Origin of the sequence: Aeromonas sp. CA23, from assembly GCF_002587065.1 — a bacterium.
Taxonomy (GTDB): domain Bacteria; phylum Pseudomonadota; class Gammaproteobacteria; order Enterobacterales; family Aeromonadaceae; genus Aeromonas; species Aeromonas bestiarum.
Genome location: NZ_CP023818.1, coordinates 2,841,000 through 2,956,342, shown reverse-complemented (window position 1 = coordinate 2,956,342; position 115,343 = coordinate 2,841,000). Strand labels below are relative to the sequence as shown.

Annotated in this window: 88 protein-coding genes and 1 pseudogene (2 of these 89 cut by a window edge); 40 read left to right on the top strand and 49 right to left on the bottom strand. The window is 59.9% G+C overall.

Annotation, left to right across the window (positions count from 1 at the left end; all coding sequences use genetic code 11):
* From CK910_RS13830 to CK910_RS13820, 3 genes are all read right to left on the bottom strand, one after another.
* Positions 1-788 carry the 5' end (the start) of a FimV/HubP family polar landmark protein gene (locus CK910_RS13830; protein WP_098983694.1) on the bottom strand. 1,381 nt of this gene lie to the left of the window's left edge, so 788 of the gene's 2,169 nt are visible here — the first part of the coding sequence; the start codon lies at positions 786-788; its stop codon lies beyond the left edge, outside the window.
* Between the two features lie 278 nt (positions 789-1,066).
* Entirely contained in the window at positions 1,067-2,083 is a 1,017-nt protein-coding gene (locus tag CK910_RS13825) for an aspartate-semialdehyde dehydrogenase (protein WP_042866095.1), read from the bottom strand.
* Positions 2,084-2,288: 205 nt separating this feature from the next.
* Complete coding sequence (locus tag CK910_RS13820) at positions 2,289-3,422, bottom strand: 4-phosphoerythronate dehydrogenase (RefSeq protein ID WP_098983693.1); 1,134 nt, start codon at positions 3,420-3,422, stop codon at positions 2,289-2,291.
* A gap of 510 nt (positions 3,423-3,932) precedes the next feature.
* On the opposite strand from CK910_RS13820, the gene CK910_RS13815 reads away from it, so the two are divergent.
* The gene (locus tag CK910_RS13815) at positions 3,933-4,655 is read left to right on the top strand and encodes a phosphatase PAP2 family protein (RefSeq protein WP_098983692.1); all 723 of its coding nucleotides are present in this window, start codon (positions 3,933-3,935) and stop codon (positions 4,653-4,655) included.
* An 84-nt stretch (positions 4,656-4,739) separates the two neighbouring features.
* Here the strand turns inward: CK910_RS13815 and CK910_RS13810 are convergent, their stop codons facing one another.
* Positions 4,740-5,570, bottom strand: coding sequence for a MetQ/NlpA family ABC transporter substrate-binding protein (locus tag CK910_RS13810; RefSeq protein WP_098983691.1), 831 nt, complete (start codon positions 5,568-5,570; stop codon positions 4,740-4,742).
* A 454-nt stretch (positions 5,571-6,024) separates the two neighbouring features.
* Here CK910_RS13810 and CK910_RS13805 point away from each other — a divergent pair, with 454 nt between their 5' ends.
* The 8 genes from CK910_RS13805 to CK910_RS13770 all read left to right on the top strand — a co-directional run bounded on the left by CK910_RS13805 (position 6,025) and on the right by CK910_RS13770 (position 14,081).
* On the top strand, positions 6,025-6,387 hold the full coding sequence (locus CK910_RS13805; protein WP_098983690.1) for a VOC family protein: 363 nt from the start codon (positions 6,025-6,027) through the stop codon (positions 6,385-6,387).
* A gap of 75 nt (positions 6,388-6,462) precedes the next feature.
* Positions 6,463-7,053 (top strand): HEPN domain-containing protein, encoded by a 591-nt coding sequence (locus CK910_RS13800; protein ID WP_098983689.1) that lies wholly within the window; start codon positions 6,463-6,465, stop codon positions 7,051-7,053.
* 15 nt (positions 7,054-7,068) lie between these two features.
* Positions 7,069-7,275 (top strand): hypothetical protein, encoded by a 207-nt coding sequence (locus CK910_RS13795; RefSeq protein WP_098983688.1) that lies wholly within the window; start codon positions 7,069-7,071, stop codon positions 7,273-7,275.
* A gap of 251 nt (positions 7,276-7,526) precedes the next feature.
* Positions 7,527-7,895, top strand: coding sequence for a hypothetical protein (locus CK910_RS13790; protein WP_098983687.1), 369 nt, complete (start codon positions 7,527-7,529; stop codon positions 7,893-7,895).
* A 19-nt stretch (positions 7,896-7,914) separates the two neighbouring features.
* Complete coding sequence (locus CK910_RS13785) at positions 7,915-8,454, top strand: hydrolase (protein ID WP_098983686.1); 540 nt, start codon at positions 7,915-7,917, stop codon at positions 8,452-8,454.
* Between the two features lie 432 nt (positions 8,455-8,886).
* Positions 8,887-10,764, top strand: a complete 1,878-nt coding sequence (gene asp, locus CK910_RS13780; RefSeq protein ID WP_043139345.1) for a serine protease Asp — start codon at positions 8,887-8,889, stop codon at positions 10,762-10,764.
* Positions 10,765-10,782: 18 nt separating this feature from the next.
* The gene (locus tag CK910_RS13775) at positions 10,783-11,244 is read left to right on the top strand and encodes a serine protease chaperone (protein ID WP_098983685.1); all 462 of its coding nucleotides are present in this window, start codon (positions 10,783-10,785) and stop codon (positions 11,242-11,244) included.
* Between the two features lie 455 nt (positions 11,245-11,699).
* A complete protein-coding gene (locus tag CK910_RS13770; RefSeq protein WP_098983684.1) occupies positions 11,700-14,081 on the top strand; it encodes a beta-glucosidase family protein in 2,382 nt (793 codons plus the stop codon).
* Between the two features lie 103 nt (positions 14,082-14,184).
* Here the strand turns inward: CK910_RS13770 and CK910_RS13765 are convergent, their stop codons facing one another.
* Together CK910_RS13765 and ppsA are read right to left on the bottom strand one after the other, a co-directional pair.
* A complete protein-coding gene (locus CK910_RS13765) occupies positions 14,185-15,162 on the bottom strand; it encodes an AraC family transcriptional regulator (RefSeq protein WP_098983683.1) in 978 nt (325 codons plus the stop codon).
* A gap of 354 nt (positions 15,163-15,516) precedes the next feature.
* A complete protein-coding gene (ppsA, locus tag CK910_RS13760) occupies positions 15,517-17,895 on the bottom strand; it encodes a phosphoenolpyruvate synthase (protein ID WP_065403933.1) in 2,379 nt (792 codons plus the stop codon).
* A 320-nt stretch (positions 17,896-18,215) separates the two neighbouring features.
* Here ppsA and ppsR point away from each other — a divergent pair, with 320 nt between their 5' ends.
* On the top strand, positions 18,216-19,028 hold the full coding sequence (gene ppsR / locus CK910_RS13755) for a posphoenolpyruvate synthetase regulatory kinase/phosphorylase PpsR (RefSeq protein ID WP_080741146.1): 813 nt from the start codon (positions 18,216-18,218) through the stop codon (positions 19,026-19,028).
* 112 nt (positions 19,029-19,140) lie between these two features.
* Here ppsR and CK910_RS13750 read toward each other — a convergent pair whose 3' ends face one another.
* A complete protein-coding gene (locus tag CK910_RS13750; RefSeq protein WP_042866082.1) occupies positions 19,141-19,434 on the bottom strand; it encodes a hypothetical protein in 294 nt (97 codons plus the stop codon).
* Between the two features lie 361 nt (positions 19,435-19,795).
* On the opposite strand from CK910_RS13750, the gene CK910_RS13745 reads away from it, so the two are divergent.
* Positions 19,796-21,172, top strand: coding sequence for an amino acid permease (locus CK910_RS13745; RefSeq protein ID WP_042866081.1), 1,377 nt, complete (start codon positions 19,796-19,798; stop codon positions 21,170-21,172).
* A gap of 269 nt (positions 21,173-21,441) precedes the next feature.
* Here CK910_RS13745 and CK910_RS13740 read toward each other — a convergent pair whose 3' ends face one another.
* The 10 genes and pseudogenes from CK910_RS13740 to CK910_RS13700 form a co-directional block, all read right to left on the bottom strand.
* Positions 21,442-22,149, bottom strand: coding sequence for an SIMPL domain-containing protein (locus tag CK910_RS13740; protein ID WP_042866080.1), 708 nt, complete (start codon positions 22,147-22,149; stop codon positions 21,442-21,444).
* A gap of 56 nt (positions 22,150-22,205) precedes the next feature.
* Positions 22,206-22,763, bottom strand: coding sequence for a hypothetical protein (locus CK910_RS13735; protein ID WP_098983681.1), 558 nt, complete (start codon positions 22,761-22,763; stop codon positions 22,206-22,208).
* An 86-nt stretch (positions 22,764-22,849) separates the two neighbouring features.
* The gene (locus CK910_RS24380) at positions 22,850-33,577 is read right to left on the bottom strand and encodes a beta strand repeat-containing protein (RefSeq protein WP_253852890.1); all 10,728 of its coding nucleotides are present in this window, start codon (positions 33,575-33,577) and stop codon (positions 22,850-22,852) included.
* Between the two features lie 264 nt (positions 33,578-33,841).
* A pseudogene (locus CK910_RS24090) lies at positions 33,842-34,987 on the bottom strand (retention module-containing protein); the annotation flags it as partial.
* A 267-nt stretch (positions 34,988-35,254) separates the two neighbouring features.
* Positions 35,255-37,180 carry an EAL domain-containing protein gene (locus CK910_RS13725; RefSeq protein WP_043556504.1) on the bottom strand — a complete coding sequence of 642 codons (1,926 nt, stop codon included), beginning with the start codon at positions 37,178-37,180 and terminating at the stop codon, positions 35,255-35,257.
* A 3-nt stretch (positions 37,181-37,183) separates the two neighbouring features.
* Positions 37,184-37,945, bottom strand: coding sequence for a transglutaminase-like cysteine peptidase (locus CK910_RS13720; RefSeq protein WP_098983679.1), 762 nt, complete (start codon positions 37,943-37,945; stop codon positions 37,184-37,186).
* Between the two features lie 118 nt (positions 37,946-38,063).
* Positions 38,064-39,392: a TolC family outer membrane protein gene (locus tag CK910_RS13715; protein WP_098983678.1), complete on the bottom strand. Its 1,329-nt coding sequence runs from the start codon at positions 39,390-39,392 to the stop codon at positions 38,064-38,066.
* 35 nt (positions 39,393-39,427) lie between these two features.
* Entirely contained in the window at positions 39,428-40,846 is a 1,419-nt protein-coding gene (locus CK910_RS13710; RefSeq protein WP_098983677.1) for an HlyD family type I secretion periplasmic adaptor subunit, read from the bottom strand.
* Complete coding sequence (locus tag CK910_RS13705) at positions 40,839-42,983, bottom strand: type I secretion system permease/ATPase (RefSeq protein ID WP_043139309.1); 2,145 nt, start codon at positions 42,981-42,983, stop codon at positions 40,839-40,841. Before CK910_RS13705 ends, CK910_RS13710 begins: the two co-directional genes overlap by 8 nt.
* 388 nt (positions 42,984-43,371) lie before the next feature.
* Entirely contained in the window at positions 43,372-44,307 is a 936-nt protein-coding gene (locus CK910_RS13700) for a TIGR01212 family radical SAM protein (protein WP_043556510.1), read from the bottom strand.
* Between the two features lie 600 nt (positions 44,308-44,907).
* Here CK910_RS13700 and gltB point away from each other — a divergent pair.
* Positions 44,908-49,365 (top strand): glutamate synthase large subunit, encoded by a 4,458-nt coding sequence (gltB, locus tag CK910_RS13695; RefSeq protein WP_098983676.1) that lies wholly within the window; start codon positions 44,908-44,910, stop codon positions 49,363-49,365.
* Between the two features lie 12 nt (positions 49,366-49,377).
* Positions 49,378-50,793 (top strand): FAD-dependent oxidoreductase, encoded by a 1,416-nt coding sequence (locus CK910_RS13690; RefSeq protein ID WP_098983675.1) that lies wholly within the window; start codon positions 49,378-49,380, stop codon positions 50,791-50,793.
* 89 nt (positions 50,794-50,882) lie between these two features.
* On the opposite strand, the gene CK910_RS13685 is transcribed toward CK910_RS13690, so the two are convergent.
* The 6 genes from CK910_RS13685 to soxR form a co-directional block, all read right to left on the bottom strand.
* Positions 50,883-51,644, bottom strand: a complete 762-nt coding sequence (locus CK910_RS13685; protein ID WP_098983674.1) for an amino acid ABC transporter ATP-binding protein — start codon at positions 51,642-51,644, stop codon at positions 50,883-50,885.
* Positions 51,641-52,297 (bottom strand): amino acid ABC transporter permease, encoded by a 657-nt coding sequence (locus CK910_RS13680; protein WP_253852695.1) that lies wholly within the window; start codon positions 52,295-52,297, stop codon positions 51,641-51,643. The genes CK910_RS13685 and CK910_RS13680 overlap by 4 nt, the downstream gene beginning before the upstream one ends.
* Before the next feature lie 58 nt (positions 52,298-52,355).
* Entirely contained in the window at positions 52,356-53,129 is a 774-nt protein-coding gene (locus CK910_RS13675) for an amino acid ABC transporter substrate-binding protein (RefSeq protein WP_098983672.1), read from the bottom strand.
* Between the two features lie 291 nt (positions 53,130-53,420).
* Positions 53,421-53,831 (bottom strand): nuclear transport factor 2 family protein, encoded by a 411-nt coding sequence (locus tag CK910_RS13670; protein WP_043139290.1) that lies wholly within the window; start codon positions 53,829-53,831, stop codon positions 53,421-53,423.
* Between the two features lie 11 nt (positions 53,832-53,842).
* Positions 53,843-54,421, bottom strand: a complete 579-nt coding sequence (locus CK910_RS13665; RefSeq protein WP_098983671.1) for an O-methyltransferase — start codon at positions 54,419-54,421, stop codon at positions 53,843-53,845.
* Positions 54,422-54,500: 79 nt separating this feature from the next.
* Complete coding sequence (gene soxR, locus CK910_RS13660; RefSeq protein ID WP_098983670.1) at positions 54,501-54,965, bottom strand: redox-sensitive transcriptional activator SoxR; 465 nt, start codon at positions 54,963-54,965, stop codon at positions 54,501-54,503.
* Positions 54,966-55,031: 66 nt separating this feature from the next.
* On the opposite strand from soxR, the gene CK910_RS13655 reads away from it, so the two are divergent.
* The gene (locus tag CK910_RS13655; RefSeq protein WP_098983669.1) at positions 55,032-56,036 is read left to right on the top strand and encodes a questin oxidase family protein; all 1,005 of its coding nucleotides are present in this window, start codon (positions 55,032-55,034) and stop codon (positions 56,034-56,036) included.
* Here the strand turns inward: CK910_RS13655 and CK910_RS13650 are convergent.
* The 7 genes from CK910_RS13650 to CK910_RS13620 all read right to left on the bottom strand — a co-directional run bounded on the left by CK910_RS13650 (position 56,014) and on the right by CK910_RS13620 (position 63,320).
* A complete protein-coding gene (locus CK910_RS13650) occupies positions 56,014-56,448 on the bottom strand; it encodes a hypothetical protein (RefSeq protein WP_043139280.1) in 435 nt (144 codons plus the stop codon). The genes CK910_RS13655 and CK910_RS13650 overlap by 23 nt on opposite strands.
* 50 nt (positions 56,449-56,498) lie before the next feature.
* Complete coding sequence (locus CK910_RS13645; RefSeq protein ID WP_172955314.1) at positions 56,499-57,539, bottom strand: M35 family metallo-endopeptidase; 1,041 nt, start codon at positions 57,537-57,539, stop codon at positions 56,499-56,501.
* Positions 57,540-57,857: 318 nt separating this feature from the next.
* Entirely contained in the window at positions 57,858-58,502 is a 645-nt protein-coding gene (locus CK910_RS13640) for a DUF2913 family protein (protein WP_098983668.1), read from the bottom strand.
* 137 nt (positions 58,503-58,639) lie between these two features.
* Entirely contained in the window at positions 58,640-59,935 is a 1,296-nt protein-coding gene (locus CK910_RS13635; RefSeq protein ID WP_042866233.1) for a DEAD/DEAH box helicase, read from the bottom strand.
* Positions 59,936-60,209: 274 nt separating this feature from the next.
* Positions 60,210-60,743: a spermidine N1-acetyltransferase gene (speG, locus tag CK910_RS13630; RefSeq protein ID WP_043139271.1), complete on the bottom strand. Its 534-nt coding sequence runs from the start codon at positions 60,741-60,743 to the stop codon at positions 60,210-60,212.
* Positions 60,744-60,857: 114 nt separating this feature from the next.
* Positions 60,858-61,508, bottom strand: coding sequence for a DedA family protein (locus CK910_RS13625; protein WP_043139268.1), 651 nt, complete (start codon positions 61,506-61,508; stop codon positions 60,858-60,860).
* Positions 61,509-61,736: 228 nt separating this feature from the next.
* The gene (locus tag CK910_RS13620; protein ID WP_098983667.1) at positions 61,737-63,320 is read right to left on the bottom strand and encodes a CHASE4 domain-containing protein; all 1,584 of its coding nucleotides are present in this window, start codon (positions 63,318-63,320) and stop codon (positions 61,737-61,739) included.
* Positions 63,321-63,658: 338 nt separating this feature from the next.
* On the opposite strand from CK910_RS13620, the gene CK910_RS13615 reads away from it, so the two are divergent.
* Both CK910_RS13615 and CK910_RS13610 read left to right on the top strand, forming a co-directional pair.
* A complete protein-coding gene (locus CK910_RS13615; protein ID WP_098983666.1) occupies positions 63,659-64,612 on the top strand; it encodes a hypothetical protein in 954 nt (317 codons plus the stop codon).
* A gap of 366 nt (positions 64,613-64,978) precedes the next feature.
* Positions 64,979-67,618, top strand: a complete 2,640-nt coding sequence (locus tag CK910_RS13610) for an SIR2 family protein (protein ID WP_098983665.1) — start codon at positions 64,979-64,981, stop codon at positions 67,616-67,618.
* A 47-nt stretch (positions 67,619-67,665) separates the two neighbouring features.
* Here the strand turns inward: CK910_RS13610 and CK910_RS13605 are convergent, their stop codons facing one another.
* The 5 genes from CK910_RS13605 to dapB all read right to left on the bottom strand — a co-directional run bounded on the left by CK910_RS13605 (position 67,666) and on the right by dapB (position 77,168).
* A complete protein-coding gene (locus CK910_RS13605) occupies positions 67,666-68,850 on the bottom strand; it encodes a DUF1615 domain-containing protein (RefSeq protein WP_172955313.1) in 1,185 nt (394 codons plus the stop codon).
* A gap of 230 nt (positions 68,851-69,080) precedes the next feature.
* Entirely contained in the window at positions 69,081-70,739 is a 1,659-nt protein-coding gene (leuA, locus tag CK910_RS13600) for a 2-isopropylmalate synthase (protein WP_098983664.1), read from the bottom strand.
* Positions 70,740-71,290: 551 nt separating this feature from the next.
* Complete coding sequence (carB, locus tag CK910_RS13595; RefSeq protein ID WP_017412104.1) at positions 71,291-74,515, bottom strand: carbamoyl-phosphate synthase large subunit; 3,225 nt, start codon at positions 74,513-74,515, stop codon at positions 71,291-71,293.
* A gap of 16 nt (positions 74,516-74,531) precedes the next feature.
* Positions 74,532-75,683: a glutamine-hydrolyzing carbamoyl-phosphate synthase small subunit gene (gene carA, locus CK910_RS13590; protein WP_098983663.1), complete on the bottom strand. Its 1,152-nt coding sequence runs from the start codon at positions 75,681-75,683 to the stop codon at positions 74,532-74,534.
* A gap of 672 nt (positions 75,684-76,355) precedes the next feature.
* A complete protein-coding gene (gene dapB / locus CK910_RS13585; protein ID WP_098983662.1) occupies positions 76,356-77,168 on the bottom strand; it encodes a 4-hydroxy-tetrahydrodipicolinate reductase in 813 nt (270 codons plus the stop codon).
* A gap of 315 nt (positions 77,169-77,483) precedes the next feature.
* On the opposite strand from dapB, the gene CK910_RS13580 reads away from it, so the two are divergent.
* The 4 genes from CK910_RS13580 to serA all read left to right on the top strand — a co-directional run bounded on the left by CK910_RS13580 (position 77,484) and on the right by serA (position 81,909).
* Positions 77,484-78,818, top strand: coding sequence for a Na+/H+ antiporter NhaC family protein (locus CK910_RS13580; RefSeq protein ID WP_043556539.1), 1,335 nt, complete (start codon positions 77,484-77,486; stop codon positions 78,816-78,818).
* A 156-nt stretch (positions 78,819-78,974) separates the two neighbouring features.
* The gene (locus CK910_RS13575) at positions 78,975-79,574 is read left to right on the top strand and encodes a 5-formyltetrahydrofolate cyclo-ligase (RefSeq protein WP_098983661.1); all 600 of its coding nucleotides are present in this window, start codon (positions 78,975-78,977) and stop codon (positions 79,572-79,574) included.
* A 240-nt stretch (positions 79,575-79,814) separates the two neighbouring features.
* The gene (gene rpiA, locus CK910_RS13570) at positions 79,815-80,468 is read left to right on the top strand and encodes a ribose-5-phosphate isomerase RpiA (protein WP_098983660.1); all 654 of its coding nucleotides are present in this window, start codon (positions 79,815-79,817) and stop codon (positions 80,466-80,468) included.
* A 208-nt stretch (positions 80,469-80,676) separates the two neighbouring features.
* Positions 80,677-81,909 carry a phosphoglycerate dehydrogenase gene (gene serA / locus CK910_RS13565; RefSeq protein WP_043139225.1) on the top strand — a complete coding sequence of 411 codons (1,233 nt, stop codon included), beginning with the start codon at positions 80,677-80,679 and terminating at the stop codon, positions 81,907-81,909.
* A gap of 84 nt (positions 81,910-81,993) precedes the next feature.
* On the opposite strand, the gene CK910_RS13560 is transcribed toward serA, so the two are convergent.
* Positions 81,994-82,374 carry a diacylglycerol kinase gene (locus CK910_RS13560; protein ID WP_043139224.1) on the bottom strand — a complete coding sequence of 127 codons (381 nt, stop codon included), beginning with the start codon at positions 82,372-82,374 and terminating at the stop codon, positions 81,994-81,996.
* A 153-nt stretch (positions 82,375-82,527) separates the two neighbouring features.
* On the opposite strand from CK910_RS13560, the gene CK910_RS13555 reads away from it, so the two are divergent.
* Both CK910_RS13555 and aac(6') read left to right on the top strand, forming a co-directional pair.
* Positions 82,528-83,592, top strand: coding sequence for a 3-deoxy-7-phosphoheptulonate synthase (locus CK910_RS13555; RefSeq protein ID WP_043139222.1), 1,065 nt, complete (start codon positions 82,528-82,530; stop codon positions 83,590-83,592).
* 10 nt (positions 83,593-83,602) lie between these two features.
* Entirely contained in the window at positions 83,603-84,064 is a 462-nt protein-coding gene (gene aac(6') / locus CK910_RS13550; RefSeq protein WP_043556544.1) for an aminoglycoside 6'-N-acetyltransferase, read from the top strand.
* Between the two features lie 22 nt (positions 84,065-84,086).
* Here aac(6') and CK910_RS13545 read toward each other — a convergent pair whose 3' ends face one another.
* The 3 genes from CK910_RS13545 to CK910_RS13535 all read right to left on the bottom strand — a co-directional run bounded on the left by CK910_RS13545 (position 84,087) and on the right by CK910_RS13535 (position 86,798).
* Positions 84,087-84,896 (bottom strand): ATP-binding cassette domain-containing protein, encoded by an 810-nt coding sequence (locus tag CK910_RS13545; RefSeq protein WP_172955312.1) that lies wholly within the window; start codon positions 84,894-84,896, stop codon positions 84,087-84,089.
* Positions 84,897-84,955: 59 nt separating this feature from the next.
* Complete coding sequence (gene btuC, locus CK910_RS13540; protein WP_098983659.1) at positions 84,956-85,963, bottom strand: vitamin B12 ABC transporter permease BtuC; 1,008 nt, start codon at positions 85,961-85,963, stop codon at positions 84,956-84,958.
* A 103-nt stretch (positions 85,964-86,066) separates the two neighbouring features.
* Positions 86,067-86,798, bottom strand: coding sequence for a substrate-binding periplasmic protein (locus CK910_RS13535; RefSeq protein WP_043556548.1), 732 nt, complete (start codon positions 86,796-86,798; stop codon positions 86,067-86,069).
* Positions 86,799-86,911: 113 nt separating this feature from the next.
* Here CK910_RS13535 and CK910_RS13530 point away from each other — a divergent pair, with 113 nt between their 5' ends.
* From CK910_RS13530 to CK910_RS13515, 4 genes are all read left to right on the top strand, one after another.
* Positions 86,912-87,268, top strand: a complete 357-nt coding sequence (locus CK910_RS13530; RefSeq protein WP_042866201.1) for a DMT family protein — start codon at positions 86,912-86,914, stop codon at positions 87,266-87,268.
* Between the two features lie 59 nt (positions 87,269-87,327).
* Positions 87,328-88,467 (top strand): type IVa pilus ATPase TapW, encoded by a 1,140-nt coding sequence (tapW, locus tag CK910_RS13525; protein WP_043139208.1) that lies wholly within the window; start codon positions 87,328-87,330, stop codon positions 88,465-88,467.
* Between the two features lie 274 nt (positions 88,468-88,741).
* Entirely contained in the window at positions 88,742-90,013 is a 1,272-nt protein-coding gene (gene glgC, locus CK910_RS13520; RefSeq protein ID WP_043139205.1) for a glucose-1-phosphate adenylyltransferase, read from the top strand.
* Positions 90,014-90,152: 139 nt separating this feature from the next.
* Entirely contained in the window at positions 90,153-90,632 is a 480-nt protein-coding gene (locus CK910_RS13515) for a WbuC family cupin fold metalloprotein (RefSeq protein ID WP_172955311.1), read from the top strand.
* 102 nt (positions 90,633-90,734) lie between these two features.
* Here CK910_RS13515 and CK910_RS13510 read toward each other — a convergent pair whose 3' ends face one another.
* The 3 genes from CK910_RS13510 to CK910_RS13500 are packed head-to-tail and all read right to left on the bottom strand — an operon-like array spanning position 90,735 to position 93,468.
* Entirely contained in the window at positions 90,735-90,977 is a 243-nt protein-coding gene (locus CK910_RS13510; RefSeq protein ID WP_043140913.1) for a FeoC-like transcriptional regulator, read from the bottom strand.
* The gene (feoB, locus tag CK910_RS13505) at positions 90,974-93,244 is read right to left on the bottom strand and encodes a Fe(2+) transporter permease subunit FeoB (protein WP_098983657.1); all 2,271 of its coding nucleotides are present in this window, start codon (positions 93,242-93,244) and stop codon (positions 90,974-90,976) included. The genes CK910_RS13510 and feoB overlap by 4 nt, the downstream gene beginning before the upstream one ends.
* On the bottom strand, positions 93,241-93,468 hold the full coding sequence (locus CK910_RS13500) for a FeoA family protein (protein ID WP_043140907.1): 228 nt from the start codon (positions 93,466-93,468) through the stop codon (positions 93,241-93,243). The genes feoB and CK910_RS13500 overlap by 4 nt, the downstream gene beginning before the upstream one ends.
* A 119-nt stretch (positions 93,469-93,587) precedes the next feature.
* Here CK910_RS13500 and CK910_RS13495 point away from each other — a divergent pair, with 119 nt between their 5' ends.
* From CK910_RS13495 to CK910_RS13465, 7 genes are all read left to right on the top strand, one after another.
* On the top strand, positions 93,588-93,917 hold the full coding sequence (locus CK910_RS13495; protein ID WP_043556561.1) for a translation initiation factor: 330 nt from the start codon (positions 93,588-93,590) through the stop codon (positions 93,915-93,917).
* Between the two features lie 244 nt (positions 93,918-94,161).
* A complete protein-coding gene (locus CK910_RS13490) occupies positions 94,162-94,725 on the top strand; it encodes a TMEM165/GDT1 family protein (protein ID WP_098983655.1) in 564 nt (187 codons plus the stop codon).
* Positions 94,726-94,965: 240 nt separating this feature from the next.
* The gene (locus CK910_RS13485) at positions 94,966-95,904 is read left to right on the top strand and encodes a DUF2157 domain-containing protein (RefSeq protein WP_098983654.1); all 939 of its coding nucleotides are present in this window, start codon (positions 94,966-94,968) and stop codon (positions 95,902-95,904) included.
* Positions 95,905-95,940: 36 nt separating this feature from the next.
* The gene (locus tag CK910_RS13480) at positions 95,941-96,948 is read left to right on the top strand and encodes a DUF4401 domain-containing protein (protein ID WP_098983653.1); all 1,008 of its coding nucleotides are present in this window, start codon (positions 95,941-95,943) and stop codon (positions 96,946-96,948) included.
* Positions 96,945-97,448, top strand: coding sequence for a GDYXXLXY domain-containing protein (locus tag CK910_RS13475; RefSeq protein WP_098983652.1), 504 nt, complete (start codon positions 96,945-96,947; stop codon positions 97,446-97,448). Before CK910_RS13480 ends, CK910_RS13475 begins: the two co-directional genes overlap by 4 nt.
* A 72-nt stretch (positions 97,449-97,520) precedes the next feature.
* Positions 97,521-98,267 carry a substrate-binding periplasmic protein gene (locus CK910_RS13470; RefSeq protein ID WP_098983651.1) on the top strand — a complete coding sequence of 249 codons (747 nt, stop codon included), beginning with the start codon at positions 97,521-97,523 and terminating at the stop codon, positions 98,265-98,267.
* A gap of 113 nt (positions 98,268-98,380) precedes the next feature.
* A complete protein-coding gene (locus CK910_RS13465; RefSeq protein WP_098983650.1) occupies positions 98,381-99,127 on the top strand; it encodes a substrate-binding periplasmic protein in 747 nt (248 codons plus the stop codon).
* Positions 99,128-99,185: 58 nt separating this feature from the next.
* Here the strand turns inward: CK910_RS13465 and CK910_RS13460 are convergent, their stop codons facing one another.
* A complete protein-coding gene (locus tag CK910_RS13460) occupies positions 99,186-100,199 on the bottom strand; it encodes a GGDEF domain-containing protein (RefSeq protein WP_098983649.1) in 1,014 nt (337 codons plus the stop codon).
* A 654-nt stretch (positions 100,200-100,853) separates the two neighbouring features.
* Positions 100,854-101,162 carry a hypothetical protein gene (locus CK910_RS13455; RefSeq protein WP_098983648.1) on the bottom strand — a complete coding sequence of 103 codons (309 nt, stop codon included), beginning with the start codon at positions 101,160-101,162 and terminating at the stop codon, positions 100,854-100,856.
* An 850-nt stretch (positions 101,163-102,012) separates the two neighbouring features.
* Between CK910_RS13455 and CK910_RS13450 the strand changes: the two genes are divergently transcribed.
* Positions 102,013-104,007 (top strand): ATP-dependent nuclease, encoded by a 1,995-nt coding sequence (locus tag CK910_RS13450; RefSeq protein ID WP_098983647.1) that lies wholly within the window; start codon positions 102,013-102,015, stop codon positions 104,005-104,007.
* A gap of 607 nt (positions 104,008-104,614) precedes the next feature.
* Here CK910_RS13450 and cysS read toward each other — a convergent pair.
* Positions 104,615-105,991, bottom strand: a complete 1,377-nt coding sequence (gene cysS / locus CK910_RS13445; protein ID WP_098983646.1) for a cysteine--tRNA ligase — start codon at positions 105,989-105,991, stop codon at positions 104,615-104,617.
* Between the two features lie 226 nt (positions 105,992-106,217).
* On the opposite strand from cysS, the gene CK910_RS13440 reads away from it, so the two are divergent.
* The 3 genes from CK910_RS13440 to lpxH are packed head-to-tail and all read left to right on the top strand — an operon-like array spanning position 106,218 to position 108,119.
* The gene (locus CK910_RS13440) at positions 106,218-106,715 is read left to right on the top strand and encodes a peptidylprolyl isomerase (RefSeq protein WP_042866052.1); all 498 of its coding nucleotides are present in this window, start codon (positions 106,218-106,220) and stop codon (positions 106,713-106,715) included.
* The gene (locus CK910_RS13435; protein ID WP_098983645.1) at positions 106,705-107,385 is read left to right on the top strand and encodes a DUF4269 domain-containing protein; all 681 of its coding nucleotides are present in this window, start codon (positions 106,705-106,707) and stop codon (positions 107,383-107,385) included. The genes CK910_RS13440 and CK910_RS13435 overlap by 11 nt, the downstream gene beginning before the upstream one ends.
* Positions 107,382-108,119 (top strand): UDP-2,3-diacylglucosamine diphosphatase, encoded by a 738-nt coding sequence (lpxH, locus tag CK910_RS13430; RefSeq protein WP_098983644.1) that lies wholly within the window; start codon positions 107,382-107,384, stop codon positions 108,117-108,119. The genes CK910_RS13435 and lpxH overlap by 4 nt, the downstream gene beginning before the upstream one ends.
* A gap of 109 nt (positions 108,120-108,228) precedes the next feature.
* Here the strand turns inward: lpxH and nrfD are convergent, their stop codons facing one another.
* From nrfD to pdsA, 4 genes are all read right to left on the bottom strand, one after another.
* Positions 108,229-109,182 (bottom strand): cytochrome c nitrite reductase subunit NrfD, encoded by a 954-nt coding sequence (gene nrfD / locus CK910_RS13425; RefSeq protein WP_098983643.1) that lies wholly within the window; start codon positions 109,180-109,182, stop codon positions 108,229-108,231.
* Between the two features lie 48 nt (positions 109,183-109,230).
* Positions 109,231-109,899: a 4Fe-4S dicluster domain-containing protein gene (locus tag CK910_RS13420; RefSeq protein WP_098983642.1), complete on the bottom strand. Its 669-nt coding sequence runs from the start codon at positions 109,897-109,899 to the stop codon at positions 109,231-109,233.
* Positions 109,896-110,531: an Nrf-like electron transfer protein NetB gene (gene netB, locus CK910_RS13415; RefSeq protein ID WP_098983641.1), complete on the bottom strand. Its 636-nt coding sequence runs from the start codon at positions 110,529-110,531 to the stop codon at positions 109,896-109,898. The genes CK910_RS13420 and netB overlap by 4 nt, the downstream gene beginning before the upstream one ends.
* A 161-nt stretch (positions 110,532-110,692) precedes the next feature.
* Complete coding sequence (gene pdsA / locus CK910_RS13410; protein ID WP_098983640.1) at positions 110,693-111,304, bottom strand: periplasmic diheme shuttle PdsA; 612 nt, start codon at positions 111,302-111,304, stop codon at positions 110,693-110,695.
* Between the two features lie 247 nt (positions 111,305-111,551).
* Here pdsA and CK910_RS13405 point away from each other — a divergent pair, with 247 nt between their 5' ends.
* The 3 genes in view from CK910_RS13405 to CK910_RS13395 are tightly spaced (at most 53 nt apart) and all read left to right on the top strand, a layout consistent with a single transcriptional unit that may run on beyond the window.
* Positions 111,552-113,666 carry an OmcA/MtrC family decaheme c-type cytochrome gene (locus CK910_RS13405; protein WP_098983639.1) on the top strand — a complete coding sequence of 705 codons (2,115 nt, stop codon included), beginning with the start codon at positions 111,552-111,554 and terminating at the stop codon, positions 113,664-113,666.
* Positions 113,667-113,719: 53 nt separating this feature from the next.
* Entirely contained in the window at positions 113,720-114,694 is a 975-nt protein-coding gene (locus tag CK910_RS13400; protein ID WP_042866040.1) for a DmsE family decaheme c-type cytochrome, read from the top strand.
* Between the two features lie 11 nt (positions 114,695-114,705).
* Positions 114,706-115,343: the start of an MtrB/PioB family decaheme-associated outer membrane protein gene (locus tag CK910_RS13395; protein ID WP_098983638.1), read on the top strand. 1,354 nt of this gene lie beyond the right edge of the window; only the first 638 of its 1,992 coding nucleotides appear in the window; its start codon is at positions 114,706-114,708; its stop codon lies off the right edge, out of view.

Here is a 115,343-nt window from a genome sequence, read left to right as displayed (position 1 = left end):
GCCAGCGCCATCTCGGTGGAGGGCTTGCCGACCGGTTTGCCCACATCGGCCGGCAGCGGAGCAGGTGCGCTAGCACTGGCGGCGCTGGTTGTTGCTGCCTGGCTTGGTACGGGTTCGGCCGCCTTGGCAACCTCTTTGACCTCGGTGGCCGGTTGTGGCGTGGTCACCTTGGGTACGGGCGCAGGAATGGGGGCGGCCTTGGGCGCAGTCGCCTTGGCAGGCGCGGCGGCAACCTTGGTCTCCGCCGGCTTGGCCGGCTGGGCATGTTTGTTGGCCAGGTATTTCGGGCTCAGCCCTTTCCAGCTGGCGTTGTCGCTGTTGAAACGCTGACGAGCCTGCGCATCCGTGATGACGCTGGCCTCGGCGGCGCTTGGCAGCTGAATGCGGGATCCCACCAGTATGTGGTTGATGTTGCCATCGGCAAAACTGCGGGGATTCTTCTCGTAGATCGCCACCATGGTCTGGTAGACGCTCACCTTGTTGGAGGGGCGGTACTTGCTCGCCAGACTCCAGAGGGTATCGGTGGGACGGATCGGGCCATAACTGCCGGCATTGCTGGTCGCAACCTGCCGCACTATGGGCTGGGCCCTGGCCTGGCTGGGTTGGGACGTGGCGCGGGGAGCGGCGACGGGTTGCGCCAGCGGCTGGGAATTGACGGCAGGCGGAGCCGGTTCGTCCGGGCCCTTGAGCTCAACAAAAAAAGGCTCCCGCGCCGAGTCTTCAGCCTGGGCGGTGCCCAGCAGACCCAATGCGAGTAGCGTTGCCAATGTTATGCGGGAATGTCCCATATTCGTTCCTTCGTATGACGGCCCTATCGCATTGAAAAATCTGGATAGTTACCCCAAAACAGTCGGTTCAATATAAATCAGGCTCAGGTTGCAAGCCAGCAGTCCGACACATTTAGCACCCAACTTGTTTCTGAGTGTAGGAAAAAACTTAATCAGTTGATATCGCGAAAAATTCTCGGGGCCATAGAGTGCGGCCCCGGTCACATCCACACCGCATGCGGGTGGCAGGTTTCACGCCCGATGGGGCTCCTTCCCCATCGGGCCAGCCGATCCGCGGATTAGAGGTAATCGCGCACCAGCAGCTCGGCAATCTGCACGCTGTTGGTCGCGGCACCCTTACGAACGTTATCGGCCACGATCCACATATTGATACCACTCGGGTGAGAAATATCCTGACGGACCCGGCCGACCAGCACCTCATCCTTGCCGGTGGCGTCGCGCACCGGGGTCGGATAGTCAGCTTCGTCATCGAACAGGGTGACGCCGGGGGCATTGCGCAGCAGCTCCTTGACCTGATCCGCATCCAGCGGCTGGTGCAGCTCGACGTGGACCGCCTCGGCGTGACCGTAGAACACGGGCACCCGCACACAGGTGGGGTTCACGGCTATGCTGGCATCTCCCAGGATCTTCTGGGTTTCCCACACCATCTTCATCTCTTCACGGGTGTAGCCGTTGTCGGTGAAGCTGTCGATCTGCGGAATGAGGTTGAAGGCGATCTGCTGCGGGTAGAGGGTCGGCTCCACCGGACGGCCGTTGAGCAGCTGCGCGGTCTGGCCGGCCAGCTCGCTCACCCCCTCCTTGCCTGAGCCGGAGACGGACTGATAGGTCGCCACGTTGATGCGGGCTATGCCCACCTCGTCGTGCAGCGGCTTGAGCGCCACCAGCATCTGGATGGTGGAGCAGTTCGGGTTGGCGATGATGTTGCGGTTGCGAAAATCGGCCAGCGCGTCCGGGTTCACTTCCGGGATCACCAGCGGGATGTCTGCGTCGTAACGGAAGCAGGAGGTGTTGTCGATGACGATGCAGCCATGCTCGGCGGCGATGGGCGCCCACTTGGCAGAGACCTCGGCCCCGGCGGAGAAGAGCGCTATCTGCACCTGGCTCCAGTCAAACTCTTCCACGTCCTTGATCTCGAGGTTCTTGCCACCAAAGCGCACCGTATCACCGGCGCTGCGGCTGGAGGCCAGCGGATAGAGGGTGCCGACCGGGAAGGCGCGCTCCTCCAGAATTTCGATCATGGCCTGACCCACGGCGCCGCTGGCGCCCAATACCGCTACGTTGAATTGCTGACTCACTGATGTTCTCTCCTGTGGAATTACCCATGGATGGCGCCGGTGAACCGCCGCTATCCATGGTGTCGCTGACGCACGCTGGCATCACAGTTGGCAGGCTGACCTGCCCGATAGGGGATTTGGCATCATGCCAAACCGGACAAGGGCGGAACCGGGTGTGGCACAGGATCCGCCCATTTTCTGGTGTTGAATTCGGGATTGAGCCGACTCACTCGGCCTGAATGCCAAAGCCGAGCCGGGCCAGGGTATCGCCGGCGAAAGGGCCGCAGACATGCAAGGAGGATAGCTCGCGCCGCTCCGGGTAGTGTTTGCGCTGTTCATCGAAACTGCCGGGCAGCTCAATCCGGTTGCGAAAGCGGGCATCGTCGCGACGCACGTCATAAATGAGGTGCACCAGCTGCTTGATCAACGCCTGATCCGCCGGTTGACCCGGTGTCAGTGCGCGCACCTCGGGGGCTGGCAGCAAGGATTGCAGATCCTGGCGCGCCGGGCGGCCCAGCTGCTGGCACAGAGCCTGATAGAGCATCCAGGTGCCGCGCGCCTTGCCCTCCAGGCTGTAGCCTGCGATGTGAGGGGTCGCTATCTCGGTATGGGGCACCAGGGCACGCAGTGGCTCTGGCTCCCCTTCCCACACATCCATCACCAGCCGCAGGGGCTCAGGCCTTTGTTGGCGAACAAGCAGCGCCTGGTTGTCCCACACCTCGCCACGGGAGGCGTTGACGAGGATCTGCCCGGCTGGTCGCGCGGCGATCACCCGCTCATCCAGCAGGTGGAAAGTGGCATCCGGCCCCTCGCGGGTGATGGGCACGTGGAAGCTGACGATGTCGGCGCCAAGGGCGCTCTGGTAGTCGACAAACGCCCCCGCTTCACCCGCCTGCGCGGCGGCCCGGGCGCGCGGCGGATCGCAGCGCAGCACCCGCATGCCGAGGGCCTCGGCCTTGCCCGCCACGCATTCACCGGTGTTGCCGGCGCCTATGACGGCGAGGCTCATCTCGCTCAAATTGAGCTCATGACGCTCGGCCAGCACCAGCAAGGCACTCAGCACATAGTCACCGACCGAATACTTGTTGCAGCCGGGCGCACTGAAGAAGGGAATGCCCCGCTCGGCCAGCAGCGCCTTGTCTACGTGATCCGTGCCTATGGTGGCGGTGCCGACGAACCCGAGCCGCGGGCTGGTGGCGAGGAGCTCGGCATCGACCCGGGTCACGGAGCGCACCAGCAGCACATCGGCATCTTGCAGATCCGCCGCCTGCATCTGTCGTCCTGGCAGGGGGATCACCTCGCCAAATTCGGCAAACAACTCGAGGGCGTGGGGCATATTTTCATCAACGACGATCTTCATCGGGCTCTCTCACTTCGCAACCGGCCACAGGCGCGCCATTCTAGCCCAAACCAACCGAATTTTCAGATGCTTATTCGCCCCTGCCCTTTCACCACACTCGCTCCGCCCGGCCGGCCCAAAGCGGCCAGATGCCCAGATGCGGGTTCGCCCATGTCCTTTCACCACAGTCGATCCGCCCAGCCGGCCCAAAGCGGTCAGATGCCCGGATGCGGGTTCGCCCATGCCCTTTCACCACACTCGCTCCACCAAGCCGGCCCAAAGCGGCCAGATGCCCAGATGCGGGTTCGCCCATGCCCCTTCACCACAGTCGATCCACCAGACCGGCCCAAGCCGCCAAGATGTTCAGATGCTGCCGCCCCATGCCCATATCGCCATCTCGGCCCGAGCCACACTCATTTGTAACCCCATGTTACAGTCCGGTCGGTGCGACTTGACCGACAAGCCGAGGCTGGCACAATGGCGCCTCTTTTTTATCTGCCCCTGTTACACGCACCCGTTACGAGCCCTGTTATGCCGACTCATGCCTCTTCGTTGCCGCGCCGCCAGGTGCTTGGTTTCAGCGCCGCCCTGATACTACCGCTGCTGCTGCTGACCTGCCTTCCCTGGCAGCCCTTTATGAGCAACGCTCTGCAATCGGGCTGGCTGTGGTGGCCCTACGCCCTCACCCGCATGGTGGATCTGCCCGGCCTCGCCGTCAGCATCGCCGCCCTCTTGCTGCTGACCCGACACAAGCTGACGCTGAGCCTGCCCGCCACGCTGGCCCTCGGTGGCGCCCTGTTTGCCGTGCTGGCGGGAGACTGGGCCATCAAGAGCCTGGTCAAACACCTGACCCAGGAGCCGCGCCCCTATCTGATCTGGCTGGAGAGCCAGAACCTGATCCCCGCCATCCAGCAGTTCTACGCCAGCAAGGTGGAAGTACGCAGCGAGCAGGTGCATGCGGCCAGCCTCTTGCTGGCCCTGCCCGAGTGGCTCGGCAACCACTGGCAGGCGGAGGTGAACTACGCCTTCCCCTCCGGCCACAGCATCGCCGCCATGAGCCTGGCACAGTTCTTCGGCCTGATCTGGCTGGCCCGCGCCCCCGCCGGGGTCTGGCTGCTGCCGCTGTGGGCGCTGGGCATAGGCCTGTCACGCATGCTGATCGGCATGCACTGGCCGCTGGACGTGCTGGCGAGCGCCCTGCTTGGCAGCCTGACCGCACTCGTTGCCGCCCGCTGGTGGCTGCACCGCTACTGACGCCTGTGACGACGCCAACAAAAACGGGCACCTTCTGGTGCCCGTTTTTGTTGATGCGATAGCGTCACATACCCATGGCCATGCTCAGTTGCTGGCGCTCTGCCCCTGCCAGCCCTCTGGATATTTGTAACCCACGAAACGCTTGGCGGCATAGGCCTTGAATTCGGGGGAGTTGTAGGCCGCCGCCACGTCCTTGGCAAAGGGCTGCCCGGCATCGGCGCTTTTCACCACCACCCAGTTGATGAAGTTGTAGCTGCGCTCGAGGAACAGGCCCTCGCTGAACGCAATGCCGCTGGAGGCGGCGAAGTTGCCGTTGATGACGGAGAAGTCCACATCTTCCCGCGAACGCGGCAGTTGCGCTGCTTCCAGCTGGATCAGCTTGATATTGTGCGGATTTTTCGCCACATCAAACTCGCTCGCCTTGAGCGGATTGATCCCCTCCTTGAGGGTGAGCCAGCCCAGATCCTGCAGCATCAGCAGAGCCCGCGCCTGATTGGTCGGATCGTTGGGAATGGCGACCGTGCTCCCTTCTTTCAGAGCCTTCAGCTCGCCCAGCTTGCCGGCGTAGAGCCCCATGGGACCGGTCGGCACCTGGGTGATGGGAGCCAGCGACAGGCCCCTGTCTTTTGAGAAACTCTCCAGATAGGGTTTGTGCTGGAAGCAGTTCACGTCGAGCGAGCCATCGGCCAGCGCGATATTGGGGGTCACGTAGTCGGTGAACTCCACCAGTTTGACCTTGTAGCCCTTGGCCTCCAGCTGCGGCTTGATGGAGTCGGTCACCATGTCGGCAAAGTCCCCGACTGTCGTGCCAATCACTATCTCTTTCTTGGCCGGATCGGCGGCAAGAACGGAAAACGGCAGGCTGCTGGCCAGCAGTGCCAGCGCGGAGAGGGTGAAGAAGGAACGACGCTGCATAAGAAACTCCCTGTCAACATGATCAAAACGGTGGCCTATGATGGCGCTTGCCACCATGGATATATTCGCCACAACCATCTAGCCATCCAAACGGCTAATTAATGCCACCATAACAGAGCCTCTTCCCGTCGCCAAGCAACAAAACAGGGCAAGCTTAACCGAGCGGCAGCTAAGCCCGGCTTTCAACCCGGTTGGGCTATCGTGCAGAAAATCTTTGATAAACCACACAGTTATTGTTTTTGCCCCCTCCCCAAACCGGCCGCAACTGGCTTATTGTGGCCATTCGGTACCCTTTTTCGTCAGGGTGCCAGGTGCGCTTTGTCGGGCTCACCCTGCGGAAGAAGGTGCACACTGGAGGCGTCATTCAGGGGCGGTAGCGGCTATGTTGGCACCAGACCCCTTATCACTCGCAATTAACAGGAGATCGTCTTGTTCAACCAGCCAAGGAGTTGCCGTGATCGATCACGTTGAAATCAAGACAGTGCATTTTGACGACTGCAAGCGCTTCTACCAAACCGTACTCCGCCCATTGCATATGGAACTCAAGTGGACAGATGATGCTGCTGCCGGTTTTGGCCTGATCGGTCGTGACAAGGTGAGCTTTTTAATCGAAAGGTTCGAGCAAAATACCCCCTGCCATCTCGCCTTCAGCGCCACGACTCGGGCACAAGTCGATGCTTTTCACTTGACAGGTATTCAAGCGGGCTTTCGCTGTAACGGACAACCAGGACCTCGTGCTCACTATGCTCCTGATTATTACGCCGCATTCTTGCTTGATCCGGATGGGAATAATGTAGAGGTAGTGGTATATATTTAATGATGATACAGGTCGATGTCGAGCAGCTCTAAATACAGGAACAAGAAACTAACGTTACCAACAGGGACAAGGAATATGTCAAAAGCGATTCAAGGATTTGAATACTCAATTAAAGATGCTGAAGAGCTGCTAGCCCATTTTGATGGTATCAATGCCAATCCACCACCACCCAGCAGTGAGGTTTTAAAACGAGCCGGGCTAGTAATGGCACTCACCGCTTGGGAAACCTATGTGGAGGACCGGCTGGTTGAGGAAATGCATAAAAAGCTAGCCATAGTGCAGGGCAGTTACTTGGGTGATTTCATCCTGAAAAAATTACATACAGATTTAAAATCCTTTCATAATCCAAGCTCAGATAAAACGAAAAAAATATTTATGGATTATTTTGGGTTTGATGTGACAGAGGGGTGGCACTGGTCTAACTACGAACCAGAAAAAGCCCGCTCAACACTTAATCAATGGATCAAAAAGCGCGGTGAAGCCGCGCATCGCTCAAAGCCTATCAACACTGGCGTAGCCGCTCCTCATCTTATAAAACGTGATGAACTAGAGAAAGTGATCCGATTTATCAGAGATCTGGTCAAGTCTACCGACTGTTATATCAATGAAAAGATTGATCTGCACCATGCGACTGCTTTCGAACGTCAAAACCAGCTTTCAACCTGACTGAGGAGTCAACAAATGGAATGGATAGTTGCAATAATTATTTTTGTCATAATAGGTGTCGTTTTTGGAAAACCATCATCTTGCAGTATTTGTGGCCAGTCTATAAAGAAGACATATTATAAGTGGACAATCGATGAAAAGAAGCAAACACTTTGTCCAAAATGTAATTCACAGATGGAGCGGAAAGTTAGCAAGGAAGCATTTAATCGTCGTTTTGGTTAATGATTCTCCGCTGGCTAACAAACCGATATTGAGTACTTCAACAGGCGTTCCACCTCTTTAGTTGTCACTACATTTACAATTTGAATTACTTTATTTTTGACCGGCGCTGGCATTGCGGGTAGGTTTATGGGCCTTATCGACAGGGTGCCGTGACTCACATTTTATACGTCACCATGTCAATGGCGAACGGCATGGAAGGCACGCCAGATCACGAGCAGGGAGCAAGACCACACCCTATTCAAGGAGTATTCATGAGCCCCAAACAACAGCTGATCGCCAAAGGCATCTTTATCGCTTCGACGCTTTTTTCTTTGGCCATGATAGCGTTTGTTGCATGGTCCGTCGTCACGGTCAGCCCGCTGCACCCGGCCGGATCAGCCCCGTCACAGGGGGTCAGCATCGGCCTAGCACTGGCCATCGGGCTGTTTGTCATGGCATTCAACTATGTGGCCTATCGCGGGCTCACCGAGCCGGTGAAGGGCTTCAAAGTTGTCTTCTGGTGCTTTATCGCGCTGCATCTGTTTGCCTTGCCGATCGGTACCGCCATCGCGCTGACCCTCATCTATCTGTGGAACCAGTCGCGTACATCTGTCATCCGTCCACTGGGCGCCACCCACTGACCTGACCCAGGGAGCCATCATGTTGACCGTCTCTACCACAGGCCTGCTGGTCGTCGATATTCAGGGCAAGCTGGCACGGCTCGTCGAGGGAAGCCCTGCCCTGATTGCCAACAGCGCACGGCTGGTACAAGGGGCCCAGGCACTGGGCTTGCCGGTTGTCTGGCTGGAACAAAATCCGGACAAGCTGGGGCCGACTGTGCCCGAGCTGCAGCCGCTGCAAAGCGGCGCCCCCGTGCTGGCCAAGTTCAGCTTCGGCGCGCTGGGGGAGCCGGCAGTGGCCGCCACGCTGGCCCGGACGGGCAGGCGTCACTGGCTGGTGTGCGGCATAGAGGCCCATATCTGCGTTTACCAGACTGTGCTGGGACTGCTCGACAGCGGCGCCCATGTCTCCCTGGTGGTGGATGCGGTGTCGTCCCGCAGCGCCGTCAACCGCGACTTGGCCATCGCTCAGCTGGCCGCCCGTGGCGCGCGGCTCACCTCGGTGGAGATGTGCCTCTATGAGCTGCTGGGGGATTGCCGTCATCCGGCGTTTCGCCCGATCCTGGCCTTGATCAAATAACGGCCGGCCACTCTCGGCCAATTCCTCACATAAACACGGCGCCACTGGCGCCGTTTTCATTGCCGCCTGGCGCAAAAACCGCCTCCCGGCATGGCAGGCTTGCCGGCCACATAACGCCCGCTTGGGTATGTGTCATATCTGGTCAGGGCCAGCCCAACGCGCCTGCCTCGGCACTGCCGCAGCCAGGGTGAACGGCGAGTTAATAACATCTTGATCTATAAAGACAAAGATCAACAGCCTCCAACTGAGAAAAGTTCTCAATACAACATATAAAGGGATTCGCCGGAACCCCCATATGGTTGAAAACCGGTTTGTAATGGGATTTTTTTGAGCCTTATCTCAGATCAGAAATGAGCGCTTTTTGGCTCTGTTTTTCCCGTGTATAGATGCCAGTCGCACCCAGGACGGTGCGATATAAGATGGAGTTTATTAATGAGAAAAACATCGTTGGCGTTGGCAATCTCGGCCCTGCTCTCGGCCCTGCCTATCGCTTCAGTTCAGGCTAATGAGAGTTGCACCCCACTCACCGGCAAAGAGGCCGGACTCGATACCGGTCGCAGCAGCGCAGTCCGTTGTCTGCCCGGCATCAACCCCCTGCAGGACCAGCAGTGGCACCTGCTCAACAGCGGCCAGAATGCCTTCAGCCCCCGCGGCGGCGTGGCGGGCAATGACCTCAACCTCTGGTGGGCACACCGCACCGAGGTATTGGGTCAGGGCATCAACGTGGCCGTGGTGGACGATGGCATGGCCATAGCGCACCCGGATCTGGCCGACAACGTGCGCCCCGGCTCCAAAAACGTGGTGACCGGCAGCAGCGATCCCACCCCGACCGATCCGGACAGTGCCCACGGCACCTCGGTATCCGGCATCATAGCCGCGGTGGACAACACCATAGGCACCCTGGGGGTGGCCCCCCGCGCCCAGTTGCAGGGCTTCAACCTGCTCGATGACAACAGCCAGCAGTTGCAGAAGGATTGGCTCTACGCCCTTGGTGGCAATGCCGTCACCGCAGACAACCGGGTCTTCAACCAGAGCTACGGCATGAGCCTGGTCGATCCAGAAGGGGCCAACGGGCTGGATCAGGTGCAGCTCGATCGCCTGTTCGAGCAACAGACCCAGCAGGCGCAGGGGGCGGCCTATATCAAGGCGGCGGGCAACGGCTTCAACCGGATTGCCTCCGGCAACTATGTGCTCAACCGCACCGGCAACCTGCCCAAGCTGCCGTTCGAGAACAGCAACATAGATCCCTCCAACAGCAACTTCTGGAACCTGGTAGTGAGCGCCATCAACGCGGACGGGGTGCGTTCTTCCTACTCCAGCGTCGGCAGCAACGTCTTCCTGAGCGCCCCCGGCGGGGAATACGGCACGGATGCGCCCGCCATGGTGACCACGGATCTGCCCGGCTGCGACATGGGGTACAACCGGGTGGACGATCCCAGCACCAACCGGTTGCACAACAACCCGCAACTGGATGCCAGCTGCGACTACAACGGCGTGATGAACGGCACCTCCTCGGCCACCCCGAACACCACAGGCGCCATGGCGCTGCTGATGTCCGCCTATCCGGACTTGTCGGTGCGGGATCTGCGCGACCTGCTGGCCCGCAACGCCACCCGGCTCGACGCCAATCAGGGGCCCGTGCAGATAAGTTACACGGCCGCCAACGGTCAGCGCCGCCAGGTGACGGGTCTGGAGGGGTGGGAGCGCAACGCGGCCGGCCTCTGGTACAGCCCGACCTATGGTTTCGGCCTGGTGGATGTGAACAAGACCCTGGCCAGCGCCGCCAGCCATGATCCGCTGCCGCCACTGGTGCAGTTGCCCTGGCAGAAGGTGACGGTCCGGGATCGCGCCGTCGGCGCCATCCCGGACGTGGGCAGCAGCCCGACCCGCTCCAGCACGCAGGTCGATCAGCCATTGACGGTCGAGGCCGTGCAGGTGATGGTGAGCCTGGATCACCAGCGGCTGCCCGACCTGCTGATCGAACTGGTCTCGCCATCCGGCACCCGCAGCGTGCTGCTCAACCCCAACAACAGCCTGGTGGGACAATCCCTCGACCGGCAGCAGCTGGGCTATGTGCGCACCAAGGGGCTGCGTGACATGCGCATGCTCTCCCACAAGTTCTACGGCGAACCGGCCCAGGGCGAGTGGCGCCTGGAGGTGACCGACGTGGCCAATGGCAGCCGCCAGGTCTCGCTGCTCGATCGCAGAACCAACACCCGCAGCACCCTGACCGAGCGCAACAATAGCCAGCCGGGTCAACTGCTCGACTGGTCCCTGCGGGTTCTCGGTCACGACGCAGCCCGTTCCTGATCACAGAGGAGTCATAACATGAAACACAGCTTACTCAGCCTTGCCCTGGCAAGCCTGCTGGCCTCGGTCTGCGTACACGCAACGGCCGACGAATCGGTGGTGATCGATGGCAAGCAGTACAACACCGTAGAGGTGAATGGAAAGACCTACCTGACGCCGGATAACGGCAGCAAGAAACGGGTCGCCCGCAGCCTGGATGGCAAGGTGCCACAACAGACCCTGCGCAGCGGCGACGTCCTGCTGCAAGGGGTCGCCAGCCCTAAGCTGACCGTCAGCGGCACCCTGCTGGTGGAGGCCGATGACAATCAGGCCAAGGCGCTGGCGGACCGCCACGGCCTGCAGTTCAAGCAGAGCAGCGGTGGCATCGCCCTGCTGCAGGCCAAGCCAGGCACGGATCTGAACGCCATCGCCACCCAGCTCAAGCAGCAAGGGGTCAGGGTGCAGATCGAACTGGCCGGTGCACTGAAACAGCCAAAGTGAGCAAACCCTTGCGCTGACAAGCGCGAGGTATCTTGCACACGCCGAGGGGGCCGCTGGCCCCCTCTCTTCTGCCCGAGCGTCTGCGCCCCGCATCTCAGGGCAAATCGCACCCCAAGCCTGACCGCCCTGTTGCCGCCATCCGCAATGGTGGGTCATCCAGCCTCCCCTTTCCCCTCCCTGCCGCGCAGCCTGTGATGCGACCCCTGTCACAACTTGGCACCCTTGCTCCCAACTGCACATTTCTCGCTCCGCCAAGGCAAGGCGCAGCCAGCCCAACTTGCTAACCTGCCTGCGGCTCCGGCCATGGTTGCCCCCTTGCACATGCACCCTGGCCCACCCTGAGCCGTCATCGATATCCATGGGAACCCGCCATCAGAGCGGCCGCCCGGCCCGATCACCTGCCGGTGTCGATATCGCACTTGCCTTTTTATTCAGACAGTTACGAGGAAGTCTTCATGCCTATCACGACAAAAATGAAAGCGGTTTCACTCGGCGTCAGCCTGGCGCTGGCCGGGCTGCTGGTTGGCTGCAACCAGAACGATTCGGATCCCCTGGTAAAAGACGACGCCTATTACCGCGGCCAGGCCGAAGCCATGGTGGCCAAGCTCACCCTGGACGAGAAGCTGAGCCTGCTCTCCGGCCCAGGGTATGGCAGCGCCAACGGCGCCATCAACGTCAAGCAGGATGTCGCCGGGGTAGCGGGCTACATCAACGGGGTGGCGCGCAGTGCCGACGGCATCGACATTCCGGCCCTGAAACTGGCCGACGGCCCGGCGGGCCTGCGGATCAGCGCCAACCGCGACGGCGACAGCGCCACCTATTACGCCACCGCCTGGCCCATCGGCTCCCTGCTCGCCTCCAGCTGGGACGTCAACCTGGTCAAGTCCGTCGGGGAAGCCATGGGGGACGAGGTGCGCCAGTACGGGGTCGACATCCTGCTGGCCCCCGGCATGAACATTCAGCGCAACCCGCTCAATGGCCGCAACTTCGAGTACTACTCGGAAGACCCGCTGCTCACCGGCAAGATAGGCGCCGCCATGGTCAACGGGGTGGAGAGCAATGGGGTGGGCACCACCATCAAGCACTACTTTGGCAACAACTCTGAGACCAACCGCAACCAGATCAACGACATAGGTGAGCCGAGAACCTTCCGTGAAATCTATCTGCGCGGCTTCCAGATCGCGGTGGACGAGGCCCAGCCCTGGGCCGTGATGACCTCCTACAACAAGGTCAACGGCACCTATGTCAACGAGCGCAAGGACGCGGTGACCGATGTGCTGCGCGGTGAGTGGCAATTCGATGGCCTGGTGATGTCCGACTGGTTTGCCGGCGATGTGGCCAACAACGCCTACAAGCAGGTGCTGGCGGGGCAGGATTTGATCGAACCTGGCAACGTCAAGGAACAGCTGCAGCAATCCATCGAGCAGGGGGATCTCGACGAGGCCAAGGTGACCGAGGCCGCCATCCATATCCTGACCCAGGCGATGAAGAGCCCCTCCTACAACCAGCTGGCCGTCAGCAACAGCCCGGATCTGGCCGCCCACGCCAAACTGGCTCGCCAGGCCGGGGCCGAGAGCATGGTGCTGCTGCGCAACGAAGCCAGCGCCCTGCCCATAGCCGCGACCAGCAAGGTGGCCAGCTTTGGCATCAACCAGATCAACACCTACAAGGGGGGCACCGGCAGCGGGGATGTGAACGCCGCCAGCACCACCACCATAGCCCAGGGGCTGGCCAGCCGTTTCCCGGTCAACGGGGCGCTGCAGGCTTACTACGGCGATTTTTATGAGGCCAACAAGGTCTATCACGAGGGGCAATTCGGCGCCAAGGGCTACTACACCTGCGACGAGGCCGCCGTCAGCCCGGCCCTCGCCAGCCTGATCACCACGGCCGCCAGCGAGCAGGAGGTTGCCGTCATCAGCCTGGGTCGTCAGGCCGGTGAGGGAGCGGATCGCACCGACAGCAAGGGCGACTACCTGCTCGGCGACGATGAAATCGCCCTCATCGACGCGGTGAGCAGCGCCTTCCACGCCCAGGGCAAGAAGGTGGTGGTGGTGCTCAACGTCAACGGCGTCATCGACACAGCCCAGTGGAGCCACAAGGTGGATGCCATACTGCTGGCCTACATGGCGGGGCAGGAAACCGGCCATGCGGTCGCGGATGTGCTGTCGGGGGCGGTCAACCCCAGTGGCAAGCTGGCCCAGAGCTTCCCGCTCAGCTACGCCAGCGTGCCCTCCGCCGGCACCTTCCCGGGTGAGGATACCGACGGGGACGGCGAGCCGGACGATCTCTACTACAACGAGGGGATCTACGTGGGCTACCGCTACTACAGCACCTTCGACAAGGCGGTTTCCTACCCGTTCGGCTTTGGTCTCTCCTACACCAGCTTCGGCTACACCAGCCCCGCCATCGCCAACAATACCCTGGCCAAGGGCGCGGCCGGCAGTCTGGTGCTGACGGCCACCATCACCAACACGGGCGCCGTGGCGGGCAAGGAGGCGGCCCAGGTCTATGTCAGCGCCCCCGAGGTCAAACTGCAAAAACCGACCATAGAGCTCAAGGCCTTTGCCAAGACCAAACAGCTGGCACCGGGCGCCAGCGAGCAGCTGAGCTTCACCATTCCGGCCAGCATACTCGCCAGCTTCGATGAGGCCAGCAACCAGTGGATAGTGGAACCGGGCAGCTACAGCGCCTACATCAGCCCCTCTTCCGATGTCTCCGCCACCACGCCGGTCAGCTTCACCGTGAGCAAGGAGATAGTGGTGAGCAGCACGACCCCGGGCGCCCTGGCCCTGCCCAGCGGCGTGGATGCCGCCACAGTCACCACAGTGACAAAATAAGCGAGCCCAGGTAAGAAATGAAGGTGATGGGGGGAGCGCCAGGGGGCGCCCCCCTTTGTTGCCTTCAGCCTTGACGGGATCAGGCGCAGGTCTGGTCCCGTTATTATTGGCGGGTATTGCGATAGGCCAGCGGGGTCATATTGGTATTGGCCTTGAAGAAACGATTGAAGGCACTCTGGGAGGAAAAACCCACCAGATCGCTGATATTTTGCAACGGTTGCTCTCCCTCTCCCAATAAACGGCAGGCCTCCATCATCTTGACCCGTTTCAAGATGGCGGAGAAGCTGCTGCCCTCCCCCTGCAATTTTCGGTTCAGGGTCCAGCGGCTGATATTCATGGCCGAACAGACATCCTTGAGTAAATGGTCATCGCTCTCCATGACACCACCGCGGATTTTATGGCGGATCATGTCCGCCACCAGATTGGCAAAGGGCACCCGCTCATCGATATCGCTGCAAATATGCGCGAGCTGACTTGTCTGCAGGCGGCAAAGCGGCCCGTTGTAGCTATCGGCGCGGCTATCCAGCAGGGCATTGTCTATGGTCAGGGTGTTGCCCGGCTGATCCCAGCGGCAGTGGGTACCAAAGAAGTGATCCAGCTGGCGGTGATGGGCCGGCGGCTTGCCGACGAACCCCACAGAGACGCCAAGGCCGGGAGCATAGACCCGCAGGATCCGGTAGAGGATGACGAAATTGGGGATGGCCTGACTCGCGCCCAGGGCGGCAGGTCCTTGATTGATATACTCATATTGGCTAAACAGCGCCCCTCTTCGCACCACAAAATCGTCGCAGTTGCCGATGACGGTGCGATAGGCCAGCAGGGCTTCGATGGCGGCGCGAGGGGACGGCTGGTTCAGGCAGAGGCTGATGAGCGCCGGATAGTGCTGGTAAAGCTCGGCGATATCGTAAGACAGTATGCCCTCGTGAAAGCCGCTCAGATGCCGCTGCATCAGGCCCAGCATGCGGTAATGGCTATGGGCCAGGATCCGGCCATGCTCACGATGAATATCGAATGGCGTCAGACCGGCAGCCATCAGGATGGCATCCGTATCTCCCCCTTGCTGCTGACAGGCCGTCAGCATTCTTCTGATCACTTGATTTGATACGCTCTGTGACATCTGCCTACCCTGGCCATATTAATAACAAACAACATATTTATTGATAAATAGAACGCGAGCGGAACCTGTTTATCCCGCCTTGCTCTACATGACGTGAATATAGTGATCCGCCCACTTCGTCATGACATGGCAGGCTTATTATGGGGTGGTGATGAAGTGAACAGATGTAACGGAGTGTAAAACCAAGATCTGGCGCGCCTATTTTGAGCAGGAATAAAAATATCCCGGACAAATAATGCCATCGGGTTTATTGCGCGATAAAAATGGCGCCCTGCGGGGGCGCCATTTTTATTATTCGCAGGCAGGAACCGACGAGGATCAGCCAGCCTTGTGCTGCTCGGCCAGATAGAGCCAGGTATCGACCACGGTATCCGGGTTGAGGGACACTGAGTCTATGCCCTGCTCGACCAGCCAGGCGGCGAAGTCCGGGTGATCGGATGGCCCCTGGCCACAGATGCCGACATACTTGCCCGCCTTGCGCGCGGCCTGGATGGCCATCGACAGCAGCGCCTTGACCGCCTCGTTGCGCTCGTCGAACAGGTGGGCGATGAGGCCCGAGTCCCGGTCCAGTCCGAGTGCGAGCTGGGTCATGTCGTTGGAGCCGATGGAGAAGCCATCCACGTGCTGCAGGAACTGATCCGCCAGCAGGGCGTTGGAGGGGATCTCGCACATCATGATCACCTTGAGCCCCCGCTCGCCACGGCGCAGTCCGTTCTCGGCCAGGATGTCGATCACCTGCTCCACTTCACCCACGGTGCGCACGAAGGGGATCATCACCTCGACGTTGGTCAGCCCCATGACGTCACGCACCCGCTTGATGGCCTCGCATTCGAGGGCAAAACAGGGACGGAAGCTGTCGGCTATGTAGCGGGATGCGCCACGAAAGCCGATCATGGGGTTCTCTTCGTGAGGCTCGTAGCCACGGCCGCCCACCAGGTTGGCGTACTCGTTGGACTTGAAGTCCGACATCCGCACTATGACCCGCTCCGGCCAGAAGGCCGCGCCCAGGGTGGCGATCCCTTCCGTCAGCTTGGCCACGTAGAACTCACGGGGGCTGTCGTAACCCGCGATCATCTTGCGGATGGTGGCCTGCAGTTCAGGGTTCTGCTGGTCGAACTCCAGCAGGGCCTTGGGGTGCACGCCAATCATGCGGTTGATGATGAATTCGAGCCGCGCCAGCCCCACACCGGCATTGGGCAACTGGGCAAAATCAAACGCCCGGTCCGGATTGCCGACGTTCATCATGATCTTGATGGGCAGGCGCGGCATGTTGCCCACCTCGGTGACCGCCACATCGAAATCGAGTTCGCCGTCATAGATGAAGCCGGTATCCCCTTCCGCGCAGGAGACGGTAATGAGCTGACCCGGGGCAATATGATCGGTGGCGTTGCCGCAACCTACCACGGCCGGAATACCCAGCTCGCGGGCTATGATGGCGGCGTGACAGGTGCGCCCGCCACGGTTGGTGACGATGGCTGAGGCCCGCTTCATGATGGGCTCCCAATCCGGATCCGTCATATCGGTGACCAGCACATCGCCGGGCTGTACCTCGTCCATCTGGCTGATGGAGGAGATGACCCGCGCCGGGCCCGCGCCAATCTTGTGGCCGATGGCACGGCCCTCGATCAGCACCTTGCCCGCCTGTTTGAGGGCAAAACGTTCGAGCGTGTTGGCCTCCTGGCGGCTGCGCACCGTCTCGGGACGAGCCTGCACTATGTAGAGCTGACCATCCTGCCCATCCTTGGCCCACTCGATATCCATGGGGCGACCATAGTGCTGCTCTATGATGAGCGCTTGTTTCGCCAGCGCCATCACTTCCTCATCCGTGATGCAGAAGCGGCTGCGCTCGGCCTCATCGGTGTCGACTATTTTCACCTGACGGCCGTGACCGGCATCGCCTGAGTAGGTCATTTTGATAAGTTTGGAGCCGAGGGTCTTGCGCACCACGGCAGGACGCCCGCCCCTGAGGGTTGGTTTGTGCACATAAAACTCGTCCGGGTTGACGGCACCCTGCACCACCATCTCGCCCAGGCCTTGGGCACCCGTGATGAAGACAACGTCATTGAAACCCGACTCGGTATCCAGGGTGAACATGACACCGGAGGCGGCCAGATCCGAGCGCACCATGCGCTGCACCCCGGCCGAGAGCGCCACGCCCTTGTGGTCATACCCTTGATGCACCCGGTAGGAGATGGCGCGATCGTTGAACAGTGAAGCAAACACATGCTTGACGGCAATCATGACAGAGTCTATGCCGCGTACGTTGAGGAAGGTCTCCTGCTGACCGGCAAAGGAAGCGTCCGGCATATCCTCGGCGGTGGCGGAGGAGCGCACCGCGAAAGAGGCATCCAGACCCGCACTCAGCTTGTCGTAGGCGGCGCAGATCGCCTGCTCCAGTGCAGGCTGGAACGGGGCATCGATCACCCAGTCACGGATCTGCTGACCGGCCCGGTTGAGGGCGGCTATGTCGTCCACATCCAGGGTATCGAGCAGATCATGGATCTTGCCGTTGAGGCCGCTTAACTCCAGAAACTCGTTAAACGCAAAGGCCGTGGTCGCAAAGCCGCCCGGCACGGATACGCCGGCACCAGAGAGGTTGCTGATCATCTCGCCAAGGGATGCGTTCTTGCCGCCAACTCGTTCTACATCTTGCATTCCGAGTTGTTCGTACCAGAGTACGTACTGTTGCACTTGCATGTCTCCAGGTTGGTGGGCTCGGGTGCCAGGGCACCTTCTGCGCCAAATTATGTGCGTGAGTTATATGCGTTATTGTCTGTTTCTACTGTTGCCAACGACCATGAAAACGTTTTCTACTTGTTGTCAAAAAAATCCCCGAGCAAGATTTGGGGATGGCCGAATGACACAGACATTCTACAATGCCAACACAAAAAGGTAACGACTCAGGTTTGCAAGCCACTTCACAACTTGGGCACAGCAGATCGGTTGACAAAATCGGTATGGTTTCGAGAGATACTGACTGCTCGCAACCTCGCCAACCCGTACCACAGGAGCGCATCGTGCACACCGTATTCTATGTATCCGACGGCACCGCCATCACGGCCGAGGTGTTCGGCCACGCCGTCTTGAGCCAGTTTCCGCTGGTGTTTGAGCAAGTCACCATCCCCTTCGTGGAGACCCAGGAAAAAGCCAGGCAGGTGCGGGCCCGCATCGACGAGCAATTCCGCCAGACCGGGATACGCCCCATATTGTTTCACACCATAGTCGACCCCCTGGTACGGGAAGAGGTGCTCAAGGCCCAGGCCAGCAGCCACGACTTTCTCAACACCTTCGTCAGCCCGCTGGAACAGGAACTGGGGGTCAAGGCCGAACCCAGACTGCATCGCACTCACGGCATGGAGAATCGCAAGCTCTATGACGATCGCATCGAGGCAGTGAACTTCGCGCTGGCCAATGACGACGGCATCACCACCAAGGAGTATGAGGAGGCGGACATCATCCTCATCGGGGTCTCCCGCTGCGGCAAGACCCCGACCAGCCTCTATCTGGCGCTGCAATTTGGCATCCGGGCCGCCAACTACCCCTTCATCGAGCAGGACATGGGCACGCTGGACTTGCCGAGCGCCCTCAAGGCCAACCGCCACAAACTGTTCGGCCTCACCATAGCGCCGCAGCGGTTGCACGAGATCCGCAACCAGCGCCGCGCCAACAGCCGCTATTCATCGCTGGAGCAGTGCGAGCAGGAGCTGGCGAGCGTGGAGCGGCTGTTTCGCCAAGAGGCGATCCGCTTCCTCGATACCAGCTCTCATTCGGTGGAGGAGATAAGCGCGAAAATTCTGGAGGCAACCGGCATGCGCCGTCAGCTCTATTGAACCGGGCTGGGGTCCGGAGCTGAGCCCGGCATGGTCCATGGGCGACAGACGAGCAGGAGTGACAGGCAGAAATGAAAACCGAGCCAGATGCGGCCGCATCTGGCTCGGTTTTTTATGATTGGCGGGAACGGGAGGCTGTGCTGTTCAACTCCTTGTTGTTCATCAGCATGGCATAGAAGTTGAGCACGCCATGACGCCGGCGCACCCGTTCGGTCAACCAGAGCGCTGGCAGCAAACCAACTGCGCCAGCTGTCAGCAGCACGGTTCGAAAGTGCATCACCAGATAGTCATCACCCTGCACCGCCCAGACCAGCATGCATCCCGCCGCCATGGTCAGCAACAAGGGAGAGAGCCAGACAGTCAACCAAAGCACGACGGCCAGCAGGCTGCCAATAATACGTTGCATGAATCACATCCTTTTTACGGAGGAGGCTTCATAAAACAGGAATCCACCAAAGAGTCAACTGAACAGCATTCGATTGTTCACAATGCAGCCAGCCACTCCTCTTTTTGTATTTAGAGTCCTGAAAAACCTGCTTGATGCCGAAAAAACCGGCGAATGATGAGGAAAACAGGTGCGTGGACGACCGATTATCACTATTCTGCTTCCGTTGGTAGCCGCCACAAAAAACAACAAGCGGCCTACTGTAACGAAATAAATACGGATTTCGTCACGTTTCAAGCACGCTTTGCCGTGCAAGGTCACATGGAGTGACTCGACGGGCGAGATGACAGACGAGTGACATCAGAGACGTAAGGAAGGAAGAATGGATCTTCAACAAGACGGCGAGGAGCTGAAGCGCGGCCTGAAAAACCGCCATATCCAGCTCATCGCATTGGGCGGTGCCATAGGTACCGGCCTGTTTCTCGGCATTGCCCAGACCATCAAGATGGCGGGTCCCTCAGTGCTGCTCGGCTATGCCATCGGCGGCTTTATCGCCTTCCTCATCATGCGCCAGCTGGGCGAAATGGTGGTGGAAGAGCCGGTAGCAGGCTCGTTCAGCCACTTTGCCTACAAATACTGGGGTGACTTCGCCGGTTTCGCCTCCGGCTGGAACTACTGGGTACTCTACGTACTGGTGAGCATGGCCGAGCTGACGGCGGTCGGCATCTATGTCCAGTACTGGTGGCCCGAGATCCCGACCTGGATGTCGGCTGCCGTCTTCTTCGTGCTGATCAACGCCATCAACCTCTCCAACGTCAAGGCGTTCGGCGAGATGGAGTTCTGGTTTGCCATCATCAAGGTGGTCGCCATCGTCGGCATGATTGGTTTTGGCGGCTACCTGCTCGCCAGCGGCAACGGTGGACCGGATGCCAGCATCACCAACCTGTGGGACCAGGGCGGTTTCTTCCCCAACGGCATCAGTGGTCTGGTGATGGCGATGGCGGTGATCATGTTCTCGTTCGGCGGTCTTGAGCTGGTGGGGATCACGGCCGCAGAGGCGGATGACCCCGAGAAGAGCATTCCCAAGGCCACCAATCAGGTTATCTACCGCATCCTCATTTTCTACATTGGTGCCCTGGCCGTGCTGATGTCCCTCTACCCCTGGGGCAAGGTCGTGGAAGGCGGCAGCCCCTTCGTGATGATCTTCCACGCGCTGGACAGCAACCTGGTGGCGACCGTGCTCAACATGGTGGTGCTAACCGCCGCCTTGTCGGTCTACAACAGCTGCGTCTACTGCAACAGCCGCATGCTGTTCGGTCTGGCCAAGCAGGGCAACGGCCCGCGCAGCCTGCTCAAGACCAACAAGAGCGGTGTGCCCGTGGTGGCCATCTCCGTCTCCGCCGCAGCAACCCTCTTGTGCGTGCTGATCAACTACCTGATGCCGGGCAAGGCGTTCGAGCTGCTGATGGCGCTGGTGGTCTCGGCCCTGGTCATCAACTGGGCCATGATAAGCCTCGCGCACCTGAAGTTTCGCAAGAGCAAACAGGCCGAAGGGGTTGAGCCCAAGTTCAAGGCATTCTGGTACCCGTTCGGTAACTACCTCTGCCTTGCCTTCATGGCAGGTATCCTGGTCATCATGTACCTGACTCCGGGCATCCAGATCTCGGTGTTACTCATTCCGGTCTGGATCGTCGTGCTTGCCATCGGCTATCAGCTCAAACAGAAGCGTCGTGCACGGGTTGCCGCCAACCTGGGTTGATCCGCGCCACCTCGTTACGCCATCAGATGCCGGTCACCGACCGGCATCTTTCTGTCCGTAATCTGCACTCGCGGGCACCAAAGCGTCGGGCCGGGCACCGCGCCACCCGTCTTTGCGTCATATAGATCCGGATCCGGCCAGCCACATCATCATCTGGTTGCCGCGCTCTCGCCTGCACACTCAAGTCCCGCTTGCCAGGTAGAAACGACAAGCCCGAGGGGATGAGCCTCGGGCCTGGGATAGATCGACAAGGCCGGATGGCCAACGCCTTATTCCAGCAGGAAGACGGCTTCCACGTTGTCTGTGATGCTGATCTGCTGCTGTTGATAGCTGTTTTCCATCATGTCGGCGGCAGGTGCAGCCATGGCGGCCGCCTTGAGTGCACGGCTATAGATGGGCATGGGGGTGTTGTTGCGGTACTCGACACTGTAAACCTTGCCAAGCTTCATGCCGAACGCCTTGGCCAGGGATTCCGCCTTGGTCTTGGCATCTTCCACCGCACCGACACGCGCCTGCTCCTTGATGGTCTGCGGCGACTTGAGGCCGTACTCTATCTGGGATACAGACTCAAGACCCGCCTTGAGGGCGGTATCCATCAGCTCGCTCAGCTTGTCGAGCTGGTAGAGTTTGACCGCGAGTTGACGCTGGGCACGGTAGCCCACCAGTTCCGGCTTCTTGTTCTGCGGATACTGATACTCGGGGGAGATCACCAAGTTACCCGCCTCCACGTCACTGCGCTTGATGCCCAACCCTTCCAGTTGGCCAAAAAAGGCTGCAACCTTGCCATCCACCTGCTGCTTGGCCTTGATGCCCTGTTTTTCCAGCGCAGTCACCGACACATTGAGGGTCAGCATATCGGGTTCGGCCTTCTGCTCGGCATAGCCACTCACCACCAGATGCGGAGCTTGTGGTACTTCAAGCGCGAATAACGGGGCACTGACGACCAGAGCAGAAAGGGTAAGAAGGGGACGCCACATAGAAAAAAACCTCAGTCAATTAGAGTGAGGTCATTATGCCCGTGGCCCAATGGGATTCATATATCGTGCAATGGCGGTATCTGATCCAGCACCTGATTGGTCATGTCGATGTTGATGCTGATCTCGTTGCCCATCAGCCCTTGATGGCTGGTCGCCATCGGTATGACGCTGCGGGAACCGAGCACGACGTCATCATCAAAATGGAAGGAATCCCACGACAGAACGTGTCCTTGCGGCGGGATCACCGGGTCTGCCAGCGTGGATGTTATGAGTGGAACACAGTCGATGCTGTCGGAGTGCATGAGCAGATCCTGCAGACAGGTATCGCTCAAACTCTGCAGCGAATACTCCTGCTCGCCCTGATCATGCCCAACCAGCACCACCATATGAGGTGGCTCTGCATCTACTGCCGGCGTGAAGGCAATGGTCGCGGCCGCGAAGTCCACATTGAGGGAACCCGCTACTTCGCCATCTTGGCTTTCAAGATCCAGTGCATCGATCCGATCACCTGCCATCGTGGCCTGATAGCCAAACTGGCCGGTGCAGGTAATGCTGCCCTGCCCATCCCAGCTATAGCGAATGCCATCGATATCGACCCAATTGAATGACTGCATGGTGACCCTCTCCTGTACTGCCGCTATCTTAGCCGCCCCCTCAGTCAAAAAACAGGGGCCAGGCATAGCCCGGCCCCATCACCCGATTACGGATCAACCTTGAGGTTGCCTTGATCCAGCAAGTCTTGAATGATCTGTTGATCTGTTCTTGTTCCTCCAAGGGTAAGGTCCACGTTATCAAAGAAGATGGTATGGGTTGTAGACCCACTGCTCGAGCCATCCAGGTCGATCGTCAGAGTAGACTTATTGCTACCTGGACCGGATGCAAAGTTGAAATACTGATCCAATGTCGCTGTATTTGTATGTTCCCCGCTCAGCAAATCGCTCAGATCCAGCACATCGCCATTAGCTCCCGTGGTGAAATCCTTGATGGTATCAATACCACCGGCATCACCCGACATCCACTTGAAGGTATCCTTACCTGCTCCCCCTGTCATGGTGTCACTGCCAGAGCCACCGATCAGCATGTCGTCACCGCCACCACCACTCAGGATATCATTGCCAGCAAGACCACTGAGGACGTTGGCACTGCCATCACCTGTCAGAGAGTCGTTAAACATGGAGCCAATCAGGTTTTCCATGTTGCTCAAGCTGTCCATTCCTGCACCACCGGTAGCCTGGTTGTTACCATTCACAATGACCGAGACTCCTGCAGAACTATCAAGGTAGCTCGCCGTATCATTGCCATTGCCACCATTCAGGGTGTCATTACCCACGCCACCGACAAGAATATCGTTGCCCTCCCCGCCATTCAGGCTATCGTTGCCTGCTCCCCCAAGCAGGATATCGTTGCCAGCATTTCCGTTGAGCGTGTCATTCCCGGAACCACCAATCAGGATTTCGTCAAGATAACTCCCCGTGAGGGTAGAGCCATTCTGCACATCTACGAATACCTTGGCCGGATCAGCAGTCGTATTGTTGGTGTAGTTGAATGAACCATCATAGATATTGGGTGTTGCACTACCAGATGTGTCATCAAACACTACAGAACCCACACCATCTGTCACCGTGCCGCCAACTGCACCAGATACACCTGTGATTGCCTGGGTGGCAGCCAGTGGCCCAGTGTCATTGGCAAGCAGTGCCCAATCAGGAATAGTCGAGGGATCTTGATTGGTAATGACAAAATCATCACGTACCACAGTAGGTCCGATGGCTGGATTGATAATGAGAGACAGGGTACTTGAGGCTGTATCTCCATCATGATCAATCACGTTGTAGCCAAACACCTGGCTTATCCCGCCCGACGGAATTACCGATGGGGGAGTAAAGGTATAGACACCATTGTCCATATCAACCTTCAGGATGCCGCCAGCAACCGAGATAGACCATTCGTTGGTCGTCGTGTTGAATGTTCCCGCTGAGGTACCACCAGTAACACTAGAACTGTCTGTTTTCTGGTCGTAATGATAGGTGACGCCTGCGACAGTAATAGAACCAATCCATCCTCCATCACCACCGGCACTTGCGGTTAACCCCCCGTTGAGCAATACCCCGGATAATGGCGGAGCCACAACAGTGCTCAGCAACGTGGCAGCCAGCTGACTGAAGTCCGTCACAATAATAGACGTTGTGTTCACCTCACTGACTCCGTTATAGGCTATGGGATCCAGTGCCGAGGCGGTTGAGCCACTTCCCATACCGAGAGCAAACGAGTTGATGTCATTCGCCTTCAGGAAATCAGCCCAGTCTTTTGCCTCTCCGGTGAGAGTGGTTCCGTCACCATCAATACCATCCCCGCCACCCAAGCTATTGTTGCCATCGGGTACTGTGGCGGAGCTACCGCTCAGAGCATTGTCATTAGGCTCGCCATCAGACATGAAGTAAGAGACATTCTGAGCATTGGAGAGCTTGCCTGTGTCACCGAATGCTTTGATCGCCTCGTTAAGTGCATCGTCATAGTTTGTTGAATCTGTCGATACCAGACCAAGGATAATTGCCTTGGCTGTATCCACATTGACCCACACACCAGTCGGGTTGGTTGCTGAAGTAGCAAATGTGATGATATTGACCATGACATTGCCATAAGCACTGTACTTGTCGAGCAACTCCAATGCTGATTTCTGCATGACTTGCATTCGAGTCATGCCTTGATAACCGGATTCATAATCCATGCTGCCGGAAATATCGAGGATCAACATCAGGTTGGTATTTTGAGCCTGAGTTGCTTGACCCGCATTAGTTGCAGGGCTTGCTGTCGGCACGTCGTCCTCGAAGTGGATGTTGCCACCCAGATCCGCACTCACCGTGCCGGTCGCGGTGTCGTTGTCGCCATCCACCACCGTCACCGTTGCACTCAGCAACACCTTGCCACTGGCCAGGCTGATGAGGTTGTTGTCGTTGCTGTTGTCCACGTCCTCCGGCAGATGATCCAGCTCCGCCGACTGGGTCAACGTCACGGTACCATTGCTCGCCACGCTGATGCGGAACACCTCCCCGGCCGTGGTCGAACCGACGATGTCGCTGCCCACCTTGGTCAGGGTGATGGCCAGCCCGTTGCTGGTCAGCCCGCTGTTGCTGTCGGTCACGCTCAGGCTGTAACTGCCCACTGTGGTGGTGCCCGGACCGTCCGCGCCATAACTCGGCACCGCCGCTGCCAGGAACGCCGCCGCAAAGCTGCCGGTCGCCGTGTCACTGGCCGACCCGATGGTCTGCGCATCCTGGGTGGTAAGTACGATGCTGCCGTCCGCCACCGCGTTGATGGTGACACTCGGCACGTCGTCCTCGAAGTGGATGTTGCCACCCAGATCCGCACTCACCGTGCCGGTCGCGGTGTCGTTGTCACCATCCACCACCGTCACCGCTGCACTCAGCAGCACCTTGCCATTGGCCAGGCTGATGAGGTTGTTGTCGTTGCTGTTGTCCACGTCCTCCGGCAGATGATCCAGCTCCGCCGACTGGGTCAGCGTCACGGTACCATTGCTCGCCACGCTGATGCGGAACACCTCCCCGGCCGTGGTCGAACCGACGATGTCGCTGCCCACCTTGGTCAGGGTGATGGCCAGCCCGTTGCTGGTCAGCCCGCTGTTGCTGTCGGTCACGCTCAGGCTGTAACTGCCCACTGTGGTGGTGCCCGGACCGTCCGCGCCATAACTCGGCACCGCCGCTGCCAGGAACGCCGCCGCAAAGCTGCCGGTCGCCGTGTCACTGGCCGACCCGATGGTCTGCGCATCCTGGGTGGTAAGTACGATGCTGCCGTCCGCCACCGCGTTGATGGTGACACTCGGCACGTCGTCCTCGAAGTGGATGTTGCCACCCAGATCCGCACTCACCGTGCCGGTCGCGGTGTCGTTGTCGCCATCCACCACCGTCACCGTTGCACTCAGCAGCACCTTGCCATTGGCCAGGCTGATGAGGTTGTTGTCATTGCTGTTATCCACGTCCTCCGGCAGATGATCCAGCTCCGCCGACTGGGTCAGCGTCACGGTACCATTGCTCGCCACGCTGATGCGGAACACCTCCCCGGCCGTGGTCGAACCGACGATGTCGCTGCCCATCTTGGTCAGGGTGATGGCCAGCCCGTTGCTGGTCAGCCCGCTGTTGCTGTCGGTCACGCTCAGGCTGTAACTGCCCACTGTGGTGGTGCCCGGACCGTCCGCGCCATAACTCGGCACCGCCGCTGCCAGGAACGCCGCCGCAAAGCTGCCGGTCGCCGTATCACTGGCCGACCCGATGGTCTGCGCATCCTGGGTGGTCAGTACGATGCTGCCGTCCGCCACCGCGTTGATGGTGACACTCGGCACGTCGTCCTCGAAGTGGATGTTGCCACCCAGATCCGCACTCACCGTGCCGGTCGCGGTGTCGTTGTCACCATCCACCACCGTCACCGCTGCACTCAGCAGCACCTTGCCATTGGCCAAGCTGATGAGGTTGTTGTCATTGCTGTTGTCCACGTCCTCCGGCAGATGATCCAGCTCCGCCGACTGGGTCAACGTCACGGTACCATTGCTCGCCACGCTGATGCGGAACACCTCCCCGGCCGTGGTCGAACCGACAATGTCGCTGCCCACCTTGGTCAGGGTGATGGCCAGCCCGTTGCTGGTCAGCCCGCTGTTGCTGTCGGTCACGCTCAGGCTGTAACTGCCCACCGTGGTGGTGCCCGGACCGTCCGCGCCATAGCTCGGCACCGCCGCTGCCAGGAACGCCGCCGCAAAGCTGCCGGTCGCCGTGTCACTGGCCGACCCGATGGTCTGCGCATCCTGGGTGGTCAGGGTGATGCTGCCGTCCGCCACCGCGTTGATGGTGACACTCGGCACGTCGTCCTCGAAGCGGATGTTGCCACCCAGATCCGCACTCACCGTGCCGGTCGCGGTGTCGTTGTCGCCATCCACCACCGTCACCGTTGCACTCAGCAACACCTTGCCACTGGCCAGGCTGATGAGGTTGTTGTCGTTGCTGTTGTCCACGTCCTCCGGCAGATGATCCAGCTCCGCCGACTGGGTCAACGTCACGGTACCATTGCTCGCCACGCTGATGCGGAACACCTCCCCGGCCGTGGTCGAACCGACAATGTCGCTGCCCACCTTGGTCAGGGTGATGGCCAGCCCGTTGCTGGTCAGCCCGCTGTTGCTGTCGGTCACGCTCAGGCTGTAACTGCCCACCGTGGTGGTGCCCGGACCGTCCGCGCCATAGCTCGGCACCGCCGCTGCCAGGAACGCCGCCGCAAAGCTGCCGGTCGCCGTGTCACTGGCCGACCCGATGGTCTGCGCATCCTGGGTGGTCAGGGTGATGCTGCCGTCCGCCACCGCGTTGATGGTGACACTCGGCACGTCGTCCTCGAAGCGGATGTTGCCACCCAGATCCGCACTCACCGTGCCGGTCGCGGTGTCGTTGTCGCCATCCACCACCGTCACCGTTGCACTCAGCAACACCTTGCCACTGGCCAGGCTGATGAGGTTGTTGTCGTTGCTGTTATCCACGTCCTCCGGCAGATGATCCAGCTCCGCCGACTGGGTCAGCGTCACGGTACCATTGCTCGCCACGCTGATGCGGAACACCTCCCCGGCCGTGGTCGAACCGACGATGTCGCTGCCCACCTTGGTCAGGGTGATGGCCAGCCCGTTGCTGGTCAGCCCGCTGTTGCTGTCGGTCACGCTCAGGCTGTAACTGCCCACTGTGGTGGTGCCCGGACCGTCCGCGCCATAACTCGGCACCGCCGCTGCCAGGAACGCCGCCGCAAAGCTGCCGGTCGCCGTGTCACTGGCCGACCCGATGGTCTGCGCATCCTGGGTGGTAAGTACGATGCTGCCGTCCGCCACCGCGTTGATGGTGACGCTCGGGCCGTCATCTTCAAACCGGAATACCCCGCCAGTGCCCACATCAATGGCGGCACTGGCGCTGTCGCCATCCGCGTCCGTCACGGTTTGCACCAGGGTCAGTACCCCGCTGCCCAGGCTCAGCGCCACGCTGTCATCCGCATTGCCGCTGTCGCCGTGCCAGACGTTGTCCAACAGGGCCAGCGTCACTTCCCCGGTGCTCGGGTTGATGGTCAGGGTGAAGTAATCCACTCCACCGGCACTGCCGGTGATGACGTTGCCCACCTGGTTCAGCACGATGGCCTCGCCCTGTCCATCGGGAGCCTGCGGATCTACCGCAAACAGGCCGCTGACCACGTTGCTCCCCGTGAGCGCCAGGCTGTAACCAATCGTGCCCGCCCCATCGGCCCCGAAGGCCGGGTTGAACTGGGCCTGCACGCTGGCAGCACTCAGGCTGGCACTGGCCACCCCGTCGTTGCCCGCCCCACCCAGGCTAACCAGGCTTTCGTCCACGCTGGCACCCAGGCTCGGCGCTTCCACCGCCAGCCCGGCACTCGGACCGTCATCTTCAAACTGGAAGACCCCGCCAGTACCCACATCAATGGCGGCACTGGCGCTGTCACCATCCGCGTCCGTCACGGTTTGCACCAGGGTCAGTACCCCGCTGCCCAGGCTCAGCGCCACGCTGTCATCCGCATTGCCGCTGTCGCCGTGCCAGACGTTGTCCAGCAGGGCCAGCGTCACTTCCCCGGTGCTCGGGTTGATGGTCAGGGTGAAGTAATCCACCCCACCGGCACTGCCGGTGATAACGTTGCCCACCTGGTTCAGCACGATGGCCTCGCCCTGTCCATCGGGAGCCTGCGGATCTACCGCAAACAGGCCGCTGACCACGTTGCTCCCCGTGAGCGCCAGGCTGTAACCAATCGTGCCCGCCCCATCGGCCCCGAAGGCCGGGTTGAACTGGGCCTGCACGCTGGCAGCACTCAGGCTGGCACTGGCCACCCCGTCGTTGCCCGCCCCACCCAGGCTAACCAGGCTTTCGTCCACGCTGGCACCCAGGCTCGGCGCTTCCACCGCCAGCCCGGCACTCGGACCGTCATCTTCAAACTGGAAGACCCCGCCAGTGCCCACATCAATGGCGGCACTGGCGCTGTCGCCATCCGCGTCCGTCACGGTTTGCACCAGGGTCAGTACCCCGCTGCCCAGGCTCAGCGCCACGCTGTCATCCGCATTGCCGCTGTCGCCGTGCCAGACGTTGTCCAACAGGGCCAGCGTCACTTCCCCGGTGCTCGGGTTGATGGTCAGGGTGAAGTAATCCACTCCACCGGCACTGCCGGTGATGACGTTGCCCACCTGGTTCAGCACGATGGCCTCGCCCTGTCCATCGGGAGCCTGCGGATCTACCGCAAACAGGCCGCTGACCACGTTGCTCCCCGTGAGCGCCAGGCTGTAACCAATCGTGCCCGCCCCATCGGCCCCGAAGGCCGGGTTGAACTGGGCCTGCACGCTGGCAGCACTCAGGCTGGCACTGGCCACCCCGTCGTTGCCCGCCCCACCCAGGCTAACCAGGCTTTCGTCCACGCTGGCACCCAGGCTCGGCGCTTCCACCGCCAGCCCGGCACTCGGACCGTCATCTTCAAACTGGAAGACCCCGCCAGTACCCACATCAATGGCGGCACTGGCGCTGTCACCATCCGCGTCCGTCACGGTTTGCACCAGGGTCAGTACCCCGCTGCCCAGGCTCAGCGCCACGCTGTCATCCGCATTGCCGCTGTCGCCGTGCCAGACGTTGTCCAGCAGGGCCAGCGTCACTTCCCCGGTGCTCGGGTTGATGGTCAGGGTGAAGTAATCCACCCCACCGGCACTGCCGGTGATAACGTTGCCCACCTGGTTCAGCACGATGGCCTCGCCCTGTCCATCGGGAGCCTGCGGATCTACCGCAAACAGGCCGCTGACCACGTTGCTCCCCGTGAGCGCCAGGCTGTAACCAATCGTGCCCGCCCCATCGGCCCCGAAGGCCGGGTTGAACTGGGCCTGCACGCTGGCAGCACTCAGGCTGGCACTGGCCACCCCGTCGTTGCCCGCCCCACCCAGGCTAACCAGGCTTTCGTCCACGCTGGCACCCAGGCTCGGCGCTTCCACCGCCAGCCCGGCACTCGGACCGTCATCTTCAAACTGGAAGACCCCGCCAGTGCCCACATCAATGGTGGCACTGGCGCTGTCGCCATCCGCGTCCGTCACGGTTTGCACCAGGGTCAGTACCCCGCTGCCCAGGCTCAGCGCCACGCTGTCATCCGCATTGCCGCTGTCGCCGTGCCAGACGTTGTCCAGCAGGGCCAGCGTCACTTCCCCGGTGCTCGGGTTGATGGTCAGGGTGAAGTAATCCACCCCACCGGCACTGCCGGTGATGACGTTGCCCACCTGGTTCAGCACGATGGCCTCGCCCTGTCCATCGGGAGCCTGCGGATCTACCGCAAACAGGCCGCTGACCACGTTGCTCCCCGTGAGCGCCAGGCTGTAACCAATCGTGCCCGCCCCATCGGCCCCGAAGGCCGGGTTGAACTGGGCCTGCACGCTGGCAGCACTCAGGCTGGCACTGGCCACCCCGTCGTTGCCCGCCCCACCCAGGCTAACCAGGCTTTCGTCCACGCTGGCACCCAGGCTCGGCGCTTCCACCGCCAGCCCGGCACTCGGACCGTCATCTTCAAACTGGAAGACCCCGCCAGTGCCCACATCAATGGCGGCACTGGCGCTGTCGCCATCCGCGTCCGTCACGGTTTGCACCAGGGTCAGTACCCCGCTGCCCAGGCTCAGCGCCACGCTGTCATCCGCATTGCCGCTGTCGCCGTGCCAGACGTTGTCCAACAGGGCCAGCGTCACTTCCCCGGTGCTCGGGTTGATGGTCAGGGTGAAGTAATCCACTCCACCGGCACTGCCGGTGATGACGTTGCCCACCTGGTTCAGCACGATGGCCTCGCCCTGTCCATCGGGAGCCTGCGGATCTACCGCAAACAGGCCGCTGACCACGTTGCTCCCCGTGAGCGCCAGGCTGTAACCAATCGTGCCCGCCCCATCGGCCCCGAAGGCCGGGTTGAACTGGGCCTGCACGCTGGCAGCACTCAGGCTGGCACTGGCCACCCCGTCGTTGCCCGCCCCACCCAGGCTAACCAGGCTTTCGTCCACGCTGGCACCCAGGCTCGGCGCTTCCACCGCCAGCCCGGCACTCGGACCGTCATCTTCAAACTGGAAGACCCCGCCAGTGCCCACATCAATGGTGGCACTGGCGCTGTCGCCATCCGCGTCCGTCACGGTTTGCACCAGGGTCAGTACCCCGCTGCCCAGGCTCAGCGCCACGCTGTCATCCGCATTGCCGCTGTCGCCGTGCCAGACGTTGTCCAGCAGGGCCAGCGTCACTTCCCCGGTGCTCGGGTTGATGGTCAGGGTGAAGTAATCCACCCCACCGGCACTGCCGGTGATAACGTTGCCCACCTGGTTCAGCACGATGGCCTCGCCCTGTCCATCGGGAGCCTGCGGATCTACCGCAAACAGGCCGCTGACCACGTTGCTCCCCGTGAGCGCCAGGCTGTAACCAATCGTGCCCGCCCCATCGGCCCCGAAGGCCGGGTTGAACTGGGCCTGCACGCTGGCAGCACTCAGGCTGGCACTGGCCACCCCGTCGTTGCCCGCCCCACCCAGGCTAACCAGGCTTTCGTCCACGCTGGCACCCAGGCTCGGCGCTTCCACCGCCAGCCCGGCACTCGGACCGTCATCTTCAAACTGGAAGACCCCGCCAGTGCCCACATCAATGGCGGCACTGGCGCTGTCGCCATCCGCGTCCGTCACGGTTTGCACCAGGGTCAGTACCCCGCTGCCCAGGCTCAGCGCCACGCTGTCATCCGCATTGCCGCTGTCGCCGTGCCAGACGTTGTCCAACAGGGCCAGCGTCACTTCCCCGGTGCTCGGGTTGATGGTCAGGGTGAAGTAATCCACCCCACCGGCACTGCCGGTGATAACGTTGCCCACCTGGTTCAGCACGATGGCCTCGCCCTGTCCATCGGGAGCCTGCGGATCTACCGCAAACAGGCCGCTGACCACGTTGCTCCCCGTGAGCGCCAGGCTGTAACCAATCGTGCCCGCCCCATCGGCCCCGAAGGCCGGGTTGAACTGGGCCTGCACGCTGGCAGCACTCAGGCTGGCACTGGCCACCCCGTCGTTGCCCGCCCCACCCAGGCTAACCAGGCTTTCGTCCACGCTGGCACCCAGGCTCGGCGCTTCCACCGCCAGCCCGGCACTCGGACCGTCATCTTCAAACTGGAAGACCCCGCCAGTGCCCACATCAATGGCGGCACTGGCGCTGTCGCCATCCGCGTCCGTCACGGTTTGCACCAGGGTCAGTACCCCGCTGCCCAGGCTCAGCGCCACGCTGTCATCCGCATTGCCGCTGTCGCCGTGCCAGACGTTGTCCAACAGGGCCAGCGTCACTTCCCCGGTGCTCGGGTTGATGGTCAGGGTGAAGTAATCCACTCCACCGGCACTGCCGGTGATGACGTTGCCCACCTGGTTCAGCACGATGGCCTCGCCCTGTCCATCGGGAGCCTGCGGATCTACCGCAAACAGGCCGCTGACCACGTTGCTCCCCGTGAGCGCCAGGCTGTAACCAATCGTGCCCGCCCCATCGGCCCCGAAGGCCGGGTTGAACTGGGCCTGCACGCTGGCAGCACTCAGGCTGGCACTGGCCACCCCGTCGTTGCCCGCCCCACCCAGGCTAACCAGGCTTTCGTCCACGCTGGCACCCAGGCTCGGCGCTTCCACCGCCAGCCCGGCACTCGGACCGTCATCTTCAAACTGGAAGACCCCGCCAGTGCCCACATCAATGGTGGCACTGGCGCTGTCGCCATCCGCGTCCGTCACGGTTTGCACCAGGGTCAGTACCCCGCTGCCCAGGCTCAGCGCCACGCTGTCATCCGCATTGCCGCTGTCGCCGTGCCAGACGTTGTCCAGCAGGGCCAGCGTCACTTCCCCGGTGCTCGGGTTGATGGTCAGGGTGAAGTAATCCACCCCACCGGCACTGCCGGTGATAACGTTGCCCACCTGGTTCAGCACGATGGCCTCGCCCTGTCCATCGGGAGCCTGCGGATCTACCGCAAACAGGCCGCTGACCACGTTGCTCCCCGTGAGCGCCAGGCTGTAACCAATCGTGCCCGCCCCATCGGCCCCGAAGGCCGGGTTGAACTGGGCCTGCACGCTGGCAGCACTCAGGCTGGCACTGGCCACCCCGTCGTTGCCCGCCCCACCCAGACTGACCAGGCTTTCGTCCACGAACACACTGCCCACACCTTCAGATCCAGAGGTGAGCGTGACGCTCGGTACATCATCCAAGATCACCACATCCAGACTGCCACTGGTACTATCGCCATCGGTGTCCACCAGTACCACACCGAAACTCTCACCCAGAGCCGCATCATTGACAGGCTTGGTATGATTTTCATTGTCACTCAGGGTGTAGCTGTAATTAACGCTGCCTAACCCGGTGACCGGGTTGTAATTAATGCCGGTCACTACCAGCTGATTACCCAGTGGGCTGGTAATCGCCTGAGGGAACACCGTAATAGCTTGCCCATTACTGATCAGAGTGACACCGCCCAGAGTCAAACTCTGTACACCATCTGCCGCATTGAAGGTAAACACGCCACTTTGTGTAAGAGCGGTTGCATTCGGGTTGCTGCCATCTGCCAATGCAGCTTCATTTAGCGTCAGCTCACCGCCTTCCAGCTGCAAACCAGCCAGACCAACCGGCTCATCAACCGAAGTGATGGCAATAGAGAGCGTGGACTGAACCGTGTCTGTGCCGTCTGTGACGGTATAATTCACTGTCGGAACCGGCCCATCGTAATTAGGTGCTGGCGTGAACAGATAGCTGCCATCGGCATTGACCACCAAGGTTCCCACCCCAGTCAGGGTTACGGGTGTGCCCAATGCAGGATTGATGATGGAACCCCAGCTAAACCCGGTAACAGACGGAGCCTGCGGTCCATCATTGTCGATGGTATTGGCCAACAAGTTGCCGGAGATAAGGGTGTCTTCTGTCGCAACAACACTCTCATTCTGATCGGAGATATCATTGGCAGGAATAATTGTCAGTTCCAGTGTTGACTGAACCGTGTCAGTGCCATCGGTGACGGTATAAGTGGCAGGAGGTACAGCGCCATCATAGTTGGGGGCCGGTGTGAAAGTGAAACTGCCGTCAGCGTTAATGACGAGGCTGCCGACACCATCAATTGTGACGCTGGTACCTACAACAACGTTGACGTTATCCCCCCAGCTGAAGAACAGCACAGACGCCGCATCAGGGCCATCAGCGTTGACTGTGTTGGTGAGAACATTGCCATTCAGTACCCCATCTTCGGGAACGGTCAACTGCTCACCTTGATCCGCCAGTTCGTTGGTCAGCAGTGGTTCTGCCAGCTGCTGAGTATCGACCACTGGCTCGGTCTGGTAAGTGGTGTCAAACCCGGCTGCGGCAATCGTTGCATCACCGGTTCTATCTATGGTGACAAAGCCGCCGTTACCACTGGCGCCGGCGACTCCACCAATTCCACCGCCACCACCACCTGCAGCAGGTGCCCCACCGGCGGCAGATGCCTCAAAGTTCTGCGTCGGGTCAACCCCTTGCAAGATCGATTGTTGCAATGCGGCAATATCGGGAGAGGTCGCACTCCCGGCATCCGGAGCCTGTGGCTGTCCCGGCACCGGAGCATCCGGGGCTGCGGCATCTGGCGTGGCGGAAGCAGGAGAATCGTCATAGGGGGACAGTATCAGCTTGGCGTCATCTGCAATATTGAGTTTGGCGCCGGGCTGAAGGATTTCACCTTTCTGCAGAGGGCGACTGCTACCATCGGCCAGCAATATTTGAACGTTGCCTTCAACAGAAGAAACCACCACGGTTTTGTCGATTACTTGGGTACGCATATCCATTGCTCCAACATGACAGATCTTGATGTCTACACCATAGATGCCTGTCCGCCTCGCTTCCGTTGCAAAAATGTACAAGATGGGTTCAAACCGGGAGCAATGCTGCGCATTAAATCGAAGGGTCTTTTTTTATATTGTTGAATCAGTCACTTGATAGGGATTCGAGTAAGCCCTTATGCGATTCCTCAGCCAAAAGTCTTAATACTTATTTTTAATTCACATAAAAAAAGGGCCCTCATGGGGCCCATTTTTAGCGCTAATGACTCAGGACAAAGGAAATGCAGGGTGTACGAAGCCCTGATAACCATCGATATGCAACTTGGAGAGCAACTCGACCTGATGCTGATCCTCGACACGGGTTGCGATGGTAGTCACACCCGCATTGTGAGCGGCGCGGCACACTGCGGCCAGGAAAGAGGTATCGGCCCCAGGCTCCATGACCTGACTGGTATAACCATGGTCAACCTTGACATAGGCTGGCGCCAGCTCCTCCAGATACCCCAGAGACTGGAAGTGACGACCATAATGATCGACACCCCACTCGAACCCGTGCTCCTGCAAGGTGTTCACCAAGGCGGTCACATGTTCCTTGTGCTTCATGATGGCGGCCTCAGGTATCTCAAACAGCAACCTGTCCTTCAATTCGGCGTGAGTCGACAGATACCCCGTCAGCCAGGTCAGAAACTCATCAGAACAGAGAGAGCCTGCCGTGATATTGATGGCCAGCACCAGATCTGATTGCCGTTCAAACAGGGGCACGCAGGCATCCAGTACTGCCTGATCAAACTCGCTGCCCAGCTTGAACTGCTCGATGGCTGGCAAGAATTGGCCGGCAAAATAGTCGGTACCGTCGCGTGAAATAGAAGCAAACAACTCGGCATGCAGTCGAACCCCATTGTCGAAACGGCAAGCCGGCTGGGCCTTGAAGCGCCACAAGTGCCGGACAATGGCATCTTGCACCAGATCGCGCCAGGCCAGACGCCCCATCAAGCCCTGATCGGTACCGCCTTCCATCACCACGGCACCACGGCGCTCATTGCGCGCCTTGCCCAAGGCGTTGTCGGCCTTGGTCAGCAAGGCCGAGAGATCGTCATTACCGTCACGTCCCGCAATACCGATGACGGAGAGGGCATCCCCTTCTCCCATGGGATTCACGACCAAGTCGGCAATACGAGCGTTGATGGCTTCGGCCAGCTCCTTCAGCTGAGCCAGGTCATCGGTAGGGCACAGCAGCGCATATTCCGTGGCGGAGATCCGTGCCAAAGCCGAGCCATCCCACCCCTTCAACTGCTCTTTCAAGGTCTGTGCTATCGACTTGACCATGTTGTCCCGCGCGGCAAAGCCTTCTTCACGGTACAGGTCATCCAGCATATCGACCGCCACCAGCATGACACCACCTTGCCCCGCTTCGGCAATCCATGCATTGACCTGCCCGACAAAATAGGCCCGGTTACCCAAGCCGGAAACGGCATCCACATAGACACGCTCCCGCAATTTTTCTGCCTCTTCCGCTTGCTCTTTAAACTGCAGCGCTAGCTTGCTGGAGAGGGTATTGATGGCCTGTACCACCTGTTTCAACTCGTGGGTCTTGGGTTCTGGAATGGCGTGCCCAAAGTGGTGCAGTTCAATCTCCACCGCCTGCTCACAGATCTGTTTGAGCGGCTTGAGCAAATAATTCAATGCTCTCATCAACAAAATGGTGGTGATCAAAAAACCGATCAGGAACCAGCTTGCCAGTTCACTCATCCCTCGCCACAGCTCGTAATAGGCCTGCCCCGGGTGACCCACTACTTTCAATTTGCCCAGTTGCAGCCAGCCTGACGTAAGAATTGACTCGTTGGATACCTCGGGAAACAGACCCAGACCAATGAACCATTGCGGCACACCCTGAATGTTATTGGTGTTCTCCTGCTCGATGACATCCTTGGAAGCCAGCAGATCCAGCCGGATCAACCGGTAATAACCACCATCAAAGATGGCCTGGATCACTGATTCAGCCCCCACCTTGTCACCGTTTTCCAAATACGGGGTAAGTGCCAACCCCAGCGAAGTGGCGGTATTGATGACGGTGGTTTCCTGTTGCTGCGCCAGGTAGGTTCGAGTCGAATTGAATTGCACCCAATAAGTGGCCGCAAACAACAATCCGAACAGGATCAACATGGTTGCCAATAATTGTCTGTAGAGCGTCATAGGTTAATCATCCAAATTCACCACAGGCTGAGCCAATCGCCCTGAAGTCATGCGATTGCGTAAATCACTCCATAATCCCAAGCGTGACGACTGCCCGGCCAGTTCCCCTTGGCCACGCGCCTTCATCAACCACAAGTGACTACCGTTAAAGCTGTATATCGGCACCAGATCCCTACGCTGACTGGCAGGGCGGATCGAACCGATCAAATTATCCAAAATCACAGGCACAGAGGAAGGCGTGTCATAGTAGGCAACAACCATATGAAACTGGTTATAATCCAATGCCTTGACATATACCATCCGCATTTTTTCATCCGGAATGCCAAGCTCCAGCAGGGTGAAATACTTGGAAATGCTGAAGTCTTCGCAATCACCACCAGCCGCCCCCAAAAACTCCAGCGGGGTGGCCCAGTAATCTTTTTTGCGCCACAACTTGATGTCATCGATGAAGCGCATCTGGTTGAAGAACTGGTTTACCTTCTCCAGCTTCTGGCGCTCGTTCAGCCCTGCAGCACGATTTTGCATGACCAGCGTACGCCAGGTCGTCACACGCTTGCCCGCCCTGACCCCATAGGTTTCCTGGGCGCGCTGGACCAATTTGAGATCTTCGGGTGTCAGAGGCTGACTGGCACAGAGCAGCAGCGGAAGTGAAACCAGCAGCAACCACAGCGAGTAACGCAACCAGCGAGCGCGTAAACGCCGGCCCAACCCTGAGGCTGACACCCTGCTGCAACCGCTTGCCTTGCACCACACAGTCACGCTCATCCTCTGGCATCCAATGACAGTCACTGCCCCGGTCTAGGGTGACAGTGAGAGACAAGGGATGGCGGCAGCACGGCTGCAACCATCCCTTTCAATCGCATCAAGCCTGATGCGATCTCCATTACTGTTTAGCTTGCCAGTCAGCCGGCTGCTGGACGTTAAACGCGTTGAGCAAACTGCCTGTGGCGTTGAGGATGCGATAGTCAGCCAGCAGAGCGTCATACTCGGCGGTGATGTAGCTGCGGCGCGCCTCAAACAGTTCGTTCTCGGTGTTCAACACGTCAAGCAAGGTACGCTGGCCCAGACCAAACTGCTTCTTGTACGCCTGTACAGTGTCATAGCTGGCGTCAACGTGCTCTTTCAGGAAGGTCTTCTGTTTGGTCAGCGACTCCTTGGCGTTCCAGGCCAGGCGTGTTCCCTCTTCAACCTGACGGAAAGCATTCATGTGAATGTCTTTCGCCTGGGAGTAAAGGGCCGACGTTGCCTTGCTTTCGGCCAGGTCAGATCCACCACGGAACAGGTTGTAACGCATCCGCACCATGGCGGTCAGATCGTCGTTATGTCCCTTGACTGCATCTATATCCTCGTTCCAGTTCTGATCTACTTCGAACGACACATTCGGATAGAAACCGGATTTGGAGCCCTCATGCTGGTACTTGGCCGCTTCGATATCCTGCAGAGAGGAGAGCAGAGTCGGGTGCACTTCGGTAGCCGTTTTCAATGCGGCATCCAGACTGGCGGGAACAAGTTCTCCATTGGGAACGGGTTGTACCAGATCCTTTGGCATCTCGTTGACGACACGAATGAACTCACTCTCGGCATCGCGGTAGTTGTTCTCGGCGGCAGCCTGGTTGGCATAGGCACGGGCAACACGACCATCGATCTGGGTCTGGTCTGCGGTAGAGCCCAGGCCCGAGTCGGTCCGCTTGCTGATGTCGCTGCGGATCTGCTCATGGGTTTCCAGGTTCTGCTTGGACAGCTCCAGGATCTCCTGCTGGCGCAGCATGTTGAGGTAAACCTCTGCCACACGCAGCGCCGTGTTCTCCGCCTCGGAGATCATGGCCAGACGCTGAGCGTTGGCTTCGGCATCGGTCCGGGCCACGTTGCTGCTGACATTGAAACCGTCAAACAGCATCTGACGCAGGCTGATCCCGGCCTCTTTACGGGTCATAGAGTCATCTATGGTGGTCGAATTGGTACCTGCTGCACGGGTGGACGGGCTGTCGGTCTTTTCATAACCGACACCACCGCGCAGATCTATGGTGGGGTAATAACCGCCTTTGGCGCCATCATGCTGATACAGTCGAGCCTGATAGAGGTCAAAAGCTTCCTTGATTTTCGGATGGGTAGCCAGTGACTGTGCCACTGACTGTTCCAGCGTTTGAGCCTGGGTAAGGCCCGGGAACAGCACGGCGCCACTTACTAACATGGCAACAATCGTCTTCTTCATGGTATCTCCAGTCATGTTGTTTTTAGATTGTTGGCTTATCGTTCTCTCAGTGCCGACTGCCTAGCCCGTAATATCGGCTTAAGCAAATAGTCTAGGACACTTTTTTTACCAGTAATAATATCTGCACTGGCTAACATACCGGGGATGATGGGAAGTGCGTTAAGCTCATCGCCCAAGTAACTTTTCTCGGTGCGAACTCGTACCAGGTAGAAGGAGTTCCCCTCCTCATCCTGGATGGAGTCGGCACTTATCTGTTCAACCTTTCCATGTAATCCTCCATAGATAGTGAAGTCATAGGCAGTGATCTTGACCACGGCTTCGAGCCCTGGCCGCAAGAATGCAATGTCTTTCGGGGAGACCTTGGCCTCGACCAGCAGGGTGTCTTCCAGCGGCACTATCTCCATCAGATCCATCCCTGGTTGCACCACACCCCCAAGGGTATTGATCTTGAGCTTCTTGATGGTGCCTTTGAGCGGTGCGATCACGCTGGTACGATCGACCCTGTCCCGCAGCCCTACCTGCCCCTCGGAGAGCTGGCTCAGTTTCCCCTGCCGCTCGTTGAGCTCCGTCTGTGAGTCGGCCCGAAACTTCAACGCTATGTCGTTGCGCTTGGAGATGGTCTCCCGCAGCACTGAGTTGAGTTTGGGGATCAGCAGCCGGTTGCTCTCCAGCTCCCCTTGCATCTCGTTGACCTGACGCTCCAGCTTGATGAGCTCGACCTGAGGTACTATCCCCTCCTTGGCCAGCGGGCGGCTGATATCCAGCTCCTGACGAGCCAGATCCACGCTGCGCCCGACGGTTCTTATCTTGGCGTTGAGCTCTATGGTCTCCTGCTCTTTTTGCTCGATCTGCTGGCCGAGTATATAGAGCTGGTTGTTCAGGTTGTTGAGTCGCTCATCCTGTACCGACTTTTCACGCGCAACGTACTCGGCAAACACGTTCTCGAATCCATCAGGAAAATCGATCGGCTGCTTGTCGATGGCCACTTGCTCACGCCAGCTCAGATTGGGCGCGGTCTTGACCACCACACTCTGGATCTCGGCCCTTAGCCGGGCGATATCGCCCTTGAGGATCACCAGCTCCTGCTCACGCTCCCGAAAATCGGAACGGAAACGGGTGTCATCGATGCGCAGCAGCGGCTGCCCTTTCTCGACGATATCCCCCTCCTTGACGAAGATCTCCTTGACGATCCCACCCTCGAGGTTTTGGATCACCTGCAACTGACGGGACGGGATCACCTTGCCCTGCCCGACCGTCACCTCGTCCAGCTCTGCCCAGGCGGCCCAGATGATGGCACTCATGAAGAACAAGAAGCAGACCCATAGCAAGGCTCTGGCCCGAGTCGGGGTAGTCAGCAGGACGGCGGCGGCGCCATCGTCGACAAACTCCAGATGCTCGGGGGCAGGCAACACAGTATCGGACGGCGACTTCTTGAACAGGCCAAATCTAGCCATTGGACGCCTCCTGCACTCGCACCTTGCCTTCCTTCAACTGTTGCAACACCACCTCTTTGGGTCCATCTGCCACTATCTGCCCCTGCTCCACGACGATGACCCGCGATGCAACATCGAGCATGGAGGTCTTGTGAGTGATGAGGATCAGGGTCGTCTCCGGTCCCAGTCGTGCCAGCTCATGCTTGACCTGCATCTCTGACTGGTTATCCATGTTGGAAGTGGGTTCGTCCATCACCAGAATGGGGGGATCGTTGAGCAGGGCCCGGGCCAGCAGGATTGCCTGACGCTGACCGCCGGAGAGCTGTCGCCCCCCTTCGCCTATCTGGCGGTCCAGACCGTTCGGGTCCCGGTTAGTGAAGTTGGTCACCCCGGCCCGTTTGGCCGCACGCATGACCCGCACATCGTCCACCAGCGGGTTGCCAAGCATTATGTTGTCGCGCACCGAGCCAAAAAACAGGGTCACGTCTTGTGGCACACAGCCTATGTTGCGCCGGATCACGGATGCCGGCAGCTGATCCAGCTCGAACCCGTCGATACGCACCGAGCCATCAGTCGGCCGATACAGGCCCATAAGGATCTTCTCGAGGGTCGTCTTGCCCGCCCCGATCCGGCCTATGATGGCCACCTTCTCGCCCGGCTCAATCCGCAGATTGATGTTGTGCAGTGTGCTGCTTTCCATCCCTGGGTACTTGAACGACACATTGTCAAATTCGATCCGGCCGGCGATGACAGGGTGATGAATGTACTGCTTGCCCTCCTCCTGCTCGCCCGGCGTCATCATGATCTTCTCCAGGATCTCCAGCGCGGATTTGGCCTGGTTGTAGCGGGTGGAGAGCACAGAGAGTTGCACCATGGGGGCGATGGCGCGGCTCGACAGCATGACGGCGGCGATCATGCCGCCCATGGTAACCAGCCCTTCCGATATCTGATAGACACCGACGATCACCAGGCCCACTGTCACCACCTGCTGGATGTAGCTGGCCAGGGACGACATGGAGTTGGTGATGCGGCGCGTCTGCACGCCCCAGGTCGATATATGGGATACCGCCTGCTCCCAGCGGTGCTGGAACATGCTCTCGGCACCAAAGATCTTGACGGTCTCCAGCCCGGAAATACTCTCGATCAGGTTGGCATTTTTTTGGGAAGCGAGCCGCGAGCCCTCTTCGATGGACTGCTTGAGGGGCGCCTGGATATAGAAGCTGTAGGCCACCAGGATCAGCATGGCGACGATGGGCACCACCACCATGACGCCGGCAAACATCCAGATGATAAAAAGGAAGAAGACCGCAAAGGGCAGATCGATAAGGGTAGAAACCGTCGCGGAAGTGAAAAATTCCCGCACCGACTCGAACTCTTGCAGATGTTTGGCAAAGGCGCCGGTAGAGGCCGGTCTTGACTCCATCCGCATGCCCATCACCTTGGCGAAGATCTTGGCCGACAGCAGCACGTCCGATTTCTTGCCCGCAATATCGATAAAATAGCTGCGCAACTGGCGCATCACGAAATCGAAGGTAAACACCACCATGGCGCCCACCGCCAGCACCCAGAGCGACTCGAACGCCAGGTTGGGCACGATTTTGTCATAGACGTTCATGGTGAACAGCGGGCTGGCCACCGCAAACAGGTTGATCAAAATGGAGGCGATCAGCACATCACGATAGATGCCACGGGATTCAAACAAGGTGCTCCAGAACCAGTGTCCATCACGGGTCTCCAGCACCTTGGGGGAACGATCATCAAACTTGAACTGTTTTTTGACGAAGAAGAGCCGGCCCAGATACTCATCACCCAGCTGGGCTATGCCAAGCCACTCGGCCGCATCCCCTGCCTGAGGAAAAATCACCTTGCCCTGGGTTCTGTCTTCGTTCCACTCCAGCAGTATGCAGGCACCGCCGTTGCGCATCTGCAGCACGCAAGGCAACAACAGGGAGGAGATATCGGCAAGGGGCTGGATCACTTCCCGTGCAGACAGCCCTCCCCGCTCGGCGGCGCGACTGAACAGGTTCGGGGTCAGCAGGCCGGACACCAGCGGCAATCCAGTGGTCAAGGCATCCCTGCTGTTGGGTACGCCATAAAAGCGGGTCAGGAAGACCAGGCACTCCAACAACTCATCAATACGGTTAGTTTCTGCTTGCATAGCATCCTGTCACTGCATGATTAGGCCGACTGTGGTGGTCACACATCGCTGTCCGGCGAACGCGATCTCGTGGAATAAATAACCCGGACTCCACGGCAAGAGATCAACAGCCTGATTAACGTTAAAGCACAGGTAAATGACACTGGATGTCATCGTCAGACCTGAGAGGCATTACGCCCAAAGACGGTACGGCATGATCGGCACTCGATAGCGACACAAGATGGCGCCATGTCCGATATATCCCGCCTAAATTGGAAATAACACAAGCTTATTGATAATGATATCTTTTTCAAGCCCAATACTATATCAAGACAATTTTACCGAAACTATACTGCAAAGACTGAATTTCATCTAATAACCCTCTGTTTTTTTGACGAAATTTGATTGCTCACTCAATACATCCTGCGAGGGAAAAAGGTCGCCCCAGGCTGTGTCCCTGAGCGCCGGAGCGAGCCAGTTCACTAGCAATATCGGCCATGGCTGTCCAGCGATTCTCGCACCAGACCGGCGCCAACAGGGTCGGACGACGAGCCGAGGCCGAGATGCGGTGATAGACCACCTCGGGGGGCGTATGCTGGATCATGGCCACCGCCGCCTCCACGTATTGTTCCAGTGTCAGCACCTCCAGCCGCCCTGCCTGCCAGGCCTTGCCGAGGGTACTCCCCTCCACCACGTGCAGCGGGTGCAGCTTTATCCCCTCCACGCCCGTCTCCACTATGCGGTGCAACGTATTCAGGCTGTCCATGGGCACTTCACCGGGCAGGCCGACGATCAGGTGGGCACAGACCTTGATGCCACGCCGATGGGCCCGCTCGACCGCATCGGCATAGGCCGCGTAGCCATGACCCCGGTTGATACGCTGCAAGGTCTTGTCATTGGCGCTCTGCAGCCCCAGCTCCAGCCATACCTCATAGCCACGGGCCTGATAGCCGGCCAGCAAGTCCAGCACAGCATCCGGTACGCAATCGGGGCGAGTGCCGACACACAAGCCCACCATGTCGCTGACCGACAGCGCCTCTTCATACATGCGCTGCAGATATTCAACCTCGGCATAGGTGCTGGTATAAGCCTGAAAGTAGGCGAGGTAGCGCTTGGCACGGGTCACTTCATCCCGGCGCGCCAGCAGTTGTTGCACCACGGAAAGCTGCTGGGCCGACTCGTCGGCAAAAGAGGAGACATTGCAGAAGGTGCAGCCACCGCGGCCCAGGGTGCCGTCCCGATTGGGGCAGGTAAAAGCGCCGTGAATGGAGAGCTTGTGGATCTTCTGGCCGTGGCGTTGCTTGAGATCCTGACCGAATGTATTGACGAGTTCGTGTAACTGCATGACACCTCCGCTAAAGGAGCGCCATTGTACGAGCTTGCACAAACAGGGCGCTGAGCTGGATCAAGGGAGGCGAGGGTCAGAAAACATATAAATATTCACCAATATTTGGATAAATATCTGCAAGTAGGTAGTTATTGACGCTTTCGAAACCCGTCAGCTAAAAACAGCGCCCAGGCCACAACCGAATAACGACCAGCTAACCACCTGTTGAGCAATGAAATTTTCCTCATAGCCTCATTGGCGACAAATGCAAGACACAGGGTGCGTAATTGTGATCGCCACCTCTCACTGGCCGAATTGATTGGTAAAATTACTACAAATCCCCGTCCCCACTGAGTCAACCAACAAAACCCAAGATATCAGTATTAAATCCTGCAAAAATAAAAACAGCCAGAGCAATAGCCACTTCAAGCCCCATATACACCCGCACCCCGACATTTTGTTATGACTTTGTAATAATGAAAACAGCCGGGATGTCCAATTGACCTTGCCGAAAAATCCCATTAGTTTGGAGATTCGCCACGTCAGGCGGACGGAACCACAAGAGCCAATCGCAATTTATGCAGTTTGCGATGCAAGGCCGAGCAAGGGAGAAATGCAATGTCACTATATGATCCAAAGCTGGAGAGGGATAACTGTGGCTTCGGCCTGTTGGCCCACATGGAAGGTGAAGCCAGCCACAAGCTTGTCCGTCTCGCGATGTCAGCATTGGCTCGCATGCAGCACCGCGGCGGCATCTCCGCCGACGGCAAGACCGGCGATGGCTGTGGTCTGCTGCTGCAAAAACCGGACAGCTTCTATCGCGCTGTCGCCGAAGAGAAGGGATGGCACCTGGGCCGCAACTATGCGGTCGGCATGCTGTTCCTGAACCCGGACCCCGTATTGGCCCAGCAGACCCGCGACATCATCGACGAGGAGCTGGAAAGAGAGACCCTGAGTCTGGTCGGTTGGCGCAAGGTGCCCATCGATACCAATGTGCTCGGTCCCATCGCCAAAGCCTCCCTGCCCAGCATCGAACAGGTCTTTGTCAACGCGCCCCCCGGCTGGGTCGACAAGGATCTCGAGCGCCGCCTCTATATAGTGCGTCGCCGCATCGAGAAGCGCATCAGCGACGACTACTTCTATGTGGTCAGCCTCTCCAACCTGGTCACCGTCTATAAAGGACTGTGCATGCCGGTGGATTTGCCGCGCTTCTATCTGGATCTCGCCGACATCCGCATGCAGGCCGCCATCTGCGTGTTCCACCAGCGCTTCTCCACCAACACCAGCCCACGCTGGCCGCTGGCGCAACCCTTCCGTTATCTCGCCCACAACGGCGAGATCAACACTATCGCCGGCAACCGCCAGTGGGCCAAGGCGCGCAGCTACAAGTTCGCCACCCCGCTGATCCCGGATCTGCAAGAGGCCGCCCCCTTCGTCAACACCACGGGATCGGATTCCTCCAGCCTCGACAACATGCTGGATCTCTTCCTGGCCGGTGGCATGGACCTGTTCCGGGCCATGCGCCTGCTGATCCCGCCTGCATGGCAAAAGCACCCGAACATGGATGACGACCTGCGCGCCTTCTATGACTTCAACTCCATGCACATGGAGCCCTGGGATGGCCCCGCCGGCATCGTCATGACCGATGGTCGCTACGCCACCTGCGCGCTGGACCGTAACGGCCTGCGCCCGGCCCGCTACGTCATCACCAAGGACAAGTTCATCACCCTCGCGTCTGAGGTTGGCACCTGGGACTACACCCCGGACGAAGTGCTGGAGAAGGGCCGGGTCGGCCCGGGCGAGCTGTTCGTGGTGGATACCAGTAACGGCAAGGTGTGGACCAGCTTCGAGATCGATGACGATCTCAAGAGCCGTCACACCTACAAGCAGTGGATGGACAAGCACTGCAAGCGACTGGTGCCGTTCGAGCAGATGGATGACGCCAGCACAGGCGCCCGCGAGCTCCCTGACGATCAGCTCAAGACCTATCAGAAACTGTTCGGCTACTCCTACGAGGAGCTGGATCAGATCATCCGCGTGCTCGGCGAGAACGGCCAGGAGGCGGTGGGCTCCATGGGGGATGACACCCCGATGGCGGTGCTCTCCTCCAGCCAGCGTACCCTGTACGACTACTTCCGCCAGATGTTCGCCCAGGTGACCAACCCGCCCATAGATCCGCTGCGGGAAAATCACGTCATGTCGCTGGCCACCTGTATAGGTCGCGAGCAGAACGTGTTCAACGAGACCTTCGGCCACGCCCATCGGGTGCTGTTTCAGTCGCCTATCCTGCTCTACTCCGACTTCCACCAGTTGCTGGCGCTGGAGGGGGAACACTATCGTCATGCGGTGCTGAGCCTGAACTACCAGCCCGAAGAGGGGCTGCAAGCGGCGCTGGAGCGGCTCTGTGCCGACGCGGCCGACAAGGCCCGCAATGGTACTGTGCTGCTGGTGCTGTCTGACAGAGACATCAGTGCCGACACCCTGCCCATTCCGGCCGCCATGGCGGTGGGGGCGGTGCAACGCACCCTGGTGGACAACAACCTGCGTTGTGACGCCAACATACTGGTGGAGACCGCCAGCGTGCGCGACCCGCACCACTTCGCCGTGCTGCTGGGCTTTGGCGCCACCGCCATCTACCCCTATCTCGCCTACGAGACCCTGGCCAAACAGGTCGAGGAAGGGGTGCTGAAGATGAGCCTGCGCCAGGCCATGCTCAACTACCGCAACGGCATCAACAAGGGCCTCTACAAGGTGATGTCCAAGATGGGCATCAGCACTGTGGCAAGCTACCGCTGCTCCCAGCTGTTCGAAGCCGTGGGTCTGTCCAGCTCCGTGGTCGAGCTCTGCTTCCGCGGCGTATCGAGCCGCATTCAGGGCGCCGATTTCACCGACATCCAGCAGGATCAGGTCAATCTGGCCCGCCAGGCCTGGCTCGGCCGTAAGCCGCTGACCCAGGGCGGGCTGCTCAAGTTCGTCCACGGCGGCGAGTACCACACCTACAACCCGGACGTGGTGCAAACCCTGCAAGTGGCGGTGCGCTCCGGCAACTACGCCGATTACAAGGAGTACGCCCGCCTGGTGAACGAGCGCCCCGTCGCCACCTTGCGAGATCTGCTCGTCCTCAAGCAGGGAACGACGCCGGTTGCGCTGGAGCAGGTTGAGCCCGCCGCCAAGCTGTTCCCCCGCTTCGACTCCGCCGCCATGTCCATAGGCGCGCTGGGCCCTGAGGCGCACGAGGCACTGGCGGTGGCCATGAACCGCCTCGGCGGTCAGAGCAACTCGGGCGAAGGCGGTGAAGATCCCAAGCGCTTTGGTACCGAGAAGAATTCGCGCATCAAGCAGGTGGCCTCGGGGCGCTTCGGCGTCACCCCCCACTACCTGATGAACGCGGACGTGGTGCAGATCAAGGTGGCCCAGGGCGCCAAGCCAGGCGAAGGGGGTCAGCTGCCCGGTGACAAGGTGACGGCCCAGATTGCCAAGCTGCGTTATTCGGTGCCCGGCGTGACCCTGATCTCACCGCCGCCGCACCACGACATCTACTCCATCGAGGATCTGGCTCAGCTCATCTTCGACATCAAGCAGATCAACCCGGACTGCCTGGTGTCGGTCAAGCTGGTGTCCGAGCCCGGTGTCGGCACCATCGCCTGCGGCGTGGCCAAGGCCTATGCGGACTTCATCACGGTCTCCGGTTATGACGGCGGCACAGGTGCCAGCCCGCTGAGTTCGGTCAAATATGCCGGCTCTCCCTGGGAGCTGGGCCTGGCCGAGACCCAACAGGCCCTGGTGGCCAACGGTCTGCGCCACAAGGTGCGGCTGCAGGTGGATGGCGGTCTCAAGACCGGTCTGGACATCATCAAGGCGGCCATCCTCGGCGCCGAGAGCTTCGGTTTCGGTACAGGCCCCATGGTGGCGCTCGGCTGCAAATACCTGCGTATCTGTCACCTGAACAACTGCGCCACCGGCGTCGCCACTCAGGATGAGAAGCTGCGCCGCGAGCACTTCACCGGCCTGCCGGAGATGGTGATGAACTACTTCCAGTTCATCGCCGAGGAGACTCGCGAGCTGATGGCTCAGCTGGGGGTGACCCAGCTGACGGATCTGATCGGTCGCACCGATTTGCTTGAGGCCCTGCCCGGCCTCACCGCCCGTCAGGCCAAGCTGGATCTCTCCGGCCTGCTGGCGAGCCCGGTGGCACCGGCAGGCTCCAGCCTGTTCAGCCAGCAGCACAACCCGACCTTCGACAAGGGTCCGCTCAACCTCAAGATGGTGGAAGACCTGCTGGAGGCGGTCGAGCACAAGTCTGGCGGCGAATTCCGCTATGACATCCGCAACACGGATCGCTCCGTGGGTGCCCGTCTCTCCGGCGAGATAGTCAAACGGCACGGCAACCAGGGCATGGCGGCCGATCCGGTGCGGGTTCACTTCAACGGCACCGCAGGCCAGAGCTTCGGCGTCTGGAACGCGGGTGGCCTCGAGATGATACTCACGGGTGACGCCAACGACTACGTGGGCAAAGGCATGACAGGCGGCAAGCTGGTGGTCAAACCCCACGTCGGCGTGGCGTTCAAGTCCCACGAGGCGGCCATCATAGGCAACACCTGCCTCTATGGCGCCACCGGCGGCAAGCTCTACGCGGCAGGCACGGCGGGCGAGCGCTTCGCGGTGCGCAACTCCGGCGCCCTGGCGGTGGTCGAGGGAATTGGTGACAACGGTTGTGAATATATGACAGGCGGCATCGTCACCGTGCTCGGCACCACCGGCGTCAACTTCGCGGCGGGCATGACCGGCGGCTTCGCCTACGTGCTCGACGAGTGCGGCAACTTTGCCAAGCGCACCAACCCCGAGCTGGTGGAACTGCTGGACGTGGCGGATCTCGCCATCCACCAGGAGCACCTGCGCGGCATCATAACGGCGCACCTCAATGAGACCGGCAGCTCGCGCGCCGAGGAGATCCTGGCCCATTTCGACGCCTATGTGCCCAAGTTCAAGCTGATCAAACCCAAGTCCAGCGACGTCAAATCCCTGCTTGGCCACACCAGCCGTTCCAGTGCAGAACTCAGAATCCAGGCGCAATAAGGAGGGAACCCTATGAGCCAGAACGTATTCCAGTTTATCGATGTCCAGCGGGTCGACCCGCCCAAGAAGCCGCTCAAGATCCGCAAGATCCAGTTTGTGGAGATCTACGAGCCCTTCAACCAGGCCCAGGTCGGCATGCAGGCGGATCGCTGCCTCGACTGCGGCAACCCCTATTGCGAGTGGAAGTGCCCGGTGCACAACTACATCCCCAACTGGCTGAAACTGGCCAACGAGGGGCGCATCCTGGAGGCGGTGGAGCTCTCCCACCAGACCAACAGCCTGCCGGAAGTGTGCGGCCGGGTCTGCCCGCAAGACAGACTGTGCGAGGGTGCCTGCACCCTCAACGATCGCTTCGGCGCCGTCACCATAGGCAACATAGAGAAATACATCACCGACAAGGCGTTCGAGATGGGCTGGCGCCCGGATCTCTCCAAGGTGATCAAGACAGACAAACGGGTCGCCGTCATAGGTGCGGGCCCGGCCGGGCTCGCCTGCGCCGACGTGCTGGCGCGCAGCGGTGTCAGCGCCGTGGTGTTTGACAAGTATCCGGAGATCGGCGGCCTGCTCACCTTCGGCATCCCCTCCTTCAAGCTGGAAAAAGAGGTGATGCAGCGTCGGCGCGAGATCTTCGAGGGCATGGGGATCGAGTTCCGCCTCGAGACCGAGGTGGGCAAGGATGTCACCTTCGCCGACCTGCTCGGCGAGTTCGATGCCGTCTTCCTCGGGGTCGGCACCTACAAGTACATGAAGGGCGGCTTCGACAACGAGACGGCCCCCGGGGTGTACGACGCCCTGCCCTACCTCATCTCCAACGCCAACCGGCTGCTGGGCTTTGAGAAGGCACAGGCCGATTACATCGACTTCGCCGGCAAGCAGGTGGTGGTGCTCGGTGGCGGCGATACCGCCATGGACTGCGTCCGTACCGCCATCCGCCAGGGCGCCGACAAGGTGATCTGCGCCTACCGTCGCGACGCCGAGAACATGCCTGGCTCCAAGCGGGAGGTGAAGAACGCCCAGGAGGAAGGGGTGGAATTCATGTTCAACCTGCAGCCGGTCGGCGTCGAACTCGATGCCCATGGCCGTACCTGCGGCATCAAGGTGGTGAGCACTGAGCTCAGTGCGCCCGATGCCAACGGCCGCCGCAATCCTGTGGTTGTGACAGGCTCCGAGCAGGTGCTGGCCGCCGATGCCGTAGTGATGGCGTTCGGCTTCCAGCCCAACCCCCAGCCCTGGATGGCGGAGTACGGCATAGAGCTCGACAGCCGGGACAGGATCAAGGCCCCCGAGCAGGCCGAACATGCCTTCCAGACCAGCAACCCCAAGGTGTTCGCCGGTGGCGACGCCGTGCGTGGCTCGGATCTGGTGGTCACCGCCATCTACGAGGGTCGCAAGGCCGCCGAAGGGATCATGGACTACCTGGCCGTATAAGCTGCCGTCCAGACGAGCAAGGTTCCAAGCAAACAGCCCCGCAGATGCGGGGCTGTTTCTTTATAGGACAGTCGTCAGGACAAGCGCCGCTAGATGCTCCAGCTCTCCGGCAACCGTTCGGTCAGGGTGGAGATGTACTCGAAGGTGCGGGCCCGCCTGGGAGTGGTGAACATCTGGCGCGCACTGCCCGCCTCCACCACCTCCCCCGCCTCCAGGAAGATCACCTGCTGGGCAATCTGGGACGCCAACCGCAAGTCGTGGGTGGCGATCAGCATGGTGGTGCCTTCCCGCGCCAGCTGGCGCAGCACGGCCACCACCTCGAGCGCGAGCTCGGGATCCAGCGCCGAGGTGGGCTCGTCACAGAGCAGCACCTTGGGCGCCGGTGCCAGCGCCCGGGCTATGGCGACTCTCTGCTGCTGGCCGCCGGAGAGGGTGGCGGGCACCGCCTCGGCCTTGTGGCTGAGCCCCACCTTGTCGAGCAGTTGCAAGCCGCGCACCTGCGCTTTCGCCTTGGGCCACTTCAACACGGTCACCAGCCCCTCAATCACGTTTTCCAGCACCGTCATGTGCGGGAACAGCTGGAAGTTCTGAAACACCATGCCAGTCTGCTGGCGCAGGCTCAGCACGCTCTGGCGGGACAGGTGATGGGCAAAGTCGAGCTCGCTCCCTCCCAGCACCAGCTGCCCCGCGTCCGGTCGCTCCAGCAGGTTCACGCAGCGCAGCAAGGTGCTCTTGCCGCTGCCGGAGGGGCCTATCAGGGCGGTGACGCTGCCCGCCGCCATGGCAAGGTCTATCCCCTTGAGCACCCGCTGGCCGCCAAACTGCTTCTCGATGCCACTCAACCGGATCATAGGGCAAGCTCCCGGGTCTCTTTGTGGGTCAACTTGCGCTCCAGCCTGTCTTGCAAGGCGGAGAGCACCGAACTGAACATCAGGTAGATGATGGCCGTCTCTATGTAGAGGATGAGCGGCTCATAGGTGACGGAGGCGAGTCGCTGGGCCGCCTGAAACAGCTCGGGCACGGTCACAGCCGCCGCCAGCGAGGTGTCCTTGACCAGCGAGATGAAGGTGTTGGAGAGAGGTGGCACAGCGATGCGCGCCGCCTGCGGCAGGATCACCCGCCACATCACCTGGGGCCAGTTCATGCCGATGGAATAGGCCGCCTCCCATTGCCCTTTCGGGATCGCCGCCAAAGTGGCGCGGATGATCTCCGAGCTGTAGGCACCTATGTTGAGGGTGAAACCGATGACGGCGGCGGTAAAGGCATCCAGCACTATGCCGGCACTCGGCAAACCATAAAAAATCAGAAAGAGCTGCACCAGCAGCGGCGTGCCCCGAATAAGCCAGACATAGAAGCGGACCAGGGCGACCAGCGGAGCGGGACCATATAATCTTGCCAGTGCCACCAGGAAACCGAGCAATATTCCCAATACGAAGGTGATCAGGGTCAAGGGCACGGTAAAAATAAGCCCCGCACTGAGCAGGGGCCAAAAAGAGTCGATCATTAACTGCAACCAGGCTGGCACGTTAATTCCCCTTTATTGTTATTATTCGGCCAAGTTATTAATTCGAGACGTCAGTGCCAAAATATTTCAGCGATATCTTCTGATAGGCACCGTCTTGCTTGGCGGTGCGCAGCGTCTGATTGATGGCGGCCAGCAATTCCGGTTGTCCCTTGGCGAGCAGGGCGGCCGATTGATCCCCCTTCGGCTCGGTCGCCGCCACCTTCAACTTGGCATCCGGCTTCTGCTTCTTGAAGTCCAGGTAGGAGAGGCTGTCGTTGATGGTGGCATCCACCCGCCCGGTCAACACCAGCTCAAGGGACTGGTTGAACCCCTCGGTGGCCACCACCTCGGCCCCCGATGTTTTGGCCAGCTGGGCGAAGTTGCTGGTCAGGGACTGGGAGGATTTCTTGCCCTTCAGATCCGCGAAGCTCTTGATGGTGCCGTTGTCGCTGTGTACCACCACTACTGCCTTGGAGGTGATGTAGGGGTCTGAAAAGTCGTACTTCTTCAGCCGCTCCGGGGTGATGGCCACTTCGTTGAGCACCAGATCGTAACGCTTGGCATCCACCCCGGCGATGAGCCCGTCCCACTTGCCTTCGACGAACTCGGGTTTCACCCCGAGACCGCGAGCGATCAGCTCGCCAATCTCAACGTCAAAACCCACCAGCTTGCCGCTCTTGTCGTGGTAGGTAAACGGAGGATAGGCCCCTTCCGTGCCTATCTTGATCACCCCGGCACTCTGAATGGCGGCGAGGCTGGATTGGGCCTCGGCCGATGTCATCAGAGCCAGCGGAAGCGCCGCCAGCAAAAACAGGGAACGTACTTTTTTCATGAATCACCTCGTTATATTTATAAATACCCAGAACGCTTGCCAAATAAAATGTATTGGCGCCATGCAATTATTATTTTCCGAACCTGAATTCGTAGCAGGCCGATTGATATCATTCGCTGCAACATCACAGATTAATCCGGCTGACTATCGGCATGGACAAAACATAACGCGGGCCATTCCATTGCCAAACAATAAAATGTGGGGATATTTAGCGAAATTATGGATAACGAGGATAAGGTAAACAACATAAGCATTCCCCCAGGGTGGCATGGCTCACCCTGGGGGCCGGGATCAGGCGAGTTGCGACTCCCGGGGGATAGGGGTCACCCAGGGTCGACGCCAGTGGGGGGCCTCGTAGAGATCGGGCCAGAACTCGGTCTGGTGCAGGATGGCGTCCCCGCGCACAGTGTGAAAGGTGATGGCGCGGGCCTGCACCAGACCATCGGTGATCAACACCTCTGTCACCACCTCCCGCCCCTGCTCCAGCAGCCGGACCACCTCAAAATTCCAGGGGCCCGCAGCCGGATAGCGGCGGTTGATCTCGATGAAGTTGCAGCGCCCCGCGATCCGCTCGCCCGACTGCGGCCAGTCACAGACATAATCCTCGCACAGCCACCTGGCCGCCTTGGCAAAATCGTTGCTCTGCATGGCCTGCCAATAGGCCTCTACCACAGCTCTTGGTTCCATGGTCTTGAATTCCATGCTCACTCTCCCTACAGACGCACCACCAGCCACTCCCCCTTGCCCACCGGCACCAGCGTGCTCTGGAAGGCCGGATCGCGCTGCACCTCACTCATCCACTCGACCATCTCGTCCCGATGGGAGATGGCGTTGTCCACCACCAGCAAGCCGCGAGGGGCCAGCAGGCGCCGGATCTGCGACCACCAGGCCCGATAGTGCTGACGATCTGAATCCAGGAAGATCAGCTGATAACCTTCCGTCGGCAGCTCGGCCAGCAGGGCCCCCGCCTCGCCCGCCAGCTGGCTGATCCAGGGGCCCAGGCCGGCGCGCTGGAAGTTGGCAGCGGCCATAACCCGTTTGCCCTCATCCAGCTCTATGGTGGTGACCCGGCCATCTAGCCTGCGTACCGCCTCGGCCAGCCAAAGGGTGGAGTAACCGTTGGAGGTGCCTATCTCCAGCACGGCGTCTGCCCCCCTGGTCTGCACCAGTACCGCCAGCAGCTCGCCGGTATCGCGGGTGATGTTGAGCATCTTGCTGCCACGGGTCTGCTGCTGGCTGTCGTTGTGTTCGCCAAACTGCTCCAATTCCCGTTTAAGCTGTTCCAGTGCCATGTCTCCTCCTTGACGGTTAAACGAGTCGGCCCTGTGCATGGCATGGCTGGGTCGACACTCATGTTCATCATGTTGCTGATCACTCGTCGGACGGCGGCGCATCCCCCAGCAGATAGCGGGGGCCGGCGCCCTGTCTTGCGGCCTGATCATCCGGGTTGTAAAGGGCGCAGTGCTCGAGCGACAGGCAACCGCAGCCGATGCAGGAGGTGAGCTTGCCCTTGAGCTGCAGCAGAGCCTCGATGCGCTGATCGAGCAGCCCCTGCCACTGGCTGGCGATCTGCTCCCAGTCGCGGCGATCCGGTGTGCGACCATCGGGCAAACCGGCGAGGGCATCGGCAATGTCGCCAAGGCTCAACCCCATTCCCTGCGCCACCCGGATGAAGGCGATCCGGCGCAGCGCATCCTGCGGATAGAGGCGCTGACCTCCATGGCTGCGCACGCTGCGAAGCAGCCCCTTCTGCTCGTAAAAACGCAAGGCACTGGCGTTGACGCCGGAGCGCCGGGCTATCTGGCCTATGGCTAACCACTTGCGATCCGTATCCATCCTTGACCTCAAGTTAGCTTTAACTTGCACAATCCTGTCTCCCTTAATGAAAGGAGTCAAACGATTATGCATCATCTTCATCGCCTGCTCGATGCCAACCGTGCTTTTGCCCTCAATGGCCGGGGCACCACCAACCACTGCCCGATGGCGCTGCATGCCCTGCACGAGATGGGAGCCAGCCCCCGCCAGCTGCAGCATTTCTTCGATCACTGGCAGGCAGCCCATGCGCTGCCGAGCGGGGAACCAAGTCAGGGGGAGGATGAAATCAGCTTCGTTCGGCTGCGTCAGCAGCTGGCAAACCGGCTCGCTACCCAAGGCTGGCAGCCCACCTTTGAGACACTGCTGGCACGCCGACTCTCACCGGCGGGAGGGGCCTTTCACCCCCTGATCCGCTTCGCCTGCGCCCTGGAAAATGGCCATCTGGGGGAGCAGGCCGCCGCGCTGGCCGCCTGGCAGTGCCGTCCCCTGATACTGCCTGCCGGAGAGGCCGCCCCCAGCCGGGATATCGCCAGCCTGCTGGCTGGGCTTTCCGGACAGTGGGAGGGGGCGAGCTGGCAGGGCGAGTGGATCACGGGTCGATTGCAGCAGGTGGCAGAGGCGCCGCGCTGGCCGGGCACACTGCCATGCTCACTCGCCGAGTCATCGGCAGTATTCGCCCAGCTGGCCGAGATCGCCCTGCAGCTCTATTGGCAGACCGGCAATTTCACCGTGTTGCACATGGTGACCGGCAGTAGGGCCGCCGCCCTGGTCGCGCAGCAGTTGCCCGGCGAGTGGCAAGCGCCGTGGCAAACCCTGATGTGGCAGGCGGTGGCGGCGGCTTATATCACGGTCGGGGCGCCCGCGTTGCGTTCCCAGCACTGGCCGGACGCCACGGGGCTGGATTGGCAGAGGGTGTTGCCACTGGCACTGACCAGCCTGGACGATCATGTGATCAAGCTGGTGCACTGCTGCTGGCGGGAGCGGGACACATCGCCTCGTTATCTGGCGGTGGCGGCGCGCGCTGTAGGGCTGCTGGATGCGAGCAGCGGCAAGGCGCGAGTCAGCCCGCCTATGGCGCAGCCAGGCGATTGAAGCTGATGGCGGGGCAACGCGGGGCAACCCCCTGGGTCAGGGTCAAGGGCTGGGCGCGATAACTGAGGTGATAGAGGCCTGGGCGCGACAAATCGTAGACCTGGGTCAGATCCGCATCCGCCTGGCTCTGCTGGCCCGGTCCCAGTATGAAGAAATCCTCGGCCGCGGGAGCACCACGCTTGGCGAGCGGCCCCTTGTAGGCCAGCGGCTGGTTATCCAGGGTGAGTTCGATGGCATCGGCAAACCAGCCCTCGAACGGGGTGAACCAGCTCAGCACCTCGAGCGGCCCCTCCCCCTTGTTGGTCAAGGTCATCACCAGGGGCAAGGGCTCGTCCACCCGGCTTTGTGCCTTGACCGACAGCTCGCACTGCAGGGGGGCGAGTGCGAGAGTCGTGAGCAAGAGTGTCATCATGGCGCCTCCTTCAACATCAAAAAAGGGGCCTCGCGGCCCCTGTCAGCGGATCAATTTTCGCTCGGGGTATTCTCGGCGAAGTATTCGTGGTTGTCGGCGTTGTTGAGCGCCTTGACCGGATCCGTCTTCGCCAGATTGCGGGCATTGGCCTGACCGTAACCCAGATCGTCGGTGCCTGCCACCACGGTAAAGTGGCTCAGCTCATGAACTATGGTGCCGGCACGGGAGTCGGTCCCGGTGACGGGCGCGGTCCAGAAGCTCTTGCACAGATAAACCTTGTAGGGCTGATCCGGGTAGACGTAGGCAAAGTAGCTCTGCTTGCAGCCGCAGTCGAAGGTGAGCGGCTTGTTGTCGATGGCATCCTTGATCTTGCTGAAGTGCCCCTCGGCCTGATCCCAGCGGGAGGCGTCATAGGCGCCAAACCAGCTGCGATAACGCTGGCCATCGGGCTTGTCCACCGCCAGATAGCTGCTGGAGTTGTTGCTGATGCCGCTGGCGGCATCGAGCGCGGCCAGAATGTCGCTCTTCTGGGTGTTGCTGCAGCGGCCGCTGAAGCTGACCGAGGCGGTGACGGCCTGAGGGTCGGCGGCGGCCACTTTGGCCTGAACTCGCTCATCGTTCACCCCCTCCACCCACAGGGTGATGGCGTTGGACTCGCTCGCCTGGGCCTGTTTGGCCTTGGCAGCCTTCGCCTCCTGCGGCAGGGTCGGCAGCTGATAACGGATGCTGTATTGACCCTGGGCGCTCATGTCATAGAGACCCGACACCTCCGCCTGCACCGTCAGGCTCTGGCCGGCCTTGAGCAGCTGGAAGTCCTTGTCGGTCGGCGCCGCCCGCTTGATCAGGGCCCCCTCGTAGCTGACCGGCTGACCATCCCGTTCCACCAGGAACAGGGGGGCATCTTCGCTGCCCGGCAGTTGCCACTTGAGCAGGCGGATCGGCTTGTCGCCCGTGTTGGTCAGCGTCAGGTTGACGCGCACATCGTCTGTGCTGCCATCCACCAAGGTAAGTTGGGCATCGAGCCCTGCGGCGCAGAGCGGAGAGGCCAGCACACCGGCCAGCAGCAGGGCAATGGGAGTCGCTTTCATCATGTTTCCTCATTCATTGAGTATCGCCATCAGGCGGTTTGCTTCCTTAAGGCCCTCTTTGGGGCCAACCCACCCTAGAGCAGAAATTTTCCGCCACCATCCCACCATATGGGGGACGCCCCCCATCAGAGGGGGAAAGAGGAGGAAAGAGCCCGATGCGACAAACCATCCGCGACAAAAACGGGGCGAGCCAGTCTCGCTCCCCATCCCACTTGCCCCTGGATCTCCTCGCCTCCCCGGCGTTCCCATCGCCGCTCGCCGCGCATAAAAAACCCCGGCGCCAGGCCGGGGTTTGGGAAGGACAGAGGAAGGGGCTCGCCGTCAGGCTTTCGCCTCGGCCAGCAGCGCCAGCGCGGGCTGCAAGTTGGCCGGCACCAGACAATACGCCTTGTGGTGTTTGACCAGCGTGGTCTTCTTGTTGCCCTGGCTCAGCAGCAGACCATGGCGAAAGGCCGCCTCGGCCAGCTGGGTTTCGTCACAGCGCGCATAGAGGGTCAGCGGCTTGACAAGCTCCCCCTGGACCAGGTGCTCGCCATATTCGCGGCTGGAGATCACCAGGCTGGATTGGCCCTGCCCCTGCAGGCGCAGCTTGGCGCTCACCTCGCTGTCGGTAAACACTAACCAACCCGCACTTTCCAGCTCGGCCAGCATGGCGGCCAGCCTGGTGCCGAGCTGCTGGGAGTCGGCCTGCACACGGGCGTACTGGAAGGCGATGCGCTCCAGCAAGCCCTTGAGGTCGGCGCCGGCTCCCAGGGTGCGGCCCTGCTGGATCCAGCCTTTCAGATCCTCCATCACCAGCCGGGAGAAGCGCTTCTCCTTGAGGGAGTCCGCCATCCAGGTGCAGAGAAAATGGCTCTCCTGGGCCGGGGTGCGCTTGCCCGCTTTCTGCTCGGCGGTGCGCGCCAGCTCGGCAAGGCTCTGGGTGGCCATGTCGAGCAGGGCCTGATTGTAGTTGGGAGGTGTCATCACGAGTCCTCAGAGAGACGGGCGGGCCAGAGGCCGGGTCATCAACAGCATAAAGGCGCCAGTGGCGCCTTTATGTACTAAATCGCCCCTCCCGGCCTGCCCTGACAAGGGGAAGGCCGGGGCGGGGTTGGGCGCGCTTACTTCGGCTGACGCGGCTTCTTCATTGCCGCCAGACGCTTGAGACGCTGGCCTTGCAGCTTGGCCTCGGCCATGGCCTGGGCGGCGGCGTTGTCATCGCGCTGGGGGCGCTTGCCGAAGCGACGACGCTCCTGCAACTGCTTGATCAGCTCGTCACGGTTGCCCACCTGGTAGCCCGGCACCATGACACGGCGGATCTTCTGGCCGATCAGCGCCTCGATCTCGAGCAGGGTACGCTCTTCTTCGCGGCTGACGAAGGAGATGGCCATGCCGCTCTTGCCGGCGCGGCCGGTACGACCGATGCGGTGCACGTAGTCTTCGGCCAGGAACGGCAGATCATAGTTGACCACGTACTGCAGATCCGGGATGTCCAGACCACGGGCGGCCACTTCGGTGGCCACCAGCACCCGCACCTTGCCTTCGGTGAATTCGCGCAGGGCGCGGCGACGGCTGCCCTGGGCCTTGTCGCCATGCACCACGGCGGACTTGATGCCATCCAGGTTCAGCTCGGCCACCAGCTCGTCACAGCTTTCACGGGTACTGGCAAACACCAGCACCTGCGGCCAGTTCTGCTTGCCGATGAGCTCGGAGAGCAGCTCGCGCTTGCGCTTCTGCTCCACCGGATAGACGGTGTGGGTGACGGTGTCGGCGGTGGAGTTCTGCTTGTTGACGCTAATGATCTGCGGCTTGTCCAGCATGACGTTGGCCAGCTTCTTCACCCCGTCGGAGAAAGTGGCGGAGAACAGCAGGTTCTGGCGCTCCTTGTTGACCGCTTGCAGGATCTGCTGCACATCGGCGCTAAAGCCCATGTCGAGGATGCGATCCGCTTCGTCCAGTACCAGACACTCGACGCCGGAGAGACTGAGGTTGCAGGCGGTCAGGTGCTCCAGCAGACGACCCGGGGTCGCCACTATGATGTGAGCACCCGCTTTCAGCTTCTTGGCCTGCACATCCTGCTTGCCGCCGCCAACGAGCGTCAGCACGGTAACATCCAGGTACTTGGCGAAGTCATTGATGTTGCTCGCCACCTGGGCCGCCAGCTCGCGGGTCGGGGTCAGGATCAGCACACGGGCGTTGGACGGTTGCAGCTCGGCCGGCTTGTCCACCAGGCGCTGCAGTATCGGCAGGGCGAAGGCGGCAGTCTTGCCGGTCCCGGTCTGGGCGCTGGCCAGCACATCGAGACCGCGACGTATGGTCGGGATCGCCTGGCGCTGCACAGGGGTCATCTCCTGATAACCGCAATCTGAGACGGCACGCAAAATCTCGGGGGCAAAATCGAACGATTCAAATCTCATAAATTGGGTTCCTGTGTTCCAGCTGGGCTGTGTTTGGCTTGCGGCTCGGCGTAGGCGAGGCGGAGGTTGATACCACCGGTGGCTGCGTCCGACATCAAGTCAGAAAGTGAGCCGGAAAATGGCGGGCGCGAAGTGTAACAGATAGGCATCACAAATTCTGCCTCAAATGACCTGAGTTTTTATCCTGCGGCCAAAACGCGCCGACCGGGGGAGAGGCCAGGCTGACACAGGCCGGCGCCGCCCTCCCCCCTGGGCACTCAGGCGTCAGGCAACCTTAGTTCCGGTTTGCATCATCTGCCTTGAAATCACGCTGAAACAGGCACATGCGAATGGCGGTGCGATATTTGCCATCGATGAAGAACTCCTCTTTCAGCTCCCCCTCCGGCTCGAACCCCAACCCCTGATAGACGTGGATCGCCTTGGCGTTGTCCCGATCGACGATGAGATACAACTTGTGCAGGTTCAACACGTTGAAGGCGTACTTCATCCCCTTCAGGGTCGCCGTTCTGGCATACCCCAACCCCTGATAGGCGGGGGCTATGATGATCTGGAATTCGGCGCGGCGATGAATGCTGCGAATGTCCACCAGCTCCACCAGCCCGACCTGGGTGCCGGCCACCTCAAGGATGAAGCGGCGCTCGTGCTGATCGTGGATGTGCTTGTCATAGAGCTGGGCCAGCTCCATGTAAGCCTCGTAAGGCTCCTCGAACCAGTAGCGCATTATGCTGGCGTTGTTGTTGAGCTGATGCACGAATTTCAGATCCTCTCGCTCGAGGGGACGAAGGCTCAGGGTGTCATGACATGACATAAGGTACCTGCTTGAAGGTTGAGGGGCGACCCTGGCGGCCCGATTTGGGTCGCGCCTGGGCCAGGTAAATATTCACAAGAAATACGCGGGGCGGCCTTGACCGCCTGCAGCCGATCAGCGGATGCGGTTGGTCGGGCGCTTGAGCAGCCGGATGGCGATGGCCGCCATGGCGATGACGAACAGGCCGAGGGAGGTCACCAGCAGACACTTGGTCATCAGCTCGTGATACTGGGCAAACACGGGGGCCGCCATCACGAACTTGCCCACCAGACTCAGCAGCAGGGCCCAGAGGAAGGCGCTGGCAAAGCTTGCCATCATCACCCGCGGCAGATGCAGGCGCGAGACCCCCATCAGCATGGGCGTCAACACCCTGACGAAGGGCACGAAGCGGGAGGAGAACATGGCCCAGAAGCCGTAGCTGTGCAGCAGACGCGAGGCCCGTGGCAGGCTGCCGTCCGGGATCATCCGCTCCACATGGCCCATGAAGGAGGTGCCGTGCAGCGCATGGCCCTGCAGATAGGCGATCAGGCTGCCAAGCCCGGCAGCAAGCGGCATGTAAATCAGTGTGACTTCGGGGCCGAGCACCCCCATTCCCACCAGGCCACCGGCCAGCAGCACCAGACTGTCACCGGGCAGGGGCAAAAAGACGAAGCTCGATTCGAGAAAGAGGATCACCACCAGACAGGTGACGAGCAGGCCCACCGCCTGCATCTGGATCAATTGGTTAAAGTCCTGTTGCCATATGGCAAGCAGCATCTCCTGCATCTGGTGACTCCCATCAACATAGTGAGCATCCATAGTGGGTGACCCGAGGGCCACCGGTGCGGCAGACCCTCCCTGTCGCCATGCCCCTTCTCTCCATGAGGGAGGCCCGTTATACACCCTGCCAAGTGAACAAGAAATTAATGCAGGTCACGGATAGTGGAGATAATCGCTCTGGCGCGACGAAAGTTGCGCCTTGAACGCAAGGGAGGGCACCTGGCGAGGCGGCCCTCAGTTGCGCTTGAGTTGCTGCAATTTGGTGAGGGTGAGCAGGGTCTGGGCGGAGAGATCGCACACCGAGAGCACGAAGGCCGTCTCGTCCGGGTGCCACTCCTCCTTCAAACTGGCTCGTTCGGCGATGATGAAACCGAGCAGCTCATCCCCCTGCTTGAGGGGGGCCATCAGTATGGCGCCCGAGAGGGCATCAAGCCCGAGCTGGGCCAGCATGGCGCCAAACCGTGACAGATCATAGCGCTCGCGGATGATGAGGCAGGGGGCATGCTCGGGCTTGGAGACCTCGTAGCGGCCCTGGATCAAGGCATATGGCAGGTGAAAACCCTGCTGATGATGGCGCTTGGGCAGGAAGAAGAGATCCTGGCAGAACATGGATTGCTTGTCCTCGGCGCAGAACCAGACGCTGGCGCGGGCGGCCCCGGTGCCGGCGCACACCGCCTCGTTGATATGACGGGCGGCCTGCCCCGGATCCTCGCCGGTCAGCAGATCGCTCTTGGCCAGGTGGATCAGGGCCCCGTGCTGCAACTGCTGCCGGGTCCCGCTGTCGGCCTGCTGCTGACGCAGGCTGTCCAGATGATCGAGCATGCGATTGCAGTCGATGGCGACCTGGGAGATCTCGTCCTTGCCCTCCACCAGCAGCCGACGCACGGCGCCATCGTCAGCGATGAGGCGCAGATTGGCACTCAGCCGCTGCAGGCGGGCGGCTATGTAGCCGTTGAGGATCAGCAGCACCAGGGCGGCAAACAGCAGGGTACCCAGGCTCAGCAACCAGAAGATGCGCTGCTCGATGGCCTTGCCCTCCAGCATCAGATCCCGTGGCAGGGTGAAGCGAAAGATGAGGGGTGACGTCTCCTGCAAGGTATCGATCTGGGCCAGGGTGAGCAGACGATCCTCTTGCGGCAGGATCAGGCTGTCGCTGGCCATGAGTCGGGTCAGGGTCGGCGCCCCCAGGCTGGCGGCGAGCTGATCCGGGCTCAGGAAGGTGAGCGATAGGGCGGTGCGTTTTTGCAGCTGGCGGATGAATTTCGGGGTAAAGGCCTTGAACAGCAACAGGGTGCCGCGACTCGGCCCCTCCCCCTCGCTGCTCAGGATCTGGGTGGCGGCCATCAGGTAATAGCGCTCGCCGTCGAACCAGATGCCGGCGTTGGGCTTGAGGGTGCCGTAGCGCATCAGGTAATCGGTCAAGGCCCCCAGCTGGGCCGGCGTTTGCGAGACCAGCTTGCCGGCCTGGTAGGCAAAGGCCACCTGCGGCTGCTTCTCCCTGTCGTAGAGCGCCAGCAGATCGATCCCCAGGGTCTCGAATGTGCGCACGTTGAAGTTGGCATCCAGGTAGGCCTGATCCCGGCGGGCCATGAAGGCATAAGTCTCGTCCCATTCGGACCAATCCTGCCCCAGCATGGTCAGCTGGCCCAGCTCGGCCTGCACCACGGCCCTGACCCGCTCGCGGTTGCGCTCCACGCTCATGCGCTCCAGCTCGCCAAACTTGTTGCTCACCACATAATGCAGGCCGACGTAGCCAACCCCCTGCAACAGCAGCAGCGTCAGCACTATGGTCAGCGTAATCTTGCGGCTGATCTTCATCTCCACTCACACTCCCGAACAAGTGACCCATTGAGTTTAATGGATTTTTATTATCCGCCCGGACGCAGTGCGAAAAACCTGACCCGGCCGTCCGTGGCCCGCATCGGCAAACGGTGGCATCCACTCGCACCCCACGAGCACACGGGCGGCACAACCAAGAGAGGCGCAGAGAACGCCGCCAGCCCCCGCCTGTTGCATCGCCAGCAAGCCGGCCCCTGATCTGAGGATCGCGTACGCCAGAAGAGTGCCATCCGGCTCATTATCCGGGCTGCCAAGCCGAGAAAAAATCGCTACAGTGTAATCGTGCCTCAGCCAACGAGGCTTCACGGGAACCCGGCATGCCCTCATACACCTCTCACACCAACCTGCCCCTGCTGATCAGCCTGCTGCTCGGCACCAACGCCATGGCCGACGAGGACTCGCTGGTGCAGCAGCGCGCCAATGCTGTGGTGTCGCTGATGACCTTCACAGTCGTGCCCGACATCACCGCCAGCAACATCAATATCGGCAGCGGCACCAACCAGGCGGCGGCGCTCAACATGACCCAGGTCGGCGGCGGCGCCACCATGAGCGAGAGCGTGCCCATCTATCTGGAGGGGACGCTGGGCTTTAGCCGCTACGATCCCCAGTTCGTGGTGAGCAACGGCAGCGAGACCCGCACCATTCCCACCAAATGGAACAGTCTGACGGCCACCGGCGGGATTGGCTGGGACATAGGACTGCACCGGGACAGGCACGGCGGCAACTGGGTGCTGCGTCCCCTCGGCAACGTCACCCTGGGCACAGTGGCCAGCGATCTGCGCATCGGCAACTGGCTGCTGGGCCAGTACACCGGCAAGAACCTCGACTTTCTCGATGGCGGCAGGCTCGATGTCTATGGCCTGGGCGGCGCCCTGATGCTCGACTATGAACTCTTCTCCCCGACTCAGGACATAGACGCCGAGCTGCGCTACTCCTACCAGCATCTGCAGAGCTTTGGCGGCACCTCGGCCAGCGTGACCGGCCAGGCCAACGCGGAAAATCTCGGCCTCTATCTGCGCCGCCGTGCCCCCATCGGCGATCTGACGCTGCTGAGTCGGCCGCTGCGCTACGTGATGGAAGGGGCTCGCACCGAATACCTCGGCGAGCAACGGGGCCTGCTCGGTTTCAACTCCCTCAACTCGCTGGGGCTCGGGATCGAGCTCGACAGCAGCAAGTACGACATCATAGTGACCCGCACCCGGCTGGTGGCCCGCTATATGTTCAGCCACAACACCAGTGGCTACGGCGTCGGGCTGGCGATGAGTTTCTAGTCCAACCTCGGTGAGCAAGCCCTGCCTCTCCTCCCTCCCTTCAGCCACTGTTTTTTGTACCGAACCCATAGGTGCAAATAAAAATTGCGGGATATGCAGTGGGCGGCATCCGTCACAATTTCTCATTAGGCAATCCGTTACAGTAGCTCAGTTTGGCGCCCATCCCCCGTATGACGCCACCAAAAACCTCACCCCGAAGATCAGCCTCTGTAGCCAAGGAGTGGCACCGGGGTTCAAAGGGGTTATTTGATAAGACTTGATCAAGTTCAGGCTCAAATTTATTTTATTTAATGGCCTATCAACATAAGCGCTGTAACTACCCCATAAAATAGATTACCTAAATTAAAATACAATGAGGCTAACAGAATGAAAGCGACCGAACTACTAAGGGATAAAGGTGAGTTGTCACATAAGTTACGGACAATTAATGACATTGTAAGGCATATTGGGACTAGAGAGGACAAAACTGCTAATTACAGCATTCTTCTCGGTGCAGGTGCATCAGTAACCTCGGGGATTTCATCTGCTGTTGACCTTATTGATACTTGGTTGATTGAACTTTACGAGCGATTTAATTCATCTATTGAACAAGATGCAAATAAAGCCAGGATATATTTTGAAAAAGAACATGCAAGTTGGTATAACCCGGCAAATCCATACTCCTCCCTATTTGAAAAAAAATATGATCTCCCATCTCAACGCCGCAGATTCGTTGAGAGTCAAGTTGATAAAAAGCTACCCTCCATTGGATATGCTTACTTAACGTCCTTGGTTGATGATGCATATTTTAATTCTATTTTCACAACAAACTTCGATGATCTAATCAATGAAGCCTTCTATCAGTTCTCTAACCAAAGACCGATACTATGTGCGCACGACTCATCAATACATTCCGTATCTATAACATCCAAGAGACCAAAAGTCATTAAGCTTCATGGCGATTACTTATTTGACGACATAAAAAGCACACTGCGAGAAACTGAATCCTTAGAACAAAACACAAAAGAAAAGCTAATTGAGTTCTGCAAAGAATATGGGCTTATCGTAGTTGGATATTCTGGTAGAGACCGCTCAATAATGGATGTGCTAGATTTTATTTCCAAGCAAGAAAATTATCTCAAGAATGGCGTTTATTGGTGTTTAAGACCTGATGACGAAGTTCCACATGCACTTAGAGACTTACTTTGGAAGGACAAAATATACCCAGTAATAATTGATGGCTTTGACTCACTCTTTGCGGAACTGCACGAGAAGCTTTCAAATAAGCCTCTAGGTATTGAGGTGAATATAAAGCACTCAAAGCTTCAGAGCACTATAAACAATATAATTGATGATAAATTCAACCTGTCATCCAATCCTATAATTTCATCTCAGATAGGTAAATTGAAATCAAGTAGAGAATCCCATGATTTCTCCTCCTTCTTCAATTCAATAATAAAAGATGGTGAAGATGCGTTAAAAATAAGTCCAACTGAATTGAAAAACATATTACAAATAGAAGCGTTGATATCAAGTAAAGAGTATGAGATAGCATATGATCTGTGTTTTGATTTTTATCAGAAGACATCTGACAGCAAAAATAAATCACACTATATTATAAAAATGATTAACATTTCAGAGTTAATAAATAATTCTACCCAGAAGTTATATTGGGCCGATAGGCTGGTCGAACTAGATTCGAATAATATAGGCTACCACCTATCAAAAGCAGAAGCTTTACCGTCAGAATTAGAAAAATCAAAATACTTATCAGATCTTCTATTACAATATGGACATAGCTATGATATTTACAACTCATTGATAAAAGCTAACCTCAAGCTATTTCAGACGTCACCAAAGAATCAGAAGTTAGACTACACGCTGTTACTTACATATTCAGATAAGAGTTTAAATTTAGATCCAAGTCTGTCAAATGAAGCATGGAACCTTAAGGTTTCCATTTATTTATTAACAAAAGAGAAGATTGATTTATCAGTTGAGTGCATAAGGGATATCGATGATAAATTAGATAAACATTTGGAGAAAGCTAGAGCTATAAACCCTGAGCACTCTAACTACTTCAGGTTGAAAAATAGAGTTGTCACCATAGATTATAATGCAGAGTCATTACGCCTTTTCATTTCTGAATTATATAACACCTACAAAAAATCATCCTTTTCAAAAAAAACAACCATAAACAACATAATCGATAACTGTCTACAAAGCAGCATGAATAATGACAGTTTTAATATGCAACAAGTGCGTGATATTTATGATGATTTCTATAAAATTCACATGAGTAAAAACGACTATCAAGAGAGCACTAACATCTCTTTATCAAAGCTAAAACTTGATATTTCTAGCAAACATCACGATTCTGAACAAGCTAAAAAAACATTGGACTCATTAATAAATCGCCCTGATATGTTCAAGTCCATTGACGATGCAGTAACTATCTCTGCCATACTAGAAAACCATGAAATTGACAGTCTTGAAAAAATAGCCAATGAAAATAAAGAACGTCTGAATGACGAATACTATCATGAATGCTTATCTGAAATTTACACCGCAAGAAAAGAATATTCATTGGCATTAAAATCTTTAGAAGATGCCCTTAAAGAAGGAATGTCTATTGACTCCTATATTACGCATCGTTCTTACATACTCCTATGTGATAAAAAATATCAAGATGTTATATCACTAAATACAAGCCACCCTGGCTTACTTAAAGGTAAAGGATTTGAAACATTCTCTATCAACTACTTTTTTGCTATGAAAAACATCAATCCAGAGCAAGTAGATAAAACATATATCAGAAACCTAACTAGTAGCTCACAAAGTCGCGATGTGAGAATTTGTGCATTTTGTATTCTAAATAATAATAAAGATGCTCAACGATTGATAGACGAGGCTATTGAGTATAATTATTTCAAATTATATTCCTATCAGAAATGGCCAATTATACCAGATGATTTTTTAACAAAAAATATATATTCGAAAGAGGATAAATATCTATCCCTCGTGTGACTCCGTACATAGCAAAGGCGGCCTATTGGCCGCCTTTATTATTGCAATCACAGCGATCCCAGCCGTTTCAGGCAGGTCTGCTGGCGCCACTGCACCCGTTTGGCAAACCAGGCGGTGGTGAGGTTGCGGGTTATCTTGGGGCTCTTCAGGGAGATGCCCGGCAGCACGGCGCGGGGTTGCCGCTTGCCGGCCTGCTTGTCGGCCAGGGTAAAGACCCTGTGGTAGAGATCGCTTTGGGCAAAATCGCTGGTGTCGCCGAGCTTCAGGCTCTGGTGAATGGCCTGCTTGCTCATGCTGAGGCGGCCGGCGATGGCATGAACAGCGAGTTCTGTCTTGCCCGGCAGATCTGAGTCGTAGCGAATGAGATCCCCATCCAGTGCCAGCGGCTTGCCGCTCACGCGGCTGACCGCCGCCTGGAATGCGGCGTTGCGACTGGCGTACCAGCCGGCGTTGAAGTCGGCGTAACGGTAGAGGTGATCCGGATACTGGGCCGGGTAGTTGAGCAGATGGCGGGTGCCGAACCAGATGCCGCCGCGGCGAGTAAAGACTTCGTGGCGGATGGACTCCTTGACGGGATAAGGGTAGCCACGGGCGTTGGCCTCGGCGAAGGCGATGCTCACCTGCATGGGGCCGCCGGTGCGCACCGGGTTCATGTTGCCAAACAGGGTCTTGCCCATGGGCACCTCCCCTATCATGTCCTCGAAGATCTCGCTCATCTCCCGCTCGGTGCGCAACTTGTCGATGCGCTCGGCATAGCTCTTGCCGGAGGGGGAATTGATGCTGAGCGCCGTGCGCACCACGAACTCGGGGATCAGCAGCTTGCCGGCGCGGGCGTTGATCTCCTGCCAGGCGATCTTGCCAAGGCCTGGCACCACGGGATCGGCCTGAAAGGTGGACTCCTGCTCGGCCACCGCCAGCACGGAACAGACGTTCTCGTCGGTCACGGCCAGCTCCTGTTTGGCGAGGGCCGTGACTATGTCCTGCGCCCAGCCGTTGCGATCCACGGTACGGGCCGGCAACAGCCGCACTATGCGCGACTGCATGCTGGCCGGGGCTCTGGGGATCTGGGCCTTGGGCAGGGGGGCGGGTTTGGTGATGGCCGGCCCCGTGATGGCCGCACTGCCAGGTTGGCGGGTATCGCCCTGGCTGGCCGGTTCGCTGGCACAGGCAGCCAGCAGCAAGGCGGCCAGCAGAGGCGCGACATGATGACGATAACGAATGAGATGATGCATGAAAGCTTCCCGATGGATGAGGCGCCGCTGGCTTGGCCAGACAAGTCCGGCCCCGGCAGCCAGGGCATTGTAGAGGATTGATCGGGGGATCAGAAGGCATGAGCATGGCCGGCCCGCAAGCATCCGCCGCGGACACGACAAGGCCCCCGCCGGTTGGACGGGGGCCTTGCAGATGTATCGGGTCATGGCCAGGGGCAAAGACAGTGCCCGGCCGATGAGCTGGGGGTGGATCAGGCCGTTTGGCGCAGGGCCTGGATCTGGGCGGCGCCATTGATCACCGCCTGCAAGGAGGCGTTGACCACGTCGCGGCCTATGGCGACCCCGCACATGCGCTGGCCATCGACGCTGAGCAGCACATAGGCGGCGGCGCGAGACTCGGTGCCCGCGCTCAGGGCATGTTCCGAATAGTCGAGCACGTCTATGTGCATGCCGGTCTGGCGCTCCCAGCCGTTGACCAGCGCCGTGATGGCCCCCTCCCCCTCGCCCCGCAGTTGCAGCGAGCCATCTGGAGTCTGCAGCTCGAGGTGCAGGCTCTCCTGGCCGTCGTGACCAAGCTGGAAGCGGCCGATGCGATAGCCGTGCACCGGCTCAAGATAATGTTGCTCAAACAGGGCGCGGATCTGCGCCGGGTTTATCTCGCTGCTGCTCGCCTCGGCCTGGGCCTGCACCCGGCGGCTGAAGTCGATCTGCAGCCAGCGCGGCAGTTGCAGGCCAAGGTCGCGCTCCAGCAGATAGGTGACGCCCCCCTTGCCGGACTGGCTGTTGATGCGGATCACCGCCTCGTAGCTGCGGCCAAGATCGGCGGGATCTATGGGCAGGTAGGCCACATCCCAATAGGCATCGGGCTTCTCGGCCGCCAGGGATTTGCGGATCGCATCCTGATGGCTGCCGGAAAACGCCGTGTAGACCAGCTCCCCCGCATAGGGGTGACGCGGGTGCAGGGCTATCTGGGTGCAGGCGCCCACGGTCGCGACTATGGCATCCATGTCAGACAAGTCCAGCTCGGGATCTATGCCCTGGCTGTAGAGGTTCATGGCCATGGTGACTATGTCCATGTTGCCGGTGCGCTCGCCGTTGCCGAGCAGGGTGCCCTCGATGCGATCGGCCCCCGCCAGCACAGCCAGCTCGGCGGCAGCCACCCCGCAGCCTCTGTCGTTGTGGGTGTGGATGGAGATGCTCACCTCGGGGCGCGCCTTGAGGTGGCGGCAGAACCACTCCACCTGATCCGCAAACACGTTGGGGGTGCTCACCTCCACCGTGGCCGGGAGGTTCAGGATCATGGGGCGGGCGGCGGGACGCCACTCGTCGATCACGGCGTCACACACCTCCACTGCGAACTCCACCTCTGTGCTGCTGAAGCTCTCGGGGGAATATTGGAAACTCCACTCTGTGCCCGGGTTCCGCGCAGCATATTCCCGCACCCAGCGTGCCCCCTGCACGGCGATGGCCTTGACCCCCTCCTTCCCTGAGTTGAAAACATAGTTGCGCTGGGTCGGGTTGACCGAGTTGTAGACGTGAACGATGGCGCGCTTGGCCCCCTTGAGGGATTCAAAGGTGCGGATGATGAGATCTTCCCGGGCCTGCACCAGCACCTGAATGGTGACGTCATCGGGAATGAGATTGCGCTCGATCAGCTCACGCACGAAGTCAAAATCGGGCTGGGAGGCGGCCGGGAACCCCACCTCGATATGCTTGAAGCCGACATGGACCATCAGCGCCCACATTTGCAGCTTCTGGGCCACCGTCATGGGTTCGACCAGCGCCTGATTGCCGTCGCGCAGGTCCACGGCGCACCAGAGCGGCGCGCGTTCCAGCACCCGGTTGGGCCATTGGCGATCCGTCAGCGCAATGACGGGTGCGGGGCGGTATTTGCGATGATCGAAGCTCATATTCAGATTCCCTTGGCTGATGTCCTTGAGGTGCGTCGCCGTTGCGGGCTATGAAGATGAGCAACGACGCGACTGGGCAGGCAGCAGACGGGGTAAGGAGGGGGAAGCAGGCTGGCGCGGTAACGCTGGCCCTGACGGTTGCGCGGGTGGTAGCCCCACAACCGGTTTCCTGTGGCCCCTCTGGGTAAAAGGGGACGGCCTTCGCTGCCGGATAAGCAACTGGCCCTGATCCTCGCACCCCGCTGTTGCGGGCGCAGACGACCTTATGTGATGAGAAACCAGTATATAGAGGCGGCTCGGGTGAGTGATTGCAAAGATTGCGAATAAAAGCCACCAAGGCGCAATCATTGTCACATTTACGCCACTAAAAGGGATTATATCGCTCACTCTTGACCCTATTCCCTCTCCCCTGCGCACCTCACTCCTATGACAGAGGCTGGCCGGATCCGCCAAAAAACAGAAACCCCGCCATCGCTGGCGGGGTTTTTCAGGGTTCGCAAGTGTTGTGCAAAGAAGGAGAGAAAGACTCCCCTGCCTTTATTGCGCAATCCTTAGCGGTTTTTCACCTTCTGATGCAGCTCCTGCACCGAGTTGACGTTGGCGGTGGCATCCATGCTGATGGCCATGCAGGTGGCAAACGCCTCATTCATGGTGGTGGTATAAGCCACCTTGTGCTGCAAGGCGGCGCGGCGCAACTGCTTGGAGTCCTGGATCGCCACTCGCCCTTCGGCGGTGTTGACGATGTAGGTGTACTCGCCATTCTTGATGCGGTCGAGAATGTGCGGGCGACCCTCGTGCACCTTGTTGACCAGGCGCGGGTTGATGCTCGCTTCACCCAGCGCCACTGCGGTGCCGTGAGTGGCATCCAGCTCGTAGCCCAGCTCCAGCAGCTTGGCGGCCAAATCGACCACCAGCGCCTTGTCGCTGTGACGCACAGACAAGAGCGCGCGCCCCTCTTTCGGCACCGCATGGCTGGCACCCAGCTGGGCCTTGGCATAGGCCTCGGCAAAGCTGCTGCCTACCCCCATTACTTCACCGGTAGAGCGCATCTCTGGCCCCAGCAGCGGATCCACGCCCGGGAACTTGGCGAAGGGCAGCACCACCTCTTTCACCGAGTAGTAAGGCGGGATGATTTCGGTGGTAAAGCCCTGATCTTTCAGGCTCTGGCCGGCCATGACGCGGGCGGCAATCTTGGCAAGCGGCGCACCGGTCGCCTTGGAGACGAAGGGCACGGTACGGGCGGCACGCGGGTTCACTTCGATGAGGTAGATGTCATCGCCCTTGACCGCAAACTGCACGTTCATCAGGCCCACCACACCGAGTTCCAGCGCCAATTTCCGCACCTGCTCGCGGATCTCGTCCTGAATTTTCTTGGACAAGGTATAAGGTGGCAGGGAGCAGCCGGAGTCACCGGAGTGGATACCGGCCTGCTCTATGTGCTCCATGATGCCGCCGATGACCACGTCCACGCCGTCGCAGATGGCATCCACGTCCAGCTCGGTAGCGTCATCAAGGAAGCGGTCCAGCAGCACCGGCGATTCGTTGGAAACGCTCACCGCCTCGGCGAAGTAGCGACGCAGGTCGGTCTCGTCATAGACGATCTCCATGGCGCGGCCACCCAGCACGTAGGAGGGGCGCACCACCAGCGGGTAGGTGATCCGCTCGGCGGTCAGCACTGCCTGCTCCAACGCGGTGACTGTGCCGTTTTCCGGCTGCTTGAGGCCCAGACGCTCGACGGCGGACTGGAAGCGCTCGCGGTCTTCGGCGCGGTCGATGGCATCCGGGCTGGTACCGATGATCGGCACGCCGTTCGCTTCCAATGCCCGTGCAAGCTTGAGCGGGGTCTGGCCACCGTACTGGACGATGACGCCCTTGGGCTTCTCGATGCGCACGATTTCCAGCACGTCTTCCAGAGTCACCGGCTCAAAGTAGAGGCGGTCGGAAGTGTCGTAGTCGGTGGAGACGGTTTCCGGGTTGCAGTTGACCATGATGGTCTCGTAACCGTCTTCGCGCAGGGCCAGTGCCGCGTGCACGCAGCAGTAGTCAAACTCGATGCCCTGACCGATACGGTTCGGGCCGCCGCCGATGATCATGATCTTGTCACGATTGGTCGGGTTGGCCTCGCACTCTTCGTCATAGCTCGAATACATGTAGGCGGTGTTGGTGGCGAACTCGGCCGCGCAAGTATCGACCCGCTTGTAGATCGGGAAGATGTTGTGGCGGGCACGCAGTTTGCGCACCTCGCCCTCGGCCACGCCGAGGATCTTGGCCAGGCGTGCGTCGGCGAAGCCCTTGCGCTTCAAGGCGCGCAAGAAGTCGGCGTCAAGACCGGCCATGCCGCGCTCTTTCACCTGCTCTTCCAGCTTGATGAGATCTTCTATCTGCACCAGGAACCAGGGGTCAATCTTGGTCAGCTTGAAGATGCCGTCCATGGAGAGACCGGCGCGGAACGCATCGGCGATGTACCAGATGCGGTCGCAGCCAGCGTCCTGCAGCTCGTGGCGGATGCGGGTCAGGGAGTCAGGGGCATTGAGGTCAACCATGGGGTCGAAGCCGGTCTTGCCGGTCTCGAGGCTGCGCAGCGCCTTGTGCAGGGACTCCTGGAAGTTGCGGCCTATGGCCATCACTTCACCAACCGACTTCATCTGGGTAGTCAGGCGGTCATTGGCACCGGCGAACTTTTCAAAGTTGAAGCGCGGCACCTTGGTGACCACGTAGTCGATGGCCGGCTCGAAGGAGGCCGGAGTGCGACCGCCTGTGATGTCGTTCATCAGCTCGTCGAGGGTGTAACCGATGGCGAGCTTGGCGGCGATCTTGGCGATGGGGAAACCGGTCGCCTTGGAGGCCAGCGCAGAGGAGCGGGACACCCGCGGGTTCATCTCGATGATGACCATACGGCCATCTTTCGGGTTGATACCGAACTGGACGTTGGAGCCGCCGGTCTCGACCCCGATCTCGCGCAGTATCGCCATGGAGGCGTTGCGCATGATCTGGAACTCCTTGTCGGTCAGCGTCTGGGCTGGCGCGACCGTGATGGAGTCACCGGTGTGGATGCCCATGGGATCGAAGTTTTCGATGGTGCAGACGATGATGCAGTTGTCGTTGCGATCCCGCACCACTTCCATCTCGTACTCTTTCCAGCCGATGAGCGACTCATCGATGAGCAGCTCTTTGGTCGGCGACAAGTCCAGACCGCGCTCGCAGATCTCGACGAACTCTTCGGTGTTGTAGGCGATGCCGCCGCCCGAGCCGCCCATGGTAAAGGAGGGACGGATGATGCAGGGGAAGCCGACCATCTGCTGCACGCCCCACGCCTCTTCCATGTTGTGGGCGATGCCGGCGCGCGGGCACTCCAGACCAATGCTCTTCATGGCGATGTCAAAGCGGCGGCGATCTTCGGCCTTGTCGATGGCATCGGCGGTGGCGCCTATCATCTCGACACCGAACTCGGCCAGCACCCCGTGTTTTTCCAGATCCAGCGCGCAGTTCAATGCAGTCTGGCCACCCATGGTAGGCAGCACGGCATCCGGGCGCTCCTTCTTGATGATCTCGCGCACCACTTCCCAGGTGATGGGCTCTATGTAGGTGGCATCCGCCATCTCGGGGTCGGTCATGATGGTGGCCGGGTTGGAGTTCACCAGGATGACGCGGTAGCCCTCCTCGCGCAGGGCCTTGCAGGCCTGGGCGCCGGAGTAGTCAAATTCGCAGGCCTGACCGATGACGATGGGGCCGGCGCCGAGGATCAGGATGCTCTGTAGGTCGTTACGTTTTGGCATGGCTTCTCTTTTCCTCTTAAGCGCGATACTGCTTGATCAATTCAATAAAGTGGTCGAACAGACCGGCACAGTCGTGCGGGCCCGGGCTCGCCTCGGGGTGACCCTGGAAGCTGAAGGCCGGACGGTCGGTGCGGTGGATGCCTTGCAGGGAACCGTCAAACAGGGAGACGTGGGTGGCGCGCAGGCAAGCCGGCAGGTTGTGCTCATCGACCGCGAAACCGTGGTTCTGGGCGGTGATCATGACGGTATTGTCATCGAGACTCTTCACCGGGTGGTTGGCACCGTGGTGGCCGAACTTCATCTTCATCGTCTTGGCACCCGAGGCCAGACCCAGCAGCTGGTGACCCAGGCAGATACCAAACACAGGGGTGTTGGTATTGAGGAAGGCCTTGATGGCCTCGATGGCGTAGTCGCAGGGCTCGGGGTCACCCGGGCCGTTGGAGAGGAAGATGCCATCGGGGTTCATCGCCAGTACCTCGGCGGCCGGGGTCTTGGCCGGCACCACCGTCAGGCGGCAGCCACGGTCCACCAGCATGCGCAGAATGTTGCGCTTGACGCCAAAGTCGTAGGCCACCACGTGGTATTTGAGTTCATCGGCCGCCGGGGTGACATGCCCCTTGCCGAGCTGCCAGCTACCTTCGGTCCAGGCGTAGGGCTGCTCAACCGTCACTTCCTTTGCCAGATCCATCCCCTTGAGACCGGGGAAGGCGCGCGCCTGTTCGAGGGTATATGCCTCATCGACCTGTTTGCCCGCCACCTCTTTGCCGGCATAAATGCAGCCAGCCTGGGCGCCTTTCTCGCGCAGGATGCGGGTCAGTTTGCGGGTGTCGATGTCGGCGATGCCAACGATGTTGTGAGACTTGAGGTAGTCGGAGAGGGATTGCTGATTGCGGAAATTGGAGGCAAGTATCGGAAGGTCCCGGATGATCAATCCCTGCGCGTGGATTTGACTGGACTCTTCATCTTCGCTGTTGGTGCCGGTGTTGCCTATATGGGGGTAAGTGAGGGTGACTATCTGACGGGAATAAGAGGGATCGGTAAGGATTTCCTGATAGCCCGTCATCGACGTATTGAAAACCACTTCACCAACGGAACATCCCTCGGCGCCTATCGACACGCCTTTGAACACAGTTCCATCTTCCAGCACTAGCAATGCAGTGTGATTCAAGACAACCTCCAGTTATTTAGCTTTAAATTCAGCAATTTACCTGGGTGTTGCGGGTCCGGACGCTGTTTGAAACAGGGCTCAAACCCGGCAGATTTCTGGCAAATTGGGCGCATTCTACTTAAAAACGATCGCATTTCAACGTCTTTTCTCGTTTTAAATGCATCTAAATTCAATAAACAAGCAACATTACCCATTATCTATGCACTCGATCGCTTTGCAACCCCCGCCATCAAAAGAAAAGCCAAAACCCGACACAAAAGGGAGCACTCATGCCACTCAACTCACAAAAAATGACTTTTAAACCTTAAAAAACAATAAACTATAATTTACAGAAAAAACTCAAAAAGGCTTAAACGAGCCTTTTATTGACAGATGAGTGCCAAACAAAAATAGAAAACGTTTTTCTTGTTTTGAATTTTTAGTCTTTTTCATGTCATGTAAAAAAATGCGGGTGCAGGGGGTGTTGAAGCTCAATCCCGTTACCCTTTGATGACATTTGAGCCATAGCCGGATGGGATGAATTGGGTAAAGAAGAGGTTTAGGCCATTTCACATAAAAAACAGGGTGTAAGCGCCATTTATACAAAAATATATGAAAAACCCCGGCGAACCGGGGTTTGGCAACATTGTCAGGAGGGGCCCATTACGGCCCGCCTGCCGCCACCTTGGCCGCTCACTTGAGGTCGAGCACATCCTGCATGTCGTAGAGACCGGCACCCTGCTGGCCAAGCCACTTGCCGGCCCGCACGGCACCATTGGCGAAAGTGAGGCGGCTGGAAGCCTTGTGGCTGATCTCCACCCGCTCGCCGATGTCGGCAAACATGACAGTGTGCTCCCCCACCAGATCGCCGGCACGAATGGTGGCAAAGCCGATGGTGTTGCGATCCCGCTCGCCGGTGATCCCCTCGCGGCCGTAGACGGCGCACTCTTTCAGATCGCGGCCCAGGGTTTTGGCCACCACTTCCCCCATGGAAAGCGCGGTGCCGGACGGTGCATCCACCTTGTGTCTGTGATGTCCTTCGATGATCTCGATGTCGGTGTAATCCCCCATCACCTTGGCGGCCTGCTCCAGCAGCTTGAACACCAGGTTGACGCCGACCGAGTAGTTGGAGGCGAACACGATGCCGATCTGCTTGCCCGCCTCTTTCAGCGACGCCTTGCCTGCATCGTCAAAGCCGGTGGTGCCGATCACCATCTGCTTCTGATGAGCCAGTGCAAACGCCAGGTTGGCCAGGGTCACCTCGGGACGGGTGAAGTCGATGATGAGATCAAACTCATCGCGCACCTTGTCCAGGCTGTCGCTGATGCTCACCCCAAGCTTGCCCAACCCGTTGAGCTCACCGGCATCCAGGCCTATCACGGCAGAGCCGGGTCGCTCCAGCGCCGCCCCGACCACCACGCCCTCGGCGTTGGTGATGGCTTCCAGCAGCACCTTGCCCATACGACCATTACAGCCCATCACGGCCACACGGATCGGATTGTCCATCTCCACCCTCTCATCTGTTTATTATGGAAAGAGACCGTTTTACCAGCCCGCGCCCCCTTTGAAAAGCCCGGCGTGGCCGCCCGCCGCCACCCGATAAATCAACGACATATTTATAAAAATCCGAATATTTGACGGATTTAATCAAATGTGCGAAATCATCAAACAAAAACACCTATCCATCTGGACGTCTATCTTGACCGGATGGCCCCGACTCACTACTGTAGGCGCCCCATAGCGGCAGGATGCCCGCCAGGTTCACCCCATTTATCTGGGCTGGCTGCGACAGGGAGGTCATGTTCAACCACAGAGGAACACATGATCCAGACCCAACCCAGTGCCAGAGCCCTGCTGCCTCTTCTGGTCTTTCTCGCTCTCTTTATCGGTACCGGCACCTGGCTCACCCTGCAGGGGGTCGAGTTCGCCTTCTACCAGCTGCCCGCCCCCGTCGCCGCCCTGCCCGCCGTCATGCTGGCGCTGATGCTGGGGAAAGAGGGGTTCAACAAGAACCTGGAGACCTTCTTCAAGGGGGTCGGTGACAGCAACATAATGGCCATGTGCCTCATCTATCTGCTGGCGGGCGCCTTTGCCACCGTGGCCAAGGCCACCGGCGGGGTGGATGCCACAGTCGCCATGGGCCTGTCGCTGATCCCGGGCTGGTTCCTGCTGCCGGGGCTGTTCCTCATCTCTGCCTTTATTGCCACAGCCATGGGCACCTCCATGGGCACGATCGGTGCCGTGGCCCCCGTGGCCCTTGGCGTGGCCCAGGCCGCCGGTATAGATCCGGTACTGATGGCCGGCACCATTCTCTCCGGCGCCATGTTCGGCGACAACCTATCCATCATCTCCGACACCACCATCGCCGCGACCCGCAGCCAGGGCTGCGAGATGAAGGACAAGTTTCGCGAGAACTTCAAGATTGCCGCCCCCGCCGCCATCGGGGTGATCCTGCTCTATCTGACCCTGGGATCCGTCGGGGAAGCCCCCGCCACGACAGCCCATGCGGATCTGTTCAAGGTGATGCCCTACCTGCTGATCCTGGTGCTGGCTCTGTCCGGCATGAACGTCTTCATGGTGCTGGGCATTGGCATACTGGCCGCCGGCGCCGTGGGCATGGTCAGCGATTATCCGCTGGGCCAGTTCAGCAAGGACATCTATCAGGGCTTTACCGGCATGCAGGAGATCTTCCTGCTCTCCATGCTGATCGGCGGTCTCGGCGCCCTGATGGAACGCCAGGGCGGGCTGGCCTGGATCAGCGAGCGGATCAGCGCCCTGATCGCCCGTTTCACCCGCCAGCACGATGGCGAACAGAACGAGAAGGCGGCCGAGCTCGGCATCGCCGGCGTGGTGGGGCTGACCAACCTCTGCACAGCCAACAATACGGTGGCCATTATCGTCGCCAGCAAGGTAGCACGGGAGCTGGCGGAGCATCACGGCGTCACCCCGCGCCGCGCCGCCTCCATGCTGGATATCTTCTCCTGCGTGGTACAGGGCCTCATCCCCTGGGGCGCCCAGGCGTTGCTGCTGGGCTCCATCTTCGCCCTCTCCCCGCTGGCGGTGGTGAGCATGAGTTTCTATCCCATGGCCCTGGCGCTGGCAGCGCTGGTGGCCGTGTTCGTCAAGCATCAGATGGGCAAGACTGCTGACAAGTAACCCAATCCGCTGCCGGACGGGGCATTGAGTCCTGCCCGGCGGCCCATTCAAGCAGGGCTGGTGGCGCTGTTCATCCCCCGCCAGCCTTGTTAAGGTAACCCCAGCCCGTTGCGGCAACCCATCTGCACCACACGGGTGCACACCAGAGGAGCCCCCATGCCGGATGATACCCAGCCTGAAAGACAATCCCTGCGCCAGCTCATCCGCCAGCGCAGAAAGAGCCTGAGCCAGACCGAGCAGCAGGAAGCCGCCCAGCAGCTGGTTGCCCAGTTCAAGCAACATCCGGAGATACTGGCGGCCAGACGCATCGCTCTCTATCTGGCCAACGACGGCGAACTCAATCCCCTGCCCGCCATCCACTGGCTCTGGGCCCAGCAAAAGGAGGTCTACCTGCCGGTGCTGCACCCCTTCACCCCGGGTCACCTGCTCTTCTTGCGCTATACCGCCACCAGCCCCATGACCCGCAATCGCTACGGCATCGCCGAGCCTGAGCTGGACATGTCCCAGGTGGTGCCTCACAGCACGCTCGACCTTATTTGCACCCCGCTGGTGGCGTTCGATGCCGAGGGCAACCGGCTCGGCATGGGCGGCGGCTATTACGATCGCACCCTCGCCTGCTGGCATGAACACAGACTGGGCCCCAAACCGCTGGGGCTCGCCCACGACTGCCAGCAGGTGGAGGCGGTGCCGCAGGAGGAGTGGGACGTGCCGCTGCCGCAGATCATCACCCCCAGCCGCTGCTGGCAATTTCCATGACCATCAGGCAGTCGGCCCGCACTGACTGCCTGCCCCTCTCTGTCTTGGGCTTGGCCTGCTCCGTTTTGCGTGCGATACCGCCACTTTCTCACACACCTCTGCCCCGTCCGGGCGACAGGGCTCAATAAACAGGCAAACGATTTACATCTTGGGGATTTTTGGGCCGGAACGTGAGCGCTGTGGTCGCCCTGAGGGGGATGCTTGGATATAATGCGCCCGCTTTTTCCCAAAGGATCCATCATGACTCAAGATGAAATGAAGAAGGCGGCCGGTTGGGCTGCGCTCAAGTACGTGGTTCCCGGCACCATAGTCGGGGTAGGCACAGGCTCTACCGTCAACCACTTCATCGACGCGCTGGCGACCATGAAGGACGAGATCAAGGGGGCCGTATCCAGCTCAGTGGCCTCCACCGAGCGCCTCAAGGGCCTTGGCATCCAGGTGTTTGACCTCAACGACATCAATGCCCTCTCCGTCTACGTGGATGGTGCCGATGAGATCAACGCCAGCCGCGACATGATCAAGGGCGGTGGCGCCGCCCTGACCCGCGAGAAGATAGTCGCCGCCGTGGCCGACAAGTTCATCTGCATCATAGACAACACCAAAACCGTGGACGTGCTGGGCCAGTTCCCGCTGCCGGTGGAAGTGATTCCCATGGCCCGCGAATACGTGGCCCGCGAGATCAAGAAGCTGGGCGGCAATCCAGTCTGGCGTGAAGGTGTGGTCACCGACAACGGCAACATCATACTGGACGTCAAGGGGATGGCCATCGAGGATGCCAAAGGGCTGGAAGTGCAGCTCAACGCCATCGTCGGCGTGGTCACCAACGGCTTGTTCGCCCACCGCGGTGCTGACGTTGTGCTGATCGGCACGCCGGATGGCGTGGTTATCCAGTAATCCCCCCGCAATGAAAGACGGCGCCTGATGGCGCCGTTTTCATTTATCCCTCAATGAGTTGCAAACTGTGGCTTACAACTATCGTTGAAAACTTCAAAGAATTTGACTTTCGTCACAAATATTCCCTCTCCCAACCGTTTTTGTTACTTTACGGTTTTCTTCACACACCATATCTGCACTCATTCTTTGCATACATAGAGGGATCGTCATGACTGCCAAGTTTTCGCTGGACAAGGATAAGATCAAGGTGCTGCTGCTGGAGGGAGTCCATCCCAACACGGTGGAAACCTTTCGTGCCGCCGGTTACACCAGCGTGGAGTACCTCAAGACCTCCCTGTCGGAAGAGGATCTGATCGAACGCATTCGTGACGTGCATTTCGTGGGCCTGCGCTCCCGTACCCAGCTCACCGAGAAGGTGCTGGATGCCGCCGGCAAGCTGGTCGCCATCGGCTGCTTCTGCATCGGCACCAACCAGGTCGACCTCGATGCCGCCCACCTGCGTGGCATCCCTGTGTTCAACGCCCCCTTCTCCAACACCCGCTCGGTGGCCGAACTGGTGCTGGGCGAGATACTGCTGCTGCTGCGCGGCATCCCGGAGAAGAACGCCAAGTGCCATCGCGGCGTGTGGGAAAAACTGGCCAACCGCTCGGTCGAAGCCCGTGGCAAGAAGCTTGGCATCATAGGCTACGGCCACATCGGCACCCAGCTCGGCATCATAGCCGAGAGCATAGGTCTCAAGGTCTACTACTACGACATCGAGAACAAGCTGTCGCTTGGCAACGCCATCCAGGTGCCGAGCATGGTCGAGCTGCTCAACATGTCTGACATCATCAGCCTGCACGTCCCTGAAACCGCCTCCACCAAGGATCTGATCGGTGCCGAGCAGCTGCGCATGATGAAGCCGGGCGCCATCTTCATCAACGCCTCCCGCGGTACAGTGGTGGACATAGATGCGCTGGCCGACGTCATCAAGAGCGGCCACCTCTCGGGCGCCGCCATCGATGTCTTCCCGAGCGAGCCCAAGTCCAACGACGAGGAGTTCCTGACCCCGCTGCGCGGCCTGGACAACGTGCTCCTGACCCCGCACATAGGTGGCTCCACCCAGGAGGCCCAGGAGAACATAGGGTTGGAGGTGGCCAACAAGCTGGTCAAGTATTCCGACAACGGCTCCACCCTCTCCGCCGTCAACTTCCCGGAGGTCTCACTGCCGGGCCACAAGGGTTCCAGCCGCCTGCTGCACATTCACCGCAACCAGCCGGGCGTGATGAACCAGATCAACCAGATCTTCGCCGAAGAGGGGATCAACATCGCCGGTCAATATCTGCAGACCAGCAGCCATATCGGTTACGTGGTGATCGACGTGGAGACGGAGCACAGCGAGAAGGCCCTCGCCAAGCTCAAGGAGATCAACGGCACCATACGTGCCCGGATCCTGCACTGATGCCCTGAGCCCGGCGCTCGGCCAACAAAAAGCCCGTCATCTGACGGGCTTTTTTATGCCAATAAAGAAGCTTGCTCTCGCAAGCTACCACCAGCCCAGCAGATTGCGTCCCACCAGGGCGCCCCACACCAGGGCGTTGAGGGCCAATGCGATGAAGACGGCGGCGGAGCCGAGATCCTTGGCGCGGCCCGACAGCTCGTGATGCTCCGAGCCCACCCTGTCCACCACGGCCTCGATGGCGGAGTTGAGCACCTCGACGATCACCACCAGCCAGCTGATAACGATGAGCAGCAGGATCTGATTGAGGGAATCCCCGAGCCAGAAGGCCAGCGGCATCAGCAACAGGATCAGCACCAGCTCCTGCCGGAAGGCCGCCTCGTTGATCCAGGCTGACTTGAGCCCCTTCATGCTGTAACCGGTTGCGTTGATGATGCGGGTGACCCCGGTTGCCCCTGGCTTTGCCACGCTATCTACCTCATTTGGAATCGTTTTGGGGCTCACATCCTATCAGAGCCCCTCAAGGTTTCAATCAGGGGGTTTTTGCTTTATTTTATCCCCTTGCATTTTCGGCACGCCGTCGAGCAACAGCCCACGCCACCCACTCGAGAATTGAGTCGTATGTCCATTCACACCGATGAATTGCGCACCCGTCGCCTGGAGTCCCTGATCACTCCGAGCGAGCTCGCGCACGCCTTCCCTATCAACGACACCATTGCCCAGAATCTGCTGGATGCCCGCCGCGAAGTGGAAGCCATTCTGGCCGGTGAGGATCAGCGCCTGCTGGTCATCGTCGGTCCCTGCTCCATCCATGATCCGGCCGCCGCTCACGAGTACGCCCGCCGCCTCAACGTCCTGCGCGAGCAGTACAAAGAGAGCCTCTGCATCGTCATGCGCACCTACTTCGAGAAGCCGCGCACCATAGTCGGCTGGAAGGGGCTCATCAATGATCCGCGCCTCGATGGCAGCTTCGACGTCAACGAAGGGCTGAAACTGGCCCGCAAGCTCCTGGTCGACATCAACGAGATCGGCATGCCCACCGCCACCGAGTTCCTCGACATGGTGACCGGCCAGTACATCAGCGACCTCATCACCTGGGGTGCCATAGGGGCGCGCACCACCGAATCCCAGGTGCACCGCGAAATGGCCTCCGCCCTCTCCTGCCCGGTCGGCTTCAAGAACGGCACCGACGGCAACACCCGCATCGCCATCGATGCGGTGCGCGCCGCCCGTCACAGCCACATCTTCTACTCCCCGGACAAGGACGGCAAGATGACCATCTACCGCACCGCCGGCAACCCCTTCGGCCACGTGATCCTGCGTGGCGGCCACAGGCCCAACTACGACACCGCCAGTGTCGACGAGGCGTGCGAGGCCCTGGCTGACGTGGGTCTGCCCGAGCGGCTGGTGGTGGATTTCAGCCACGGCAACAGCATGAAGGATCACCGTCGTCAGCTGCTGGTGGCACAAGACATCTGCGATCAGCTGCGCCGCGGCCGCACCGGCATCGCCGGCATCATGGCCGAGAGCTTCCTGGTGGAAGGACGTCAGGACGTGGAGAACGGCTGCGCCGCCACCTTCGGTCAGAGCATCACGGATGCCTGCCTGTCGTGGAGCGACACCGAGACCCTGCTGGCCATGCTGGCAGAAGCCGCTCAGGCGCGTCTGCAACGCTGCGCGGTCTGAATCGGTGACAATGGCTCACACTGCCGTCTTTCAGATAGTGCCGCTGAGCCAGGCACGACTGGCGCAATGGGCAGCCCTGCGCCAGCTGTTGTGGCCCCATCATGACGCCTCGGCTCACCTGCAGGATGGTATCGATATGCTGGCCAATGCACGCCAGAGTGCCTTCCTTGCCCTCGATGAGCATGGACAAGCGGTGGGCTTTGCCGACGCAGCCTTGCGCCTGGATTACGTGAACGGCTGCGAGAGCAGCCCTGTGGTCTATCTCGAGGGGATTTATGTGCAGCCACAGCAGCGCCGCCTGGGCGTGGCCCGGGCCCTGATCTCCCATGTGGAGCGCTGGGGTATCGAGCATGGCTGTCATGAGCTCGCCTCCGATACCGCCATCGAAAACCTCGCCTCACAACAGATGCACCAGCAGCTGGGTTTCAGCGAAACCGAACGGGTGGTTTTCTTCAAAAAGGCCCTTGGCTGACGCCAGGGGCCTTTCCTGTTTATCACAAGCTGGGCATAAACCAGACCCGGCCAGCCGCCTCGACGCGATCCGTCTTTATCTGGAACACCCGCTCCAGCAAGGCTTCGTCGATAAGCGCTGTTCCCCCCTCGCTCACCACCCGCCCCTGTTGCAGACAGAGGATCCGATCCGCCCAGTCGATGGCCAGGTTGATGTCGTGGATGGCGAGCACCACCAGCAGTCCCTGCCGGGCCAGCGTCTTCAGCAGCCGCAACAGCGCCAGCTGATGGTGCAGATCCAGCCCCGCCAGCGGCTCGTCCAGCAGCAGTACCCGGCCTGCCGGATTGAGACTGGGCCACAGCTGCAGCAGGGTGCGGGCGATCAGCACCCGCTGCTGCTCCCCGCCGGAGAGCCTGCTGAAATCGCGCGCCAGCAGCGAGCTCAGCTCCAGTGCATCACACAGGGCGTCGATGGCCTCGCTCTGGGCCTGCTTCACATCGCGCTGCGTGCCGGCCTCCACCCCGTCGTCCAGCCCTATGGCCAGCACCTGAAACACCGGAATATGAAACAGCTGGGGCTGGCGCTGGGGCAGCATGGCGCGGCGCCGGGCCAGCTCGGGCCAGCTCAGCTCGCTGACCGCCTCCCCGCAGAGCCGCACCCTGCCCGTTGCGGGCAGAATGCCGGCCAGGGCGCCGAGCAGGGTGGATTTGCCGCTGCCGTTGGGACCGAGCAGGGCCACCAGCTGGCCCCCCTGCCAGCACAGATCGAGCGGGGCCAATCGCTCGGGGATGGCGAGGGCCTGCGCCTCGATCAGGGGAGCCGGTTCAAGCGCAGAGGGATCAGCGGGCAGCATAAGCACCTTGCCTCAGCAGCGGGTAGACAGCTTGTGCACGTCGGCATTCGGGCCGGTATTTATGCGGTAGCATGGGCATCTTGTCTCAGCAGCAGGTAAATGAAGAGCGGCGCCCCCACGGAGGCGGTGATGACACCGATGGGCAGCTCGCCTGCGCTCAAGGCCGAGCGCGCCACCAGATCGGCACCGAGCAGCAGGGCGCCTCCTCCCAGCGCCGAGGCGGGCAGCAAAAAGCGCTGATCGCTGCCGCCGCACAGGCGCAGCAGATGGGGCACCACCAGCCCGACGAAGCCGATGACACCGCACAGGGATACCGCCAGGCCGGTGAGCAGACAGACCGCCAGCACCAGCCGCACCCGCATCCTGTCCACGTCCAGTCCCATCAGGCGGGCCTGGGTCTCCCCCAGCAGCAGCTGCTGCAAGGCCTTGCCCTGCCAGCAGAGCCAGCCCAGGGTGAGCGGCAGCGCCAGCCACCACCAGCCGAGCTGCTGACTGCCGTAGGCGAGGCTGCCCATCATCCAGAACATGTATTCGCGCAGGGAGCCGTCGTCGGCAAAGTACATCAGCCAGGTCATGGCGGCGTTGGTGAGGATGCCGATGGCCACCCCGAACAGCAGCAGGCGGGCATGGCCGAGCCGGGCCCGGCGTGCCAACCGTATGAGCAGCATGGTCACCAGCAGGGCGCCACCGAAGGCCGCCAGCGACAGCCCCCAGCCCGGCAGATAGACGCCGAGGGATTTGGCCACCGCCATCGCCACCATGGCAGCCAATCCAGCCCCGCTCGAGACGCCGAGCAGGCCGGGTTCGGCCACAGGGTTGTGCAGCATTACCTGCAGCACGGCGCCGCCACAGGCGAGCGCGGCCCCGGCCAGCAGGGCCAGCAGGGCGCGCGGCAGCCGCAGCTCCAGCAGGATGCGCTGCTCTAGCTCCCCCATGGGTTGCCAGGGCAGCAGCACGAATTCGCCCCAGGCGAGGGAGAAGAGAAACAGCGTGAGGGTCAGCAGCGCCAGGCCGAGCAACCAGCCCCGCTGCCAGCGGCGCTGGCGGGCGAGCAGAGAGAGATACACAGAGGATCCCCGAACGTGAACAAGGCCCGGCGCCGATGCGGGATTGAGCAGCCCGGCGCACAAGGATGAAAAACGCATGATAACAGCGTGTTACCACCCGAGGTCAAGGCTGGTAAGGCTTGGCCAGGGCCTGGATTTCGCCGCTGGCCACCAGCTCCTGCAGCGCCAGCGCCAACGGCTGTCTGAGCGCCTGATGGGGTGAGTGCTTGCTCATGCCCAGATAGAGCACCACTGGCTGGGGCGGCTGGTAGGCCGCCTTGATGAGGCCGGCCTCGTTGTGCAGGCTCAGGGCATAATCCACCTGGCAGTCTGTGCCTATCATCAGCGGCAGGTGGCCCCGCTGCACCATGCGCAGCAGCTGATCCTCGGTGGGCACGCCGTGCTTGTCGAGCCGGTTGTCGGTATCAAACGGTTCAAAATAGACGGAATTGAGCACATAGCCCACCTTCTGCCCCCGCAGGTCGGCGTAGGTGCGCAGGGTCGATACCGCCGCAGCCTTGCCATAAAACGCAGGCCGGCACTGGTAATAGGCCGGTTGCAGATAATCGATGAACTGTGCCCGCTCCGCCGTCATGGCCAGGCCTATCATGAGGTCGACCTGGCCGGTCTGCATCTGCTTGAGCGCCCGTCCCCAGGGCACGCGTTTCACCTCGAACGGTATGCCGCTGCGGCGCTGCAGCCGTTGCAGAATGTCCATGTCCAGCCCCCGGAACTGACCGTCCGGTTGCGAGATCCGAAAGGGTGGCCAGACATCGGTGGCCACCGTCAGGGTCGGCGCCCCGTGCGCCAGGCAGGCAAACAGCAGACCAAGCACACCCCAGCTTGTCTTGCCCATCCCGTTGAACCTCGTGTTACCCCATCCTTGATGGGTTAAAAATACCCTGCTGCCCCACTTATGGAAACCCGTGGTTCAGAGATAAAATGCGATTGATTTTAAAGGAGAACCTAATGAACCCTATCATTGCCAGTATCGGTCTGTTGGTGTGCAGCAACGTCTTCATGACCTTCGCCTGGTATGCCCATCTCAAGAGCATGAACCACAAACCCTGGATCATCGCCGCCCTGGTGAGCTGGGGCATAGCCCTGTTCGAATATCTGTTGCAGGTGCCCGCCAACCGCATCGGCCATACGGTACTCTCGGTCGGTCAGCTCAAGATATTGCAGGAGGTGATCACCCTGACCGTGTTCGTCCCCTTCTCGGTCTTCTATCTGAAAGAGGATCTGAAGTGGGATTACCTCTGGGCTGGCCTGTGCATCATGGGCGCTGTGTTTTTTGTGTTTCGCGAGAAACTCACCGGCGCCTGAGGCTGTACACTCTATGACATTCAATGTAATGGCATCTGCTTGATAGACGAGGCAAAACCATGGAATTGCGAGACATGCTACAGATCCTGGCCCAGCAGGACGGCTCCGACCTCTATCTGTCGACCGGCGCCCCCCCCTGCGCCAAGTTCAATGGCGGATTGCGTCCCCTGCTGGAGACGCCGCTCGAGCCGGGCGAGGTGGCGAAGATTGCCGCCGACATCATGGACGGCGAGCAGAAGCTGCAGTTCGAACGGGAGCTGGAGATGAACCTCGCCATCTCCTTGCCCCAGATAGGGCGCTTTCGGATCAACATCTTCAAGCAGCGCAACGAAGTGTCCCTGGTGGCCCGCAACATCAAGACCGAGATCCCCCGCTTCGAGGATCTGAAACTGCCCCCCGTGCTGCTCGACACCATCATGGAGAAACGCGGCCTTGTGCTGTTCGTCGGGGGGACCGGCTCGGGCAAGTCCACCTCGCTGGCGGCCCTCATCGACCATCGCAACCGCAACAGCGGCGGCCACATCATCACCATAGAGGATCCGGTGGAGTTCGTTCACCGCCACCGCAAGAGCATCATCAACCAGCGGGAGGTGGGGGTGGATACCCGCAGCTTCCACGCCGCGCTCAAGAATACCCTGCGCCAGGCGCCGGACGTGATCCTCATCGGCGAAATTCGCGATCGCGAAACCATGGAGCATGCGCTGGCCTTCTCCGAAACCGGCCACCTCGCCATCTCCACCCTGCACGCCAACAACGCCAACCAGGCGCTGGATCGCATCATCAACTTCTTCCCGGAGGAGCGTCGCCCGCAGCTGCTCAACGATCTGGGCAACAACCTCAAGGCCTTTGTCTCCCAGCGGCTGGTCAAAACCACGGACGGCGGCCGCCGGGCGGCGGTGGAGATCATGCTGGGCACCCATACCATCCGCGACATGATCAAGCGCGGCGAATTTGGCGGCCTCAAGGAGGTGATGGAGAAATCCAAGGCCCTCGGCATGGTCACCTTCGACAGCGCCCTGTTCGATCTGGTGGTGGAAGGGGTGATAGAGGAGGAAGAGGCGGTGAAAAACGCCGACTCGGCCAACAACCTGCGCCTCAAGATCAAGCTGTGGAAGGAGAAGGGCCAGATAGCCAGCAGCAGCGATGCCACGGGTTGGAGTCTGGAGCCCACCAAGGATGAGAAAGACGAACTCTTCTAGTGCAGGTCACTCCCTCCCCCGTTAAACAGACACCCGCTTCGGCGGGTGTCTGTTTAAAAAAAGTGCTGTTTATTCAATATCATCTTCGCCCTCTCAACCCGTTGACAACCTGACATCTGGTGAACTATCGCGCTGTCTGCGACAGTTTCTGTCACCACAAATGACAAAATCATCACTTCGCCCAAAAACCCTGTGCGAAGTGTGACTGAAAGCACTTTCAAACCAGCTTCAAAGGAGGCACTATCAAGGGGATGTATCAATAAAGGGGTATTCAATGTTGTTACAACCTGCCAATACAGCAAAATCCAGACAGTTGCTGAACGAGACCATGGCCTTGGTTCTCGCAGGAGGGCGGGGCAGTCGCCTCAAGCAGTTGACGGACAACAGGGCGAAACCGGCAGTACATTTCGGCGGCAAGTTCCGCATCATCGACTTCGTGCTCTCCAATTGCATCAACTCGGGGATCCGCCGGGTCGGCGTGGTCACCCAGTACAAGTCCCACAGCCTGCTGCGCCACCTGCAATCAGGCTGGTCATTCCTGCGCTACCAGATGAACGAGTTCATCGACTTGCTGCCAGCCCAGCAACGGGTGGACGAGGTCAACTGGTATCGCGGCACCGCCGATGCCGTCTATCAGAATCTGGACATCATTCGCGATCATGGCCCCAAGTACGTGGTGGTGCTGGCGGGGGATCACATCTACAAGATGGATTACGCCGCCATGCTGCTCGACCACGTCAACATGGGCGCCAAAGTCACTGTGGCCTGCATAGAGGTACCGCGTACCGAGGCAAGCGCCTTTGGCGTGATGGCGGTAGATGAGGATCGCAAGATCAACGCCTTCGTCGAGAAGCCCGCCAATCCGCCGGCCATGCCGGGCAAGGCCGATACGGCGCTGGCCTCCATGGGGGTCTACATCTTCGAGGCCGAGTATCTCTACCAGTTGCTGGAAGAGGATCTGGCCAACCAGGATTCCCACCACGACTTCGGCATGGACGTGATCCCGCGGGTGGTCAAGGAGGGCACAGCCTACGCCCATCCGTTCAGCCTATCCTGCGTCGGCTGCTGCCCGCAAAAGCGCCCCTACTGGCGCGATGTAGGGACTGTGGATTCGTTCTGGGAAGCCAACATGGATCTCGCCTCGGTGACGCCAGAGCTCGACATCTATGATCAGGAGTGGCCCATCTGGACCAGCCAGAACATGACACCCCCCGCCAAGTTCGTGCAGGACAGAAACGGCCAGCACGGCATGACCATCAACTCCATGTTCGCCGGCGGCACCATAGTCAGCGGCTCCTTCATAGTGAGCTCAGTGCTGTTCACCAATGTGCGGGTCGACTCCTTCTGTACCCTGGATCAGGCGGTGATCTTCCCCGGGGTCGAGATAGGGGCCGGCTGCCGGTTGCGCCGGGTCGTGGTCGACAAGGGCTGCAAACTGCCGGAAGGCCTGGTGGTGGGGGAAAACGCCTGCGAAGACGCCCGCCGCTTCCACCGCTCCGAGCAGGGCATAGTGCTGGTCACCAAGGAGATGCTGGCCAAGCTGTGAGTGCCAGCCTCTGATGCCAACAGGGAGCCCGCGCGGCTCCCTTTTTACATTTGCTTACCGCTCACCCCTTGCCTGGCAGGCACGCGAGCATGCTACTCTGCCGACCCAAGCCTGCCTTCGTCTCATCATGGAACTGCATATGAAAAAACTGGATGTTGCCCGCCTTGCCAGCCTCGCCGACGAGGCCGCCCACTCCCCGCGCCAGCGCATGAACCACAATCTGCACGACCAGCTGGCCGACCCCATCCAGCGCCTCGCCATCGCCATGGAGCCGGGCACCTATATCCGCCCCCATCGCCACCTGCAGACCTGGGAGCTGCTCACCGCCCTGTGCGGGCGCTTCGTGGTGCTCAACTTCGACGACGAGGGCACCGTCATTGCCCGCGCCCTGCTGGGGGAAGAGACCTCGGTGCTGGAGACCCCGGTCGCCACCTGGCATGCGGTGCTATCTCTGGATCCCGGCGCCGTCATCTTCGAGGTGAAACACGGCCCCTATGCCCCCTTTCGGGAAGAGGACTTCGCCCCCTGGTCACCAGCCGTGGATGACATCGAGGGCCAGCAGGCCCTGATGGCCTGGTATCGCCACGCCGAGGTGGGCCAGCGCTGGCCGGGGCACTGATCCCCTCCTCCGCCAGGCAGCCCCATCGCTGCCAGCCATAAAAAAGACCCGCCAGTGGCGGGTCTTTTTTTATGGACGAATGAAGCGGACGAACGCGCTGGTTCAGCCCTTTTGCACCAGGCCTATCTGGCCCGGCTCGCACCACTCGAACATCACCTCCTGGCTCTTGCCGCAGCAGCTGCCGCCGCACACCTGGGTCTCCCGCTTGGCGACCCGGCCCTTGCGCATCCAGACGCCGAGCATGGCCTCCACCGCATCTTCCGAGGTGCGGAAGTGGCGCGCCAGATCCCGCCGGCTCACCTTCTGTTGTGCGGCGAGATAGGCGCCGAGCTCCCGCAGGATCACAGGGCCACCACCTTGCGGGCGACTATGTCGCCGTGACGACGGCCCAGCCACCAGAGCAGCAGCAGGGAGAGGCCATAGCTGCCGATCCAGAGCAAGCTCTGCTCGGGGTGGGCGGCAAAGGTGGCCGCCTGATAGAAGACGGTGGCACACAGGAAGGCCGTGTAGTTGCACCAGGCGGCGGTCAGCAGCGCCCACTGGCGACCGGTTTCCCGCACCAGGGCACCCATGGCGGCGGCGCACGGCATGTAAAGCAGCACGAACAGCAGGTAGGCAAAGGCACCGGCGGCACCGTCGAAGTGGGTCTGCATGTTGCCGTAGGTGGAGACATCCACCTCCTGCGCCTCGGCGGCGGCCTGCTGGTCATCCAGATTGCCGACCTGGATCCCCATGGGATCGGACGGGTCTATGTCGGCCAGGTTGGTGGCGACGGCGGCAATGGCCTCGTTGAAGCTGGCAAGTAGGGAGAATTCCTTCTCCTCCTCATCCCCGTTGCTGCCGGCGTAGAGGCTGTTGAGGGTACCCACTACCGCCTCCTTGGCGAAGATGCCGGTGACGATACCGACAGTGGCCTGCCAGTTGTCATCGCGCACACCTATGGGGTGCAGCACAGGGGTCACGGCCTGGCTTATCTTGCTCAGCACAGAGCTTTCTTGGTCTTGGTGGCCGAAGCTGCCATCCGTGCCCAGCGAGTTGAGCACGCTCAGCACGGCGACCACCAGCACTATGGTTTTACCGGCGCCGAACACGAAGGATTTGAGCTTCTGCCAGGTCTTGATCCCCACGTTGATGGGACGCGGCCACTCGTAATCCGGCATCTCCATCAGCATGGAGTCGCTCTTGCCCGGCAGCAGGGTGCTGCGCAGCAGCAGGCCGGTGAGCACGGCCACCAGAATACCGATGAGGTAGAGACCGAACACCAGGTTCTGACCCGATTCGGGGAAGAAGGCCACCGCAAACAGGGCGTAGACCGGCAGGCGGGCACCGCACGACATGAAGGGGGCCATGGCGGAGGTCATCAGCCGCTCCCGCTCCGAGTTGAGGGTGCGGGTCGCCATCACAGACGGCACCGTACAGCCAAAGCCCATCAGCATGGGCACGAATGCCTTGCCCGGCAGCCCGAGGCGACGCATCAGGGCATCCACCACGAAGGCGGCACGGGCCAGGTAGCCTGAGCTCTCCAGCACCGCCAGGAACAGGTAAAGACAGCCGATCACCGGGATAAAGGTGGCCACCGTCTGCAAGCCGACCCCGAAGCCGTCCGCCAGTATGGCCCCCAGCCAGTCCGGGGCATGGATCAGCCCCAGCAGGTGGTGCACGCCATCCACGAACAGGGCGCCGCCCATGATGTCGAAGAAGTCGATGAAGGCGCTGCCCACCTTGATGGCGAACATGAACATCAGGTACATCACCAGCAGGAAGAAGGGGATGCCGACCCAGCGGTTGAGCAGCACCCGATCCAGCCATTCGCTCTGGGCTATGGTGAGCTTGCCCTTCTGCTGACATGCCTGGCTGGCCCACTGGTGAATGTGGCCATAGCGGATATCCGCCAGTTGCAGATCTATGTCCTGGGCATGATGGGCGCGGGCCACCACGTTGGCGGCGGCGGCCTGCTGGCCAGGCAGCAGGGTCTCCTGCATCACGGCATCCTCTTCCAGCAGGCGCAGGGCGCGGCCACGGGCGGTGAGGTGGTGCGGGGCGAGCAGGGTCTCCAGCTCCGCCAGATCTTTTTCAAGATCTGTGCCGTAATCGAGCAGCAGCGCGGGCTGGGGCTGGCCGATGAACTGCTGGATCTGGCGCTTGAAGGCGGCGACCTGCTGACGGTTGTGGGCCGACAGGGCCACTACCGGGCAGCCGAGCGCCTTGGCCAGCAGGGCTTCATCTATGACCAGCCGCCGCTTTTGCAGTATGTCCATCTTGTTGAGCACCACCACCATGGGCAGCCCCAGTTCGCGCAGTTGCAGCGTGAGATAGAGAGAGCGTTCCAGGTTGGCGGCATCGATGACGTTGAGCAGCAGATCCGGCTGCTGGCCCTGAACGAAGCGGCTGGCGATCTGCTCGTCCAGGCTCCCTTCCTGATTGGCCAGGCTATAGATGCCGGGCAGGTCCATCAGCTTGTAGTCGTGCCCCTGGGCGGAGAACTCGCCCATCTTCTTGTCGACCGTGACGCCGCTCCAGTTGCCCACCTGCTGGCGGGCCCCGGTCAGGGCGTTGAACAGGGAAGTCTTGCCGCTATTGGGATTGCCGACGGTTACCAGGGAATAATTCATACCGGTTCGACCTCGATTTGCAGGGCAAGGCTTTTTTGCATGGAGAGACAGATCCCCTGACACTGGATCTGGAGCGGATCACCCAGCGGTGCCGCGCGCAGGTAGATGACTTCGGTCTGAGGCAGCAAGCCCATCACCATCAGCTTGCGCCGCAGGGGACGGGTCAACTGATTCATGTTCTTGATGCGAGCACTCTGTCCCGGTGACAACTGCGCGAGTACCATGACTGACTCCTGAAGTTAAACAATAATAATTCGCTTTCACTCGGGGCATTATAATCCGTGTTTCCCACGCTAATTTGAGTAAAATCAAACTCCGCTTAGCTAACTCACAAATAACTGCCATGAGTCACGACAACAACAGCCGCCTGGTCTACAGCACGGACGGCGGCATCATCAAGGAACAGACCCAGTCCCCATCCGCTTCCCCCTTCCCCGCCGACGGCGTGGTGCGCATCCGGCGCGAGACCAAGGGGCGCAAGGGCGCCGGCGTCATCAGCATCCACGGCGTACCGGCCGAACAGCAGAAGGCCATCGCCACCCTGCTCAAGAAGAAGTGCGGTACCGGCGGCGGCCTGAAAGAGGGGATCATCGAGATCCAGGGGGATAAACGGGACCTGATCAAGGCCGAGCTGGAGAAGGCCGGTTTCAGCGTCAAGCTGGTGGGCGGCTGACCCACTTGTCTGGCGGATGATTTTTCCCTAGAATGCCCGCTCCCATCGAGGGGGAGTAGTCTCGCAGCCCGATCCCAAACCGGTTTGCGACCCTGATCAACATGCTTGGTGCCAACTCACCATGGTCAGGGTGATCCATCTAATCCGTGGATTTGACAAGACCTTTGACGGGCCAGTGCCAATACCGGGGACGGATGGCGCAGGCTTGTCTCAGGTATAACAATTCCGTCCCCCGGTCATTTTTATGGAAGCCCTGTTAACCTCAACCCTGAGCGTGGCTATCGCCGAGATCGGCGACAAGACCCAGCTGCTGGCGTTGCTGCTCATCTGTCGTTTTCGCAAGCCCTGGCCCATCATAGCCGGCATGCTGGCGGCGACCCTGCTCAACCACGCCGGCGCCGCCTGGCTTGGCGAGTTCATCAGCCGCTGGCTGGATCCCAAGGTGATGACCTATCTGGTCGCCGGCTCCTTCATTGCCATGGCGGCCTGGATCCTGGTGCCGGACAAGATGGACGACGAGGAGAGCCCGCTCGACAAGTACGGCCCCTTCATGGCCACCTTCGTGCTCTTCTTCATCGCCGAGATAGGCGACAAGACCCAGATAGCCACCGTCTTGCTGGCGGCCAAATATGACTCTCTGGTGCAGGTCATCACAGGCACCACCCTCGGCATGATGCTGGCCAACGTGCCCGTGGTGCTGCTCGGCAAGCTGGGCGCCGACAAGCTGCCGCTCAAGGGGATCCGCATCGCCTGCGCCATCCTGTTTGTGGGCCTTAGGGGGGGGGTCAGCACCCTGATCTTCGCCTGACACAAACCGGCCCGGAAGGCGGCGAGGCAAGCGTGAGCACTTGCCTACCCCGCCCAGTGCCGGTACCCATGTCGCGTCATCCCAAGCCAGCCCCGCCTCTATTCGAACAGGCGGGGCTTTTTGTTGCCCGCCAGCGGCCGATGCCTGCGGCCCCCTGCCGGCTGTCGCACGCCCGCACACGGGGAGTGTCCCGCAGTGCCATGACGGTGGCATAATGCGGCAAACCTCATGGAGCATCCCATGCACTTCACCTCAAGACAGACGCTGCTCGACTGGGTCAGACGCGGACGCCTCGCCCAGGCGCACCTGCCCGCCGCCCTCGCCCTGTGCGAGCTGCCACCCGGCCCCGCCCGCTGGCAATGGTTGTTCGATCGCCTGCTGCTCTGGCTCGGCAGCCTGTGCCTGGGCGCCGGTCTGGTGTTCTTCGTCGCCTTCAACTGGCAGGAGCTGGGTCGGATCGAACGCCTCGCCCTGCTGGAGCTGCCCCTGCTCGCCATGCTGGTGCTGCTGTGGCGCAAGCCCCTGGCCGATACGCCTCACCAGGCGCTGCTGCTGGCCGCCGCGCTCAATATCGGTGCCCTGCTGGCCCTGGTGGGCCAGACCTACCAGACCGGCGCCGATCCCTGGCAGCTGTTCGCCACCTGGGCCCTGATGCTGCTGCCGCTGGCGGCGCTCGGCATGAGCCCCTTGCTGTGGACCCTGAGCTGGCTGCTCGGCCAGCTGGCGCTGGTGCTCTACTGGCGACTCGGGCTGTTCAACTTCTTCTTTGCCTTCGATGAAGAGGGGCTGGGCTGGTGTCTGACCCTGCTCAACGCCGCCCTCTGGGGCCTGCTGTTGCTGGCACCGGCCCGCTGGCGCTTGATGTCAAGCTGGCTGCCGGGTCTGGCCGCCGGCCTCGGCGTCACCCTGCTGGCGTTGCTGGCGCTGTTTGATGCCGCCTCCCCCTGGGTCTGGCCCGCCTGGATCGCATGGCTTGGCGCCGCCTATCTGCGCTGGCACCACAGATTTGTCGCCGGGCTCGCCATGGGCTGCCTGAGCCTGATCGCCGTGATCCTGGCGGCCCTTGGCAAGTGGATGGAGCCCGACGTGGACGGCTTCCTGCTGCTGAGCCTGATTGCCATCGGCCTCTCGGTCGCGGCCAGCCGCTGGCTGCAACAGCAACGGAGGTCCTATGCATAAGCAAGGCATCTGGCAAGTCCGCCAGGAGGAGGCAACATGGCTGATCTGACCCCCTGGCAGCGGCTGCAACAGGCCGAACTGGTGGAAGGGGACGTCCCCAATGATACCCAGCCCCACTGGTCGAGCCGCTTCCTGCTCGGCATGGTGGGCTGGATCGCCGCCCTCTTCCTGCTGTTCTTCCTGTTCATGTCGTTCTCGCAGCTCACCCGGGATGCCAACAGCGCCCTGGTGATGGGCAGCGTGCTGATGACCATCGCCTATGGCCTCAACCGCTTCGCCCAGCGCAGCGATTTGTGGGACCAGTTCGTGCTGGCGCTGGCGCTGGCCGCCGATGCCTGGCTGCTCTATGGCCTCATCGATCAGATTGACCCGCACTCGGCGCCGCTCTGGCTGGGGCTGGCTCTGCTGTCGCTGGCCATCGCCGCCCTGTTCGAACACTGGCTGATCCGGCTGTTTCACAGCTTCGCCGCCGCCATACTGCTCACCCTTGGGCTGGCTTGTCTCGGCCTGCAACTGCTGGCCCTGCCGCTGGTGATGGCGGCCGTCACCCTCTGCTGGCTGCAGGCGGAGCGTCAGCCCGTCCACCATCAACTCTACGAATCCCTCACTCTGGGGCTGGCGCTCTCCCTGCTGGTGCTGGGGCGCCTGCACCACCCGCTGTGGGACGGGGGCGCCAGCATGCTCGACGAGCTGGGCCACTCCCGCCTGCCGCTCTGGCTCAATCCCCTGCTCTGCGCCGCCCTGCTGCTCGGGGTCATGATCCGGCTCAAGCTGCCGCTGCTGTATGGGCTGCCGCTGGTGCTGATCAGCGCCCTCATCCCCGGCATGGGGGCCGGCGCCCTGGTGCTGGTGCTCGGCTTTTATGCCGGCAGCCTGGGGCTGATGACGCTGGCGGGCCTGCTGCTGCTCGGCTTTGGCTCCCTCTATTACTACGATCTGGGGCTGACCCTGATGACCAAATCCTGGCTGCTGCTGGGCTCGGGCGCCCTGTTGCTCGGCACCCGCCAGCTACTGAAGATCCTCAATGGGAGGACGCCATCATGAGACGGCTTGGACTACTGCTGACCGGCCTCGCCATACTGGCGGGCATCAACTTCACCGTCTGGCGTTACGAGCACGCCATCAGCAGCGGCGAGGTGGTGCTGCTCAGGCTGGCGCCGGTCGACCCCCGTTCCCTGATGCAAGGGGATTACATGCGGCTGAACTACGACATTGCCCGCCAGCTCGGCGCCCGTCGCGACAGCGAGCGCGCCAATGGCGGCGATACCCTGGTGATCCGCCTCGACGGGCAGCAGGTAGCCAGCTGGGTCGAAGGCGGCAAGCCCGCGCAACTGGCACCGAATGAGCGGCTGCTGCAGGTGCGCCTAAGCGACAACCAGTGGCTGATCGGCCCCGACGCCTTCTTCTTCGAAGAGGGCACCGGCGAGCAGTACGAGACGGCGCGCTACGGCGAGTTTCGGCTGCAAGCGGATGGAAAGGCGCTGCTGGTCGGGCTGCGTGATGAAGAGTTCAAGCTGATGGGAACCAGCAGGGATCGTTGGTAAGTACTGGCAATCTCAGGCTTTTTTACCCACACTTGCGCAGAGGATCGCCGGTTTCACGCCAAGGATGGGCTCATGAGGATAAGGTTGTGCTGTTATCTGCTGCTGATGTCGTGCCTGGGTTCGGCGCAGGCAGATCTCGCCAGGCTGGAGTACCTGACCGAGGAGTATCCCCCCTACAACTTCAGCGATGAGGCCGGCCAGCCCAGCGGGCTGGCGGTCGAGTTGCTGCAGATGGTCTGGCAACGCAGCGGCACGCCTGCCCAGCCCATCCGCATCCTGCCCTGGGCGCGGGGCTACTACCTGCTGACCCAGAAACCCAATGTGGTGCTCTTCTCCACCGCCCGCACCGACACCCGCGACCCCCTGTTCAAATGGGCCTGCCCCATCGGCTACTCCGAATACATATTGCTGGCCCACAAGCAGCGCCACATCAGCCTGAGCTCTGCCGAGCAGATGAACGCCTACCGGATCAGCGCGGTGCGGGCCGATGCCTCCGAGCAGTTGCTGCTCAACCGGGGCATGGATGAGACCCGCATCATACCGGCCAACCGGCTGAGCCAGGCCCTGCGCATGCTGGTGTCGGGCCGCGCCGATCTGCTGGCCACCAGCAAGCTGGCGGGCTATGACGCCATCAAGGCGCTGCAGCTCAAGGCCGACGACTTCAATGTGGCCCTGGTGCTGGATGCCGAGGAGCTCTGCTACGCCTTCAGCCGTCAGGTGGACGACGGCGTGATCAAGCAGTTCCAGCACGCCCTGACCCAGGCACTGGCCTCGCCGGAGTTTCAGCGCCTGCGGCTCCAATACCTGCCCGCCCCCTGAACCCAACGCGGCCTGGGTTCGCATCTCCTTGATTTAAACCCTGATCTGATTGGCGAATTATCACGATTTGGTAACACTTGAGGATGAAGCAACACCCCATCAGGATGGCCAAGATGAAAAAATGGATTGGAATAGCCGCGCTCATGTTTACCGCCATCACCCAGGCCAGCCCTGAACTTGGCAAGCTGCACTACCTCACCGAAGAGTACAAACCCTACAACTTCTCCAACGAAGCCGGCGCCCCCACCGGCCTCGCCGTCGAGCTGCTGCATCAGGTGTGGCAGAAGACCAACACCCCGGCCCAGACCATCACCATCATGCCCTGGGCGCGGGGCTACTACCTGCTGACCCAGAAACCCAATGTGGTGCTCTTCTCCACCGCTCGCACCGAGGCGCGGGATCCGCTGTTCAAGTGGGCCTGCCCCATCGGCTATGCCGAGATAGTGCTGATGGGGCTGGCCAAGAGCCCGCTCACCCTCACCAAGCTGGAAGATGCCCAGCAGTACAACATAGGGGCGGTACGGGCCGACGTGGGGGAGCAGCTGCTGCTCAACAACGGCTTTGACGAGCAGAAGATCATGACCGCCAACCGCCTGCCCCAGGCGCTCAAGATGCTCACCTCCGGCCGGGTCGACCTCATCTCCACCAACAAGACCACCATGATGGATCTCATCGCCACCCAGCAGCTGGATCCCGCTCAATTCAAGGTGGCCTGGATGCTGAGCTCGGAGCAATTCTGCTTCGCCTTCAGCCACCCGGTCAGCGACGAGCTGGTCAAGGAGTTCCAGAACGGTCTGACCCAGGTGCTGGCCAGCAGCGAATTTCAGCAGATCCAGGGCAAGTACTTCCCCGCCCGCTAACCGGGTTGAGCAAGACAAGGGGCCCAGCGGGGCCCCTTGTTTTTGCCGGTTGGCGCCGTCAGATCTGTGTGCGGCGCAGACGCTTGACCGCATACATGCTGGCATCGGCCAGCCGCAGGGCCTCGTCGATCGAGGTATTGGCCGGCTCTATGGCCACGACTCCCACGCTGGCACCGGGATAGTGCAGCACGCGGGAAGGCAATGGCAGCTGCACCTGGCTGCACTCGCACAAGCGGCGCTGAAAGCCCTGCACCGCCGCCTCCAGCGTCTCTTCACCGCACAGCGGCCCCACGCCCACGGCAACAAATTCGTCGCCCCCCACCCGCGCCAGCAGATCGCCGTCGCGCAGCACGCTCGAGAGCGCCCTCGCCACTGTCTGCAACAGCAGATCGCCGGCAGCATGGCCGTGGGTGTCGTTGATGGCCTTGAAGCCGTCGAGATCGATAAAGGCGAGCAGCAGCGGATGTTCGACCCGCTCCGCGAGGGAAAACAGGCGGTTGAGCTCGTGCATCAGTGCCCGCCGGTTGGGCAGACCGGTCAGGGGATCGCTCAGCGCCTGGCTCGACAGCTCCTTGTTGGCCCGCTGCAACTGCAAGAGCAGTTGCTCCCGCTCCACCAGCTCGGCGATCAGCCGGGCAAAGAAGGCAAGCAGATGATCCGAGCCTGCGACCAGCGGCTTGTGCTCGGCGCTGGCGGCGCACAGAGTGCCATAGAGGGAGCCGGAGGGGGTCAGCACGGGACAGCTCAGATAGGTGCGAATGCCGAGCGCCCGCGCCGCCTGGGAATCCCCCCAGCAGCTCGCCACATCGTCGGTATAGAAGCGCCCCTCATCGAGGGCCCGGCGGCAGAGGGCATCCCCCCAGGCCACCGAGCCCCCCTCGGGGATCTGCAGCTCGGCCGTGTTGTGGGCATAGCGGATATGTTGGATGTCGTGACCCAGGTCTATCTCGGTCAGATAGGTGGACTCGAGCCCGGTGACCGTCTCTAGCATCTCCAGCAGCGGGCGGGTCAGACTCTCCAGATCCCGCGCCTCGGTCACCTGCAGCGACAACGTCTGCAATATTCTGTCCATGCACACCTCCCTGCTTGCATGTCGATTACTGAAACGATAGCCAACCCCTGGGCCCCTTCACAAGCAAGGCCGGGGCCTGATGCCGACTAAATGTGCCACCCTGCTCGCAGTCGTCGCCAGACGGCGCCAGCGGGCAGCCAGACCGGCTGCATAAGAGCCCGCTGCCTTGCCATGGGGTGAGCAACAGACCGCCGAGGGGCCAATGCACCAGATGCCCTCTCCTGCCCCCTTGCCCAGCCCGCAGCTTGGCTTGGCTTGGCTTGGCTTGGCTTGGCTTGGCACGGATGGTGGTGCAGATCTGGCGCACCCCGGCAGCGCACGGCCACCAGCCCAGCACCACACTTGGCGAAGCGCCAACACTCACGTCACTCGCCGCCCTGTGGCCAAGGCTGCACAGCAACCTTGAGCCGGCTCAAAAAACTATTTAATTCTGACACTTGCATCACTAATTCAATGGAATTCCATGGATCGGGCCGAGACGGCTCCGTAAGATAACCAAGGTGCCTGTTGGCCCCCTGGTTGCCTCTGATGGTCAACAGCGCATTGTGGTAGCGACAGCCAGGGGCGGTAGCAACTGTCGCGGATAGAGAGGGAGTGTGTGCCTGCAAGCCGCCCCGTTTGGCCCAACGCCCGATACGACTCGGGGCTATCAGGTTATTTGACCCGCATCAGGCGATGGCGGATGTCACCCAGCTCGAACTGGATCACCTGAGCGCGCTGCATGGCATCGACCCGCTGCAGCATGTCGGCGTTGTACTGCTTGCGCCGCATCCACTGCATGGGCTCCTCGAAACTGCCTTCATTGACGATAAAGGTATCCGTGTAGGTGTCGTTCACTATGCTGACCACCCAGATGCGCTGCTGAAACTCCGAGAGTTCGGCAAAGAGCGCGGCCCCGCGGGTCGCGAGCCAGCGCCCTGCCCGAGTGATCCTGTTTTTACTGTCGACTAGCCGGTTTGCCATAACTGATAAGGGTTGGATAAGAGGAAAGTTCGGCATCCTAGCATCTAGGGGGACGGGGCACCAAGCAACGGGAGTGCGCCTCTCCCACCACTGGACGAGGCGCAGGGTGCAATAAGCCTGTAGGGTCGATTAGCGAAGCGTAATCGTCCGCGGCAACAATCCCCTCTTCCCTTGCGGGAGAAAGGTAGGGTGCCAATAAGCGTGTAGGGTCGATTAGCGAAGCGTAATCGTCCGCGGCAACAGTACCCTCTCCCCTTGCGGGAGAGGGTTAGGGTGAGGGGTTGGGTAACGTCATTGCTTGGTGCAATGTCGCCCAACGCCTGAATGGCATGGCTTCGCCATGCAGGACACGAGGGCGCTGCCCTCGACGGGGTTTCGCCGCCGCTGCGCGGCTTGGCGAGTGACTTTTCTTTGCGTGGCCAAAGAAAAGTCACCAAAAGAAAGGCCACCCCCACTTGTTCGCCCTCCTGCGTCGGGTTCCCTCGGTTCACCCGTTTGTCCTACGGCACGCGCCGATGGGCCATCCCTGGCCCAGCGGCGCTCGCTCGGCATCCTGCCTCGCGGCCTGGACAAACGGGCTCACCTCGGCGAACAACAGGGGGCAACCCGAGACCCCGAGACCCCGAGACCAGACTGTCTCACCGATGCAATAAGTGAAATCAGCTTAGTTCCATGGGTGAAAAGTGAATTTGAATACAGCAACAAGCAGCACACCGCCCTATTGGGGCATGGTCTTATTTTTAAGACCAGATAGTGAGGATTTCACTGTGGTAACACTTTATTTCTCGATCGCCCGATTACGCTTCGCTAATCGAACTTACAATTTGCACTTAAGTTAAGAGATTACAAAATGATTATTGGTGTATTTTTGAAGCACATTAAAGCATACAAAGGAATCTCATTCATTCCGATTGGTTCAAAGTATGGTTTCGTTTCATATGTGGGAGAAAATGGTGTTGGTAAAAGTTCCATCCTAGAAGCACTAAATTCATTCTTTAACGACAAACCATATCCTATAAATAAGGATGGAAAACGAGATGGATTAACCACAGCCGGAAACGAACCATTTATATCGCCTATATTTTTAATCAAAAAGACTAAAGTGCCACGACAAAAGAAGGAGTTTGAGAAGATAAGCAAATACTTCTGGGAGGTACAGAAAAATACATTACATAGTGGGGTTAGAGGCTCCATGAATGACTTCTTTGAAATCAGGAGTCAGTTATTAGAGCAGAAAGGAATATCCATTGACTCTCATTACCTAATAGTTGCTGGTGAGTCGGAGATACAGTCTAACGTACCACGGTTATATTTTGCCAGTTTCCATGGTGAGGAAAGTTTCCTTTCATATATGCTGGATGAAGAAAAAGTCAATAGCGATCCCCATGAAAAACGAGAAACAACAAGCAATAGAAAAGAAAAACTATCTAAACTACTATCTAATTCTGATTGGAAGAAATTTCATGGTGAGTTAAAAGGTCTTTATTCCTTCATATATTTCCCTGTAGAAATAGAGGTTGAAAGCTTTACAAAAATTGAAACTACAGAAATGCAGAAGGTTTTTGATAAAAAGTTAAAGGCTGAAATAGAAAAATCATTAAACACGGTTAACTTCAATAATCAAGGGGGGATTAATAAAACACTAGGTAATTTTGTATCTGAAATTGAAGTAATACTAGAAAAAGAATATTGCTATCATACAGGGCAAGATCGAAACAATTCAGTAACCAAGGCGGATCTAGTAAATAAGATCTTAGAAGTTTATTTTCAAAAAAGAGTTCTGCATAGAAGAAGCGGGGATTCGTTAACAAAAGTTAATGAACTAAGCGCAGGTGAAAAAAGGCAAGCATTAATAAATTTAGTTTATGCTTTTCTAAAAAGAAACTCTGAAAGAGATAGAATGGTCATTATAGGGATAGATGAACCCGAAAACTCACTACACACATCATTATGCTATGAACAATTTGAAAAATTAAAGGAAATATCCACCAGCAATCAAATTTTAGTGACAACTCACTGGTATGGTTTTCTGCCAATTATAAGTAAGGGCCATAGCCACTTTCTTACTCAGGTCGATAAAAAGATACTTTTTGAAAGCTTTGACCTATATGACTATAGATCACAACTAAAAAAAGAAATTGAAGCATCTAGAAATACACTCCCCAAAGACTGCACCCTTAAAAGTACATATGATTTAGTTCAATCTATATTTTATTCATTGAAAATGTCCACACCATATAACTGGATTGTTTGTGAAGGTGTAAGTGAAAAAATTTACTTTGAAAGTTTTTTTAAAGAAGAAATTGAAAACAAAAACCTTAGAATATTACCAATGGGAGGGCAATCAAAAGTAATTAGATTGTATAAATATTTAGAAATTCCCATGGCAGAAGAAAATACCAATGGAAAAGTTTTCTGTTTAATCGATACAGACAACACAAGATGCGAAGAAATCAATGCCGGCAGTAAAACCTTAAAAATAAGACGCCTAAGCAACAAGGGCGAAATAGAAAAAACTCATTTATTGCCGTTAGTGCACTCCGATACATATAAAACAGATATAGAGCAAGCCCTTAACCCTATCATTTTCTCCATTACTTTAAAGACCATGCAGGCAACCGAAGACCTAAGGGACATACAAGCAATCAACCGCAATGGAAATACAGACTTTATAAAAAACTTAAAAAACCTTAAACTCGAAGAGTTTTTCCATTCAAATGATGGTGAAAATAAGATTATTTTCGCAGAAAAGTATATTGAAGCATCCACCAACTATGAAGAAGATTTCGATGGTGCAGATGTTACTCCTGAATGGATTAAAGAAATAAAACAATTTTTCCAGTAAAAAATGCAGCCTTAAGCTGCAGTTTTTCTATTTTTCAAATTTTCTTCCACTCAAACCAGTACCCGATTCGGCCAACGGCTTGGCATCTACTGCGAGATAGGCTGTCAGTTAACAATTAAGGCTACGGGCAGGCATGGTATTGTTCCCCCTGCAAACCGCCGAGTCGAGTTCAACGGGTCAGGAGCGCCATCAGGGATGATGGCGCAGTCGCAGTCGGCACAGGGATGTGCCGTCTGCGGCGCTCCGTCCGACCCGTTGGACGAGACGAGGGAACCCGCGAAGCGGGCGGTTTGCCGGGGGAAAAGACTTTTGGTGACTTTTGGTCTTTCAAAAGTCACTCGCCCCAGCCCGAAGGGCGGGCGAAACCCCGTCGAGGGCAGCGCCCTCGCATCCTGCATGGCGAAGCCATGCTATCCAAGGCGTTGGATGGCATTCAGCCGGGGAATGACATTAGATCCCCTCACCCTGACCCTCTCCCCCAAGGGGAGAGGGGATCAGACCGAATGCCACCGAGGCTTAGCGGGAAAGGCCACAAACAAAAACCGCAGCCCAAAGGCTGCGGTTTTTTTATTGGCTCAACCCGTCGGCACCAACAGAGCAACCGGCCTTAGGCGCGGCGCCAGCTGGTTTTGCCGGCGCTGTCTTCCAGCACGATACCCATCTCGGTGAGACGGGCTCTGGCGGCGTCGGCGGCGGCCCAGTTTTTGTCGGCGCGGGCCTGATTGCGCTGGGCGATCAGCTGCTCAATTTCGGCCACTTCGTCATCGGCGTCATTGCCCTTGAGGAAGGCGTCCGGGTCTTGCTGCAGGATGCCGAGCACGGCGCCCAGTTCGCGCAGACGGGCACCCAGGCCAGCGGCGACGGTGATGTCTTCGGCCTTCTGGCGGTTGATCTCGCGCACCAGATCGAACAGGGCCGAGTAGGCTTCCGGGGTGTTGAAGTCGTCGTCCATGGCTTCCTTGAAGCGGGCCACCTGCTCGTCACCACCGGCGGCGGCAGCCACCGGCAGGTCGCGCAGGGCTGTGTACATGCGCTCCAGCGCGGCGCGGGCTTGCTTGAGGTTATCTTCCGAGTAGTTGAGCTGGCTGCGGTAGTGGCCGGACATCAGGAAGTAACGCACGCTCTCGGCATCGTAGTGAGCCAGGACGTCTCGGATGGTGAAGAAGTTGCCAAGGGATTTGGACATCTTCTCTTTATCCACCATCACCATGCCGCTGTGCATCCAGGTGTTGACGTAGTCACCACCGTGGGCGCAGCAGGACTGGGCAATTTCGTTCTCGTGGTGCGGGAACTGCAGATCCGAGCCGCCGCCGTGGATGTCGAAGTGGTTGCCAAGGTGCTTGGAGTTCATGGCGGAGCACTCTATGTGCCAGCCAGGACGGCCCGGGCCCCAGGGGCTTTCCCAGGTCGGCTCGCCGGGCTTGGACATCTTCCACAGCACGAAGTCGAGCGGGTTGCGCTTGGCATCCACCACGCCCACGCGGGCACCGGCTTGCAGCTGCTCCAGATCCTGGCCCGAGAGCTTGCCGTAATCGGCGTAGGAGTCGACGATGAACATGACGTCACCGTTGTCGGCCACGTAGGCGTGATCCTGCGCGATCAGGCTCTCAACCAGCTCGATGATTTCACTGATGTGCTGGGTGGCGCGGGGCTCGACGTCCGGGCGCACCATGCCGAGGGCATCAAAATCCTGGTGCATGTCGCCGATCAGGCGCTCGGTCAGATCGTCACAGGTGACGCCGGTCTCGGCGGCGCGCTTGATGATCTTGTCATCCACGTCGGTGACGTTGCGCACGTAGTTGAGCTGATAACCGCAGTAACGCAGGTAACGGGCCACCACGTCGAAGGCGACGAAGGTGCGACCGTGGCCGATATGACAGTGATCGTAGATAGTGACGCCACACACATACATGCCCACCTTGCCCGGGTGGATAGGTTTGAATTCTTCTTTTTGACGAGTGAGTGTGTTGTATATCTTCAGCATCTTATGACCACTGCCTGTGAGTAAAATGGCCTGCCATTCTACCCGCATCCGGTGGAGAAAACGAGGCAGAAAACAGGGCGGATCCGGCCTCACAGCCATGTCAACGCTATGCCAGACGACCACTATGGGCTAGAATTGCCACCACTTTATGCCATAGCCCATGCAACAAGCTGCGAGCCGCTTATCTGCCCGCGCAACTTTTGCCCAAAGAATGAAAGGACATATCATGGTTACTCTGCACACCAATCACGGCGACATCACTCTGACCCTGAACGCGGAAAAAGCCCCGGAAACCGTGGCCAACTTCCTGCAATACTGCCGTGACGGTCACTACGACAACACCATCTTCCACCGCGTCATCGACGGCTTCATGATCCAGGGCGGCGGCTATGCCCCTGGCTTTGAAGAGAAAGAGACCCGCGCCTCCATCAAGAACGAAGCGGCAAACGGTCTGTCCAACAAGATTGGTACCGTCGCCATGGCCCGCACCATGGAGCCGCACTCTGCCAGCGCCCAGTTCTTCATCAACGTGAACAACAACGACTTCCTCGATTTCAAATCCGCCACCACCCAGGGCTTCGGCTACTGCGTCTTCGGTGAAGTGACCGCCGGCATGGACGTGGTCAACAAGATCAAGGGCGTCAAGACCGGCAACGCCGGCCGCATGCACCAGGATGTACCGGTAGAGGACGTGGTGATCACCAAGGTGACCCTTGCTGACTGATCTCTGCCTTCTGCGAGATGAACTGACTGCGGCCCCGGCCGCAGTTTTTCCATCTGCACTTGCCACGGGCCCGAACTGGCGCCGCCTCGACTATCTGGCCCACGGCAACGGGCGCCAGCGCGCGGCCCACGCCCTGCTCACCGGCACGCCCCTGTGGCGCGAGTTGCAAAGCCAGTGTCTGGATGTGGCGCTGGTGAGCACCCTGGCCATCGGGCTCGACCGGCCCGGCAGCGATCTCGACATCCTCTGCCAGCATGCAACGCCTTCGGTACTAGCCACCCAATTTGCCGAACTGGGCTGGCAGCGCCGCGCGCTGGGCAGCGACATCTGGCTGCTGGAGCAGACCCTGACCGATGCCGATGGCCGCAGCTGGCCCATCGAGCTCTATGTCACCCCGGCGCGGGTCGAGACCCTCAACGGCTGGCGCCACCTCAGCCTGATGGCCGCCCTGATCGAGCACTTTGGCCACGCTTTTTACCGCACTCTGCTCGCCCTGCGCCTGCAGCAAGGGCTGAAAGGGGAAGCGGCCATCTGCCGCCTGCTGAAATTGTCCGGCGATCCCTATCAGGCGCTGTTAACCCTGGAAGGCCGCAACCTTGACCAGTTTGACTGGCACCCTCACCCTATGACCCATACAGCCAGAATCGGGGCACCTCGCACGCCATCATGAGCACCCTCTTTATCAGTGACATTCACCTGTGCAGCGATCGGCCCGACATGACGGCCGCGCTGGTGCACTTTCTGGAGCACGACGCACCCGGTGCCGACGCCCTCTATGTGTTGGGAGATCTGTTTGAATTCTGGATTGGTGACGACGATCCCAATCCGCTCCACCAGCAGATCGCAGAGGCCTTTGCGGCCCTGAGCCAGCAGGGGGTGCCCCTCTATTTCATTCACGGCAACCGTGACTTTATGTTGGGCCAGCAGTTTGCCAAGCGAGCTGGCATGACCCTGCTCGGCGACCCTTGTGTCATCGAGCTCTATGGGGAGCGGGTGCTGCTGAGCCACGGCGATCTGCTCTGCACCCAGGATGAGGGATATCAGAAGTATCGCCGCATCACCCAGTTCAAGTGGCTGCGCTGGCTGTTCTTGCGGTTGCCGCTGAGCCGCCGTCAGGCCATCGCCCACAAGATCCGTGGCCAAAGCCGGATGGAGAAAACCGTCAAACGCCAGACCATCATGGATGTCACCCCGGCCGCCGTCGACGAGATGCTGCGCCAGCATGGCTGCAACACCATGATCCACGGCCACACCCACAGGCCCGCCATCCACGACTTCAGCCTCGACGGTCAACCCGCCCGCCGCATCGTGCTGGGAGACTGGTTCGAGCAGGGATCCGTGCTGGTGTGCCGCCCCGGCGAGCAACGCCTCGAAGTGCGGGCCCTGCAAGGGGCTGATGCCTGAGCGACCGTTGGCGAACAACAGCGGCAAACGGCCATGAAAAAGGCGGGATCATCCCGCCTTTTTGCTTTTTCTCTGCGCCCAGCCAAGCGCCTTTCGAGCATCGTGCGCCTTACATCACATTCATCTGGCCGGCATAGAGGATGAAGTAACGCAGCAGCAGTATCCCCACCAGACTCAGGCTGCAGATGAGCGCCAAGCGGGCTGGCTGGTGCGCCCGCTTCTTGCCGCCAAGCAGCCCCAGCGACTGGGGCAGCACTATGCCAAGGCCTATCACCCCGAACCAGAACACCTGGGACCAGAAACCACCGCCGATCGCCGCCCACATGGCGACCTCTCGCTGACCACCACCGAAGTAGAGGCCGATGAAGAAGCAGACCAGCAGGAAGATTTCGATGGCCACTATGGGCCGCTCGAACCTGTGCACGAAACTCACCCCCTGGCTGTGGCCGTCCTCCCGAAACAGGGTCACCGCCAGCAAGATGGTAGAGGCCACCCCCGAGCTGATGCCGGAGACCAGAAACAGCGCCGGCAGGATCGGGTTGTTGAGCATGGGGTAGGTCTTGAGGGCGGAGAGCAGAAAGCCGGTGTAGGCCCCGAGCAACACCGCCAGCAGCAACAACAGCGGTGCCAGCAAGCGCTCGATGCGGGCGAGCCAGCCAATCAGGGTATCGACAAAGGCGAACTTGTCCGCCAGCAGCTGCCGACGCAGCGCCGCGATCTCGACTCTGAACACCACCGCCAGCCAGGCGAACAGCACGGCCATGTAGATCTGGAACAGCATGACCCCCATCGACATGACGGAGTCGAACTGGTAGTGGAACATCAGCTTCCAGAAGGTCCAGGGCCGGGCCAGATGGAAGATAAGGATCAGGAGCCCCAGGATCACCGAGAGCGGTGCCAGTATGGCGGTCGCCCTGATGATGCCGCTCTCGCTGCCGGCCCCCTGGCGCCGCAGCAGCACCGAGAGGGTCGCCGAGCCTGCCGAGATACCGAGCAGGAACAGGTAGATGGCGATGGGACCATCCCACACCAGGGAGTCGAAATGGAATGCGTCATGCCACATGGTGCTTCCCTCCCGTCAGCCGGTCTGCGTCATACGGATGAAATGGGATCATGACTTCACCTCCCCTTTCGGCACCCGGTACATCTTGGGCGAGGTGCCGAGGAACTGTTTGTAGCGATAAGTGGTCTCCTGCACCAGCCGCCTGGCGATGGGGCTTTGGGGATCGTCCAGATTGCCGAACACCAGCGCCCTGGTGGGACATGACTCCACGCAGGCCGGCTGCTTGCCGTTGGCCAGGTTGGTCTTGCGGCAAAAATCACACTTGTCGGCGACGCGGGTGACCGGGTTGATGAAACGCACCTGATAGGGGCAGGCCGCGAGGCAATAGCGACAGCCGACGCAGAGATCGGGATTGATGTCGACTATGCCATCCTCGGCCCGGATGTGGGAGGCACCGGTCGGACAGACGTGCACGCAGGGGGCGTTGTCGCAGTGCTGGCAGGATTTGCGAAAGAAGCGGTACGCCTGCACCGGATACGCCCCCACGGGGCCGCTGCGCAGGATCTGCAGCCGGGCGACCCCTGCTGGCACCTGGTTCACCTCGCGGCAGGCGTCCATGCAGACGGTACAGCCGATGCAGGCCGTCTCGTCGTGGATCATGCCGTAGCGTACCCCCTCTATGGTCATGCTGTTGGCGAGGGCACGGTGCGAACCTGTCATCAGGATCAGGGCGCCGGCACTCATGCCCACCATGAATTCGCGACGGGTCGTGCTCATGCGCCCTCCTTGACGGCAGCCTGCTGCCTGGCCTCATGCTGCTTGCTGTGGCAGTCGACGCACAGCTTGATGCGGGACTTCTCGGGGATGCCGACCATGGGCTCCCTGGCCGGGTGCAGCTGGTGGCAACTGGTGCAGCTCACCCGGGTGGCGTGCACATCGTGGGCCCACAATGCCTTGCGCAGATCGTCCGGCTCATGGCAACTCATGCAGACGCCGTTCTGCTGGCTGAGGGGAAACGCCTCGTTGCCAAAGCGCATCACATCGACCATGCCGCCGCGCTGTTTGCGGTGATCGGCCGACGCATTGCCGTGACAGTTGGTGCAGGTGACCTGTTCACCCGTGTTGGGGTTGGTGACGCTGCCGTGCTTGCCGTGCATCCCCTCCTCCCCGTCGTGACACTTGTCGCACTTGGCAAAACGGGCAGCCGCTTTCCTGGCGGCGGCCTTTTTCTTCTCCGCCTTGGCCTGACGTTCGGCCAGAGTCGGCTGATCGGCCGGCGCGGCCTGAGTATTGGTAGCCTGTGTGTTGGTGGTCTGGGTGTCGGTAGCCGGGGCCACCTCGGCCCTGGCAAACTGGGTGGTGCCCAGGCAGAGGCAGCCGAGCAGCAGCCACTTGATGACATCTTTCATAGGAAACTCCGGATCAGGGACACCCGGCGGGTGTCATCTCCCCCAGTGCGCAAAAAAGGAGCTGACAACAGCTCCTTTGACGGTCATGACCGGGTAGCAGGAGCACACCCCGCCGGCGGGCGGCAGGGTGGCTGCGTCAATGGGAGTGGGTGCAGCGACGGTTACTGCTGGCTCGCGTAGTACTCGGCCAGGGCCTTGAGGTCCGCATCGCTCATGGCGATGATGGCCTTGTTCATCTTCTCGTCGTTGCTGCGCTTGCCGGCCTTGAACTCCTGCAGCGAGGTCAGCAGGTAGCCCTTGGGCTGACCGGAGAGGATGGAGGCTTCGTCTTCCACCACCGAGCCCCCTTCCGAGTGGCACTTCTTGCAGCCGGACTCTTCATGAAGCTTCTGCCCCGCCTTGGCCAGCGCCGCATCGAAGGGCTGCTTCATCGGCTTGTAAGGCAGCTCGGCATAGTGGGCCGCCAGCTCGTCGATCTGCTCGTCGCTAAGGCCCTTAACTATGTCGGTCATGTTCCCCTGCTCGCTGGTGTCACCGGTGACATGATTAACGGTCTTGGCAGGGCGCCCATCCAGGTAGGTGCGCAGCTGCTCGCTGAGGTTGGCCTCTGCCAGCCCGGCGATGGTCGGGATGTCGTTATGGGTGCTGATCCCCTGACTTCCATGACATGAATTACATGTCTCCACCAAGGAATCCATGCTGGCATGTGCGGTGCCAATGGAGCCCAACAGTAACGACAATCCCAGCATTTCCAGTTTCATACTGCGTTTCATTTCTCATCCCTCGTGCAGAAAAGACCTAAAAATCTCAATCGAAACAGACATTTTTTTCTCTCAGCTTACTTTGAGATCCGTTTTTGAGACTTCGGTCAACGCCGGTTAATATATAAACCTTACAATTAAGATGGAAATTATTTATACCGTATTAAGTCCTCGTTTGACCCTTAAGTAGTATGTTTTTGGGAATTTTTTGACTTGGCTCATACATGGAACAATAAGTCCGATAAAAAAGGATAAAACAATGAAATACTGGAAAGTATTGGTGGCTGCAGCAATGGTGTTCGCCCTGTCGTCCTGTGGTGGCGGTGGCGACGGAAACGACAAGACAGATCCACCGCCCCCCCCGCCCGGTACCCCGGACTCGCTGATCATCTCGGCATCCACTCCCCAGTTAAACGAAAGCGGCCAACTCTCGGTGCAGTTCAGCGTCACCGACAAGCAAGGCAAGGGTTATGAACTGGGAACCACACTCCCCTCCTTCACCCTGACCAAGGTGATCCCCGGCCGTGACGCCGCGCGGCAAGACCCTGTCGTCTGGAAGAGCTTCATCTACAGCACCAAGAACAACCGGCCGACCGGTGAAAACAGCGGCAAGCTGGAACCCCTTGGCAATGGCCAGTACCGCTACACCTTCTCCTTCAATGCCACCACGGTGCGCGACCCTTATCCGAGCGATTCGCTGGACAACAACGGCTTGATCCGCTGGGATGAGGCAGCGACTCACCGCCTCGGCATCTACTTCGGTGGCAGCAACGACATTCCGGTCACCGACTATGTGCTGGACTGGGTGCCCGCCGGCACGGCGCCACTGCTGACCCGCGACATCCTGGAGCAGCAGAGCTGCGACAGCTGCCACATGAAGCAGCCAATCCACCACAGCAACCGCGCCGATCCCAAGCTCTGCGTCACCTGCCACAACGAGAGCGTGCCCGGCAGCGGGCGCGGCGATCTGACCACTCTGGTGCACAAGCTGCACGGCAATCTGGACCCGACCGCCACCAAGCTGGTGAGCCACTTCCCGCAGGATCCGCGCAACTGCGACACCTGCCACAAGGAGGTCACCCCGACCACGCCGAACGCCAACAACTGGCAACATGCCCAGGAGAAACCCTGCGGCGCCTGCCACGCGGACTCCACCACGGCGACCGGTTACGTCAGCCACATCAACGGCAAGATCAACAGCGGCACCCTCTGTACCCAGTGCCATGCGGAAGAGCCGGGCAACACCAAGTCCCCCAGCAGCGTGCACATGGGCTATCTCGCCAATGAAGCCGCCGGTCGCGACAAGCTGGTGTTCAAATTCGATGACGTGCGCTACGCGGCGCCCAACATAGAGGTCGAGCTGACAGTGACTGCCGATGGCAGCCCGGTCGAGACCATGGACGGGGTGCTCAAGTACATCAAGTACGGCGATCTGGCCAAGGCCCCCTACATCCTGGTCAACTGGGATCAGGGCAGCGGCTTCGAGCTGGCCTACACCAACCCGCAAACCTTCGTCACCGGCAACAAGATTGACTTCACCAAGTGCGAGAGCCAGGGCGGCGGCAGCTTCCTGTGCCGCAAAGAGGTGGGCAACGAGGTCACCGGCACCCTGGCGGCCACGGTCGCCGAGTTGCAGGTGTGCGTGGCCCGCAAGGCGGATCGCAACGGCGCCTTCGCCGCCGGGGATCTGCTCCCCTGCAGCAGCACCGCCAGCGCCCTCTCCTACGTGGCCATCAACCCGGCCAAGGCCTACTTCCGGGTCGAGGGCGGGGTCGACGGCAGCTATGTGCTCAAGGCGGGCGCGGATCTGACCTCCTGCAACGGCTGTCACAAGGATCTGGCCATCCACACCAAGGGGAACGCGGGCTCGGCCCACGCCTCCAAGGACTTTGCCCAGTGCACCAGCTGTCACAACGCCACCCGCAGCTCCTTCTACGCGGGCGTGCCGGGCGACCTCAAGTACCACGTGCACTCCTTCCACGCCTACGGTTCCCACCGCAGCGGGGACGCCACCTTCCCGGGCAAGCTGAACAACTGCGAGTCCTGCCACACCAAGGCGCAATACAACCTGCCCAACCAGCAGAACGAGCGTCCCTCCCTGGTGAGCACCACGGCAGACAACAAGCAACCCAAGTTCTTCAGCCCGACCCTGGTGGTCTGTGCCAGCTGCCACCTCAAGTCGCCGCTGGGTCTGGTCAAGCCGGACACCCCGGTCGCCGGGGACGAGTGGGCAACCCACATGAAGAACAACGGCGCCATCTTTGGTGCAGACACGATAGAAGCCGCCACCGGGGTTGAACAGTGCGCGTCTTGCCATGCCGTCGGGCAGGAGCAGGGCGTCGACAAGGTTCACAAGGTGTATGACTTCCGTTGAGACCACCAGGCCAGGGGACTTGCCCCTGGCCCTCTGCCGTTGAAGGACACGATATGAAAATAACCACCCCGCAGTGGCTCCTGGCGGGTTTGCTGGCACTCAGTTGCCTGCCTGTCTGGGCCAAGAGTGATGCCCGGCCGGCGGCGGCCGATGCCGATCCCCGCCTGCAGGTCGAGGCCACCCTAGACCAGAAATTCGATCAGGGAAAATACTCCCCCAAGGGCGCCGATACCTGCCTCAAGTGTCACGATGCCGACTCGCGCAAGCCCGCCACCGGAATCTTCCACAATGTGCACGGCAACCTTGGCAACCAGAATGGCCCCATGGCGGACAAGCAGTGCGAAGCCTGCCACGGCCCCGCCGGCAACCACCCGCGCAACCCCCGCAAGGGGCAGCAGCGGGAACCCATGATCACCTTCGGCCCCGACTCGCCGGTCCCGGTGGAGAAGCAGAACAGCGTCTGCCTCTCCTGCCACACAGACGCCAAGCGGATGGGCTGGCATGCCAGCGCCCACGCGGTGGAGGATCTCTCCTGCACCAGCTGCCACAGCCTGCACCAGGCCAAGGATCCTGTGATGGACAGCAAGCAGCAGGTCGAGACCTGTACCAGCTGCCACGCCCAGCAGAAGGCCGATCTGCACAAGCGCACCAGCCACCCCATCCTCAATGGCGAACTGCCCTGCTCCAGCTGCCACAACCCGCACCAGTCGCAGAACGAGGCCAGCCTGAAGCAGCCCAGCCTCAACGAGAGCTGCTACGAGTGCCATGCCGAGAAACGGGGCCCCTTCCTGTGGGAACACGAACCGGTGACCGAGGATTGCTCCCTCTGCCACAGCCCGCACGGTTCCATCAACCAGGCGCTGCTCAACAAGCGGGTACCGCAACTGTGTCAGGAGTGCCACAGCGTGCCCCATGCCAACGTCTCCATCCCCGAGGGGGATCTCAAGGTGCGTGGCGGCAGTTGCCTGAATTGTCATAACCAGATCCACGGGACCAACCACCCCAATGGTCAATCCCTGCAACGCTGAGGAGAGAAGTCATGAAATATTCAACACTTTGGCTCTCCCTGCTGGCGGTCTGTTCGGCCCAGGCGGCCGAGCAGCCGCTGGCAGTCGGGGACTATTCCCTGCAGCAGGCCAAACCGGCCAAGACAGAGCGCTGGAGTTGCAAGTCATGCGAGGGCGACAGCGGCTGGTTTGGCGAGGTGGCGCTGGGGGCCGGCTATGCCAACGATGACGGCGCCACCCGCTTTCGCAACTGGGTGCCCAGCCAGCAGGACAGCGGCATGCTCGGCATCTTCAACGCCGATCTGCAATACCGGGGGGAAGGCTCCCGCTACGGCTCCCTCGAGGCGAAAAACCTCGGCATGGAGCGCTTCAGCCTGGCGCTGGAGCAGGGCCACTATGATGGCGTTCGCGCCAAGATGGGCTACTCGGAGTCCCCCTTCTACTGGAATTCCCATGGCCGCAGCGTCTATCAACCGGGAGAGAGCCCGCTGACCCAGAGCCAGCTGGCCGAATTTGACAAGGAGGTGGTGCGCAAGAAGCTGACCGCCGGGCTCGCCTATACGCCGAAAAGCCCGTGGCGCCCCTATGCCGATTTTTCTCACGAGAAAAAAGAGGCCACCCTCGCCTACTACCAGCCGACCGTACCCGGGGTCGGCGGCGTACCTGGCCT

Coding starts and splice junctions, on each gene's coding strand:
- CK910_RS13820 (WP_098983693.1), bottom strand. CDS start 3,422: ATGAAGATCGTCGTTGATGAAAATATGCCCCACGCCCTCGAGTTGTTT.
- CK910_RS13815 (WP_098983692.1), top strand. CDS start 3,933: ATGCCGACTCATGCCTCTTCGTTGCCGCGCCGCCAGGTGCTTGGTTTC.
- CK910_RS13810 (WP_098983691.1), bottom strand. CDS start 5,570: ATGCAGCGTCGTTCCTTCTTCACCCTCTCCGCGCTGGCACTGCTGGCC.
- CK910_RS13800 (WP_098983689.1), top strand. CDS start 6,463: ATGTCAAAAGCGATTCAAGGATTTGAATACTCAATTAAAGATGCTGAA.
- CK910_RS13795 (WP_098983688.1), top strand. CDS start 7,069: ATGGAATGGATAGTTGCAATAATTATTTTTGTCATAATAGGTGTCGTT.
- CK910_RS13790 (WP_098983687.1), top strand. CDS start 7,527: ATGAGCCCCAAACAACAGCTGATCGCCAAAGGCATCTTTATCGCTTCG.
- CK910_RS13785 (WP_098983686.1), top strand. CDS start 7,915: ATGTTGACCGTCTCTACCACAGGCCTGCTGGTCGTCGATATTCAGGGC.
- asp (WP_043139345.1), top strand. CDS start 8,887: ATGAGAAAAACATCGTTGGCGTTGGCAATCTCGGCCCTGCTCTCGGCC.
- CK910_RS13775 (WP_098983685.1), top strand. CDS start 10,783: ATGAAACACAGCTTACTCAGCCTTGCCCTGGCAAGCCTGCTGGCCTCG.
- CK910_RS13770 (WP_098983684.1), top strand. CDS start 11,700: ATGCCTATCACGACAAAAATGAAAGCGGTTTCACTCGGCGTCAGCCTG.
- CK910_RS13765 (WP_098983683.1), bottom strand. CDS start 15,162: ATGCTGACGGCCTGTCAGCAGCAAGGGGGAGATACGGATGCCATCCTG.
- ppsA (WP_065403933.1), bottom strand. CDS start 17,895: ATGCAAGTGCAACAGTACGTACTCTGGTACGAACAACTCGGAATGCAA.
- CK910_RS13750 (WP_042866082.1), bottom strand. CDS start 19,434: ATGCAACGTATTATTGGCAGCCTGCTGGCCGTCGTGCTTTGGTTGACT.
- CK910_RS13745 (WP_042866081.1), top strand. CDS start 19,796: ATGGATCTTCAACAAGACGGCGAGGAGCTGAAGCGCGGCCTGAAAAAC.
- CK910_RS13740 (WP_042866080.1), bottom strand. CDS start 22,149: ATGTGGCGTCCCCTTCTTACCCTTTCTGCTCTGGTCGTCAGTGCCCCG.
- CK910_RS13735 (WP_098983681.1), bottom strand. CDS start 22,763: ATGCAGTCATTCAATTGGGTCGATATCGATGGCATTCGCTATAGCTGG.
- CK910_RS13725 (WP_043556504.1), bottom strand. CDS start 37,180: ATGACGCTCTACAGACAATTATTGGCAACCATGTTGATCCTGTTCGGA.
- CK910_RS13720 (WP_098983679.1), bottom strand. CDS start 37,945: ATGAGCGTGACTGTGTGGTGCAAGGCAAGCGGTTGCAGCAGGGTGTCA.
- CK910_RS13715 (WP_098983678.1), bottom strand. CDS start 39,392: ATGAAGAAGACGATTGTTGCCATGTTAGTAAGTGGCGCCGTGCTGTTC.
- CK910_RS13710 (WP_098983677.1), bottom strand. CDS start 40,846: ATGGCTAGATTTGGCCTGTTCAAGAAGTCGCCGTCCGATACTGTGTTG.
- CK910_RS13705 (WP_043139309.1), bottom strand. CDS start 42,983: ATGCAAGCAGAAACTAACCGTATTGATGAGTTGTTGGAGTGCCTGGTC.
- CK910_RS13700 (WP_043556510.1), bottom strand. CDS start 44,307: ATGCAGTTACACGAACTCGTCAATACATTCGGTCAGGATCTCAAGCAA.
- gltB (WP_098983676.1), top strand. CDS start 44,908: ATGTCACTATATGATCCAAAGCTGGAGAGGGATAACTGTGGCTTCGGC.
- CK910_RS13690 (WP_098983675.1), top strand. CDS start 49,378: ATGAGCCAGAACGTATTCCAGTTTATCGATGTCCAGCGGGTCGACCCG.
- CK910_RS13685 (WP_098983674.1), bottom strand. CDS start 51,644: ATGATCCGGTTGAGTGGCATCGAGAAGCAGTTTGGCGGCCAGCGGGTG.
- CK910_RS13680 (WP_253852695.1), bottom strand. CDS start 52,297: ATGATCGACTCTTTTTGGCCCCTGCTCAGTGCGGGGCTTATTTTTACC.
- CK910_RS13675 (WP_098983672.1), bottom strand. CDS start 53,129: ATGAAAAAAGTACGTTCCCTGTTTTTGCTGGCGGCGCTTCCGCTGGCT.
- CK910_RS13670 (WP_043139290.1), bottom strand. CDS start 53,831: ATGGAATTCAAGACCATGGAACCAAGAGCTGTGGTAGAGGCCTATTGG.
- CK910_RS13665 (WP_098983671.1), bottom strand. CDS start 54,421: ATGGCACTGGAACAGCTTAAACGGGAATTGGAGCAGTTTGGCGAACAC.
- soxR (WP_098983670.1), bottom strand. CDS start 54,965: ATGGATACGGATCGCAAGTGGTTAGCCATAGGCCAGATAGCCCGGCGC.
- CK910_RS13655 (WP_098983669.1), top strand. CDS start 55,032: ATGCATCATCTTCATCGCCTGCTCGATGCCAACCGTGCTTTTGCCCTC.
- CK910_RS13650 (WP_043139280.1), bottom strand. CDS start 56,448: ATGATGACACTCTTGCTCACGACTCTCGCACTCGCCCCCCTGCAGTGC.
- CK910_RS13645 (WP_172955314.1), bottom strand. CDS start 57,539: ATGATGAAAGCGACTCCCATTGCCCTGCTGCTGGCCGGTGTGCTGGCC.
- CK910_RS13640 (WP_098983668.1), bottom strand. CDS start 58,502: ATGACACCTCCCAACTACAATCAGGCCCTGCTCGACATGGCCACCCAG.
- CK910_RS13635 (WP_042866233.1), bottom strand. CDS start 59,935: ATGAGATTTGAATCGTTCGATTTTGCCCCCGAGATTTTGCGTGCCGTC.
- speG (WP_043139271.1), bottom strand. CDS start 60,743: ATGTCATGTCATGACACCCTGAGCCTTCGTCCCCTCGAGCGAGAGGAT.
- CK910_RS13625 (WP_043139268.1), bottom strand. CDS start 61,508: ATGCAGGAGATGCTGCTTGCCATATGGCAACAGGACTTTAACCAATTG.
- CK910_RS13620 (WP_098983667.1), bottom strand. CDS start 63,320: ATGAAGATCAGCCGCAAGATTACGCTGACCATAGTGCTGACGCTGCTG.
- CK910_RS13615 (WP_098983666.1), top strand. CDS start 63,659: ATGCCCTCATACACCTCTCACACCAACCTGCCCCTGCTGATCAGCCTG.
- CK910_RS13610 (WP_098983665.1), top strand. CDS start 64,979: ATGAAAGCGACCGAACTACTAAGGGATAAAGGTGAGTTGTCACATAAG.
- CK910_RS13605 (WP_172955313.1), bottom strand. CDS start 68,850: ATGCATCATCTCATTCGTTATCGTCATCATGTCGCGCCTCTGCTGGCC.
- leuA (WP_098983664.1), bottom strand. CDS start 70,739: ATGAGCTTCGATCATCGCAAATACCGCCCCGCACCCGTCATTGCGCTG.
- carB (WP_017412104.1), bottom strand. CDS start 74,515: ATGCCAAAACGTAACGACCTACAGAGCATCCTGATCCTCGGCGCCGGC.
- dapB (WP_098983662.1), bottom strand. CDS start 77,168: ATGGACAATCCGATCCGTGTGGCCGTGATGGGCTGTAATGGTCGTATG.
- CK910_RS13580 (WP_043556539.1), top strand. CDS start 77,484: ATGATCCAGACCCAACCCAGTGCCAGAGCCCTGCTGCCTCTTCTGGTC.
- CK910_RS13575 (WP_098983661.1), top strand. CDS start 78,975: ATGCCGGATGATACCCAGCCTGAAAGACAATCCCTGCGCCAGCTCATC.
- rpiA (WP_098983660.1), top strand. CDS start 79,815: ATGACTCAAGATGAAATGAAGAAGGCGGCCGGTTGGGCTGCGCTCAAG.
- serA (WP_043139225.1), top strand. CDS start 80,677: ATGACTGCCAAGTTTTCGCTGGACAAGGATAAGATCAAGGTGCTGCTG.
- CK910_RS13555 (WP_043139222.1), top strand. CDS start 82,528: ATGTCCATTCACACCGATGAATTGCGCACCCGTCGCCTGGAGTCCCTG.
- CK910_RS13545 (WP_172955312.1), bottom strand. CDS start 84,896: ATGCTGCCCGCTGATCCCTCTGCGCTTGAACCGGCTCCCCTGATCGAG.
- CK910_RS13535 (WP_043556548.1), bottom strand. CDS start 86,798: ATGGGCAAGACAAGCTGGGGTGTGCTTGGTCTGCTGTTTGCCTGCCTG.
- CK910_RS13530 (WP_042866201.1), top strand. CDS start 86,912: ATGAACCCTATCATTGCCAGTATCGGTCTGTTGGTGTGCAGCAACGTC.
- tapW (WP_043139208.1), top strand. CDS start 87,328: ATGGAATTGCGAGACATGCTACAGATCCTGGCCCAGCAGGACGGCTCC.
- glgC (WP_043139205.1), top strand. CDS start 88,742: ATGTTGTTACAACCTGCCAATACAGCAAAATCCAGACAGTTGCTGAAC.
- CK910_RS13515 (WP_172955311.1), top strand. CDS start 90,153: ATGAAAAAACTGGATGTTGCCCGCCTTGCCAGCCTCGCCGACGAGGCC.
- feoB (WP_098983657.1), bottom strand. CDS start 93,244: ATGAATTATTCCCTGGTAACCGTCGGCAATCCCAATAGCGGCAAGACT.
- CK910_RS13500 (WP_043140907.1), bottom strand. CDS start 93,468: ATGGTACTCGCGCAGTTGTCACCGGGACAGAGTGCTCGCATCAAGAAC.
- CK910_RS13495 (WP_043556561.1), top strand. CDS start 93,588: ATGAGTCACGACAACAACAGCCGCCTGGTCTACAGCACGGACGGCGGC.
- CK910_RS13490 (WP_098983655.1), top strand. CDS start 94,162: ATGGAAGCCCTGTTAACCTCAACCCTGAGCGTGGCTATCGCCGAGATC.
- CK910_RS13485 (WP_098983654.1), top strand. CDS start 94,966: ATGCACTTCACCTCAAGACAGACGCTGCTCGACTGGGTCAGACGCGGA.
- CK910_RS13480 (WP_098983653.1), top strand. CDS start 95,941: ATGGCTGATCTGACCCCCTGGCAGCGGCTGCAACAGGCCGAACTGGTG.
- CK910_RS13475 (WP_098983652.1), top strand. CDS start 96,945: ATGAGACGGCTTGGACTACTGCTGACCGGCCTCGCCATACTGGCGGGC.
- CK910_RS13470 (WP_098983651.1), top strand. CDS start 97,521: ATGAGGATAAGGTTGTGCTGTTATCTGCTGCTGATGTCGTGCCTGGGT.
- CK910_RS13465 (WP_098983650.1), top strand. CDS start 98,381: ATGAAAAAATGGATTGGAATAGCCGCGCTCATGTTTACCGCCATCACC.
- CK910_RS13460 (WP_098983649.1), bottom strand. CDS start 100,199: ATGGACAGAATATTGCAGACGTTGTCGCTGCAGGTGACCGAGGCGCGG.
- CK910_RS13455 (WP_098983648.1), bottom strand. CDS start 101,162: ATGGCAAACCGGCTAGTCGACAGTAAAAACAGGATCACTCGGGCAGGG.
- CK910_RS13450 (WP_098983647.1), top strand. CDS start 102,013: ATGATTATTGGTGTATTTTTGAAGCACATTAAAGCATACAAAGGAATC.
- cysS (WP_098983646.1), bottom strand. CDS start 105,991: ATGCTGAAGATATACAACACACTCACTCGTCAAAAAGAAGAATTCAAA.
- CK910_RS13440 (WP_042866052.1), top strand. CDS start 106,218: ATGGTTACTCTGCACACCAATCACGGCGACATCACTCTGACCCTGAAC.
- lpxH (WP_098983644.1), top strand. CDS start 107,382: ATGAGCACCCTCTTTATCAGTGACATTCACCTGTGCAGCGATCGGCCC.
- nrfD (WP_098983643.1), bottom strand. CDS start 109,182: ATGTGGCATGACGCATTCCATTTCGACTCCCTGGTGTGGGATGGTCCC.
- CK910_RS13420 (WP_098983642.1), bottom strand. CDS start 109,899: ATGAGCACGACCCGTCGCGAATTCATGGTGGGCATGAGTGCCGGCGCC.
- netB (WP_098983641.1), bottom strand. CDS start 110,531: ATGAAAGATGTCATCAAGTGGCTGCTGCTCGGCTGCCTCTGCCTGGGC.
- pdsA (WP_098983640.1), bottom strand. CDS start 111,304: ATGAAACGCAGTATGAAACTGGAAATGCTGGGATTGTCGTTACTGTTG.
- CK910_RS13405 (WP_098983639.1), top strand. CDS start 111,552: ATGAAATACTGGAAAGTATTGGTGGCTGCAGCAATGGTGTTCGCCCTG.
- CK910_RS13400 (WP_042866040.1), top strand. CDS start 113,720: ATGAAAATAACCACCCCGCAGTGGCTCCTGGCGGGTTTGCTGGCACTC.